Source organism: Campylobacter concisus (genome assembly GCF_003048985.1).
Taxonomy (GTDB): domain Bacteria; phylum Campylobacterota; class Campylobacteria; order Campylobacterales; family Campylobacteraceae; genus Campylobacter_A; species Campylobacter_A concisus_AY.
In genome coordinates, this window is record NZ_PIRS01000001.1 from 173,015 (window position 1) to 284,059 (window position 111,045).

Below are 111,045 nucleotides of genomic sequence, written 5' to 3' on the forward strand. Positions count from 1 at the left end.
CGCTCGTTGATAGTGTAGTTTTTGTTATTTATCGCAACTTTTATGTCTATATACTCGGCATCCAAACCAAGTTTAGTTGAGATGAAATTTGCAAAATTTTTGATCTCATAGTCGCAATCTATATAAATTTTCTTTATGGCTATGCCATTTTGGCTATTTATAATATTTAATATATCGTTAAAATAAAAAATATAATCTTCAAAAACTGTGTTTAGATCGTAGTTAAAGCCATCATCATCTTTATTTACAAGTCCTCTTTGAGATAGAACCTCGATAAATTTTTCATCGCTTAGGCGATCGCCGCTTTGCTCTAAGAATTTATCTTTAAGATAGTTTAGGTTATAGCGGATTTCTCTAGCTGTAAAAAAATCACCATCTAAATATATGCTTAAAAATGATTCATCTTTTCTAAGCGCAATAAAGCAGTCTGCTTGAGTGCTAGGAAGCAAGCCTTTTTTATAAATAGCAGAGTAGATCAAAGGCTCAGGCGCAAGGTAGTCGATATATGGGACCTTTTTTGCAACTGCTTTAAAGGTCGAATTTAAATTTTCACCCGTGACAACAAAAGCGGTAAAAACTCTTTTTTCTTTTTTTATATGGTTCTCTTCTGAGAAAAATAGCCTATTATCAAGCGCAGGATCAAGCGAAAGCTCTGCATAAACCTTTTCGTGGAGCTCCTCATAAAGAGTGTCGTTATCAACGCTTCTAGGGATAAAAAATGTTGTTGTTTTTAAGTCTTTAAATTTTATATATGAGATGAAAAAGTCGCGTTTATTGACTGTTTTTGAAAAGTTAAAAGCTTCTACATTGCTGTTGTGATAACGAAATCCTTTATAGTCATACGGGTCTATTGCAACTATAGAAATTTCACTATTTTTTTTAATATTCATCATGAACCAAAAACCTTTTGAACGCTAATTAATTATTCTAATATCTTTAAAATAAAAAATCAATAGCCGATTATCTGATTTAGGCTCTTTTCTTCTTTACTCCAGCCTTTTTTAACGACTACATCGAGCTTTAGAAAGACCTTTGTGTTTGTTAAATTTTGTATTAACTTTCTTGCAAAAATTCCAATTCGTTTAATGGTTTCGCCATTTTTTCCGATGATCATGCTTTTATGGATGTCACGCTCTGTGATGATGCTCGCATAAATTTCAGTTATGCCAGTTTTTTCTTTTACGCTTTTTGTGATCGCATCGCTAAGATAAGGGATCTCGTCACTTAAATTTTCATAGATCGCTTCAAGTATAAATTCTCTAAAAATTTCTTTTTCATTTGTCGGCGTGAGAAATTCTGGATCATAAAAGTACTCATGCTCTGGTAAAAGCTTACAAATTTCATCAAGAAGCGGCTTTTTATAGGTAGGCTGCTTGGTGCTAAAGGTGAGCAAAGCTGCAAATTTATCTTGAAATTTCTGATACTGAGTGATCTTTTCAAGCACTTTTGCATTTGAGCTCTCATCGACTTTTGTTAGCACTAAGATGTGTGGTTTTTCAGGATTTAGAGCTAGAAATTTCTCGTAGCCGCTTGTATCATCATGAATAGGCGCTAAAAATACGATGAGGTCGCAGTCCCCCATCGATTTTATAGCTTGGCTTATTAGTAGTTGATTTATCGCTTTGTTGCTCTCGTGAAGTCCTGGCGTGTCAGTGAAGATGATCTGATCTTCACCGTTCATTACGATGCCATTTATCTTTCTGCGAGTTGCGTTTTGCTTGTGCGAGACAATGGCGATCTTTTCGTTTAATAAGGCATTTAAAAACGAGCTTTTGCCAGCATTTGTGCGTCCTATGATGCTAACAAAGCCTGATTTCAAAGTATATACCTCGCTAGATCTTGATCCTCAACCACGTCTTTTAGACGCTCTTTTACAAGCTCTTTTGTCACATTTATCCTCTCGCCGCTCTTTTCGCTAGCCTCAAAGCTGATATCTTCTATCACGCGCTCGATCACCGTATGAAGGCGTCTAGCGCCGATATCTTCCATCTTTTCATTCGCTGCATGAGCGATCCTTGCTATCTCTTTTATCGCTTCATCGTCAAATTCTAGCTCGACATTTTCAGTTGAAAGAAGTGCGATATATTGTTTTAAAAGCGAATTTTTTGGCTGAGTTAAAATTTGATAAAGCGCGTCCTCATCAAGGCTATCAAGCTCGACCCTTAGTGGAAAACGGCCTTGAAGCTCTGGGATGAGATCGCTTGGCTTGCTTATGTGAAAGGCGCCAGCTGCGATAAATAAAATGTGATCTGTCTTTAAATTTCCAAATTTAGTATTTACATTCGAGCCCTCAACTATTGGCAACAAGTCTCTTTGCACACCTTCTTTGCTAGGATCTTGCCTGTTTGAGCTACCTGAGCCAACGGCCACTTTATCGATCTCATCTATAAAGATGATGCCCTCGTTTTCAGCTCTTCTTAAAGCCTCAGTTTTTACGCTCTCAAGGTCTAAAATTTTATCATTTGCTTCGCTTTGAAGGGCTTTTTTGGCGTCTTTTACCTTCATCTCTTTTTTGATGTTTTTGCCACCGATGCCAATTATCTTTATAAAGCTCTCTTGCATCTGCGCCATATCAGGTGGCACATTTGAGCCAGCTTCAAGTGGGTTTTGCTGCACCTCGATCTCGATACTTAGCTCGTCAAGCTCGCCGTTTCTTAGCCTATTTAGCATCTTGTCATAGCTCTTAGCGTACTCTGCTTGTTTCTCTTCACTTGCACCTTTTGGCAGTGGCGGAAGTAGCTTTGAGACGATCTTTTCTTCGATGTAGGCGTTGATTTTATCTTGATTTTTCTCGCTTTGCTCGTTTTTTACGAGATTATATGACGCCATTGCAAGGTCTCTTACCATGCTCTCAACGTCACGACCAACAAAGCCAACCTCGGTATATTTGCTAGCTTCAACCTTGATAAAAGGTAGCCCCATCATCTTTGAAAGTCGCCTTGCGATCTCGGTTTTACCAACGCCAGTTGAGCCGATCATCAAGATATTTTTTGGCATGATGTCATCTTGCAAGCTCTTTTCAAGCTTCATACGGCGGTAGCGGTTGCGAAGTGCGATCGCTATGATCTTTTTGGCGTCCTTTTGACCGATCACATAGTCATCTAAAAATTTAACAATTTCTCTTGGTGTTAAGTTCATTTTCTCTCTTATTCTAAAACATAAGTTTTGATGTTTGTATTTGTATAGATGCAAATTTCGCCGGCGATCTTAAGGCTCTCTTTGACTAGCTCCTCTTCGTCGATATCAGCAAATTTATCTAGGGCACGAGCCGCTGAAAGTGCGTAGTTTCCGCCGCTTCCGATAGCTGCTATCTTACCATCTTCTGGCTCAACAACATCTCCAGTGCCACTAAGTAAGAAAATTTTATCCCTATCAAGCACAAGCATCATCGCCTCAAGCTTTCTTAGATACTTGTCTTTGCGCCACTCTTTGCTAAATTCTATCACCGCCTTTAGCAAGTCACCCTTTGTATGCTCTAAATTTTTCTCAAACATATCAAAGAGATTAAATGCATCAGCAGTGCTGCCAGCAAAGCCAGCTAGGACTTTGCCGTTGTGAATTTTGCGAATTTTTACGGCGTTGCCCTTTAAGACAGTGTTGCCAAAACTCACCTGTCCGTCTCCGCCGATGACCGCTTTATTTTTGCCTTTGTAGGCTAAGATGGTTGTCGCATGAAACATCTACTCTCCTTGCACATCAACCTTTAAGGTCGCATTTATAGAGTGACCAAGCTTTATAGAGACATCATAAAGACCAACTGCTTTTAGGTGTGTATCCAGATCGATAGCTTTTTTCTCAACTACCAAATGATGTGTCTTTTCAAGCTCTGCTGCGATCTCCTCTTTTGAAACTGAGCCAAAGAGCGAGCCATTTGCGCCAAGAGTTTTTTTGATGACGACTGTCACTTTTGCAAGCTCTTCTTTTAGTTTTTCTAAATTTGCGATCTCATATTTTAGCTCTTCAGCCTTTCTTTTTTGAGCCGCTTCATATTGACGAAGGACATCTGGAGTGGCCGCTTTTGCAAAGCCTTTGCCGATTAAGAAGTTGTTGCCATAGCCGTCTTTTACCTCTTTTATCTCTCCAGCTTTGCCAAGTGCCTTTACATCTTTTATTAGTAGTACTTTCATTTTTATCCTTTTAAATTTTATTTTTAGTCAAATTTTCGCCCATTTTTGCGTGCGATGATGAAACGAAGCGCATTTAGTTTGATAAATCCAGCTGCATCTTTTTGATCATAAACGCTATCTTCTTCAAATGTGCAGTATGCCTCGCTAAATAGATTATCATCTTTGCTGCTTCTGCCAAGGATAGTCACATTGCCTTTATAAAGCTCAACTTTTACAGAGCCATTTACGTGCTCTTGACTCTTATCGATGAGTGCTTGGAGCATATTTCGCTCAGGTGACCACCAGTAGCCGTTATAAACTAGCTCGGCGTATTTTGGCATGATCTCATCTTTTAAGTGAGCTGCACCGCGGTCAAGCGTGATGCTCTCTATCGCTCTGTGAGCTTTTAGCATTATCGTGCCGCCTGGGGTTTCGTAGCAGCCGCGGCTCTTCATGCCAACTGAGCGGTTTTCTACGATGTCAAGTCTGCCGATGCCGTGTTTTGCGCCAAGACGGTTTAGCTCGGTTAAAATTTCAGCTGGGCTCATTTTTTTGCCGTTTATGCTCACTGGATCGCCTTTTTCATAGCCGATCTCTATGATCTCGCTCTTATCTGGAGCATCTTTTGGGCTTACTGTCCATCTCCACATATCATCTTCTGGTGCATGGCTCGGGTCTTCAAGCACTAGACCTTCGTAGCTTATGTGAAGTAAATTTGCATCCATTGAATATGGGCTTTTGCCTGGTTTTTTGGTGATATCTATGCCATTTTTCTCAGCGTATGCTAAAAGCTTTTCACGGCTGTTTAGATCCCATTCGCGCCATGGAGCGATGATAGTTAGATTATCGCCAAGCGCGTAGTAGCCAAGCTCAAAGCGAACTTGGTCGTTGCCTTTGCCTGTTGCTCCGTGGCTCACACCATCAGCGCCAACAAGTCTTGCGATCTCGCTTTGGCGTTTTGCTATTAGCGGGCGAGCGATTGATGTGCCAAGCAGATATTCGCCCTCATAGACTGCATTTGCTCTAAACATTGGAAATACATAATCACGTACAAATTCTTCTCTTAAATCTTCTATAAAAATATTTTCAGGTTTTACGCCAAGCGCTAGAGCTTTTTTGCGTGCAGGCTCTAGCTCTTCGCCTTGTCCGATGTCGGCAGTAAATGTGACTACTTCGCATTTGTATTCGTCTTGAAGCCACTTTAAAATAATACTTGTGTCAAGTCCACCTGAGTATGCTAAAACAACTTTTTTTACATCTTTTTTCATAGCTGTCCTTTTGTTGAAATGGTCGTATTTTAGCCTAAATTGATTAATCTTTAATAAATTAATCTAATTTCTAATGTAAGCATTATTTTAAAAACTCCCTAGCAAATTTCATAGAAATTTATTATTTAAAATTATGATAATTAATATTGTTTTTATGCTTGCTTTGTTAAATTTGCGTTTCGCTTTCATTATCAAAGATTAAATTTAATAAAAGGACAACCATGAAAAGATCAAAATTTATCGCCATTTGCCTTAGTGCTTGTGTGGCAAATTCTCTCTATGCAGTAGAGAAAGATAACAACGAAACTAAGCTAGATGGCGTCGTAGTAAGTGCGAGTGGCTTCTCGCAGCAGATCAAAGAAGCCCCTGCAAGCATCAGCGTGATAAGTGGCGATGAGCTTACAAAAGATAGCTTTACCTCACTTCACTCAATCGCCCAAAAAGTGCCAGGCGTAAATGTCGTTGGCGGCGAGGATGGTCCAGCTAGTGGCATCTCGATACGCGGTATGGAGAAGTCTCAAACGCTAGTTTTAATTGATGGCAAAAGAGTAAATTCAAGTAGCGCAAACCCAAAGGGCGGAGCAGGGGATATGAACTCAAATTTCATCCCGCCAGCTGAAGCGATCGAGCGTATAGAGGTCATCCGTGGCCCTATGAGCTCGCTTTATGGTAGCGACGCAGTTGGAGGCGTTATAAATATCATTACCAAAAAGGACTTTTCAAAATTTAGCGGTAACGTCGGCATCTCAACTACGATAAATGCGCATAAAGGCATAGGAGACGGCAGACAGGGCGACTTTTATCTAAATTTACCTCTTTATAAAGAGCTTTTTGCGCTTCAGCTTTGGGGATATAAAAAGCTAAGAGATGAGGATAATTACAAAGGCGGCTATCAAAAGAGCGATAAGAGAAATTTGAGCGCAAAACTTTGGATCACTCCAGATGAGCACAATAAATTTTTTATCCTTGGCTCAAGTGAAAAACACGACTACTCGCGCACCGTCGGCAAAACAGCCACTACAAAGACAAATAAGGTTTTAAACGCCTATGACTACGAGAAAAAGAGCTATGGCGTTGGCTACCTTGGCGAATTTGATAACCTAAATGCCGATATCAGCTACATTTATGACCAGACACAAAGAACGAGCCTTTTTGATAAATTTATACCAGCAAAAGCCAAAAATTACAACTTTAACTCTAAATTTACAACCTTTTTTGGCGCACACACTCTAACTTTTGGCTATGACTTTAGCAAGCAAAATGTCGGCACGACCTTCATCGTCTCAAACGCTTCAAGAAACGGCTTAAAAGACCCAAAGACCTACTCGATGAGCGAGCATGCGGGATTTATCGAGGATGAGTGGCAAATTTTAGACGAGAAGCTCTTTTTAACGCTTGGCTCAAGGCTCACGCACAACGAATTCTTTGGTAACCACCTCTCGCCAAGAGCCTACCTAGTCTATAACGCCACAGATACGCTAAGCCTAAAAGGTGGCGTCGCGACTGGCTATAAAACACCAGATGTCAATCAAATTTCACCTGAAGTAGGCACTATTCAAAAGGCTTGGAGTATAGTTGATTTTGGCAACAAGGACCTAAAACCAGAAAAGAGCACGACTTATGAAGTTGGGGCATATTATGACAATCAGGCTGATTTTAGAGGCTCGGTGACGCTTTTTAGAAATGAGTTTAAAGATAAGATCCTAGACACCGACGGCAGTAATGTAAATAAAATTCCAGCCTTTGGTCCTTGCCCGCCAAGCGCTAAAATCCCAAGTGTGGGTTGCCCTGGCTGGGGAACTTACTTTAACATTGAGGGCGCGACCGTTTGGGGCGTGGAGCTAAGTGGCGACTATGACATCCTTTCAAACCTAAATTTAAGTTCAAACTACACCTATAATAAGTCAAAGATAAAAACTGGCAACCCAACGATAAACACACCAAGAGGCCCTATGAAATTTAGCGAGACAGACCTAGCTAGACTTGATGCAAAAAGCCTTACCGCAACGCCAGAGCACACACTTCACGCCACACTTACATATAAACCTGTAAAAAGCGTCAAAACTTTTTTTAGCACAAACTACGAGAGCAAGCTAACAAGCGTAAATTTTGGTGCTGGCAACAGAGTAAGAGAGAACACAAAAGACCTACTCACCTTTGATACAGGCGTCAGCTGGGACGCAAACAAGCACCTAACGCTTAGCCTAAATGCCTACAACATCTTTGATAAAGTAAGATACGATGAGGCGCTAGCAGACGACGGCAACTACTACTGGTATCCGCAAGAGGGCAGGAGATTTTGGTTTAAGGTCGCTGCAAAATGGTAAGAGCCTTTAAAATTTTACTTTTCGCGCTTGGCGTGACGCAGACTTTGCACGCAGGACCTAGCCAAATGCCTGAGCCACTTAGCCAAAAAGCTGCTAGTAAATTTGAAATTTCAACCTTTAAAATGAGCGCAAATGATGAAATTTATAAAATTTTCACAGCCAAGCTAAAGGGGCAAGATGAGTTTAAAAACGTGCTTTTCTTGCTTGACGCAAACGCCCAGTTTAACATGCTTTTAAATGAGTTTGATGGCAAGGCTGCCCCGCTAATAATAGGCATAGGATATGACAGCGACAAAAGCTACGAGGTAGAAAAACGCACAAGAGATCTCACGCCAAAGGCAGAGGGCGAGGAGTTTAGCAAGGGTGGTGGGGCTGATGCGTTTTACCACTTTTTAACTAGAAATTTAGTACCGCTAATTGATGAGAAATTTAACGTGCAAAGCAGCCAAAAGAGCCTTTATGGACACTCTTTTGGCGGGCTTTTTACGCTCTATGCCTTGCTTAAAAATGATGGCGTATTTTCAAATTTCTTTATCGCTTCGCCATCTCTTTGGTGGGGCGAGTCTGAAATTTTAAAGCAAAATGTGAGCGAGGGTAAATTTAAAGAGAAACTAAAGGCTAAATTCGTCTTTCTTAGCGTTGGCGAGCTTGAAAAGAGAAAGGGTAAAACTGACAAAGCTGGCATTTTAAAGGCGAACGATTTAGCTCAAATTTTAAAGCAAAGTGGCGTAAATTCTCACTTTGAGCTTTTTAAAAATGAGACGCACGGCAGCGTCATACCTCTAAATTTAAAAGAGCTTTTAAAATATCTGAAGGATTAAAAATTTAAGGCTATTTTTGTTAAAATCCGCCGCATGAGAGTAGATAAATTTTTAAACGTAGTAAATATCACCAAAAGGCGTGCCGTTAGCGAAGATATGTGTAAAAGCGGCGTTGTGAGCATCAACGGCGTGCAGGCAAAAGCGGCAAAAGATGTTAAGATAGGCGACGTTATCACTATCAAATTTCTAACGCGCGAGGCGAGATACGAGGTGTTAGCGATCCCAACTACAAAAAGCATACCAAAAAGCGCTCAAAGCGAATATGTAAAAGAGCTTTGATGGTTTTTGAGCTTTTGGAAAATGAGCTTGATCGGCTTGTGCGGGTGCTGCCAAAAAGTGGCGTGGTGCTGCTAAGTGGTGATCTAGCAAGTGGCAAAACTACGCTTGTAAAGGCGATCATCAAGGCTCATGGCATAGAAGAGAGCGTGACGTCGCCGACATTTTCTTTGATGCAAATTTATGGTAAAGATATCTACCACTACGACATTTATCAGATCGGTTTTGATGGGATGGCAAAAAATGGCCTTTTTGAAAATTTGTTTGAAGAGGGGCTTCATCTAGTAGAGTGGGGCGATGAAAATTTAGAAAAAGCTCTAAAGAAAAACGGCGAGAGCTATACATTAGTAAAAATTTCTCCTAGCGAAAATGGCAGAAAATACGAGGTTATAAGTGCATAAACTAGAAGTAAAAGATCTAAAAAAGACGATTAAGAAAAGTGAGATCATAAAAGGTATATCTTTAGAGGTAAATAGTGGCGAAGTGGTGGGGCTTCTTGGGCCAAATGGCGCTGGAAAGACGACCACTTTTTATATGATCTGCGGGCTCATCTCGCCAACTAGCGGAGATGTTTTTTTAAACGACGAAAAGATCACAAATGTCCCGCTTCATAAAAGAGCGCACCTTGGTATTGGCTATTTGCCGCAAGAGTCAAGCATATTTAAAGAGCTAAGCGTTGAAGAAAATTTACTACTTGGGGCTGAAATTTTAAATCAAAGCAAAGAAGATATCTCTAAAAGAGTAAATGAGATGCTAAATATGCTAAATATCGAGCCTATCCGCCTAAGAAAGGGCGTTAGCCTAAGTGGCGGCGAGCGCAGACGCTGTGAGATCGCTAGAAGTCTCATCATAAAACCAAAATTTTTGCTGCTTGATGAGCCATTTGCAGGCGTCGATCCTATCGCAGTTAGCGACATCCAAAGTATCGTTAGAGACCTTAAAAAGCTAGGTATCGGCGTTTTGATAACAGACCACAACGTCCGTGAGACGCTAGCCATTTGCGACAGAGCCTATGTCATCAAAGATGGCTCACTGCTAGCAAGCGGCAGTGCGAGCGAAGTGGCAAACAACAAGCTCGTTAGAACGCACTATCTTGGCGAAGAATTTAAGCTACTTGAGTAGATGATGCTAAGGCAAAAGCAAACTTTAGCGCCAAAGATCAAACTAAACCAAACGCTAAGAAGCTGGCTTCCTATCCTTCAAAGCGGGCTTGATGAGCTAAAAGAGACGCTTGAGCCTTTTATAAAAGATAATCCATTTGCTACGATCGAACACAAAAATTTAGAAAAAAGCGAAAAAAAGCGAAATTTTTTTGAGCAAGTTAGCAAAAACTCAGTTAGCGAGAGCATCGAGGCTTTAAGCATATATAAAGAAAGCCTCTATGAAAAGCTCGTTAGCCAGATAAATCCACCACTTTTCCCCACACAAAAGTCCCAAGATATCGCATATAAGATCATCGAGTGTTTAGATGATGAGGGATATTTTTCTTATGATGATGAAATTTTTGCTGGCTTTAACGAGAATGAGGTGGAGCGAGTTAGGGCGAGATTTGCCTACCTTGAGCCCTGTGGCGTTGGCGCAAAGGATGTTAAAGAGAGCTTTTTGTTTCAGCTTGGCGAGGAAGAGGCTAGTGATGAGATCATAGAGTGCGCAAAAAAGATCATCTTAAATTTTGAAAATATAGAGAAGCTTAGAAAGCTTAAATTTTACGACGACGCGCTAAAGATCATAAAGAAATTTAAAAATCCCCCAGCCATTGAGTATCTTGAAGATGAAAAAGAGGCGGTGCCTGACATCTTCGTGCTAAGCACAAGTAGTGGCATAAGCGTGCAGATAAATGACGAGTATTATCCTGAAATTTCTATCGACACTGAGGGGCTAGACGAGAAAGAGGCCTTTGTAAGCTCGCGCATAAAAGAGGCAAGCGAGCTCATAGACGCCCTTGAGATGAGAAAGGCGACACTTTATAAGATAGGGCTCATGATAGTTGAGTATCAGTATGACTACTTTTTGGGTGGTGACATAAAGCCTATGAAGCTAAAAGACCTAGCTGACGAGCTTGGACGCAACCCTTCAACCATCTCAAGAGCGATCGCGAACAAATATCTAAGCTCCCCACGAGGCACGGTAGCGCTTAAAAATTTCTTCGCAACTGGCTTTGACGAAGAGACTTCAAACGCTGCGATAAAGGAATTTTTGCTAGAGCTTATAAAAAACGAAGACCGCAAAAAACCACTTTCTGATCTAAAAATCCAAGAGCTAATCCAAGCTAAATTTAACATCCAAATCGTTCGCCGAACTATCACCAAATACCGCAAAATCCTAAATATCGGCAGCTCAAGCCAGCGAAAAAAGATATATCAGATAAACGGCTAGCTACCACTCATTTATGGCAAAAAGTGTAGCCTTTCGTATCTGCGTAAAAAGCTCACCGCTAAGCTCATCATACTCTTTTCCGCGTTTTTTATGCTGCGCTAAGCCTGCTGCGTCGTCGTTCCAAGAGCCCATGCCACCAAAGACGTCAGCCGCACTTGCCGCAGTAAAAAGGGCTAAATTTAGCTTTGGCATAAGTGGCGCATTTAGGATATTTTGCTCTATATTTTCTGGCTCATTTAGTGCTTTTAGCCCTTTTCTAAAGCAGTCGCCAAAATTCTCACACTCTATCTCATCAGCAAATGTTGCGATCTTAGTTAGGATATCTTTAAACTCCAAAGTGTTATCGCTAAATTTTTGAATTTCTGGCGTGCCGTTTAGGCTAAATTCTTTATAGACTATGTCCCAGCCCTTTTTATCTTCTTCAAAGCTCCAGTGCGGCACGAAGTAGCTCATCTTGTCTTTATAAATGCAAAGAATAGACTTGTGGCTTACATTTGAAAAGCCTTGCAGCGAGCGCTCCTTTGGTGAGACTGCTAAATTTGTAGCAAATTTCACGTCGCTTAACCCAAGCTTTTTGGCGTGCTTAAACCACTCATTTATGCTAGCTTGCTCTCTTTTTTCTTGCTCATCCTCCAAAATATAGTCAAAAACTAGGCTTTTTATATATTTTTCGCCTTTGTAGCTTAGCTCTAAATTTGACCTTAGAGCTTGCTTTATGGAGGCTACGATAATGCAAGCGTTAAAAACTTCACCATTCATTTTTGCTCCTTTTTTGAGATATTTTATTAAAAGAAGCATAAATTTATCTCTTTGAGGATCGCAAGCAAAAACTTCAGCTTTTTATAGTAAAATAGCCAAAAATTTCAAAGAGGCAAAATGGATTTTAATGAGATTGAAAAGCTGATAAGCACGCTTAAGAAAAACTTGGAAGTTATCGAAAACAACGGCGTTGTCGAGCCTGAAACAAAGATCGATGCGCTCACTTTTAATAAAAATGTCGAAGAGATCAAAAAAAGACTTTATAACACAACAGACGAGGGCAGTTTTTTTAAAAATGTCTTTAATACTGAAGATTACTACGAAAACATTAGCTCATACCTCGAGCAGACAAACAAAAGCCTATACTACAAGATAGAAAAGGCTGGCGTGAGCCTAAAGACTAATCAAAACCTGCAAGAGAGCCTGACAAGCATCTCAAACATCATGCAAATTTTAGTCGCTGAATATCAGATACAAAATAAAAAAAAGAAAAAGAGTATCTTCTCAAGAAGTGGCGACACAGCGATGATAAGAGGGCTACTTGCAGAGCTAATGGAATTGCAAAATAGGATGAATAAAATTTTACATCTCGACTCTCAAATCGTCTCAAACGTCGTTTTAGAAAATTTTAAAACTATCTACACATTTTTTTACAACTGCATAAGAGTGGCCAAACAAAGGGGCGACGAGCTACTTTTGGTTGAGATCGCTGGCATCACAGACAGGATCATCGAGATGATAAGACCAGTGCTTTCAGGCAAAAGCCTAAAGACAAATGAGCTTATCTATCACTATCTAATCTACGAGCTACGAGAGCTAAAAGCTTACGCCATAGGCGAGGATCTAGCTTAAGATTTTATCCACTATCTCTTTTGCTCCATTTGGCAAAAGGATATCTTTTAGAGCTTTGCTGCTTTTGTTTAGATCAAAGCTCTCGATCATTTTTATGACTTCGTCTTTGTCTAAATTTTCGCCATTTTGCAGGCAAATTTCAGCTATGCCTTTATCTTTTAGAAATTTAGCGTTGTAAAACTGGTGATTGCCAGCGGCATAAGGAAATGGCACAAAGATAGATGGCAGGGCATTTGCGCAAAGCTCCCAAAGCGAGCTAGCTCCAGCTCTTGATATGGCAAGATCAGCCTCGCTCATCTTCTTTTCTATCTCTTTGCTAAAGTCAAAAATTTCTAAATTTGCCTCGCTAAAGCCAAACTCATCATATCTTTTTTTAAGCTCATCAATGGCGTTTTTTCCACATTGATGAATGATCTTTATCCCTTTTTCTTTAAGATATGGGGCTAAATTTATAGCTAGCTCGTTTATCGCTTTTGCACCTTGTGAGCCACCTAAAAATAGTATCGTTTTTAGCTCGCTTCTAACTCTTTGGCTTTCAAAAAATTTATTTGCCACAGGGTAAGGGCAGGGCGAGAGCTCATCATAAGAGCTAAAAAAGCCCTTTGCGTATGGCTTTAAAATTTTATTTAGCTTGCCAGTTACGGCATTTTGCTCGTGGATGAAAAGTGGTGTTTTTGAGATGATAGCCGCTATGGCTGCTGGCGCTGCTGAGTAGCCTCCCACGCTGATAACTGCTTTAACGCCATTTTCTTTAAAAATTTGCCTGCATTTTAGAGCTAGGCTTATAATGTTTGTTAGTGATTTTAGCTTGGCAAGACCTCTTTTATTTACGACGCCACTACTTGGTAAGAAGAATTTCTTTGCAAATTTATCATCATTTTCAAACCAAAATTTATCCTGACCGCTAGTTGAGCCGATGAAAATTGGCTTTATGCCTCGTCTATTTAGCTCCTCACAAAAGCTTCTAGCGATCGCCAAATGCCCTCCAGTGCCACCACCACAAATAACTATCATAGTTTCGCCTTTTTACTAACCATCAAGACCATGCCGATGCCGATGCATATAGCAAGCACTGAGCTGCCGCCGTAGCTAAGAAATGGCACAGCTATACCTTTTATCGGCGTGATCGATGTGATGCCGTAGCTATTCATCAAAAACGAAAACGACAAGATAAGACCGATACCAAGCGAGAATAGGTGATAGACCTTGTTTTCGCTTCTGGCTGAAATTCTAAATATCCTATAAAGTAGCGTGATAAAGATCGCTGTGATGCATAAAATGCCAAAAACGCCGACCTCTTCAGCTATGCCAGCTAGCACGAAGTCCGTATGCACCTCGCTTAAAAAGCCAAGCTTAAATATCCCAGCTCCAAGCCCCTCTCCAAAAAACTCGCCGTGTTTAATTGCATTTAGTGAGTGAGAAATTTGATAAGGCTCTGGTGCGTCTGCCACTCTAAGCACGTTTGCCACGCTATCTGGCAAGAAAGAGAGAACCATATTTTGTATCGTGCCCCACCATGATTTTATACGCAAAATTCTGTGCTCAGAGCTAACTATCGCCACCGTCATAACAAAGGCAGCGCCTAATATACCGATACCAAAGAGCCTAACACTAGCCCCTGCAAAAAGCGCCATCGTCACAAAAGTAAGTGCCAAAACTACAACCTGTCCAAGGTCGTTTTGCATAACGGCGATAAGAAAGATAGCGATACCAAAAAGAATGATATAAGGCAAAAGTATCTTTAGCTCAGCCATCAAAGTCCTCTTGCCGTCGCTAAATTTTCTAGTAAAACTCCACGCCAAAAAATAGACAAAACCGACTTTGAAAAACTCAACTGGCGCAAGTGAAAAGCCAGGCAACCTGATCCAGCGTCTAGCACCTCCAGAGTCAGTCACCATCGAAGCTGGCAAGGCGTGCATGAGCCCCATAGCGATACCGCACGAGATAAGCAGACCAAAGCCTATCCAAACGAGCGCTTTGTCGGGATTTAGCCTTGAGAGCCACCACATGAGAAAAATTCCTATGCAGCCGACTGCAAACTGGCGGATAAAAAAGTGAAATTCGTCGTAGTTAAAAAATAAAACTGTAAAAACTGGCAAGGATAGTGAAAAAATGATACTTATGGCGATCAAAGTCGCGCAAAGATAGAAAATAACCTTATCAACTGCCAAAATTAGCTCCAACTTTAAAATGAGCCAAAGTATAATAAAAAACGGCTTACAAAGATATTATTTGCTATAATTGCAGGCTTTAAGGATGGGCATGAAGATAGGTATATTTGACTCGGGGCTTGGCGGACTTAGCGTCTTAAACGAAGCTTTAAGCAAGCTTAGCGAACATGAATTTTTATATTACGCAGATGTGAAAAATGTCCCATACGGACAAAAGAGCAGAGATGAGATATTAAAATTTAGCTTTGATGCGGTGAAATTTCTTGTCAAAAATGGCGCAAAAGCTGTCGTGGTGGCGTGCAACACTGCAACAAGCGTGGCTATAAAAGAGCTTAGAGCAAATTTAAGCGTGCCGATCATCGGCATGGAGCCAGCTGTAAAAAAAGCTCACGATCTAAGTCATGATGACGCCCTAAAAACGCTTGTCATCGCCACTCCAGTCACCGTAAATGGCGCAAAACTAAAAGAGCTAATCACAAATTTAAACGCAAAAGATAAAACCGAGCTGCTTGCTCTGCCTAGGCTTGTAAATTTCGCTGAAAAGGCTGAGTTTGAGAGCGAAAACGTGAAGTCATATCTAAAAGATGAGCTAGGTAAATTTGATCTAAGTAAATTTGACTTTTTGGTGCTTGGCTGCACGCATTTTAACTATTTTAAAGATAGCTTAAGAGAAATTTTGCCCACAAATGTAAGCATAATAGACGGCAACGAAGGGACGATAAAGCGCCTCATAAGCGAGCTTAAACTTAAAATTTCAAATTCAAATTTAACTCCAAATGTGAAATTTTTTTACTCTGGTGACGAGGTACGCGAGCAAAACGAGCTAGAGAAAATTTCAAGAAATTTAGCTCGCCTAGAAAAAATGAGAACGATTTGCTAGGGTAAATTTAGCTAAAAATTTGAGCCAAATTTAGAAAAATACACTAAATTTTACATATTTTTATATGTATTTAGCCTTTTCTTTGCTTCATTATATAGATAGCACTTATTACTGCAACCATAGCTAAAAGAGCGATCGTAATACCTAGAAGCGTCTGTTTGTCTGGATTTGAGCCTAGAAAGTAGCCAACTCCAAGCAAAACCGCGCACCAAATCCCAGCACCAAGTGTGGTAAATAGGCAAAATCTAAAAATATTCATCTTAGCAAGCCCGGCTGGCAGGCTGATATACTGACGAATTCCTGGGATAAGGCGTGAGTTAAATGTTGAAATTTCGCCATGTTTATTAAAAAATGCTTCAAATTTATCCATCTTTTCGTGAGTGATGCCGACAAATTTGCCGTATTTTAAGATGATCTCGCGTCCAAAAAAGTAGCAAAGATAGTAGTTAAAAATGGCTCCAAGCAAGCTGCCAAGCGTGCCTGAGATAAAAGCAAGTGCTAGGCTCATCTCGCCTTTGTGAGCTAGATATCCAGCTGGTATCATTGCCACTTCGCTTGGAAATGGAAAAAATGAGCTCTCTAAAAACATCATCACAAATATGCCAGCATACCCCCAGCTGCTCACGCTTGAAACGATAAAATCAATAATGTCATGTAGCATTTTTACTCCGAAATTTATCTTAAAATGAGGCATTGTAGCAAAGCTTTATTTACTAATAGTAACTAATAAAAGCGATAAATTTTAAAAAAGATAGTTAAAACGAAAAAGATATAAGGTTTAAATTTAAATGTAAAAGCAGGGCGAAAGCTCGCCCCGTTTTTAAAATGCAGGTATAACCTCGCCTTTGTAGCGAGTGATGATGAAATTTTTAGTATCAGGGCTAAGCACCGCATCAACTAAAGCTTTGATCTTAGGATTGTTCTCGTTGCCAGCTCTTGTGACGATGATGTTGGCGTAAGGGCTGTTGGCGTCTTCAAGTAAAAGTGCGTCTTTTGCCACGCTCATGCCAAGATCAAGGACGAAATTTGTGCTAATAGCAGCGATATCGACATCATCAAGTGTTCTTGGGATCTGAGCGCCTTCTAGCTCGACAAACTGCAAATTCTTAGGATTTTTAGTTATGTCATTTACAGTTGCAACTTTTACGTTTTTATCGATCTCGATAAGACCGGCTTTTTCTAAAATTCTAAGCGCTCTGTTGCCATTTGACGGATCGTAAGCGATCGCCACTTTTGCGCCATCTTTTAGATCTTTTATGTTTTTTATCTTTTTAGAGTAAAAGCCAAGTGGCTCGACATGGACATTTGCAACTCTTACAAGATGCAGGCCTCTAGCCTTGTTTTGCTCCTCAAGATATGGCAAATGCTGAAAGAAATTTGCGTCTAAACTGCCATCTTCTGTGGCGACATTTGGGATAGAGTAGTCTGAAATTTCAGAGATGACAAGGTCGTAGCCCTTATCTTTTAGCTTTGGTTTTACAAATTCTAAAATTTCAGCGTGTGGCACTGGTGAGACGCCAACAATGATAGTGTGGTCTTTGTCGGCTGCGTGAAGGCTTAGAGCAACTAAAGATGCGGTTAAAAGTTTGATAAATTTCATTGTTTTTCCTTTTTTGATTTGATTTGAAGCGACGCTAAAAAGGTAAAAGCTTTTACGTCGCTTTTTATAAATTTAATTAAAACGCTGGGATGATAGCGCCGTTATATTTTGTCTCGATAAATTTCTTAACTTCTGGTGAGTTGATCGCTTTATCAAGAGCCTTTATTTTAGGATTGTTCTCGTTGCCAGCTTTTACAACTACGTAATTTACGTATGGGCTATCTTTGCTCTCGATCACAAGCGCGTCTTTTGTTGGATTGAGATTTGCATTTAGCGCGTAGTTTGTGTTGATAACTGCGATAGTAACGTCATCAAGCGTTCTTGGCACTTGAGCAGTCTCGATCTCTTCAAATTTAAGTTTTTTAGGGTTATCAACTATATCAAGTGGAGTTTTTAGTGGGTTGTTGTTTAGCTTGATAAGTCCGGCACTTGCTATGATGTCAAGTGCGCGGCTCTCGTTTGTTGGGTCATTTGGGATAGAGACCACTGCGCCATCTTTTAGCTCTTTGATATCTTTGATCTTTTTAGAATAAACTCCCATTGGCTCGAGATGCACGCCAACTGTTTTTACAAGGTGAGTGCCTTTGTTTTTGTTAAATTCTTCAAGATATGGGATGTGCTGAAAGAAATTTGCGTCAAGGTCGCCGTCCTCTGTCGCAAGGTTTGGCGTGGTGTAGTCGTTAAATTCTTTGATCTCAAGTGTGTAGCCATCTTTTGCCAAAATAGGCTTTACAACTTCTAAAATTTCAGCATGTGGGATAGGTGTAGCACCGACGATTATTGTTTTTGACTTGTCAGCAGCATTTGTGCTAACGCTAAGGCCTAGGGCAACTAAAGAGGTAAGAAGTAGTTTTTTCATTTGTTATCCTTTTTTAAAATTTGCCAAGCACCAAAAAAGGATAAATTTAAGCTAGAAGATTAAATTTCTTTTTAAGCGCTTAAGCTAGTTCTAAGCACTTAAAAAGAAATTCTGTGCTTAGAGATTAGTCTTTCGACGACTCGTTTTTTAGTAGGCGGCACATCTGGCACATATCTGATTTCATTTTAGATCCTTTCGATTAAATTAATTTCGCGCATTCTAAATAAATAAACTTTAAAAAAAAATAAATTTTAGAAATTTATCTTAGACTTTTTATGACACCTCTTGCATTTTTTGAGTTTTTGGCTGCTTTTTCCTCTAAAATATTTTTTAAACATTCCAAAAAATTTGGCAAACAGCAAATATCAACCGAGTAAAAAACATTAAGTCCAGACTTCTCACTTTTTAAAATTCCCCCATTTTTTAATACCCCAAGATGCTTTGAAATCGTTGCTTGTTCTTTATTTAAAAGCTCGCAAATTTCACCTACGCTCATCTTTTTATCACCTAAAACCTCAACTATCCCGATCCTAACAGGATGAGCCAAAACTCTCATAAATTCGCTTTTTAGCGCAAGAATATCAACATATTGCATTTTTATACCTTTTTTATGATTTTAACTTAAAAGAACTAAATTTACACTTGACTATATTCCTATATTAGTATATAATCATATAAAAAAATTAAAGGCAAAAAAATGCTCGATCTTTTTAATCAACACAATATATTTGAGTTTATCAAATTTTTCATACTTTATTTTACAGAGATTTCACTACTATTTTTTTGTGTCTCTTTTTTGGTATTTATCGTATCTGAAAAATTTAGCCAAAAACTCAAAAAGCACCTTATAAACACAAAAATTTCAAGCTTTATCAAGGCGTTTTTGGTTGGCGCTATTACGCCGTTTTGTTCATGCTCTACTATACCGCTTTTAAATGGGTTTTTAAAAAGCGGCGTATCACTTGGCGTTAGTAGCGTATTTTTGTTAAGCTCTCCGCTTGTTAATCCTGTAATTTTAACGCTTCTTTTTATGAGTTTTGGGCTTAAATTTAGCATTATTTATTTTACGGTCATTTTTATCTCATCGCTTGCTTTTGGTCTTTTGTTATCAAAAGCAGATCAAAATCTATTTTTAAAAGATGATTTTTTAAAACCAAAATTTAGCCCAAACAATCCAACTAAAGGCCTTGTTTTTACGCTTGTTAATCAGACACAAGCTTGCTCTTGCAAGGATATAAAAAATAGTAAAAATATTTACAAAATGGCGCTTTTAAACTCGGTAAAAGAGTATAAAAAACTATTTTATTACATATTGCTTGCGATGTTTATCGGCGCCGCTATACACGGATTTGTTCCGCAAAAGCTTATCTCAAACTACCTTGGTTCTAGCGACATCGCCTCGATACTTATTTCGGCATTGTTTGGAATTCTACTCTATGTTAGAGTAGAATCGCTAGTGCCAATTGGCTTAGCACTTCTTGCCTCGGGTGCTAGTGCGGCCGCATTTGGAGCGTTTGTAATAACGGCGGCAGGTGTTAGCCTACCGGAAATCATACTTCTTAATAGGTTTTTTAAGCCAAAATTTATGGCAATTTTTATCGCTTTTATCTTATGTGTGGCATTAGCATTTGCAATGTTTTTAAAATCATTTTTTTGAAATTTTATAGAGATAGTTGCCTAAAACTTGGAAAATTTGCACCATAATGATAAGAATAACCACGGTGTAGAGCATGATATCTGGGCGAAATCTCTGATATCCATAGTTTATAGCGACTGATCCTAGTCCGCCACCGCCAACTGCACCAGCCATCGCTGAAAAGCCGATATTTACGATAAGCGTTAGTGTAAATGCCGAGATGATGCCAGGAAGTGCCTCGACAAACATCACGCGGAAAATGATCTGAAATTTCGAGCTACCAAAGCTTTGCGCTGCTTCAATGATGCCTTTATCAACCTCTTTTAGAGCATTTTCAATGAGCCTTGCTACAAACGGAGCCGCTCCGATAGTTAGCGGAACGATCGCAGCTGTGGTGCCGATACTTGTACCTACGATCATTTTTGTGACTGGAAATAGCACGATGATCAAAATGATAAACGGAAAGCTTCTAAGCACGTTTATAACGATATCAAGTACAAAATAAAGCTGCTTGTTTGGCTTTAGGCCGTTTTTGTCTGAAAGGATGAGCAAAACCGCTGGTATAAGGCCTATGGCAAAAGCGAGCAGGGTTGAGACGATGCTCATATATAGCGTCTCGCCGATAGCTGGCAAAAGTATCCTATAGAAAACATCTGGAAATTTAGAAAAATCAATACCAAACATCAAGCAACCTCCCACAAAACGCCACTTTGCTTGATATAGTTAAGCACGTTTTCTTTATCTTTTTCATCTATGTTTATGACAAGCGAGCCAAGGACGTTGTCATTTAGCTTTTCAAGCTTGCCCCAGACTATGTTAAAGTCGATATTTAGGCTTCTTGCCATGTGCGTGATCACGCTGTTTTGAGCCACTTCTTTTGGGAAAAATAGCCTAATATTTGTGCCAGTGCTTGGCAAAATTTCAACTTCGCCCAAAAACTCTTTCATCTTCTCATCTGGCTTTAAAAATAGCTCTTCGATGCTTCCAGAGCCTATGATCTTGCCGCCTTCTAGCAAGATCGCTCGTTTTGCGATCGATTTTACAACCTCCATCTCGTGCGTGACGATGACGACGCTGATGTCTAACTCTTTGTTTATCTTTTCAAGCAGCTCTAAAATTTGATTTGTCGTGTTTGGATCAAGAGCCGAAGTCGCCTCGTCGCTTAGTAAAATTTTAGGATTTAAAGCAAGCGCTCTGGCGATCGCCACACGCTGTTTTTGGCCGCCGCTTAGCTCGCTTGGATAGCTTTTTGCCTTGCTTTCAAGACCGACTAAATTTAAAAGCTCTTTCACTCTTTTTTCAGTTTCATCGCTTTTGTAACCCCAAAATTTAAGCGGAGTGGCGACGTTTTCAAAGACATTTTTTCTAGCCATCAAGGCAAAATGCTGAAATATCATCCCAACATCTCGTCTCAAATGTCTCTGCTGCGTCTCGTCTAAATTTTTTATCTCTTGATCAAAGACTTTTAGGCTGCCACCTTGATAGCTCTCAAGCCCGTTTATGCACCTTAAAAGCGTTGATTTGCCAGCACCGCTGTGTCCCACGATAGCAAAAATTTCACCCTTTTTAACCTCTAAATTTACATCATAAAGGATCTGCGTGCCGCCATAAAATTTGGTTAAATTTTCTATTTTTATCACTATTTTTCTCCAAGAGCTTCTAACTCTTCGCATACTTTTTTAAATTTAGCCTCGGCGCTCTGCAAAGCCTCTTTGTTCGTCTCTATGACCTCTTTTGGTGCGTTCGCTACGAAATTTTGGTTATTTAGCATGCCTGAGAGTTTGGCGATCTCTTTTTCAAGCTTTATCTTTTGAGACCTTAGCCTTGTGATGATACCGCTCATATCAAGCCCTTCAAGCGGGACAAATGCCTCTAAATTTTCGCTCACGTCTCTTATTGAGTTTTCTATTTTCTCATCTACAAAGCCGATCTCTTCGCATTTTGCAAGCAGCTTGATATACTCTTTAACCTCGTCAAGATCTATTTTTTCGTTAAATTTAACAAAAGCTTTTGCGATCTTTGAGTTGCCAAGATCTATCGTCGCTTTTGCACGGCGAATAGCCACGATTGCTTCGATAACTAACTCAAATTTCTTTTCAACTTCTAAATTTCGCTCTTTTATCTCTGGATAGCTCATCACCATTATTGATTTTGCATTTTCAAGCTGTGTGCCGCTAAGCTCTTGAAATAGATACTCCGAGAGAAACGGCATGAAAGGATTTAGTAGTTTCATCGCCTCTTTAAATATACTTCCAAGCTCTTTTACACTCGCTTTATCAGCCTTGCTAAGCTCGATGCCCCAGTCGCAAAACTCATCCCAAAGGAATTTATAAAGTGTGTTTGCAGCGTCATTGAAGCGGTAGGCGTCGATGTTTTCGCGCACCTCTCTTACGCACTCGTTAAAGCGGCTATTCATATAAATTCCAAGCTTTGTTTGAAGCTTGATATCCTCTAAATTTACAAATTTGCTCTCATTTAGCATGAGGTATTTGCTCGCGTTATAAAGCTTGTTGGTGAAATTTCTTACCTGCTTCATCTTGGCGTCACTTAGCTTGATGTCGCGTCCTTGAACGGCTAGAAGAGTTAGCGTAAAGCGCAAGATATCGGCGCTATACTCATTTATGCTATCAAGTGGGTCGATGACGTTGCCAAGGCTCTTACTCATCTTTCTGCCAAACTCATCTTTTACAAGCGCGTGCAAGTAAATGTCGTCAAATGGCAGCTTACCAAGGGCATTTTCACCCTGAAACATCATCCTAGCAACCCAGAAAAATAATATATCAAAGCCAGTGATTAGTAGGTTGTTTGGATAAAATTCAGCCAAGTCGCCTTCAAACCATTTTTCATTTTTTAGCTCATTTTCATTGCCCCAGCCAAGCGTGCTAAATGGCCAAAGACCAGAGCTAAACCACGTATCTAGCACGTCTGGGTCTTGGTGGATGTTTTTACTTTTGCACTTTTTGCACTCGCATGGCTCGTCCTCGTCAGCCCACATATAACCGCAATCATCGCAGTAAAATACTGGAATTTGATGTCCCCACCAAAGCTGGCGTGAGATACACCAGTCTCTTAGCTCTCTCATCCACGCGTTAAAGCTGTTTATCCAGTGCGGCGGGTAAAATTTAGCAAGGCCCTCTGAGACTTTTTGTATCGCATCGTCTGCGATCTCTTTTTTGACAAACCACTGTTTTGAGATGTATGGCTCGACGACGTTTTTGCAGCGGTAGCAGTAGCCTACTTGGTTTTCGTAGTCTTCTATCTTTTCAACATTGCCAAGTTTTTCAAGCTCGGCTACTACGATATCTCTAGCCTCAAGCCTCTCAAGTCCTGCAAATTTATCACACTTATCATTTAAGATGCCCTTTTCGTCAAAGACAGTGATAAACTCAAGGTTATGTTTTTTGCCAACCTCGTAGTCGTTTTGATCGTGCGCAGGCGTGACCTTAACAAGGCCTGTTCCAAACTCCATATCAACGTGCTCGTCTGCGATGATCTCGATCTCTCTATTTATGATAGGTAGCACAACTTTTTTGCCGATTAAATTTTTATAGCGCTCGTCGTTTGGATTTACCATTACCGCCGTATCACCAAAGTAAGTTTCAGGTCTGGTGGTCGCAACAACAACAAATTCGCTTGGCTTGTCTGCAAAGTAGTATCTCAAATGATAAAGCTTGCCTTTGTTCTCCTTGTGCTCGACCTCGATGTCAGAGAGTGCGCCATCATGTGTACACCAGTTTATCATGTAGTTTTTCTGGACTATTAGCCCTTTGTCATATAAATTTACAAAGGCTTTTTTCACAGCTTTTCTTAAGCCCTCATCCATAGTAAATCTCTGGCGTGACCAAGCCGGAGTGATGCCAAGCTTTCGCATCTGATGGACTATCATACCGCCGCTTTTTTCCTTCCACTCCCACACTTTTTCTACAAATTTCTCACGGCCAAGCTCTTCTTTTTTGATCCCTTGTGCTAGTAGCTGCTTTTCAACGACGTTTTGAGTAGCGATACCAGCGTGATCAAGCCCTGGCTGCCAAAGTGTCTTGTAGCCGTCCATCCTCTTGTAGCGAGTCATGATATCTTGAAGTGTGAAGGTCAGGGCGTGTCCGATGTGAAGCGAGCCAGTCACGTTTGGAGGTGGCATCATAATGCAAAATTTACGTCCATCTTTTTGGATATCTTTGTTTGCGTCTATCTCGAAGTATCCGCGTTCTTCCCAAATTTTATAAAATTTATCTTCTATCTCTTTTGCATTGTAAAATTCTGCCACTTTTCTCTCCTCAGTTTCGTTTAAAAAATGCTTAATGTTATCTAAAATTTGTTTAAAAAAATCTTTGCAAAAGTGGGGAAATATGGGCTTGGGGCGGTTAAACGCCCCGAAGTTTAAATAGCTATTTGACAGTAAAGCTTCGCTGAGCTAAGTCGTAGTCGTTTTGTCTTTCGTTATACATATTTTCAGTTGTGACTGCGCCAAGCGAGCATTTACCGCCAAGTCTTACGCGGTAAGGTGTGTAAAGCACGGCATCTTTTTCGTCGCCACCTAGCGTGTAAAAGCTTAACACGCGGTCATCTTTTATGCTTTTATACTCTACTTGTAAGCTGTTTTTTAAGCTCTTGCTAAAGTTGCTTAAATTTTCATTTATCGGCTCAAAGCAGCTGCTTACGATCTCGTTTATAACGCCATTTTTAACCATTGTTTTTGAGTTTATCACCACTTTTGAGTAGATGACGTCATTTACTTTTAGGCTATTTATATCTAGCTCTTTGCCTTTTTCATCGACAAAAACGCGGTAGATGTCAAGCTCTTTTGGCTCGATTTTGTGTTTGATCTCAAGTGGTAAGTAAGCGTAGCTTAAGATAGTCGCATAAAGCTTATTTGAGCCTAGTGGAGTGATGCTAAATTCGCCATTTTTTGTAGTAAAAGAGGTGCTTAAAAGGCCGTCAAATTCTTTACTTTCGCCGTTATAGCTAAGCTTAAATTTATTATTTTTCTCGCCGCTATCTTTGCCAAAGTAGGCATTTAGCGCTCTTAGCGTAAATGCACGCTCTTGCGTTGAGCTTAGCTCATTTAAATTTACTATCAAGAAATTTGCAAGGTCGTCTGAGTAGTCGTTTTTCTCAAAGTATTTTGCGTGCAGATATAAGATAAATGCGTTATCTCTTACTTTTGAGCTAAAATCAGATGCATTTTCTTCGCTTGTTTTAGCATTTTTGATATCTTTTAGCGCGACCTTTGCCTCGTCATTTAGGCCGTTTAGCTTTAGGGCTGCTGCCATTAGGTATTTACTTAGTGCTGTTTTGTTGTAGGCTTTGTCGTCATAAATTTTATTTAAGATTGATCTATCGGCCATATTTGCACGTGAGCTTACATAAAGAGCGTAAAGCGCCTCTAAATCGTTGTTTGCATATTTTAAGAGCGAATTTAGAGCATTTTGTTTGACACCTTTACTTACATCATATCCTGCCTCTTCAAGGTCAAGAAGCACATCTGTTGCAAAGATGCTTGCAAATGCATTTGTCTCGCCTAGATCGCTCCAGTAGCCAAAGCTGCCGTCTGGTTTTTGCATCTTGACTAGCTCATCTATGCCGCTTGCGATAAATCTCTTTTTATCGCTTTTTTCAAGCTCATCTCTTGGTTTTAAATTTAAAAGCGCAAGCAGTCTTGAGCTCCTTTGCTCTGCACATCCATAAGGATACTCTACTAAATTTTTAGAAGCTGCCAAAAGCACGCTTGAGACCGAGCTTGACGCATCAATGCTCACATCGTGGTAGCCTTTTGGTAGTGAAATTTTACTATCTTTGTCAAAGACGCTGCTCTTTGCGTAGGTGCTGATCGTATAAGGGCTAACAACGTCTAGTAAATTTTGAAGCGTTTTTGAGCCATTTTTGTCGCTTATTGTGACATTGTATTCGCCAGCACCTGTTTCAAAGGCTGAAATTTTAAGCACAAATGCCTTATTTTCAAATGGCTTTAGGTTAGCATTTTCTTGCGTTTTGATGTTTAAATTTTTACTTGATGCTACATTTATAGTAAGGTTTTTGTCGGCATTTGTCGTATTTATAAGCCTTAAGTTTGCGCTTAATTCATCGCCTTTTAAAAGATATATCAAAGCACTTGGCTTAATGATCACATCATCTTTTACTTTTATCTCGCTATTTACGGCGTTCATTGCAGTTGTGTCATTTGCCACAGCATCTACTCTAATGGCGCCATTAAAGCCATTTGGCGTTTTAAACTCGTATGAAATTTCGCCTTTGTCGTCTGCTTGAAGGCTCACTAAATTTGCATAAGTTTTTACATTTTTGCTATCAACTGGGCTTGCATGCTTTGCCATTTTTGCAGCCACAGCCATCGCCGCAGCATCACCGCCAAAGCTTAGCGTTTTGCCCTCCACCTTGTAGTTTGTAAGCATATTATAGATGTCATAGTCAAAGACGCCATCAGGTAAAATTTTATCAAAAAACTTAAGCGGATCAGCTGGTTTTTGCGATGTGATATCAAGCACGCCAACATCTGTGATAAATAAATTCAGATAAGCTTTTGGCTTTGTTTTTAGTGAAATTTTGATATTTTCATCGCTCTTTGCGCTTTTTGGCGCTTCTAGGCTAAGTTCTATCTTTCTTGAAGATTTATCGCCGTTTGCATAGGCCTTGCCGTAGGTTCTAAACGGAGTTAGTCCAGCGTCAGTCATGCGGTAGATATTTGCGCTCACGTAAAGGCCGTTAAAGTCAAAGTCAAGTTTAAATTTAACATTTGCTGAGTTGTTTTTGATCTTGATGACCTTGTAGGCTTTAACCCCTGCGTCTTCAAGCGTGACAAGTGCGATGCCTTCTTTTATGGCTGAGCTTATGTCCGCACTTAGCTCGTCGCCTTTTTTATAGACGCTTTTGTTTAGTTTGATCTGAGACTTGCTAAGCTCTTTTGTAGGCGCTAGGGTTGAGTAGTTGTAGCCGCTTACATCGATGTCTAGGCTCGTGCTTGCGCCACTTACTAAATTTGTAGCAGTGATGACGTATGAGCCACTTTGCGTAAATTTATAGCTAAACTCGCCACTATTTTTATAAAAACTATCCACGTCTTCAAGCGTTTGGATCCATTTTATATAGCCATTTGCGTCCCTTTGATACTGCCATGTGACACGTTTTATATCAAATTTCAAATTTGACTTCACTGCCTTTTGGCTTGGCATATCAACAACGACTGTTCTTATCTTTACATCTTCGTTTGGATCAGCAAATGCCGTGCTAGCAGCGATGCCAACCATATCTTTATAAGGATAGAGCGTAAAGCTTTTTGCGTCACTTACATTTTTGCCATCGTCATTTACGTTGAAATTTATGACGCCTTTTATGATAGAAGGCGCGTTTTTAGTGTTAAAGCTAAGATCTATCATCTGGCTTGATTTGCCATCTTTTGAAAGAGTGAGATCATTTTCTATGCTTGGATAAGCAGACGCTTTTAGGGTGTCATTTTTAAATTTATACTCTTTAAATTCGCTATTTTTATACTCATCATCAAAGAAGCTAACCTGCATGCTGCCAGCTAGGTCGCTAGCTGCTCCGCCAAAGAGATAGCTACTTGTTAAATTTACTTTTACTAACTCGTTTGAAAAGAATTTATCCGTATCTATAGCTATGTCATTTTTTATCTTGTTTGGCACGAAGCTCTCGACGTAAAATGGCACGCTTGCTATCACCTTGCTAGCGTAGATTATCTGCATGTTAAATCTACCGCTTAGATCGCTTAAAATTTCTTTTTCGAAATTTATTATGCCGACATCATTTGTATTTTGCGTGATCTGGGCGCTACTTTTGCCTTGCGGATCGATAAATTTGATCTTGACTGGCATATTTTTAAGTGGGTTAAAGTCCCTATCTCTTAGATAGATAGCCCCTTTTAGGCTCTCGTTTGGTCTTATGATATTTGAGGCAAAATGCGTGTAAGCGTCGATGCTCTCGCTTGGATTTTGGCTGATGAGCTTTGCCTCATTTAGCGCTTCGCCATCTTTTATGATGAGGAAATTTTGCTCCTTGCCAAGTGAGACGACGATCGATGAGACCTCTTTGTAGATATCTTTTTTGTTAAATTTAAAGACGCCGACGTCGTTTGTCGCGCCAACTGCGATCTCTTCGTTTCTTTTGCCATAAATTTTTACATTTGCGTTTGGTAGCATTGTGTTTTCGCCAAGGCGGTTTGCAAAGACGAAAATTTCATCCTTGCCAAGCTTTGCATTTATGGCGATGTCGCTTAGATAGACGACCTTTGAGACGCTCTTATCTTTGCCGTAGTTTAAGCTTATCTTATAAACGCCGTCTCCTGCCCCTGCAAAGTCAAGCTTGATCTTGTTTAGTGAAATTTCGTTTAACGCACCCTCTAGCTTGTAGCTTTTGCTTGCTACTTTTGAACTAAAATTGCCTAGATCTTCGCTATTGTCGTTGAAATTTAAAAAGTATCTAAAATTTTGATCGCTTAACTTTTCAACGCTCACATTTAGCTCAGGTAAATTTGCACTTCTGATGCCGATCTCGCCCACGCTTGAGATGTAAGGCTCTTCGTTTGTGAAATTTGCAAATGGAGTGAAGTTACTAGCGACCACCTCGTAGGTTTTCGCCTCTCTTACGACATTTCTATCATCTCCAAAGCCCGGTTTTATCGTGATCTCGTAGCTATTTTGTGGCTTAAACTCATCGCTTGTGATATCGATGTAATAATCATACCCATCAAGTTCAGAATTTGGCGCGCCGTTCTCATCGTCATTTTTATATGCCACGTCGCTTATGCTAAAGCTTTTTACGCCTTTTATCTTTATAAATTTCTTTAGATTATTATCATCGCTTAGCCACTCTTTTAGATAAATTCTAAATGCCAAGATGCCGTTATCAAGGCTTGTCGGATAAATTTTAGCTATCTCAAAGCTTTTAGCTTCAGCGTTTAAATTTGTGCTCTCATCGCTTGCTTGCTCACTAAATTTTACCACGCCATCGCCTGCTAGCTTAGCGCCAAATTTACTCTCAAAATTTTCTCCAAACTCAAAAGTAGGCTCGCTTATATTTTTATCAAGATCAAGCTCAAAGCTGTTTTGAGAGAGCTGAAGGGCGTTAAAACTAGCACCTTTTACGGCTATTTTTTTTACAAGCTCATCACTAACTTCGTCATTAAATTTAAGAATAAATTTGCTATCAGAGAGCTTTTCTATCTTCTCAAGCGCAAATTCTTTCGTCTCAAAGCTAGCGCTGCTGCCATTTTCTAGCTTACAACTATACTCTACGCCTGCGTGCATATCTTTTGTAAAAAATGTAAGGCTTTGAGCGTTAAATTTCACCGTGCCACTTAGCGCTGGCTCGCACGAGATAAGCTTTTTCTCGCTTAACGTGCCTATGAGATTTTTACTAACATCATCTTCTAGTCCAAATTCCACGCTTAAAGGCGACTTTACCTCGGCGGTGCCATTTAGACTTAAAGCATATAAATTTATTGCTCCTAAAAGTGCTAGAAGTAGCGCTTTTTGCTGCATTTTATCTCCTTAGTTTTATTGTTATTTCACTTTGATTTGAGTTTTGATCAAGGCATTTTAAAGTGTGCTCGCCAAGAGTTAGATCTAGCCTTTTTTCGCTTGCATTTTCTATCTTATAAAAGTTCAAATCATCCACTTTCAGGTAAATTTCATCACCTAAAAACGCGTAGCATTTTAGCATAATTTGTGTTACATTTTCATCTGTCACGATCTCCTCGCCGTCATACGGATAGGCAAAAACTGGCTTTTTATCTTTAAAAACTTCAGCACAAGGGCTATTTTTGACCTCGTCTTTGTCTAAAAAGCCATTTTTTATCAAAAACTCAAGCTCCTCGCCTCTTAAACTCTTGCACTTATCTTGCAGTTTAACTCCAACTATCCTATCATCAAGCGCCGTTTTTTTGCATGTTTCATAACTAAAAGCATCAAGGCAGGTTGGCACTTTCTCAATGCCCTCTGGCTCGCTCATAAACTCTAAATTTTGCCTTTGCGCTGTGATCTTAAACATATCAAAAACGATCTTTGAGACGTCATTTAGCCCAGTTAGTTTGTCGGTTTTTTCGGCGTTAAAGTTGCCCACCCAGACAGCTATTGTGTAGTCCTCATCAACTCCAATGGCGTAAAGATCGCGTGAGTTTGCACTTGTGCCTGTTTTAAAGGCGATCTTTGGCGTGTTTTGCGCATATTGCCAAGCATTTTTTAGATATGACCTTGAGGCCTCGCTCATCATTTTGGCGGTTAGATATGCGCTTTGAGGCGAGATGAGGGTTATGTTTTTGTCTTCATTTTTGTAGCTTTTGCCCGCAAACTCAAGTGGCCTATAAACCCCGCCATTTGCGTATATAGTATAAAGATGCGCAAGATCAATCAGGCTCATCTCAGCACTGCCTAAAACTATCGAAGAGCCGTAAAACTCCTTGTTTTCATCAACTAAATTTACCTTTTCAAGCAGCTCATAAAGTGAGTTATCTTTTAGCTTTAAGTATAAATTTATAACTGGGATATTGAGGCTAAAATTTAGAGCGTCCTTTGCGCTTACAAGCCCCAAAAAGTCGTTACTAAAGTTCTTTGGCACATATTCATTCAGATAAATTTGCGTATCGATTAGCTGCGAGCTTGGCGTGATAAGCCCGCTATCAAGGGCTAGCGAGTAGATAAAAGGCTTTAGCGTGCTGCCGGTGTTTCGCTTCATATTTAGGGCTGAGTTTTTGCCGTCGCGTGCGTGCTCATCGTGCGAGCCGATAAAGGCAACAACGCTCATTTTTTTATTGTCTATCACCACGGCTGCGGCGTTGTTTGCGTTTTTAGCCTTTAGCGAAAACATCGCGTCTTTTAAAATTTTAAGCATATCTTTTTGCAAATTTAGATCCAAGCTCGCCTTTGAAATTTGGTTTTTAAAAGCGACATTTGCGTAGTCACTAGCGTTTACGACAGCTCTTATCCTTACATTTTTAAATGGCTCAGCCTGCGCTCTTTTAAATGCACTTAGATCGATTAAATTTGCCTTATAAAGCATCTTTATGACCCTGTTTTTTAGGGCGTTTATGTTTGAAACTCTATCAAGTCTATTTTTATTTGGATTTTTGGGTATTGTGCTTAAAAGTGCGGCCTGAGCGTAGCTAAGCTCATTTAGCTCCTTGCCAAAGTAAAAGAAGCTTGCCGCCTTTGCACCCTCGATATTGCCGCCATAAGGGGCTAAATTTAGGTATAAATTTAAAATTTCATCCTTGCTAAAGTGAAGTTCAAGCTGAAATGCTCTAAAAATTTCTCTTATCTTATTTTTATAGCTCCTATCACTTGGCTCAAGCATTCTTGCAACTTGCATCGTGATAGTGCTAGCTCCTATGCGGTTGTCGCTTCTTAGGTTGTGGAAAAATGCCCTAAAAATGGAGGCAAAATTTACGCCAAAATGGTAGTAAAAGTACCTATCTTCAAAGAGAATGACGCATTGTTTTAGCGAGTTTGGGAAGCTTTGCTCGTGAAATCTCCAAATTCCGTCGCTACTAAGCTTCATATTTATGATCTCACCATTTTTATCAAGCAAAATTTTGGCTTCGTCTTTTTTAAGCGCATCTAAATTTAGTGGATAAATTTGATCAAGTATCAAAAAAATAGCGACCATTAGAGCCAAAAATAGGGTAAGGAATTTTAGAAATTTAAACTTTTTCATCCGCGTGATTATAGCTGTTAAAGTTTAAGTAGCTATAATTAGACCTTTTTAATAAAGAGGAAACAATGCCCTTATCTAGGTTAAACAAAGAACAATACACCGCCGCAACTGCGCCATTTGGACACAATCTCATCATCGCTTCAGCTGGCACTGGCAAGACTAGCACGATTGTCGCTCGCATCGCTCATTTACTAAATTTAGGCGTAAAACCAGAGAAAATTTTGCTTCTAACTTTTACAAACAAAGCAGCCAGCGAGATGATAGAGCGCTTAAATAGGTATTTTGACAAGCAAATCACCTCCAAAATCACCGCAGGCACCTTCCACTCGGTCTCATTTTCGCTTTTAAAAAGCCTTGATAAAGGCGTCACGCTAAAGCAGCCAAGCGAGCTAAAGACGCTTTTAAAAAGTCTTGTTGAGAGGCGTAAATTTTACCATTTAAGCGACGTCAAGCCTTACGGCGGGGCATATCTATATGATCTTTACTCGCTCTTTCAAAACAGCGAACAAGGCACAACTTTTGGCAAGTGGATAAGCGAGAAAAGCGAAGAGCAGGGCGTTTATGCTGAAATTTATGAAGATGTCTTAGAGGAGTTTGAGGCTGAGAAGGCTAAATTTTCTTATGCTGACTTTAACGATCTTCTCATAAAAATGCGAGACGAGCTAAAAAAGGGAGCAAATTTAGCTTATGATGAAATTTTGATCGACGAGTATCAAGATACAAACACGCTTCAAGGCAGCCTCATAGACGCATTTAAGACAAAGAGCCTCTTTTGCGTGGGCGATTTTGACCAGAGCATCTACGCATTTAACGGCGCAAATATCGAGATTATTGGCTCATTTAAAGATCGCTTTCCAAACGCAAATATCTACGCTTTAAATGTAAATTACCGCTCAAGCTCAAGCATACTTGCCCTTGCAAACAAGGTGATAAACAACAACCCAAGGCTTTATGAAAAGCACCTTACAGTTAGCCGTGAGGGAAATTTCAAGCCTCCAAGGCTACTTGTCTATAATGAGCTTTTTGATCAGTATCAAAATATCGCTGATATCATCTCACTTTCGCCATTTAATAGAGAAAATATCGCCATAATTTTTAGAAATAACTCATCAGCTGATGGCATCGAGGTCGCGCTAAAAGAGCGAGGCATCGGCTCAAAGCGAAAGGGCGGGGTGAGCTTTTTTGAGAGCCGTGAGATCAAGGCGCTCATCGACATCATGGGAATTTATGTCAATCCAAAAGATATAATGGCATTTATCCACATCTGCGAATACGCAAAGGGCGTTGGCAGCGCAGTTAGCAAAGAAATTTTTGACGCACTGCTTAAGCTTGGGCATGGAAATTTGATAAAAGGGATAGTTGAGCCAGATGAGAGCGTAAATATCTCATCAAACAAAAGGCGAAACTACCAGCTAGGACTTTTTGATGACCTTGACGAATTTGCCGAGGTTTCAAGGTTTTCTAAGCTTGGCTTTAGCGATAAATTTCTAGGCCACCCTGTGCTAAAGCTACAAAAGCTAAGCGAGAGTGGGGCGCAATTTTTATATGAAATTTACAACTTTTTAAGAGGCATGAGAAATATCTCAAAGCCAGCTACGATGATAAATGAGATAAAAACTAGCAAAATTTACTCGTTAATCGTCGAAAACATCAGTACAAAAAGGGCAACTCTAAAAAACGGCAACGTCGATCTAGCGCTCAAAGAAGAGGTCAAAGAGCGCATAATGGCAAAGAGCGTGGTGCTAAGCGAGCTAGCTAAAAAGTATCAAGATATCAGTAAATTTTACAACTTCTTAGCCCTTGGAAGCAACGAGATGAGCGAAGGGCAGGGCGTTAGCTTGCTTAGCGTGCATGCGAGCAAGGGGCTTGAGTTTGACCAAGTTTTCATCGTAGATCTCGCGCAAAACCGCTTTCCAAATTTAAAGCTAATGAGCATGGGCGGCAGCCTAGAAGAAGAAAGACGGCTCTTTTACGTGGCAGTAACAAGGGCTAAAGACGAGCTATATCTAAGCTACGCAAAATACGACAAGATAAAGAAGGTGACCTATCAGCCAAGTAGGTTTTTGATAGAGGCTGGCATGGCAAAAGAGGAAGCTTAAAGAGTATTTACTCTTGTAGAGTAGAATTTACCAATTTTTTACAAAGAGAAGCGATGAAAAAATCTAAAATTTTAATAATCCTGCTTATTTTAGGCGTCGGTGGATACTTCGTCTATGATAAATTTTTCAAGGTAAAAGAAGAAGAGGTGGAGTTTATCACCAAAAAGGCAAAGAAGGGCTCATTTAGCAAAAAAGTCGATGCGACTGGAGAAATTTTCGCCACCGAGCTAATCGACGTGGGAGCTCAGGTGAGCGGTCAGATAAAAAAGCTATATGTTAAGCTTGGAGATCAGGTAAAAAAAGGCGATATGATCGCAAGTATCGATAGCTCGACCCAGCAAAATAGCATAGACAATAAAGAAGCACAGCTTGCCATCTACAAAGCCCAGCTTGAAAGTGCAAAAGTGGCTCTAAATATCGCTAAAACGCAGTTTGATAGAGAAAATGCACTCTTTGTCAAAAACGCCACTTCAAAGCAAGAATTTGAAAGCGCAAAAAACACATATAGTGCAAATAGCGCCAAGATAAAGGAGCTTGAAGCACAGATCAAGCAGACAAATATCGAGCTAAGCACCGCTAAGATAAATTTAGGCTACACAAAGATCACCGCGCCAAGAGATGGCACGGTTGTAAGCGTGCAGGTTGAGGAGGGTCAGACCGTAAATGCCAACCAAACTACGCCAACTATCGTAAATATCGCTGATCTTAGCCATGTAAAGATGAAGATGCAAATAGCAGAGGGCGACATCACAAAGATCAAAGTCGGCACGCCAGTTGAGTACTCGATCCTCTCTGAGCCAACAAAGAAATTTCAAACGACTGTTAGCTCGATCGATCCTGGGCTTACTACGCTAAGTGATGGCAGCTACGGCTCAAGTAGCAGCAGTAAGTCTTCATACTCAAGTAGCTCTAGCAGTAGCTCGGCAGTTTATTACTACGCACAAAGCATCGTTGATAACAAAGATGGAATTTTAAGAATAGGCATGACCACGCAAAACGAGCTTTTAATAGCAAACGTCGAGGACGCCATCATCGTGCCAAGCATCGGCATCAAAAAAGATGAAAACGGCACTTTTGTCTATGTGCTAAAAGATGGCAAGCCAGTAAAAACAGCGGTCAAAATCGGCATAAAAGACAACCTCGATACGCAGATCATCAGCGGCATAAACGAGGGCGATGAGATCATCACATCTCAAGGCTCATCAAGCGAGATCGCTAAGATGATCGCAAAAGAACATAAGAAGTTTTAAGTGATAAGTCTAAAAAACATCACTAAAAGCTTTAAGCTAGGTGACAATGAGATAGAGATCTTGCATGGCATAAATTTAGAGATAAAAAAGGGCGAATTTATAGCCATCATCGGTCAGTCTGGCTCTGGCAAATCAACCCTGATGAACATCCTTGGCTGCTTGGATAGCCCAAGTGGTGGGCAGTACCTGCTTGATGGCAAAGAAATATCAAAATTTGATAGCGACTCGCTTGCCAAGCTTAGGCGAGATAAATTTGGCTTTATCTTTCAAAGATATAACCTGCTTAGCACGATGAACGCCCTTGAAAACGTAGCACTGCCAAGCATCTACGCAGGTGCAAACAAGAGCGAGCGAGAGAAAAGAGCTAATGAACTTCTTGGCTCGCTTGGTCTTAGCGAAAAAGCGAAAAATTTACCAAATAAGCTCTCAGGCGGACAGCAGCAAAGGGTCTCCATAGCAAGGGCGCTGATGAATGGTGGCGAGATCATTTTAGCAGACGAGCCAACAGGCGCGCTTGATAGCAAAAGTGGGCTTAGGGTGATGGAAATTTTAGTTGATCTTTACAAAAAAGGCCACACCATCATCATCGTCACGCACGACCCAAAGATCGCAGAGTATGCAAGCCGTGTGATCGAGATAAAAGATGGCAACATCGTAAGTGACAATGTAAAAAATAGCGAAATTTACGAGGCTAGCAAGCAAACCCAGCCAGAAAAGAGTAAATTTACCTACTATAAAGACCAGCTAATAGAGAGCTTTAAAATGTCGGTAAATGCGATGTTAGCGCACAAACTAAGATCGCTTTTAACGATGCTTGGCATTATTATAGGTATCACCGCGGTCATTAGCGTCGTTGCCCTTGGCAAAGGCTCGCAGGAGCAAATTTTAGCTGGTATCAGAAAGATCGGCACAAACACGATCGACATCATGCCAGGTAAAGGCTTTGGCGATATGCTCTCAGGCAAGGTAAAAACGCTCTCCATAAGCGATGCAAACATGCTTGCCAAGCAGTCCTTTTTAGACTCAGTCACGCCAAATACAAGCACTTCAGGCGTGCTGACTTATGAAAATATCTCGCTAAGTGCGAGCTTAAAAGGCGGTGGAGTAGGGAGCTTTGACGTAAATGGACTAAAGCTAGAAGAGGGCAGAATTTACGATGATGACGAGGTTTTAAACTCAGCTTCAGTCGCACTAATCGATCAAAACACCAAAAATAGCATCTTTAAAAATGATGATCCTATCGGCAAGATCATACTTTTTAACAAAAAGCCACTTCGCATTATCGGCGTTTTGCAAAAGGATGATTTTAAGATGGGCGACTCAAGCACGCTTAAAATTTACGCTCCATACACGACCGTGCTAAATAAGGTCACAGGGGATAAATTTATAAGCTCGGTCACCGCCAAAGTAAATGAGGGCGTCAATGCGCAAATCGCCGAAAAAACACTAACTGAGCTTTTAGAGATCAAGCACGGCAAAAAGGACTTTTTTACAAGAAACTCAGACAGCATAAAGCAAACGATCGAAGAGACCATCTCAACCATGCGCCTTCTCATCTCAAGCATCGCCGTCGTCTCGCTCGTAGTTGGGGGCATAGGCGTCATGAACATCATGCTAGTCTCAGTCACTGAGCGCACCAAAGAGATAGGCATAAAAATGGCGATCGGAGCTAGACAGAGCAACATCTTGCAGCAGTTTTTGATAGAGGCGGTGCTACTTTGCCTTATCGGCGGAGCCATCGGCATCGTCCTATCCTACGCTATCGGCTACATCTTTAACAACTTCTTAAACGGCTTTAGCATGATCTTTTCAAACGGCTCGATCGTGCTTGCACTTGTCACGTCGATGGCTATTGGCATCATCTTTGGCTACATGCCAGCTAAAAACGCCTCAAAACTAAACCCAATAGATGCGCTTTCAAGGGAGTAATATGAAATTTCTAAGCCTAGCTTTAGTGCTCGTTTTAAGCGGCTGCGCTGTTAAAAATATAGATGAAAACTACAAACAAATTTTACTTGAAGATAACGCTAGCCGTGAGCTAAATTTAGACACCTCTTGGTGGAAGCAGTATGAGCAAAGCTACCTTGATGAGCTTGTAGAACTTGCGCTTAAAAACAACACCGACCTTGCAAAAGCCGCGGTAAATGTAAATAAAGCGCTCGCTCAAGCTGGCGTTTTGCAGGCAAATTTGATCCCAAGCTTTAATGCTGGCATCGAGGCAACAAGTAGCAAAAATATAAAAGAGGGCGGTGCGGTCACTAGAAGTTTTGGCTCAAGCATAGGGCTTAGCTACGAGCTTGATCTTTGGCAAAAGCTAGCAAACAGCAAAGACGCAGCGATGTTTGAAGTGGATGCTACTAAATTTGATCTGGAGGCTGGCAAACTAAGCGTGATAAACTCCGTAGCAGACGCCTATTTTCAAATTTTATATCTAAACGAGAGCATAAAAACCTATGAGCAAATTTTAGAAATTTATAACAAGCTAAATGAGATAGTTGGGCTTAAATTTAAGCTTGGCAAAGAGGAAGCGCTAAGTCTAAAACAGATAAACTCACAGCTCTTAAGCGCTCAAAATAAGATAGAAAGCGCCCAAAAGGAGCTTGTGAGTGCTAAAAAAACGCTTAGGATTTTGCTAAATGAGAGGCCAGAATTTGAGCTTAAATTTGATGGCCTCACGCTAAGTCCCGTTAAAAGAGTGGGCGTTGATCTAGATGTGCCAACAAGTGCCATAGCAAACCGCCCGGACCTAAGAGTGGCTATTTACCGCATAGAAGAGGGCATCTTAAACTACAAAGCGAGCCAAAAAGAGTTTTATCCAAGCATCACGCTAGGAGCCAGCCTCAAAAGCAGCACCGACAAAAAAGAGGAAGCCTTTAGCCTTAAATTTCTAAATGGCAACATCGCTTTGAATTTACCATTTTTAAACTATTCTAAGCTAAAGTCAAATTTAAAGGTTAGCGAGGCAAATTTCGAGCTTGCAAAGCTAAACTACATAAGTACTCTAAATAGCGCATTAAACGAGATAGACGCATTTTACAAAGGCTACCTAAACGACGAAGCGCTACTTACAAACTACCAAGATCAGATAAAAAACTACGAGGAAATTTCAAAAATTTACGAGCTAAAATACTCCTACGGCAAGGTTGAGCTAAAAGAGTTTTTAGAGGCTAAAAATAGCGAGCTAGAGGCCAAAATAGGGTTACTAAAAGCAAAATACACACTTTTACAAGACGAGCTAAATATCTACAAAGCCATGGCAGGCAAATTTAATAGGTAAATTTATGAGCTCGGCTTGGGACTACGAGGCAAATGCGTGTAGCAGTGATGGTAAATTTAGCGCCAAATTTGAAGGTTGCGAGGTCGCTATGGGCGCTCCAACCCTTGGCGAGCTAAGGCTTTTTATAAATAGCAAGCACTGTCTAAATTTAAAAAATAAGTTTTCAAACCACGCAAAAACATCATCAGTGGATCAAAATTTAGTTAAAGATGGCAGCGCCCATCAAATTTTACTTAGCGAAAGAGCAACAGCTTGCTTTTTATTTTCAGACGACTCTAAATTTCTAGCTTTTTCTGAATGGACGACAGATAAAATGCAGATCGTAAAGGTGGTGCATCTAGCCGATATGAGCATAAAAACCGCCGGAAAGCCAAAAAGAGTAGTGGAATTTCTCTCATTTAATGATGGCGTACTTGAAATTTTAGACTCACCGATCTTTATGCCCAAAAACTACATACTAGACATCCGCACACTTTTTGACGATAAATTTTAATTAACTTAAAAAAATAGCTTTCAGATCTACATTTTCAAAATTTAGCTACTAGCTCTTAAATTTGAATGGCAAATTTAACGCACAAGATCAATATTTGGCGCATAAAAACAAAATGGCACGCACTATTCTACTCTTTAAATTTAGCATGTGTAAGATTGTTCTACTAGCTTTTAGAAAAACACTCGCTTTAGATTTAATTTGCCTCCAAAGTGCCAGCTCAAATAAGCCACTTTATTTACATTTATCGCCGCTTTTATAAGGTCAGTGTTGTTTTGCTTTTTAGAGCAAGAACCACAAGCTCTCAAGGTAACTCTCGCTCATCATTTTCAAAATAGGGTAGATCAAATTTTAAGTTATCTATAAGATAAATGTAAATTTCACAATTTTTGAAAAGTGTAAAATTTAACTAATTTTCTTACAGATATTTTTACACCAAATTTAATGGATAAATTTAGATCACACAAAAGATAAAATGCAGAAACTAGCCAAATATAGCCATTTAAAACTTTTAATAGAGCAGAATAAAGATTTTAAAATATCAATTTGAAAATTATAGTTTTCAATACAAAATATATAAAATATCTTGCATTTTACCTTTTGTCATATTTTGGCATTGCGATTATGGTTGATTTTAAATTTGCTTTTATGCTTGATGGTTTGAACTTGAAATGATTAAATTTTCAAAAATGGAGTGATAAATTTTAAAAATTGAGTAGAAAAATGTTTTTTTGATTCAAAAGCAAAACTTGCATTTGAAAAATCAAATAAACAGATGTCCTTTGTGTCTGTCAAATTGCAATGAATAAATTTGCGGTTTTTTAATAAAACTTATCTTTGATGTTTCTTTGGGTGGTCAAAAAATAAAGCTTTTGCACTGCCCTCTTTTAGCTCTTTAAATTCAGACTCAAACTCTATACAAAAAATGCCTGAAGTTGGGATATTGTCTATCGATGAGTCGCTTAGGTATTCGCAAATTTCTGTTACACTTGGATTGTGCGTGATGATGAAAATTTCATCTAAATTTTTATCTAAATTTCTTACGAACTCCAAAAGATCCTCAAAGCTTATGTCGTAAAGCTCGTCTTTTATCTCTATGGATTTTTCTTTAAATTTTAAAGTTTTAGCGATGATTTTTGCTGTTTGCTCGCATCTTTTAGCACTACTTGAAAAGATAGCTCCAGGCATCACATCATACATTTTTAGCCTGCTAGCCATAAATTTAGCGTCCTCTTTGCCTTTTGGACTAAGCTCTCTTGAAGCGTCTTTTGCGCCATCTTTGTTCTCATCAACTGCTTTTGCGTGCCTTATGAAGTAAATTTTACTCATGATCTCTCCTTTGAGAAATTCTTTATCCAACCAAGCTCTTCCTCGCTAAATCCAGCCTTTAAGCGGTCCTTTTCGTTGATCTCTCTAATGCTTTTAAATGAATTTGGATATAAATTTAATATGATATCAAAGTAGCTTTTCTCGTCGACGCCCTCTTTTTTGCAGGCAAATTTAAACCATTTATCGCCCTTATAAACGTGAGAGACTTCCTCTTTTAAGATGACTTTTAGGCACTCAATGAGCTCATCTTGCCCGCCCTCAGCTTCTAGCCTTTTGATGATGTGAGCGTTTGCATCAAGGCCGTTTGCCTCCATATATCTTGGCAGTAGCGCCATGCGGCTAGTAAGCCTATCTGAGGTCTTTTGAAGTGCGATAAATAGGCCATCATGCACACTTAGCTCGCCGTATCTGCCGCCTTGTTTTGTGAGTAAATTTTCTATCATACAAAAGTGCCTGATCTCATCCTCAGCCACCTCCAGCCAGTCCTCGTAAAACTCCCTTGGCAGCTCTCTAAATCTATAACAAGCATCAAGTGCGATGTCGATAGCGCTAAATTCGATGTGAGCGACTGAGTGGATGAAATTTAGGTTTTTATCTTTTGGCTTTACCTTTTTGTTTAGCTCTTTCATACTAACGACGTCGCAAAACTTAGCGTAGCATGGGGTAGTTAGCTCATTTGGCGCAGAAATTTCGTCAAAGCAAATATCCAAATTTGATCTAAATTTCTCGTAAAACAGCTCAAATTTTAAAAATTTAAGCTCCACGTCACCTTCGTTTAAAATGTCCCAGATCTCATCAAAAAATCTCATCTGCTCTCTTTAAGTAAAATTTAGCATACAAACAGCCAATGCTCCAGCCTATAAAGTGTGCATACCATGCGACATTTATGCCCATAAGTAGCGGCAAAAAGCTCATGGCAACAACGATGGCAAAGTAGCCAAACCACGCCTTTTTATCCGAGTAAAGCACCGAGGTCGCCAGCATACCAAAGAGCATACACAAAGCGCCGCTTGCACCGACTAAATTTATAAATTTCTCATTTTCAAATGCAAAATATATATAAATAAAGCTTAAAATTTGCGTCAAAACGCCGCCAACGATATAAAAAATGATAAATTTTTTCGTGCCAAGATATAGCTCGCTCATCGTGCCAACTTGATATAAAAAGAGCATATTCATGAGCAAGTGAGCTGTGCCTGCGTGCATAAAGATAGACGTAAGGGGCTGAAATAGATAGAGTTTTTCTACAAAATAGATATTTAAGCCAAGCGCAAGCCATAACTCACGCAATTGCAGAAAGGTGACGCCAAAAAATGCAGCTAAATTTAAAAGGATAAGCGCAAATGTAGCTGGGCTACTTAGCTTTGCCATATCCAGCAAATCTATTTGCCGCAAGGCAGCTAGCGTTTGAGCACCTTACAACGTAGCTATTTATCTCTTTGTCGCCCTTTAGATGCGTATTTTTTTGTTTTAAATTCATATAGCTGTGGATTATCCTGCCACCAGAATTGTGGATAAATTTGACCGTCTCATCTGGAAGTATGGCTGTCACGATGCCGACGTGAGTGACGTTTTTCTTGTCTTTATTCTTTTGTATGCCTTTGCCAAGGGTGTTTGAAAAGAAGATAAGATCGCCTATCTTTGGGTTTTTGTAAGTTATCAAATTTTGGCTTTCGTAGAAGTTGTAGATCGCTTTTGACTTTCTGCCACCCTTGCTGTAGTAGTTATTGATGGTTTTTTCATCAAAATACATATTTTTATATTTTGCATTTACGATAGATACAAAGCCTGAGCAGTCGCCACCTGCTCTAGTGTTTAAGTATTTTTTAAAAAATGAATCAAATTCTTTATCTGCTCTGCCGTCATCTTCGTCTAAAAGCTCACTTGAAGCTTGTCTGCTAAAGTCTTCGTTTGAAGAAGCGGTTTGATTGTAGTCATTTTGCGGGATTTTAGGCTCATTTGAGGTGAAAGAACAACCTGTAAAAAGTGCAATACAAAGTGCAAAAAACACTCTTTTATTTATTAAATTTAACATATTTTTATCCAAAATAATTAATTTTCGTAATTTTAACTCTTAAATGTAAATAGAGCGAAAATAGCGCCCTGTTTTCTTTACTCTAAGTTTAAAAACAATATAATCGGCAAAAAATATATTTTCTTAAGGCAAAAAATAATGATGCACTATCTAAAAATAGAAGGCAATGCCAAATTAAGCGGCGAAGTAAAGATCAGCGGAGCCAAAAATGCCGCCCTACCTATCATCGCCCTAACCCTACTTGCTAAAAATAAGATAAATTTAACAAATATCCCAAATGTCGCTGACATAAAGACGCTTTGCCAGTTGCTAGTTAATCTTGGAGCAAAGTGTGAATTTAAAGATGAAAACTCACTAAGTATCGACACGAGCAGTGTAAATTCGACCACGGCAAACTACGATATCGTTAGAAAGATGCGCGCTTCTATCTTGACGCTTGGTCCGCTTTTAGCGCGCTTTGGACATTGTGAGGTGAGCCTTCCTGGAGGCTGTGCGATCGGACAAAGACCAATAGATCTGCACCTAAGCGCACTTGAGAAAATGGGCGCAAATATCGAGATAAAGCAAGGCTATGTCGTCGCAACCGCACCAAATGGACTAAAAGGTGCAAAGATAGTTTTTGACAAGATCACTGTAACTGGTAGCGAAAACATCATCATGGCAGCAGCTCTTGCGCACGGCACGACAGAGCTTTTTAACGTCGCGCTTGAGCCTGAAGTGGTGCAAATTTGTGAAATTTTGGCTCAAAGCGGCGTCAAGATCGAAGGCATAGGCACAAGCGAGCTAAAGATCACTGGTAGCGGTCAAAAACTACTTGAAATTTGCGATATCGAGGTCATCCCTGATAGGATCGAGGCTGGCACATACCTTTGTGCTGGAGCTATCACAAATAGCAAAATTTCAGTCACAAAGGCAAATGCTGCGCACATGACAGCCATTTTAAATAAATTTGAAGAGATGGGCTTTGGCATCGAAATAGACGGCGATAAGATCACGATTTTGCCAACAAATGAGATAAAACCAGTAGAGATAAGAACGACTGAGTATCCAGGCTTTCCAACCGATATGCAGGCTCAGTTTATGGCGCTTTGTCTTGCAGCAAATGGCGTTAGCACGATAGATGAGAGGCTTTTTGAAAACCGCTTTATGCACGTTAGTGAGCTAGCTAGAATGGGCGCTGATATCCGCCTAAATGGTCACATCGCAAGCGTTTATGCCCCTGCAAATTTAAATGCAGCTGATGTCATGGCGACTGACCTTAGAGCAAGCTCAGCGCTGATACTAGCCGCTCTTATCGCAAATGGCGAGAGCTTGGTGCATAGAATTTACCACCTTGATAGAGGTTATGAGAGGCTGGAGGAGAAATTTAAAAGCCTTGGGGCAAAAATAGTTAGGCTTGAGGAGTAGAAATGCTAGTAAATGACGCACTTGAGGCTTTAAGGGCTAAATTTAAACCAAAAAATGAGAGCGAAATTTTACCCATTAGCGAGGCTCTTGGTAAGACCTTGGCAAATGACGTGATAGCGGTCAAAGACCTGCCCTGCTTTGATAACTCAGCGCTTGATGGCTTTGCGGTTAAATTTGATGAAAAAGATGAACCATATAAGATAATCGCAAGTGCCTTTGCAGGCGATAAAGAGCAGCTAGCTATCGGCAAAAACGAGTGCGTGAAGATAATGACAGGTGCAAAGATGCCAAAGGGCGCTGACACGGTCATGAGGTTTGAAGATTGCGTGGTTGAGGGCGAGTTTGTAAAAGCGCCAGCTAAGCTTAAAAAAGGCGAAGCTTACCGCTTTAAAGGCGAAGAGACAAAAGTTGGTGAAATTTTACTAAAAAGTGGCGAAATTTTAAACACAAGAAGCGTGATGATGCTAGCAGCTCAGGGCATAAGCTTTATAGAAGTTGAAAAGCAGCCAAGCATCGCGGTTTATTCAAGTGGCAACGAAATCATCGAGCCTTGGCAAAGAGCTAGCGAGGATGAAATTTACAATGCAAACGCACTTGGTATAGCTGCACTTCTTAGCTCAATCAGTCAAAAAAGCTCATATCTTGGCATCATAAAAGATGAGCTAAGCGCTGTAAAACAGGCGTTTTTAAACGCTGCAAACTACGATATCGTTATCTGCTCTGGCGGAGCGAGCGCTGGTGAGGCTGACTTTATGAAGATAGCCCTAAGTGAGCTTGGATACGATGAAATTTTCTCGCACCTTGACATAAGACCTGGCAGACCTTGTAAGGCTTACGAAAAAGATGGCAGGCTTGTTTTCATCTTGCCTGGCAACCCTATGGCTGCTTATCTTTGCACGATGATGCTTGTTTTGCCACTTCTAAAAAGTGAGTGTTTTGTGACGCAAAAAGCTATAAATAGTGAAAATTTAAAGGTAAAATCAGGCAGAGCAAATGCGGTTTTTGGCAATGTAACTGATGGTAAATTTATAGCAACTGATGGCGGAAAATATGGCTCAGGCATGATAAATCATATATTAAAGAGTGATTTTGTGCTGATAACTAGCCCTGATCAAGGTGAAATTTTACAAAATAGTGAAATTTCACTCATAAAACTTCCATAATCCTTGACAAATGAAAAACAATCTGATAAAATGCGGACTTCATTTTGATTGCGGGAATAGCTCAGGGGTAGAGCACAACCTTGCCAAGGTTGGGGTCGCGAGTTCGAATCTCGTTTCCCGCTCCATCTTTTTTATACTCATTTTTTTACTTTCCACAAAACTTTTTGCAAATGAAGTTAGCATCTATCCGATGTATTGCGTCGTAAATGATCAAATTTCGCTTAGCACTTTTGGCTTTGAAGGCGAAGACAATGAAATTTTAAACCTAGAGGACAAAAGAGCTGCCAAGATAGATAGTAAAAAACTCTATGAAATTCTAACAGCAAATTTTAAAACATATAATGACAAAAGCGGCGGTAGCGTTGCTTTTGTGAAAAACTGCTCTATCATGGATGAAATTCAGATGCAGTTTCTAAGAGAGATCAGCAACGAGTACCCAGGTATCAGCGTGAGCGATCTTAGCATCAGTCCGCAAAACAAACTCCCTGCAAATTTTAAAGACTTAGTTTTTAAAAATATATTTTTAAACGATCAAAATAGCCAAAAAGGCGTTTTTAGAGCCTCATTTGAGGACGTTGATCTAAGCTTAAAGAGCCTTTATTTTAAATTTAGCTTTAACGCTAAAATGCCAGTTTTTATCGCCATAAATTCAATGAATACAAACCATATTTTAAGCCTGCTTGACTATCAACCAACGATGATCGAATTTAGCAAATGGCCGCGTGACGCACTCTTTGGACTTAGCGCCTCAACACTTGTCACAAAAGTGCAGATAAGAAGCGGAGAAATTTTAACCAAACGTCAGTTTAATGCCATTAGTTTAGTCAAAAAAGGTCAAATGCTAAATGCAGTTTTAAGCGAGGGTGGCGTCAAGATAATCGCCGAGGTAAAGGCGCTTGAAGATGGAAATTTAGGCGATATGATAAAGATAAGAACAAGAGAAAACAAGATTTTACAGGCCACAGTTTCAGGCAAAGACGAGGCAGTTATCAGATGAAAAAGGTAGTTTTTGCAGCCACCGGAGCAAGCGGTGCTGGGCTTTTTTTAAAGCTAGTAAATGCCGCCAAAGATAGCTGTGAGGCGCATGTTATAGTTAGTAAAAATGCTATGAAAGTTTTAGAGGCTGAAGAAAATTTGAGGCTAAATTTAGATGATCTTGGCGTGAAAATTTATGATGATCAAGACCTTAGCGCTGGCCCAGCCTCAGGCTCGTTTGGCACGGATGCCATGATCATAGCGCCCTGCTCTACTAATACTTTGGCAAAGGTTGCAAACGGCATAAGCGACACGCTCATCACAAGAGCCGCAAGTGTCGCACTAAAAGAGAGACAAACCCTAGTTTTAGGCGTTAGAGAGATGCCTTTTTCTACGATCTCGCTCTCTCAGATGCAGCTTCTCTCATCTCTTGGAGCCATCATCGCTCCGCCAGTTTTAGGCTACTACGCAGGCATAAAGAGCCTTCATGATATGGAAAATTTCATCATCGGCAAGTGGCTTGATGCCTTAAAAATCCAAAATAATCTTTACAAAAGGTGGCAAATTTGAAAAAATCTTGCATCTATCCAGGGACCTTTGACCCCATAACAAACGGCCATTTAGACGTCATCATAAGGGCTACGAAAATTTTTGACAAGGTAATCGTAGCAGTCGCAAAAAGTGACAGCAAACAACCGATGTTCGCACATGAAAAACGCATAGAGATGGCAAAAGAGGCAGTTTGCGAGCTAAAAAATGTAAGCGTGCTTGGCTTTGATAACTTGCTTGTTGATTTTGCTAAATCGCACGGCATAAACACCGTCATCAGGGGTCTTCGCGCGGTTAGCGACTTTGAGTATGAGCTACAAATAGGCTACGCAAACGCAGCACTCTGGGACGAATTTGAGACGGTTTATCTTATGCCAAGCTTAAATAACGCCTTCATCTCAAGCTCTATCGTTCGCTCAGTCTTGCGCCACGACGGCGACGTGAGCAACCTAGTGCCAGCAAAAATTCTAAAAAATTTAAAGGCGTAAAATGTATGTTTTGTTTGAGGGCATTGACGGCGTTGGCAAGAGCACGCAGATAGAAATTTTAGCTTCTAAATTTAGTGATGCCATTGTCACAAAAGAGCCAGGTGGCACAAAGCTTGGTGAAAATTTACGTGAAATTTTACTAAATTCGAGCATAAAAATAGGCAAAAGGGCTGAAATTTTACTCTTTTTAGCTGATAGGGCTGAGCATTTTGAAAAGCTAGTCGCTCCAAATTTAGGCAAATTGATTTTAAGCGACAGAGGCTTTATCTCAGGCATCGCCTACGCTTTGGCAAATGATGAAAATTTAGATGAAAACGTGCTTTTAGAGCTTAATAAATTTGCACTAAATGATAAATTTGCAGATAAGATCATCTTTTTTGAAGCAAGCCATGAGCTTATAAGCTCGCGCTTAAAAACAAGAGGCACAAGCGATAAGATCGAGGCTCGTGGGCTAGAGTATCTTTTAAAAGTGCAAAGCCTGATGAAGCAAATTCTCATCAAAAATGACTTTGAAACGCTTTTTATAGACGCATCTAAAAGCATAGAGCTAATTTCAAAAGAGATAGAAAATTTTATAAATTTTAAGTAAAATCACAAAAAATAAAAAGGATAATGCGATGATAACGGCACTTCGTGGCATGAAAGATATGCTTCCAGCTCGCGCAAAACTTTATGCACAGATAATAAAAACCTGCGAGGAAGTCGCAAAAAACTACGGATATGAGCAAATTTTGACCCCACACCTCGAGGAGACGGCGCTTTTTAAAAGAAGTGTCGGCGAGAGTAGCGACATCGTGGGCAAAGAGATGTATCAGTTTGAAGACAAAGGCGGCAACGACGTTTGCTTGCGTCCTGAAGGCACGGCTGGCGTCGTTAGAGCCTTTATCGAGGCAAAACTTGACAGAGCAAATGTGACAAAGCGCTGCTTTTATCATGGCTCGATGTTTCGCTACGAGCGCCCACAAAAAGGCCGTTTAAGGGAGTTTCACCAGTTTGGCTGTGAGTGCTTTGGCGAGGGCAGCGTCTATGAGGACGCGAGCATTATCTTGATGGTGAGCGAAATTTTTAATAGACTAAATATAAAAACAACCCTAAAGATCAACTCGCTTGGCGACGAGAGCTCGATGAAGTCTTACAAAGCAAAGCTTGTCAAATTTTTAGATGAAAACAGTGAAAAAATTTGTGAGGACTGCAAAAGACGCAAGCTCTTAAACCCTATCCGCGTGCTTGACTGTAAGGTAGAGAGCTGCCAAGAAATTTATAAAAATGCTCCAGTCATAACTGATAGCTTAAGCTGCGAGGCGCAGGCTGATTTTGCAAAACTGCAAGAAATTTTAACGGCAAATGGCGTTAAATTTGAGATAGACACTAAGCTCGTTCGAGGGCTAGACTACTACTGCAAGACGGCTTTTGAGTTTATCAGCAACGAGATCGGCTCACAAAGCGCAGTCGCTGGTGGCGGCAGATACGACAGGCTAGTTGAATATCTTGGCGGTAGAGCAAGTTATGGTGTTGGCTTTGCGATGGGCGTTGAGAGGATAATGGAAATTTTAGGTGAAGCTGGGGATGAGCGAGACGGAGTTTATCTTTGCGCGCTTGATGCGGCAAATGTTGATTTTATCTATAATATTGGCTCAAAACTTCGCAAAAAATATCAGGTTGAAATTTCTTATGAAGCTAAAAAACTTCAAAAACATCTGCAAAATGCTGACAATAAAAATGCAAAAATTTTCCTTTGCGTGGGCGAAAATGAGATGAAAGAGAATAAAATTTGGTATAAAAATTTAGAGACCAAAGACGAAAAAACGATAAATTTAGATGAGCTTGAAAAGGAGCTGGGATGAATGATTTTGGACTTAGCATTTGGGGCAATTCAAATTTTGTGATAGAAGATGGCAAAGTCTGCATAAACGAAGCTAGCAAGCCAGCGATCATCGACATCGTAAAAGAGATAAGAGACGATGGCTATAGAGGGCCACTGCTGCTTCGCTTTCCGCACCTTATCCAAAAGCAGATCGAGCAGATCCACGCAAGCTTTGCAAAGGCAAAGAAAGAATTTGCCTACAAAGGTAGCTTTAACGCCGTCTTTCCGCTTAAGGTCAATCAATATCCAGGCTTTGTAAAAAACCTAGTTCGCCTTGGCAAGCCCTACAACTACGGCCTTGAGGCAGGTAGCAAGGCTGAGCTACTTCTAACTATGGCTTATAACAACGACAAAGCGCCTATAACAGTAAATGGCTTTAAAGATAAAGAGATGATAAACATAGGCTTTATCGCCGCTGAAATGGGGCATAATATCACGCTAACGATCGAGGGCTTAAACGAGCTTGAAGCGATAATCGCCATCGCAAAAGAGCGCTTTAAACCAAAACCAAAGATCGGACTTCGCATAAGACTGCACTCGACAGGCTCAGGACTCTGGGCAAAAAGTGGAGGCATACACTCTAAATTTGGCCTAACATCAACCGAGCTAATAGAAGCTGTAAAGATGCTAAAAAAGGCAAATTTACTTGAAAATTTCACAATGATACACTTCCACATCGGCTCTCAAATAAGCGAGATACATCCGCTCAAAAAAGCACTCATAGAGGCTGGCAACATCTACGCTGAGCTTAGAAAAATGGGCGCAACAAATTTAAAAGCTATAAATTTAGGTGGTGGCCTTGCGATCGAGTACTCGCAGTTTAAAGAGGAGAGCAGCAGAAACTATACGCTAAACGAATATGCAAACGACGTTGTTTATATGCTTAAAACCATAAGCGAGCAAAAAAAAGAGATCGAGCCAGATATTTTCATAGAGTCAGGTCGCTACATCGCCGCTTCTCACGCACTTTTGGTCGCTCCTGTGCTTGAGCTATTTTCTCAAGAATACACCGAAGAGAAGCTAAATTTAAAGAAAAATAATCCAAATTTAATAACCGAGCTAGTCGATCTTTATAAATCAATCAAGCCTTCAAACGCCCTAGAGTATCTGCACGACGCCATCCACCACACAGAAAGCATCCTCACGCTCTTTGATCTAGGCTATGTCGATCTGCAAGATAGGTCAAACGCAGAGGTGCTTTTAAGGCTCATTAGTAAAAAGGCTGTCGTGATGCTTGGCAACAAGAGCAACTCAAGCGATCTAACTAAAATTCAAAAAGAGGTTCAAGAGAGATACCTGCTAAATTTCTCGATCTTTCAAAGCTTGCCAGACTTTTGGGGTCTAAAGCAAAATTTCCCTATCATGCCACTTGACAGGCTCGATGAGCGCCCTACTCTGCCAGCTTCGATCTGGGATATCACTTGCGATAGCGACGGCGAGATCAGCTATGATGACGAGAAAAACCCACTACTTTTACACGACGTGGATGTAGAGAAGGAGGATTATTTCTTGGGATTTTTCCTAGTTGGCGCATATCAAGAGGTGATCGGCATGAAGCACAACCTCTTTACTCATCCGACAGAAGCTACGGTAGAGATAACAAGTGATGGCTACAAAATTACAAATTTACTAGAGAGCCAGTCGATCCTTGATATCATGGAGGACATGGACTACGATATCTACGAGATCCAAGACACTCTAAATGAGCGCTTAGAGAAATCAACTCTGATAAACGAAACACAAAAGAAGCAAATTTTGGGCGAACTTTATCTATTTTTAAATGATAATAGCTACTTAAAGACAATCAACTAAAAAGGACAAAAATGCAACTAGCAAACAGAATGCAAACATTAAGTGAGTCGATCACAATCGCGATCAGCACAAAGGCCAAAGAGATGAAGGCTGCTGGCATCGACGTGATCTCACTTTCAGCTGGTGAGCCTGACTTTATGACTCCAAAAAAGATAAGAGATGCTGTAAAAAACGCACTTGATAACGATAGCAAAAGTGGCAAATATACGCCAGTGCCGGGCCTGCCTGAGGTTATAGACGCCATTAGAGCAAAGCTAAAAAGAGATAACGGACTTGACTATAAAGCAAGCCAAATCGTCACAAACATCGGTGCAAAGCACTCACTTTTTAATGTATTTCAAGCGCTTATCAACCCAGGCGACGAGGTCATCATCCCATCTCCATACTGGGTGAGCTACCCTGAGATCGTTAAATTTTGTGGTGGCGTGCCTGTCTTTATCGAAGCAGACGAGAGCACAAATTTCAAGATCACAGCCGAGCAGCTAAAAAAAGCGATCACACCAAAAACAAAGGTCTTTTCGCTAAATCACCCGACAAACCCAACTGGAGCTGTATATACAAAAGAGGAGATCGCGGCATTTGGTGAGGTTTTAAAGGGCACTGACATCATCATCACAAGCGATGAAATTTATGAAAAAGTGATCTACGGCAAGAAATTTCACGCAGTAGCCTCAGTAAGCGAGGATCTTTTCAAAAGAACGGTCACGATAAACGGACTAAGCAAGTGTGGCGCGATGCCTGGCTGGAGATTTGGCTATATCGCAAGCTCGATGGACTGGCTAATTGCTGGCATCAAAAAGCTTCAAAGCCAAAGCACAAGCAATATTAGCTCGATCGTGCAAATAGGCGCTATCCCATCGCTTCTTGGCGAAACTGATGAAGACATCGAAAATATGAGAAAAGAGTACGAAAGAAGACGCGACGTGGCAGTTGAAATGATAAATGCTATTCATGGGCTAAGCGTAGTTAAGCCTGATGGCGCGTTTTATCTATTTGTAAAATGTAAAAATGTGGACGGCGACTCACTTAGATTTTGCAAAAAGATGCTTGAAGAGGCGAACGTAGCAACCGTGCCAGGCGTGGGCTTTGGCATGGAGGGATACTTTAGAATTTCTTTTGCAACTGACATCGAGAGCATAAAAAAAGCGATCGAGAGGATCGCAAATTTTGTAAAAAGCTACAAAATTTAATGATCAAATTTAGAGTAAATGGCAAAATTTTCGAGCTTGAAAACGATATAAATGTTTATGAATTTTTAGCACAAAATGGCTATGAGCTTAAATTTATAGCCCTTGAGCGAGACGGAGAAATTTTGCCAAAAAAGCTTTGGAGTGAGAGCTTTATGAGCGAAGCCAAAGCTTATGAGATCGTCACTTTAGTTGGCGGTGGATGAGGAGAAAATGATAGAGATAGTTTTAAATGACGCAAAATTTAAGGTGCCAGTAAAAAGCCTTGGCGAGCTAAAAGAGCTTGCTCTTGGCGATAAAGAGAGTGAAATTTATAAATTCTTAGAGAAATTTAACGCGACAAAGCCAGACATTTTTATCGTTGATGGCTTTGCTATAAAAGAAGATAGCGAGCTAAAAGATGGCTCAAACGTCGTATTTATAAGGCGCGGCGTGATGCCTGAGCGTGAAGTTTTACGCGCGATGATCGCTTCACGAAACAGCCCTGAGCTAAATTTAGCCTTAAGCAAGGCAGTGATCGGCGTGGCTGGACTTGGCGGCCTTGGTTCAAATATCGCGCTAAGCCTTGCAAGAGTTGGCGTAAAGAAGCTAGTGCTTGCCGACTTTGACGTCGTTGAGCCAAGCAATCTAAACCGCCAGCAGTATTTCGTCCGCCACATCGGCTTGAAAAAGACGCAGGCGCTTAAAGAGCTGATAAATGACGTCAATCCATTTGTCGAGGTCGAAACTCACGATATATTTTTAGATGAAAAAAACGTGGCTAGCGTCTTTGGCGAGTGCGAAATTTTATGCGAAGCCTTTGACAACGTCGCTGGCAAGGCGATGATACTAAACGAAGCTGGGGCAAGCTTAAAAGAGAAAAAGATCATCGGTGCTTCTGGCATGGCTGGACACTTTAGCTCAAATCTCATAAAAACCATAAAATTTGCCAAAAATGTCTACCTTTGTGGTGACCTCACAAACGAGGCGAAGATCGGTCAAGGTCTCATGGCACCGCGCGTTGCGATCTGCGCAAACCACCAAGCAAATTTGGCCATTAGACTGCTTATGGACCTGGAGGCGTAAGTGCAAAATGATAGTTTGATCCTTGGCGGCAAGGAGTTTCAAAGCCGCTTTATCCTTGGCTCTGGCAAGTACTCGCATGAGCTCATCGACTCAGCCGTAAACGAGGCTGGCGCGCAAATTTTAACCCTTGCTCTTAGGCGCATAAACGAAAGCAAAGAGCGAAATATACTTGACTTTATCCCAAAAGGCGTGACGCTTTTGCCAAACACAAGTGGCGCTAGAAACGCCAAAGAGGCCGTTCGCATCGCCCAGCTCGCACGTGAGCTTGGATGTGGCGAGCTTGTTAAGATAGAGATCATCACTGACTCTAAATTTCTCTTTCCAGACAACGCCGAGACGATAAAAGCCTGCGAAGCCTTGGCAAATGACGGCTTTGTGCCGATGCCATATATGTTTCCAGATCTAAATGCCGCAAGAGCGATGCTAAGTGCAGGTGCAAGCTGCATTATGCCTCTAGCTGCGCCCATTGGCTCAAACCAAGGGCTAGTTTTTAAAGATATTATTGAGATTTTGATAAACGAGCTTGATACGCAAATCATCGTAGATGCAGGCATTGGCAGGCCTTCACAAGCGTGCGAAGCGATGGAGATGGGAGCGGCTGCTATCATGGCAAACACAGCCATCGCCTCATCTAAAAATATCCCGCTCATGGCAAGAGCCTTCAAAGAGGCTATCATCGCTGGTCACAACGCCCATCTAGCAGGGCTTGGTGCAAAGAGCAAAAGCGCAAATGCCTCATCTCCGCTCACTGGATTTTTAGACTGATGAAATTTACAAGAACCGACCACATGCAGCTACTACCTCACATGGAGGATGTTGGTAGCGACATTATGGATGAGATTTTAAAAGAGCGAGCGAACTACAAGCCTGAAATTTACAGCGAAGCGGACGTAAAAGCAGCTCTTAATGCAAAGCACTGCTCGCTTGAAAATTTAAAAGCCCTACTCTCGCCTGCTGCAGCGCCATTTTTAGAGCAAATAGCCCAGCTAGCCCAAGCAAAAACAAGGGCAAATTTTGGCTCAAACATCACGCTTTTTACCCCGCTTTACATAGCAAACTACTGCGATAATCTCTGCGTTTATTGCGGTTTTAACGCTAAAAATAATATAAAAAGGGCAAAGCTAAGCGACGAGGAGATCACAAGGGAGCTAAGAGAAATTTCAAAGAGCGGCTTAGAAGAAATTTTGATCCTAACTGGCGAGAGCGAGACTAATTCAAGTGTCGCTTACATCGCAAATGCCTGCGCTTTGGCAAAGAAATTTTTTAAAGTCGTTGGGGTTGAAATTTACCCGCTAAACTCAGACGGCTACGCTCTGCTTCACAAAAGTGGCGCAGACTACGTGACCGTCTTTCAAGAGACCTACAATCCCACAAAATACGAGAAAATCCACCTTGGTGGCAATAAAAGAATTTTCCCATACCGCTTAAATGCGCAAGAGCGAGCGCTTCTTGGAGGCATGCGAGGGGTTGGTTTTGCGGCACTTCTTGGCATAGACGACTTTAGACTTGACGCCTTTGCTACGGCACTTCACGCAAGCTTAGTTCAAAAAAAGTATCCGCACGCCGAGATCGCATTTTCATGCCCAAGACTTCGCCCTATCATCAACAACGACCGCATCAATCCGCGCGACGTGGGCGAACGCGAGCTTTTGCAAGTGATCTGCGCTTATAGAATTTTTATGCCAACAGCCAGCATAACGATCTCAACCAGAGAAAAGGCGAAATTTCGCGACAATGCCGTAAAGATAGCTGCAAATAAGATAAGCGCTGGCGTAAAAGTGAGTATCGGCGCTCACGGAGAAGAGAAAAAGGGCGATGAACAATTTGAGATAAGCGATAGCAGAAGCGTGGACGAGATCAAAGCTATGATAAAAGCAAATGGCTTAGAACCACTAATGAGCGAGTATATCTATGTTTAAAATTCTCTGCGTAGCCGACTTTGAAAGCTATGGTGGCGATGATTTTTTAAAGAGAATTCAGATACTTTGCAAGGCTGGCGTGGATGAAATTTTGCTTCGTGCAAAGGGGCTAGACGAGGCTGATTTTTACGATCTTGCTAGGGTTGTGGCTCAAATTTGTGAAAACTACCGCAAGAAATTTATCATTAATCAATTTTTTGACGTAGCTTGCAAGCTAAAGAGCGACTTTTGGCTCACTTCGGCACAACTTGATTTTTTTAAAAATCACGGCGTTTTTTTAGAAGAATTTAGAAAAACAGCTAAAATTTACGCCCCAGCTCACGACCTAGAGCAGGCTAAAATTTCAGCCACTATCGCTGATGTGCTCGTTGCTTCTCATATATTTGCCACCTCTTGCAAGGCGGGTTTGGAGCCAAAAGGGCTAAATTTTATAAGCGAGCTAAAAAGTTTAGACAAAGAAATTTACGCACTTGGCGGACTAGACAGCGGGAACTACAAAGAGACCATAAAAGCTGGCGCAAACGGCATTTGCTTCATGAGCCTAGCAATGAACGGCGATATAGAGCTTATAAAAAAGATAGTAGAGAGCAAAAACGGCTAAATTTAGTATAAATTACATAAAATAATACGTAAAATTTTACTCATTTTTGCTAGCGATATATGTTTTTATATCAAATATAAGTAGCGTAACAAGCGATGGCAGCATATAGGAGTTTAGCACTAAAAGCAGCGACTTTGTCAAATTTGACTTTATTAAAGTCTCTATGCCAAAGCTGCTGTTGTAGTTAAAAAAATATAGCAAGGCAAACTCGCCAACAAGAACTATACGAGTGATCTTTAGCAAGATGTCATTTCCCAGTCTTGCAAATTTATCATCGACCACAAGCGACAAAGTGATCCAGACAAGCAGCCAAATTGAGCAGGCTAAAGCATAAACAGTAATGCTTTCATCAAATTTTTCAAGTAGTAAAAATACCAAAGGTTGCAAAAATACAAGGCTAGCGATAAACCAAAGAAGTGAGCTAAAGGCTAGCAGGCAAACACAGCCAAAGATAGAAATGGCAGAGATAAAGCCAAAAACCTCTAACCCAAGGTAGTAGGCCAGCGCATAGGATAAAAAAGAAAAAACAAGCCAAATTTTAATAACAAGTCGCCACCTATTTGCAAAGGCAGCGGCTTTTAAATTTAGGCTATCTGTCAAACCCATTTACGAGATTTTCTTTTGTTTTGGGCGGAAAACTTTCATCACGTTTTCATCAGTCTCGATAAACGCACCCTCTATAAGATCGATGCAGTATGGCACCGCTGGAAATACCGGCTCCAAGCACTCTTTTATCGCTTTTGGCTGACCTGGTAAATTTATGATGAGCGCGTGACCTCTGATGCCTGCTGTTTGGCGTGATAAGATCGCTGTTGGGACGTATTGCAAGCTTGCAGCTCTCATTAGCTCGCCAAAGCCTGGCATCATCTTCTCGCAAACTGCCTCAGTAGCCTCTGGGGTGACATCTCTCACTGCTGGTCCTGTGCCTCCAGTCGTTAGTACAAGGTCGCATCCTAGCACATCTATCATGTGCACGAGCCTCTCTTTTATGAGATCAAGCTCATCAGGGATCACCTCGTAAAAATACTCTCTCTCGCTTACTATCCAGCCATCAAGCACCTCTTTAATCGCTGGGCCTGATTTGTCCTCGTATGTGCCTTCGCTTGCGCGATCTGACATAGTTAGAATTCCTATTTTTGCTTTCATTTTTTCTCCTTTATTAGTAGTTTTCATTTAAAATTTTAGCAAGCGTCTCTTTATCTACGCTCTCGTAAGCAAGCAGATATGAGCTTATCCTTGCGATCTGCTCGTTCGTGCCCTTTAAAAATGAGATTATCTCATCTTTTGCTTGTTTTAAAATTTCTTCCACATCGTTTGGATTTGGCACGAAAGAATTTCCCATGCCATACTCATAAACCATCTTTGAGGCGATCTCTTTTGCTAAATTTAGATCATTGCTTGAGTTTGAAAATATGTCGTTCTCATCTATCTCGAGCTTACACATGCCAGCTATTAAAACCTTTATGCGTGAGAGCATCTGTGACTTTGACTCGATCTCTTGCTCAGTCGCCATAAAGCGGTCTTCAATGAGCGAAATTTTTTCAAATTTCACATCAAACCAGTAAGCACTTAGCGCCTTTGCACCTTGATAGATGGCTTGAATTTTCTTCTCGCTCTCGCTGTAGCTTAGCACCTTTTTCTTGCCGAGCAAGACCTTGTTTAAAACAGCCTCAAAGTCCCTCATCCTAAGCATGCTTTCGCCGTTTCTTAGGGCGTTTATCGCTGCTTCATTTACAAGCGTGCTAAGTGCAGCACCAGAAAAGCCAACGCTCATCCTAGCGATATCCTCGGCTGGCACTTCGCAGTTTTTATCTCTTAGATATGTGTTTAGGATAGCCACCCTGTCGTTAAAATCAGGCATTGACAAAAATATACGCCTATCAAAGCGCCCTGATCTAAGCAGTGCCTCGTCGATCATCTCGATCCTGTTTGTTGCAGCTATGACGATGACGCCTGAGTTATCCTCAAAGCCGTCCATCTCGGTTAGCAGCTGATTTAGCGTGGCTTCTCGCTCGTCGTTTCTAGTGCCACCCCTACTCTTGCCAACGGCGTCTATCTCGTCGATAAAGATGATTGAAGGTGCGTAGGATTTGGCTCTACTAAAGAGCTCTCTAACTCTTTTTGCGCCCATGCCGACGTAAATTTGCACAAAGCTTGCGCCATTTTGGTAAAAAAACGGCACATTTGCCTCGCCAGCGACCGCCTTTGCCACAAGTGTCTTGCCAACGCCTGGAGGACCGATCATTAGCACGCCTTTTGGCATTTTGATACCAAAATTTCTATATTTTTGTGGATTTTTAAGAAAATCAACTATCTCGCTAAGCTCGCTTTTGACCTCGCTAATGCCCGCTACATCGCTAAATCTCACGTTTGAGATGACTGGCATCGCATTTTGATTTAGTACGCTTTCTATCTCAAAAGCGCCGTCCTTTTTGCTTAAAAGGCTCTCCTCTTTTTTCTTGATAGCCCTAAAAATATATGCATACCAAAGCACAAGACAAACAAAGATGATGCTTCCCCAAACCATGCCTGGCGTGATATACTGCACGCTTCGCTCGACTGGGACCTTTTTTATGAGCTCTTTTATGTCTATGCCCTCTTTTATGATGGCAAATCGGTTATTTTGCGCATAGAGGATGACCTCATCTTCGTCGATGACCGCTTTATCGATGAAATTTCCATCCATTAGTTGCATATATTGCGAGTAGGTGATGTTTCGTGGCTCTTTGCTCACAGCAAAAAGTAGCGCTATTATTAGAGCCATAGCGGCTATTATCAGGATATTTTTCTTGTTAAATTTAAATTTTTGCATAATTGGCATCTGGCTTAATTTCATATTCGCTTACCTCCAACCACTCTTTTGTTATGTCGTTTTGACTAGAAATTTTAGCTTTGTTGTAAAACTGATCAAAGCCCTCGTAAAAGTCGCCGTTTTTTTGCTCGACTAAAATTTTTAAAGTTTCGTTATGTTTTTTTCTAAAATTTTCATTGTTCTTAAAGGCAATGCCTTGCAAAACCTTTAGCCTTGCCTTTGCCACATCGCCACTTACGTCGCTCTTTAGTGTCGCTGAGTGCGTATCTCGCCTAGGCGAATAGACAAAAGCATGCAGATGTGTGATAGGAAATTTCTTAAAATTTTCCACCGCTTCTGCCCAAATTTCTTCACTCTCACCTGGATGACCCACGATATAGTCAGTCCCCAAAGCAAAGCCAAGGGAGCTTAGCTCATCAAAAAGCTCTAAGTCGCTAAATGCGTTGTTTCGCCTGCGCATGATCTTTAGCATCGCCTCGCTCGTGTGCTGAAGTGCGATGTGTAGATGGCGCTCCAGCCACTCCTCTTTTAAAATTTCTCTAAAGCTCTCATCTATCTGGCTTGGCTCGATACTGCCAAGTCTTATGCGTCTGATGCCTGAAATTTTACCTAAATTTGCTAGCAGTTTGCCAAGAGAGCTATTTGTATCTTTGCCGTAGCTGCCTATGTTTGTGCCAGTTAAAACGAGTTCATTATAGCCATTTTGAGCTAAAATTCTAGCTTCTTTTAAGATCATCGCCTCATCCATACTCCTAGCTTTGCCACGCACTGATGGGATGATGCAGTAGCTGCAGTTAAAGTTGCAGCCTTCTTGAATTTTTATAAAGGCCTTTGTATGATTTTCGTAGTTTGTGACGATGTTTTTATCGACTGAGTTTAAATTTCCAAGCTCAAAAAAGGGCTTTTCTTGTTTTAAAAGCTCGTTTAGATCACTCTTTTTACTAGCTCCAAGCACGCCAAAAATGCCACTACTAAAAAGCTCCCTACCCTTACTAACCGCCCCACATCCTGTTAGTATAACCTTTGCCCCGCGTCTTTTTACGCCGTTTATATAGTTTCTAACGCCACTATCAGCCGAGTTTGTCACGGTGCAAGAGTTTATCACGACAATATCAGCGACCTCTTCGTCGTTTGTGATCTCGTAGTCTTTGATGTAGCTCTTTAAAAGCTCGGTGTCATAGATGTTTGTGCGGCATCCAAATGTCTTAAAAAATATCTTTTGCATTAGATATTTTCGCCCTCTTGCTCGGCGTGAGCTACGTGATCGCTTGGCGTTTCTTTTTTACCTATAAACATAGTTTGTGTTGGGTAAGCTATCTTTATATCATCGTGAGCCAAAAATGCCTCTATGATCTCAGCGCTTATCGTGCTTCTAAGAGCGAGCGTGGCGTATGAGTTTGACATAAACCAGCATGAGATATTTATACCGTAAGGCTCAAAAAATGTATAAATTCTTGGCTCTACGTTTGGATTTTTGATGCTGTACTGGCTTCTTAGCTTATTCATCTGACGTTTTGCGATGTCAGTGTAGCCTTTTGAATATTTTTTTACTATATTTTTTGCTAGATAGGCGGCCTTTTTGTGATTGCTATCAAAGCTTATCACGACATCTATGCCGTCCCAAACGGTCTTCATGCCGTAGTGTGAGTAGTTTGCGATGAGGTCTGTAAAGATGTAGTTATTTGGTACAAAGATGATCCTACCTGCACGGCGATTTACCTTATAAGTTGAGTAGCTAACGTCTTCAAAGACGGTTAAGCGAAGTAGTGAAATGTCTATCACATCGCCCACAAATTCGCTGCCGTCATGATAGACCCTGACGCGGTCGCCCACATGGATCGTGCCACCAAACATGATAACCATCCAGCCAAGCATGCTCATAAACATATCTTTCATCGCAATGGCAATACCAGCAGAGGCAAAACCTAGCACAGTGACTAGATATGTGACGTTTTCGATGTATGAAAATAGCAGGATTATGATGATAACGGTGATGTTTAGCACGTTTAAGAATTTATTGACCGTGTAAAATCTCTCGTTATCAGTGATCGTTCTTTTAACGATAAATTTAGCGATAAATGTTAGTCCGATCGTTAGAAGGATGACGATGGCTGTGTAGCCCATACTTAAAAACTGAGCCTTGATGTCAGAGGTTGTCAAATTTATCGCTTCATCAGCCCTTTTTTCATAGACGCTATAAGTGGTATCAGCGATCTGTTTTGCTGCTTTGAAGTCGCCTATCTCTTGTTTTACAAGGTTTAGACTTGCTCTATTTTGCTCGCTATCATCTATCAAATTTAGTCTATTTAGCAAATTTTCTTTTGCTTCAAGCTTTTCAAGCAAGGTGTCAAGCTCTTTGATGTGCCTTTGATACTCGATCTTGTCGCTTCTTATCTTTTTGATGTATGAAAAGCCAGATACTAGCGCAACTGGGCTATTTATCCTAGGTGGTGTCTCCATTTCTGGGGCTGCTAGCATATTTGAAAATGGCGTTTTCTCATACTCTTTTAGCAAATTTATCTGCTCTTTTAGAGTTTGACTTCTCTTTATGAGATCGCCACCTCTTTTTGAGCCTTTATCAAGCTTTTTAAGCTCATTTTCATTTTGCTCTAGCTCATTAAGAAGCTTTTGATAGGTGTTGTAGTTGGCGTATCTTGTGATCCAGATGTTGTTTTTTAGGGAGTTATCTAGGTTTGAAATTTCTTTTATAAGCTCGCTATTTTGTAAATTTTGTGAGACATTTTGCTCAAGTGTAGCGTTTTCTTCAGCGTAAAGCGCAAAGCAAAAAAGTAGAAAAACTAGGATCTTTTTCATTTAAATTCTCTCAAAGTTTCTAAAACGTCCTCTTTTTTGACGTCATTTTTGATGAACGCACTGCCGATTTTATCTGCGATGATGAAATTTATCTTATCACCTTTTGTCTTTTTATCCATAAAAAACGCCTCGTAAAATGCATATTCATTTTCTATTTTATAGCTTACAGGCAGATCAAATTTCTCTAAGACCTGCCTGATCTCCTCTGCCTGCGCCTCGCTCATGAGACCCAGTCTAACGCTTAGGCGATTTGCCATATTCATACCTATCGCCACCGCTTCGCCGTGTAAAAATTCCTTGTAGTTTGTCTCGTTTTCGATGACGTGAGCAAAGGTGTGTCCGTAGTTTAGAATAGCTCTTAGCCCCTTTTCTTTCTCATCTTGCTCGACCACTCTAGCCTTTAAATTTATAGACTTTTCAACCAGCTTTGCTAAATTTTCATCGTCTAAATTTACGCTCTTTAGCCAGCTAAACATCTCTTTATCAAAGGTTATCGCCATCTTCAAAGCTTCAGCCACGCCAGCTGCAAATTCTCTCTTTGGCAATGTTTTTAAGAAATTTATCTCGCAAAAAACTGCCTTTGGCTGATAAAATGAGCCTATTAAATTTTTGCCAAATTTGTTATTTACCCCAGTCTTTCCGCCCACACTAGCATCGACTTGCGCTAGAAGCGTGGTTGGGATATTAATGAAGCTTACCCCTCTTTCATATATGCTTGCCGCAAAGCCAGTCATATCGCTGATGACGCCACCGCCAAGAGCTATGAGCGTAGATGAGCGGTCAAATTTACTAACAAAAAGCTGCTCTAAAATTTGCTCTATCGTTGTTAAATTTTTATACTCTTCGCCGTCTGGCACGCTTATGATAAATTTCTCATCGCACTTTAAAACACTAAGTAGCTTGTCAAGGTGAAGGCCCGCCACTTTGGCATTTGTGACGATACCGATCTTGCCTTTTAGCTCTAATCTCTCAAGCTCATTTATATAAATTTTATAGCTTGACGCCTTTTCCTTAAGGTTTAAATTTATCTGCATTTTTTACTCACTTACCGGCACAAAAAGCTGTGCATTTTGGCTTAGTTTTTTATAAAGTCTGTTTAAATTTGTCGATAAAAAGGCAAAGGCGCTACCATTTGCCACGCTCTTGCTAAACATCACAAAATGAAGCAGATCATTTGTGTCCTTTAGCTTCACTAGCGGGTTTTTGAGGCTGTGATTTTCTATCTTTATGCGCTTTGAAAAGAGCGTGCTAATGCTCTCAAAGTGCTCTTTTAACGCCTCATCGTCGCTATGCTTGTTATCAAAATAGTAAAATCTCATCTCCAAATCAAGCTGCGCGCAGCAGTCTGTAATGACGGCTGATTGATTTTCTACCTCTTGGCTTTGATCGCCCAGTATCACGCCCTCTTTTACCTTTGAGAGCAAAATTTTGCCCGTTTTTAGCACTGGAATTTTCAGCTCGTAAAATAACTTTTGAAATTTAAAAAAGTATCTATCGTCGCTTATGATTAGTCCGATGTCGTGCTTTAAAACGTCATCTTTTATCGATTTATTGTCGCTATTAAAATAATCCATCAAAACAAGGATATTTTTCTCTTTTATCGCCTTTAGCGTCTCTAAATTTTCGCCTAAAGTTGGGTTTATCACTCTAAAAATAAGGCGTTTGTTATTTAGCTTTGAATGCACATATAGACTATCTTCGATGAGCTTGCTAACTCGCTCTTTGCTCATCGACTTCATATCTATTAGCGTGTAGATGTTGCTGCCAAATGGACTTGGAAACTGCCCACTTTCGCGTTTTATCGAGCGATAAACGTTTTGAAGCACGTTTGGATCGCCAACGATTAGCAAGATATCGCTTGGCTGGATCATTGTATTTGGCTTTGGCAAGATGATCTCAGCGCCCCTGTAAATGAGCGCTATCCGCCATCTTTTTTGAGCGATCGAGCTTACGTGACGATACATATATGAGCTGCCAATAGGCACCTTAACCTCCATGATCTCACCCTCGCTAAAGCCGATATTATCAGCATATACAGGCATATCTGGCAGATAGTCCATGAGCCTTGAAGCTGCGATATCTCTTATATCAACTACACTTAGATGCTTATCGCTTGCAAAAGTCTCCTTGCACTTTTCATCAAGCTCCCACGAGTTCATAAAAATGGTCTCAGTCTTTGTGCTGATCTGTCTTAAATTTTCATAAACAGCAACCGCTTCATTTTTGTTCTCACTCACGATACAAAACTGGCTAAAATAGCCATCACTTATGCTCTTTAGCTTTGAAAGGCTAGTTGGATCAAACTGATAAAATGTGAAATTTTCGTAATTTGCCTTTTGGCTGTGATCTTCGTTTGAAACAACTATGTAGTGGTGTAAATTTGACTTTGCTCCAAGAAGTCTATCTAAAAAATTTCTTGCAAAAGCTCCACCAGCGATTATTAAAATTTTCTTCATTAATTCTCCGTATTTTAAAGTCGCATTATAACAAAAGGTCTTTAAAATAAGCTATTTTTGGCTGTAAATTTAAGCTTTCACAGCCAAAAAATTTAAGAAAATTTTAGTAGATTATTTCAGAGATTAAAGTATCGATAGCTGAGTTTGCAGCCTTGTTTATCGTCTCAAAAATGGTGCTTGAGCTTGGATCTGGGCAGAAAATTTCTTTTGTGATCATGCCTGATTTTAGCGAGGTGTTTGCGTTAAATAGCTCGTAAGCTAGCGAAACTTCGGCCTTGTCGCCTCTTATTTGAAGTGAGATGATGCTAACTTTTAGCCTAAGATCCTTTGCATTTGGCGAAAATATCGGCTTTGCAGCGCAGTTTGAGTAAAGCCCTTTTACAAGCGACTTATAGATCATCTCGCTTGGCTCAGATACAAATTTGGCGTCTGTCAAATATCTTATCTTATTGTTTTCAGCAACTATTAGAATTTTTCTAGTATCTACCATATCAAGGGCGCTTACGTTTTCTATGAAGACATTTTTTAGCTCTTTTTGCTTGTTTTCAGCTGAGCACTCTTTGTTTGAGTAGTGAATTTCATACATAGTTGCCATTGGCACGTCGGTCTTTAGCGAGCAGCCAAAAAATAAAAATGCAGCTGCTAGAAAGATTAAATTTCTCATTTTTTATCTCCTTTGTCATTTGGCACTGGATTTGTAAAGAAAAACTCGTAAGGATTGTCCTCAAGCCTTTGAAGCGCACCTCTAAACTCACGTAGCGTCTTGTCAAATCCATTTAAAAACTCACTAGCCTCTCTAAGAAGCGGAGATACCGTGTTTCTAAGGTCATACTCGCCGTTTTTTACCTTTTGAGTGATGATATCTTGAAGCGAGCTATATCCAGTGACGGCTGAATTTGCTGATTTAAAAACTGAATTTGCGCTTGCAATTAGCGTGTTTAAATTTTTAGCAAGCTCTTTTGTATCTGTTTTGTTTAGGCTATCAGTGAAATTTTTTACATTTTTAACGATGCTATCAACCTCGCTTAGACCATTTTCATCGGTTAAAACCTGAGTAAATTTATCGATATTTCTTAGGATTGACTCGATGTGAGAGATATTTTCAGCTGAGAAAAAGCCATCAACCTTATCAAGGGTTTGATTTATCTTTAAAGTGATGTTTTCAGCGTTGTTTCCAAGCTTTGAAAGAAGGCTCTCTTCAAGCTTTAAGATAGGCTTATCGCCTGGTTTAAAATCCTTCGTGCCTCGGCTTATATTGATACTAGCCACACCGCTAATAGCCTGAACTTCGATGCTAGCCACGCTATCAGCCTTGATAGGCAGATCCTCTCTTATCTTCATCGTGATGTTTATAAGAGCATTTTTGTCATCGACAAAATTTATATCGCTAACACTTCCAGCTGGCACGCCGATAAATTTAACCGTAGAATCAACCTTTAGTCCGCTTGGCAGCTCGGTTGTGTGGATGTAATACTCTTTAAAATCAACCTTTGTGTTATTTTTGCTAGTCATCCACCAGATAAATATGGCAAATGCTGTAAGGCAGGCTATAAAAAACATGCCGACAATGGTATAAGAATTTCTATTTTCCATCTACTTTTTCCTCATTTTAAATAGCTCTTCAAGCGGGTTGTTTTCAAGATGCTCAAGCTCTTTTATATCTCCCTCAAAGGCTATCTTTTTGTTATCTATTATCAAAAATCTATCCAAAATATCAAAAATGCTATCCGCATCATGCGTCACCATGACGACGGTCACGCCGATGCTATCACGAAGCTCTTTTATGAGCGCGTCCATCTGCCGCGAGCTAACAGGATCAAGTCCGCTGTTTGGCTCATCTAAAAATAGCACCCTAGGACTTAACACCAAGGCTCTTGCTAGTGCGGCTCTTTTTTTCATACCGCCACTTAGCTCGCTTGGATAGAGCATTGATACCTCTTTTTTAAGCCCCACTTTTTGTATCCAAAACATCGCTATCTCATCGATCTGGCGCTTGTTAAATTTAGAGTATTCATGGAGCAAAACGCCCACGTTATCAAGGATCGTCATCGAGCTATAAAGCGCTCCAAACTGAAACATCGTCCCACTTTTTAGCTTTATCTCTTGCTGCTCCTCAGAGCTACTTTTCCACATATTGACGCCATCAAAAAATATATCGCCCTTGCTTGGCTTTTTTAGATATATCATCGTCTTCATAAGCGTCGTTTTACCAGCACCACTTCCGCCTAAAAAGCCGTAAATTTCAGCCTCTTTGACGCTCCAGCTCACATTATCGTGCATTATCTTATCGCCATAACTTGTTGTTATGTTTTTTCCAACTATTATCTCGTTCATATATTTAGCCACATAAAAATTATCGCGAAAAATGCATCAAGCGCAATGACCCAAAATATCGCATTTACAACGCTAACGGTTGTCATTGCTCCAAGGCTTTGGGCGTTTTGACTCACGCCAAATCCCCTCATGCAGCCAATGATCGCTATCACCGCACCAAAAAACGGAGCCTTTATCATGCCAACAGCAAAGTGTCTAAGCTCGACCATCTCGCGAAATCTATTAAGATAGTCGCTAAAGCTGATATCAAGAATAGTTTGGCAAATGATCATCTGCCCTAAAATGCTTATGGCGTCAGCTATAAAGATGATGACAGGCACGCAAAGCACCATGGCGATGATGCGTGGCAGCACCAAGAAGTTAAATGGCTCAAAGCCCATCGTCTTCATCGCGTCTATCTCCTCAGTTAGCTTCATAGCGCCAATTTGCGCGGTAAAGCTAGAGGCCGACCTGCCCGCCACGACGATAGCAGCGATGAGCGGAGCGACCTCTCTAAGCGTTAGCATACCCATGATCTCTACTATAAATATACTTGCCCCAAAACTTGCAAGCATCGCACTGCCAAGATAAGCAAGCACGACGCCTATCAAAAAAGCGGTGAGCGATACGATGAAAACAGCATTTACGCCACCATCTTTTATGTAGTTGCTAAATTCTCTAAACCTTAAATTTGCAGGATTAAATAAAATCCTCACGCTCTTTATCAAAAACTCGCCCAAAAACGAGCCAAACTCAAGCAAATTTACAAATCCCTCGCAAATTTTCTCACCAAGGCGCGAGAAAAAATTTAGGCTATTGTGCGGTGGCATATATTTAAAATCAATCTTCTCATCATTTAAAAGATCGCTCATCGCCTTTATCTTTTCGTCGTTTGTAACGATCTCAAATTTCTTGCCATTTAGCGTGTTTTTTAAAAGGATCAAAACAGCGTAATCAATGCTCTTTAGCTCGCTAAAGTCAAATTTAACATTGCCGTTAAGCTTTTGTATTTTTTTAAAAATGCTTTGTAAATTTTTTGCGTCTTTGTAGCTAAACTCACCTGCAAATTTTATGGTCGCAGTGCCGTTTGCTTCGGTAAAAACGATATCATTTCTTTTTTGCAAAAAGTTCCTTTGCCTTAAAATTTCTGGATTATATTATAAATTTTGTTAAAATAAAAAATCAAAAATTTTAAGGACTTAGATGAAATTTGAAGTTATAAAAAAAGATGGCAACGCAAGGCGCGGCGTCCTAACAACTGCTCACAGCGTGATACAAACGCCAGTTTTTATGCCAGTTGGCACTGTTGGCGCAGTTAAAAGCTTAGATGCCTTTGATATGAGTGAAATTTTAGACGCAAAGATCATTTTAGCAAACACCTATCATATGTATCTGCGCCCTGGCAGCAAGGTCGTGCGTGAGTTTGGCGGACTGCATGGATTTTCTAAATTTGAGCGCTCATTTTTAACTGATAGCGGCGGATTTCAGGCATTTTCGCTTAGATCAAACACCAAAAACGACGATGGTGGGATAAAATTTAAAAGCCACATCGACGGCAGCACTCACTACTTCACGCCAAGATCCGTCCTTGACACGCAGTATGACCTAGGCAGCGACATCATGATGATACTTGATGACCTAGTCGCTTTGCCTGCTGAGCCAAAAAGGATAGGTCTTAGCATAAAACGGACGATAAAATGGGCAAAAGAGGCGATTGAGTATCACAAATTTATGCAAAGCAAGGGTGTTGGCTTGCAGCAAAATATCTTTGGTATCGTTCAAGGCGGCACCGACTATGAGGCACGTAAATTTTGTGCGCAGGCACTAAACGAGATGCCATTTGACGGCCTTGCCATAGGAGGTCTTAGTGTTGGCGAGAGCAACGAGGTGATGTATGACACGGTTGAGGCGGTTATGCCATTTATGGATGAGCTTAGACCTCGCTACCTAATGGGCGTTGGCACACCTGAAGATTTAGTCGAAAACGTAGAGCGAGGCGTTGATATGTTTGACTGCGTGATGCCAACAAGAAACGCAAGAAACGGAACGCTTTTTACTAGCTTTGGCAAGATAAATATAAAATCAGCCCGCTTCATAAACGACCACTCGCCGATCGATCCAGCCTGCCAGTGCTACACCTGCAAGCGCTACTCCAGAGGCTATCTAAACCACCTTTTTAAGGCTAGAGAGCTCACGTTTTTTAGACTAGCAAGCCTTCATAACCTGCACTACTATCTAAATTTGATGAAAGAGATGAGAGAGGCGATAGAGGTCGGCGAATTTGCTAAATTTAAGCGAAATTTCTACGCAAAAAGGAGCACAGATGAGCTATAAAAGCGCACTTTGTGGATATTTTTATGGAGAAGAGTTTGACTACATCACGCTCATCTCATCATCGCAAAAGCAAGTTTTTAAATTTTTATTTAAAGATGGCAAAATTTACAAAGAAGATCTTGAGCATGAATGTGACAAAAGCACGTTTGAAGCAGCTATTAAGGGGATTTGTAATGAATATACAAATAAAATTTTAGAGCACCAAGACGAGCTAAATGAGTATGAGAAAATTTATGCTAGCCAGAAAAATTTTGAGAAATTTATAAAAAGACACCACTTTTTAAAGTATGAGATCAGAAAATTTCAAAATAGCATTTCGCACTTTTACGAAGCTCTTGCGATCTGCCAAAGTGAGCAGCAAGGGCTAAAAAAAGAGCTTAAAAACAGCATCCACGAAGCAAGTGTCTTTAAAACCATAGCCAACGAATACGCCTATAGAGTTGAGGATATCTATACATTTATACAAAGTGCCAAAAACGACAAGATAAATAAAAATATCTACCTCTTGACGCTCATTTCGGCTCTATTTTTGCCGCTAAATTTCATCACTGGTTTTTTTGGTATGAATACAAATGGCATGTTTTTAAGCTCATTTAAAGATGGCACGTTGATAGTTTTTGCCTTTATAGCGATGCTTTGCGTGCTATTTTTTATATTTTATTACAGATCAAATAAGGATATTAGTTAAATTTATAGTAGGCTTGGCAAGTTGATCCAACCTGCCAAGTAAATTTGAAGTTATTTTTTCTTAATGATGATCTTCTCGCCATCGCTATCAATGGTGATCTCATCGCCACTTTCAAGCTCATCTTTTAAGATCAAATCAGCGATCTTATCTTCAACTAGCTCATAAAGCGCTCTTCTAAGAGGTCTTGCGCCATAAACTATGTCAAAGCCAGCTTTTGCAATAAATTTCTTAGCCTCTTCGCTTAAAACTGCCTTGATGCCGCGGTTGTGAAGAGTTTTTTCAAGCTCTTTAAACATGATCTCAACGATAGATATCAAGCCTTGTTCGTTTAGAGGATTAAAGATGATAGTATCATCAAGCCTATTTAAAAACTCAGGTTTAAAGTAGTTTTTAAGCTCGTTTTTAACAGCTACATCACGATCTTCGCCCTTTAGCTCCATTATGAAATTTGAAGCGATGTTTGAAGTTAAAATGATGATCGTGTTTTTAAAATCAACCGTTACACCTTTGTTATCAGTCGCGCGTCCATCATCAAGTATGCCAAGAAGTATGTTAAATACGTCCTTGTGAGCCTTTTCAACCTCGTCAAAAAGTATGACCGAGTATGGTCTTCTGCGAACTGCCTCTGTTAGCTGGCCACCCTCATCGTAGCCCACATATCCTGGAGGCGCACCAAGAAGCCTGCTCACGCTGTGTTTTTCCATATATTCGCTCATATCAAAGCGGATAAGCGCCTTCTCATCGTCAAATAAGAATTTAGCCAAAGCCTTAGCAGACTGAGTTTTGCCAACGCCTGTTGGTCCAAGAAATAAAAACGAACCAATCGGCCTTTGACCCTCATTTAGTCCTGCTTTGTTTCTCTTAACAGCACGCGCAAGTGCGTGTAGTGCGTCATCTTGACCGACAACGCTCTCTCTTAGATGCTCTTCGATGCGCAGATATTTCTCTTTTTCGCTTGTTAGCATCTTTTTAACTGAAATTCCGGTCCATTTGCTCAAAATTTCAGCCACAAGCTCTTCATCGACTTGATTTTTAAGAAGCACGCCCTCTTTTTTCATGTGCTCCCATTTTTCTTCAAGCTCGTGTTTGTGCTTTTTAGCGTCTGCTATCTTGCCGTATTCTATCTCGGCAGCCTTTTGAAGATCGCCATTTCTTTTTGCTATCTCAGCTTGTGATTTTAAGCTATCGATCTCTTTTGTTGCTTTTGAAATTCCACCAAAAACAGCCTTTTCATTTTCAAATTTAGTATCAAGTGCTAGCTTTTTCTCATTTAGATCAGCTATCTCTTTTTCGATCTCGCCAAGTCTTTCTTTATTTTTATCCGCATCCTCCATCTTTAGAGCTTCTTTTTCTACTTGAAGCGTTACGACCTCGCGTTTTATCTTTGAAAGCTCGTATGGTTCGCTCTCTATTTGCATCTTAAGCTCAGCTGCTGCCTCGTCGATAAGGTCGATCGCTTTATCTGGCAAGAAGCGGTTTGCGATGTAGCGGTCGCTTAGCCTTGCTGCGGCAACTAGCGCGCTATCAGTTATCGTGATGCCGTGATGAACTTCAAGACGCTCTTTTATACCACGTAAAATTTGCAATGCCTCATTTACGCTTGGCTCTTTGACATCTATTGGTTGAAAACGTCTTTGAAGCGCTGCATCTTTTTCAAAGTATTTTCTATACTCTTTTAATGTCGTAGCACCAACAGCGTGAAGCTCGCCACGCGCAAGAGCTGGTTTTAGGATATTTGCTGCGTCCATTCCACCCTCGCTAGCACCAGCTCCAACGATGGTGTGAATTTCATCTATAAAAAGTATGATGTTGCCAGCTTTTTTGACCTCGTCGATGACAGCTTTTAACCTATCTTCAAACTCGCCTCTATACTTTGCTCCAGCTACAACTGCACTCATATCAAGCGCGATGACACGCTTGTTTGCAAGACTTGTTGGCACATCGCGAGCCACTATCTTTTGAGCTAGGCCCTCAACGATAGCTGTTTTACCAACACCTGGCTCACCAAGCAAGATAGGGTTATTTTTGCTCTTTCTTATTAAAATTTGCATCATTCTAGTGATCTCTTCATCACGTCCGATGACTGGATCAAGCTCTTTGTTTAGCGCTTTTTGCGTTAGGTCGATACCAAATTTCTCTAGGCTATCAAGGGTATCATCGCCGGTTTGGCTATCTATCTTTTTACCACCTCTTATGCTCTCAAGGTTCTTTTTGATCTCTAAGATATCGCAAAATTTGCTTAAAATTTGTTTGATCTCACTAAGCTCAAGAGCCGAGATGATCCATGTATCAACAGCTATGTAGCTATCGCCCATGCTTACCATTAAAGCTTTTGCATTTTCAAGTGAATTTATAAGCCCTCTTGAAACTGAAACGTTATCTTTTGTGACGTTTGAGCTGCTTGGGAGTGACGAGATCTTGCTTTTTATCTCAAGCTCGACTGCGTCTTTACTTATGTTCATCTTATTAAATACTTGATTTAAAATAGAATTACTATCAGCGAGCAAAGCCCAAAAGACGTGAAGTGGCACAACTTGTGGATTTTTAGAAAAGATCGCTAAACTAACGCCTTTTTCAAGTGTCTCTTGCATCTGCGCTGTTAAATTTTCTGTTATGTCAGCCATTAAAGCTCCTTAAGTTGTTTTATAATGGAGGCATTATATAACTTTAGTCTTATATTGTCAAGTATTTTTATAACATTTGTCACTCTTTTTATTTAATTGCTAAAATTTGCTGTTATAAATTTGTGTTAAAAATAGACAAAAGCTAAAAATATAAGGCTAAATTTATGCTTTTTTTAGCCAAATGTTAATAAAATTGAGCCAAAAAATATAGGAGATATTTTGAATAAATTTACTAGATCTTTTGCGCTAAAAATAACAGGCGCCCTACTCATCTCAAGCGTAGCAGTAAATGCGCTTTTTGCTAAAACCGAAGATGAGGCGAATGCGAAACTTGAAGCACTTTCAAAACTTACAAAAACCATCTCAACCGTTGAAAAATACTACGTTGATGACATTAAATTTAAAGAGATAATCGACAAAGCCATCGCTGGTTTGATGCAAAATTTGGACGCTCACTCAAGCTTTTTAAATGAAAAAGCATATAAAGATATGCAGGTGCAAACAAGCGGCGAATTTGGCGGACTTGGCATAACAGTTGGCATGAAAGATAGCGCACTAACCGTTATCTCGCCTATCGAGGACACTCCAGCTGATAAAGCAGGCATAAAAGCTGGCGATATCATTTTAAGGATCGATGGCAACTCAACTATTGGCACAACGATAGATGAAGCTGTAAATAAGATGCGTGGCAAGCCAAAAACTCCGATAACAATTACAATTTTGCGAAAAGGCGAGCAAAAGCCATTTGATGTAAAGATCATAAGAGATCTCATAAAAGTTGAGTCTGTCTATGCAAAAATGATAGAAAATGAAAACATCCTTTATATACGCGTCACAAATTTTGACAAAAACGTCGTTACAAAGGTAAAAGAGGCTATCAAAGAGCATCCAAAAGCAAACGGCATCATACTTGATCTTAGAAACAACCCTGGCGGTCTTTTAAATCAAGCTGTCGATCTAGTGGATCTTTTTGTAGATAACGGCGTCATCGTCTCTCAAAAGGGTCGTGATGCATCTGAAAATGTAGAGTATAAAGCAAGCGCTAGCAAAACCTTATCAAAACTCCCACTTGTTGTCCTTGTAAATGGCGGAAGTGCAAGCGCTAGCGAGATCGTAAGTGGTTCATTGCAAGATCATAAGCGTGCGGTGATAATTGGCGAAAACACATTTGGTAAAGGCAGCGTTCAGGTAATCCTACCAATAGATGATACAGAAGCACTAAGACTAACCATCGCAAGATACTACTTACCAAGTGGCAGAACTATCCAAGCAGTTGGCGTAACACCAGATGTAGTCGTGCATCCTGGCAAAGTGCCACAAAGTGATGATAGTGCATTTAGCATCAAAGAGAGTGAACTAAAAGCACACCTAAAAAGCGAGCTAAACAAGATAAATCCAACAAGTGAGGGCAATAAAACTGAAGCAAAAGATGATAAAAATATAATCACACAGAAAAAGGTTGATGAGGATATTCAGTTAAAAACAGCGATTGATACGATCAAAATTTTAAAGATAAAACAACAATAATCTAAAGGAGAACAACATGCAAAAAAGAGAGCTTATCTACGAGGGAAAAGGCAAGAAAATGTACGCCACAGACGATCCAAATCTACTTGTGGCTGAATTTAAAGACGATCTAACAGCATTTGACGCTCAAAAAAGAGGCAACGAAGCTGGCAAAGGCGCACTAAATAACAAAATCTCTACTCAGCTTTTTAAACTACTAGAGAGCAAAGGTATCGTCACTGACCTAGTTGAGACCATCAGCGACACTGAGCAAGTGGTCAAAAAATGCGAGATCATACCTCTTGAAGTTGTTGTGAGAAATATCGCAACTGGCTCACTTAGCAAAAGGCTTGGCATAAAAGAAGGCACAGTTCTACCTTTTACACTTGTTGAGTTCTACTACAAAAACGACGATTTGCACGATCCACTAGTTACTGACGAGCACTGCATCATCATGGGTCTAGTAAAGAGCGAAAAAGATCTTCAAACACTAAGACACACAGCAAGAGAGATCAACTCTATATTATTTAAATTCTTTGCAGAGAGAAATTTAAAACTAGTTGATTTCAAAGTCGAATTTGGTATCGACAAAGATGGTAACATCATCTTAGCTGACGAGATAAGCCCTGATAGCTGCAGATTTTGGGATGCGACAACAAACGAAAAACTTGACAAAGATAGATTTAGACAAGACCTTGGTAGCGTAAAAGTAGCTTACGAAGAAGTTTTAAGAAGAATTCTTTCTTAAGGACAAAGATGAAAGCTGTCGTAAATATAGCATTAAGAAGCGGGGTCCTTGACCCTGCTGGTAAGGCAGTAGAGCACGCGCTAAATTCGCTTGGATTTAGCGGTGTTTCAAATGTCAGGATAGGCAAACAAATCGTTTTAGATATCGACGAGAGTGATAAAAATAAAGCAAAAGAGCAGCTAAAAGTTATGTGTGAAGAGCTTCTAGCAAACACCGTCATCGAAGACTACGAGATCGTGCTATGAAAGTAGCCATCATACTTTTTCCTGGCACAAACTGCGAAGAAGACACAGCTCACGCCTTTAAACTACTTGGCTGCCAAACACAGATCATCTGGCACAAAGAAGATAAGATCGATGCTGATCTAGTCGTTTTGCCCGGTGGTTTTAGCTATGGCGACTATCTAAGGACGGCTGCGATAGCTAAATTTAGCCCAGCTATGCAGGCTGTAAAAGAGCATGCAAAAAAAGGTGGCTACATTTTAGGAATTTGCAATGGCTTTCAAATGCTTCTTGAGCTTGGACTTTTAAAAGGTGCGATGAGAAGAAATGAAAATTTAAATTTCGTCTCAAAATACCACCATCTAAAAGTGATCTCAAATAACAATAAATTCCTAGCAAATTTAGCCAAAGACGAAGTGGTAAATATACCTATTGCTCACGGCGAGGGCAACTACTATACCGACGAAGATACACTAAAAAGCCTATATGATAACGAGCAAGTCCTGCTAAAGTACTGTGACAGCCACGGCAATGAGATAAATCCAAATGGCTCAGTTGATAGCATAGCTGGGATTTGCGATGAGAGTAAGAGGATATTTGGTCTTATGCCTCACCCAGAACGCGCTTGCGAGAAAATTTTAGGCACAGATGATGGCATGAAGATGTTAAAAGGGCTAGTTTGGTAAAACGAACACTTTTTATCGCCCTACTCGCGCTAAATTTATTTGCCGCAAACACTGATGAAGTCAGCGTTTTTGACATGATGGATGAGGCAAGAGAGGATAAATTTGTAAATAGCCCAAATTCAAAGCCTCAAACAAAGACTCCAAGCGAAGAAGAAATATCAAGAAAGCTCGTATCTCCACGCTCTATCGCCCCACAGCCAGAGCGTATCACTCCAGAGCAGATGCGAAATATCGTGCCGACAAACGAACCAGACATCAGCGTCCCTGATAATCAAGTCTATGACAAGATAAAAATAAAAGACCTCCTTTTAAAAGCGACAAATATCCCTAAAAATGTCGTCGTAGGAGAAATTTTTAGCGTTGAAATCGTAGCTGATACGCAAAGTGACCTTGAGTTTGAGTTTGAGACACAACTTGATGAGACAAATATCAAATGGCTAAATAAGAAGAATTTTCAATGGGTAAAAGGTGAAGAAAACAAATACATCGGCACTTTCTACCTTGAAGCAACAAGCATTGATGCAAAGACTTTACGAGTTAGCTTGGATCTAAAAAGAAATGGCGAGAACTATCAAAACTCAAACATAAATATCTTTTTACCAAAGCTAAAAGAGCTTAGAAGTGACGAAAACTACAACCACATCGTCGCTGATAACCTTGAGGTAAAGAAATTTAAAACGACTAAATTTGATGATATAAACAATATCATGGTCGTTGAAATTTACGGCAACAATGTCGATCTAAGCGCCTTTAATATCGAAAACAAAACGATCCTAAAGCAAGGCGTAGATACGATAAATGGCGACTTTAACTCGCAAAGTGCATATTATTTTGCAGTATTTAAGCCAAATAAAAAGACGCTTGACTTTAACTACTACAACCTAAAAAAAGCTAAATTTGAAAGCTTTTCACTGCCTGTGAGTGTCGAAGAGGACGAGGTTAGCACGCAAATCGGTCTAAATCCAAAACAAAGCGAATTTAGCACCTACAAAGATATTACGATCTACTCTTTGGTCGCTATCTTTATCTTGCTAGCGATCTGGCGTAGAAAGCTAAGCTACTTCTTTGTGGCAGCCGTTTTTATCGCACTTGGGATTTATACTTACAATCCTTTTGGCAAAGCAGTGCTTAAGCCAGATGTGAGCGTCACTATCTTGCCAACTAAAAATTCAACCGTTTTTTATACATCTCGCAAAAATGAAAATGTTGAAATTTTAGACACAAAAGATGACTACTCAAAAATTTTATTTAGCGACGGCAAAATCGGCTGGGTAAGAAAGGGTGATCTTGTCAAAAATTAGAGCTTTTTTCTTTTCTATTGAATTTGTGATAAGCGTCGTTATTGTCGTATTTTTTATGTGGCTCTTTAACTCTAAAAATAGAGCTATTAGAAAATTTTGGGGCAGATCGCAGAGATTTTTTGGCGGATATAAGCTTGAAGTGATCGGTAAATTTAGCGACGAAGCAAATATCTTGCTGATAAATCACCAAAGCATGCTTGATATCATCGCACTTGAAGAGATCCATCCTAAAAATATATGCTGGATCGCAAAGGCGCAGATAGGTAAGATCCCGATCATCGGTAAAATTTTGAGCCTTCCTAAGATGATAGCAGTCGAGCGAGAAAATAAGCACTCGCTAATAAAGCTTTTAAGCGAAGCAAAAGACAGAGTAGAAAATGGCCGTGTTTTAGCGATATTTCCAGAAGGCACAAGGTCTCAAACCAAAGAGCTCTTGCCATTTAAAGGTGGTGCGAAGTTGCTAGTTGAAAAGCTAAATTTAAAGGTTCAGCCTATCGTGATCGTTGGAAGCGATGCGATGAAAGTGAAAGAATTTAGCTTTAAAAAAGCTGACATCAAGCTCTTTTGTCTTGATCTAGTTGATACCTCAAAACAAAACTGGCTAGAGGCGACTAGAGAGAGCATGCAAAAAGTCCTAGACGAAAATAGAAAATAAATTTAGCTTTGTAAATTTACAAAGCCCTACTCTATATCTTTATTTATAAAATCTTGATTTATATACTAGAAATTTTGTCTATAAATTTAAAAAGGTCCAGCTCTCGCTAGACCTAAAACATTAAATTTAAGAGGTAAAAACTTAAGTTCTAAAGACACTTAGTTTTGTATTTAGCGCGTCTGTCATCTTATTTAGATGTTCAGCCGCAGAAGCTATCTCTTCTACGCTTCTAGCATTTTCAGATGAAATTTGATTGATCTCTGAGATGCCATCCATGATCTCATTTACATTCTTGCCAGTTGCGATGTAGTCTTGCATAGTCTTATCAGACATCGCTATGGCGTTATTCATCGTTGCGCTCATATCATTTATCGTCTTTTCAACGTCGCTTGCCACATGGGTTAGCTCTTGAATTTGCTTAGAGTTGATGCCCATTTGCTCACTGCTATCATTTATCGCTTGGACGATAACGTTGATAGTTGCATTTATCTCTGTTAGAGATTTTTGAGTTCTTTCAGCTAGCTGTCTAACCTCGTCAGCAACGACTGCAAAGCCACGTCCATGCTCGCCAGCACGAGCTGCTTCGATGGCTGCGTTAAGTGCAAGTAAATTTGTCTGATCAGCGATGTCATTTATAACAACAAGCACTGATTTTACCTGCTCAGCGTCACGGCTAAGCTGTTCGATCTTGCCAGCCATTTGATTTTCAACATTAGCAGAATCAACAATCTGAGATGATAGAGATCTGATAGCCTCAGTAGCTGTTTTTATATGAGTGCTTGCCTTTTGAAGGTCATCTTTGCCAGCTTGAGCAATTGAAAGTGACTCTTTCATGCTTTCTTGCATAGACTTGCATCTTTGATTTGTCTCTTCAACGATCTGGGTTGATTCTTCTACGCGTTTGCCTGTTTGAAGTGAGGTAGAGCTTAGCTCATTTGCGACTGAGCTGTTTTCGCTTGAAAGGTTTTTAGTGTCGCTTATAAGCACTCTTATGCGCTCTATGAAGTTATTTATATCATTACTTATTTTAGCTATCTCATCTTTGCCGTAGATTGGGATTTTAAGAGTAAAGTCAGATGTTATAGCATTTAAATTTGCTCCTAGTCTATCGATAGGATTTGCAACTAGCTTTTTAAGCAAGAAGATAGATACTATGATAAGAAGCAATGTAACTATAATGCTTGCTATGATGAAGTTTTTACTAACCACTTTTAGAGGTGTTAAAAAGTCATCAGTAACAGCTGAGCCAAGCACTATCCAGTTTAGCTTATCAAATGGCTCAAAAGCAACTATTCGTTCAACACCACCAGTATTAGCGAATTCAACACCTTCTTTTTGTTTCGCTATTTTTTCCATAGCAGCTTTAACATCACTGCTTAGCTCTTTACCAGCTTGAGTTGGGTGGATCTCAAATTTATTAGTTTTTGTGTTGTAGATAGAGAAATACCCATGCTCGCCTAACTTCATTTGTGCCATTGTTTTTTCAAGATCCTCTAGACCTTCAGTGAAGTCGTAACCTATAAATAAAACCGCTACAACCTCGCCGTTTTGAACGACTGGCTCATAAACACACATATAGTTTCTACCAAAAATATTTAAAGCACCCACATATGTTTCTTTGTTCATCATCTTTGGATATATTGTTTTGTTTAGCATACCAAGTGCTCTACTGCCATCATCTAGTAAAAGTGAGGTAGATACAGCAGCAAATTCATTGCCTGATTTTGCAAAGATGGTTGGGATGCCACCGTTTGTTAGCTTTTTGATCTTATCAGATATCTCGTGGTTGTTATTTAACACGCCCATTTTATCCGAGATAAGCTCTAAAGCATCGTCATTTTCTGTTTTTATGGTTTGGCTAGTGGCTCTTATATTGCCTAAAGCTTCTTTTAGGACATGCATATATAGTTTTGCATTATCTTCGTTATCTTCATCAAATAGCTCAACTGTATCCATCGCAAGCGCAACGTTTTGTTTAACTGTAGTTACAACTCCATCCTTTATCTCACGCTCTAAGACATGTGATATAAAAAATACAAAGCAAGCCATGCAAATGGCAAGAACTAAAGCGATGATCGCTGAGACCTTGACTAAGATGCTACGCAAATTCATCTCATCCCTCCATGCTATTAATTTTTCATCTTAATTATACTCCTATTTTAAATGAAAAAATGTAGAAAAACGCATATTTAATAATATTTTTTAAATTTACATTAATTTTATATTTATAATTATTACTTTTATAACACAAATTTTAAAAAATAAAGTTAAAAAACTTGATAGTAATGCTATCAAGGTTAAGTATATTTTTATCACTTTATGCTATAATCTGCCAAAAATTTTAAAACAAGGAAAAGAAAATGGCAGATAAATTTGAATTTCAGACCGAGGTCAATGATCTTTTAAATTTGATGATCCACTCTCTTTACTCAAACAAAGAGATATTTTTAAGAGAGCTCATATCAAACTCAAACGACGCACTTGACAAGCTAAACTACCTGTGCTTGACCGATGAAAAATATAAAAGCTTAAGCTATACTCCAAGGATCGACATCAAAGTAGATGAAAAAGCTAAAACTTTAACCATCAGCGACAACGGTATCGGCATGGATAAAGACGAGCTTATCGCAAATTTAGGCACGATAGCAAGAAGTGGCACAAAAGGTTTTATGCAAAGCTTAAGCGGCGATGCCAAAAAAGATAGCTCGCTGATCGGCCAGTTTGGAGTGGGCTTTTACTCAGCATTTATGGTGGCAAACAAGATCGAAGTCATAAGCAAACGAGCACTAAGTGAGAAGGCCTATAAATGGACATCTGATGCAAAAAGCTACGAGATTGAAGATGCCCAAAAAGATGGATTTGGCACGGATATAATCCTCCATTTAAACGACGATGAATTTGCAAATTCTTGGCGTATCGAAGAGATAGTTAAAAAATATTCAAACCACATCCCTTACCCTATTTTTATGGATAAAGAGAGCTATGTCGCACCAAAAGAAGGCGAAAAAGAAGGTACTTATGAGACCAAAAACGAGCAGATAAACAAGGCAAATGCACTTTGGAGACTAAATAAAGCCAGCTTAAAAGAGCAAGACTACAACGACTTTTATAAGCAAATTTCACACGACAGCAGCGACCCGCTACTTTATATCCACACAAAGGCTGAGGGCAAGATCGAGTACTCGACGCTATTTTATGTGCCAAGCACTGAGCCGTTTGACCTCTTTAGGGTTGATTATCAAAGTGGCGTGAAGCTCTATGTGAAGAGGGTTTTTATAACTGACGATGCAAAAGAGCTTTTGCCGACGTATTTAAGATTTATCAAAGGTGTGATCGACGTTGAGGATTTGCCGCTAAACGTTAGCCGCGAAATTTTACAAGAAAATGCGATCATGCGAAGCGTTAAAGAGCAGAGCGTGAAGAAAATTTTAAGTGAGCTTGCAAAAGTAAAAGATAACGACCGCGATAAATACATAAAATTTTACAAACTATTTGGCAAGGTTTTAAAAGAGGGACTTTACGGCTTTAATGCTGAAAAAGAGCAGATTTTAGACATTTGCCTATTTAAAAGCTCAAAAAGAGACGGACTTATCAGCCTAAAAGAGTACAAAGAGGCGATGAAAGAGGATCAAAAGTCGATCTATTACATTAGCGGCAACAACGAAAATATGCTAAGAAATTCGCCGCTTCTTGAGAGCTTTAAGAAAAACGACATCGAAGTGTTAATAATGGATGAAGAGATCGATACGATCGTCATGTCAATGGTAAATGAATTTGATAAAACACCTCTAAAATCAGTCTCACACGCTGATATAAATGACGAGATCAAGAGCGATGAGAAGGTCGATGAGAGCAAGGTTGCAAACACTCTTGTTAAGATGAAAGAGATCCTAAAAGACGAGGTTAAAGATGTTAGGCTAAGCTCAAGGCTCTCAAGCTCGGCTGCGGTGCTAATATATGACAAAAACGACCCTGATTACGCTATGCAAGAGATGTTAAAACAGATGGGACAAGGCGCAAATGCTCCAAAAGTTAAGCCGATCTTGGAGATAAATGCTGATCATGAAATTTTTGCCAAACTTGAAAAAAACGAGGCGATGGTTTATGATATAGCGCCTTTGCTTCTTGATATGGCAAGGCTAAATGAGGGCATGAGCCTAGAAAATCCAGCTAAATTTTCAGAACTTCTAACAAAAGTGATGATAAAAGCTATATAAAATTTGTAAGCCCAAAGAAATTTGGGCTTTTTAAAACTTAAAATTAAATTTATAAAACTAAATCACATCAATATTAATGCGACTTAATCCATTTGAAAAGCCATACGCATAGCGTCTTGGTAAGAAAATTTCTATCTTAGCGTTCTTCACAACGGCTTCATACTCGCAAATAAAACGTTCATTACCGCTATCAACTATATTTAAATTTTTATCTAATTTTGGAGAAATTCTACTAAATAACTGCCATTTGACACGGCTTGCATCCTTAACACCTGCAGGTGCATTTACATTTATAGTGGCGTTGCCTTCACAGCATCCTATATGCGTAATGGCATAATCAAAAAAAAGATGTGGCGCTATCTCTTTAGCATCCATAAAACCAAAAATTCTATCATGCGTTAGCACACTTTGTCTTGCATAAGGCCAAATTTTGCCTCTAAGAAAAAATTGATCATCATATCTTCCGTCTATTTTTGCGTATTTAAAATAATCAGTCATTAAATCTTTCATATTAAGCAAACCAGCTCTCATACCCCATGTGCCAGCAAGGATAAGTTCGGTATGAGATGAGCCGTCACGAATTATGTGAAATAACTTATCGCTTTGCTGCCACTCATTTACACACCATGCTTCGCGCTCAGATATCACGCTATCAGCATCACGAAAGACAACAAATTTAGCATTTTTGTCATCTGCTGCTAAAAACCTCCACAATATTTTTGGAAATTTCTTCATCTCATCATCAGCCACAACTATCTCGCTACCCTGCTCTTTTAATCTTTTAACTATCGTTTCTGGCACGCTCTCATCAATGTAAAAACGACAAACCCAATTTTCTGGATAAATTTCTCTTACTAATTGTGCATTTAAGATAGCTGTTTCGCAGTAATATGGGCTTGAGCCAAAAAGTGTAAAAGAAATGATATTTTTTGTGCGATTTGACTCATCTTTTACTTGCGGTAATGTAGGCAATTTGCCTCCTAGTGAGGTCATTACCATTGCATCTCTTATCTCAAGGGCACGTTTTCCAAATTCTCCACATTTTTGCCAATCACCTTTATATCCATATGCATGAGCCAAAGTATCACATGCATTTAAATTATTTTGGTTTAACTTAATAGTTTTTAGTCCAAATTCTATGGCTTTGTCAAAGTCAAATAACCTTATAAGTGCAGCATTTAAAATTTCAAGAGTTTTTAAATTTTGTGGTGCGATATTGTAAGCTTTTTGTGCAGTTGCAACTGCTTTTTTTAGATCACCTTTTCTTGCATATGCCATTGCATCATCTTGAAATTTACTGATCATTGCAGCAATATTATTGCCAAATTTTGGTATAGCCATTTTTATCCTTGGTATTAATTTTACAAATTATAGTAGAAATTTTAAAAATAAGTAAATTTGATTTTGGCGTTAAAGTAGAGTGTGAGCCAAAGCTCACACAAATTTAAATTTACGCTATCTTGCTAGCGTCGATGATATTTAGATCAAGACCTAGCTCTTCGACAGATAGACCAAGTGCAAGACCTACAAGTTGAGAGAGGTGGATGATAGGTTTTCTAACATCTGAGTGGTTCTCATCTTGATATCTCTCTTGATAGATATCAAGTTGCATTTGGCAAAGTGGGCACGGAGTTACAACTACGTCTGCGCCATTTTGATCAGCGTTATTTACGATCTGGCTTGACATTTTTCTTACTGATTTTCCAGCTGGATAGCTAGCGTGGAAGCCGCAGCAGTCAAGTCTTTTCTCAAATGGCACGATAGTAGCACCAAGTGCGCTTACAACAGTTTCAAAGCTCTTTGGATTTACTGAGCTTTCTCTGTTGTGTAGATCTTTTTCAGGTCTTAGGCTATGGCAGCCGTAAAATAGAGCTACTTTTAGACCGCTAAGTGGTTTAACAACCTTTGCTCTTAGCGTATCGACATTTTGGTAAAGCTCCCAAAGAAGGCTTGTTACCTCTGATGTACCATTATATTTCATATTGCCTTCAGCTAAAAATGTATTGATACGATCTTTTGCGCCCTTATCAAGTGTGCTTTTAGCTCTTGTTAGAGTTAGCATACAAGTTGAGCATGTCGTAAGCATCGGCATATTCATCTGCTCTGCAAGCGCTATATTTCTAGCATTTGCCACAAGCGCAGCCATAGGATCTACGTCTTGTGCTTGTTGAGCACCACAGCAGCTCCAGCCCTTTATCTCGTGAAGCTTCCAGCCAAGCACTGGAGCGATGGCCTCAAGCGACATCTTAGCCTCTTTAGCTGCTTGAGTGAGTACGCATCCTGGGAAAAAAGCGAATTCATTTTGCATAATTACTCCTTACTAGCAGCTTTGCGAGCCGCATTTATCATTTTTACTAGATCGTCATGACCTTCTATGTCTTCTTCGCCAAACACATGAAGCGGATTCATCTTGCCAGCAAGCATTAAGTTTGCCGCGATATCCATTTTGCCCATATTTTTGATAACGCCTTCTGAGCGAAGTGCAAGTCTAACCTCATTTAGTCTGCCTGAGCCATCAACTAGATCAGTTAAGAACGCCTCAGCGTGATCTGGTCCCATGCCCTCATTAAAGCCTTTTTGTATAGCCATGATACGAAGATCAGTTATGTCAGCGCATGCGCTTATGCCTTTTGGACAGCGATCAGCACACTCTTGGCATTTTACACACATCCAAAGTCCGTTGTCGATAGCTGGTTTTAGGTGTGGCATAGGATCTTTGCTACGTGAGTCAAATGCAGACCTATAAGCATGTACAAATACAAACGGCTCCATATAATCACTCGCGTCTGCTTCAAGTTTATTACACTCGCTAGCGCATGCACCGCAAAGTATGCAGTCCCATTCAAGTGCGACTTTGTCGTACTCTTTTTGGCTTTGCTTACAGCCTTTTGCAGCGCTAAATTCTGGCTTAGCAGTGATGCTTGGTTTGATCTTGCGTAAATTTTCGATACTTAGCTCCCAATCCACTATAAGGTCTGAGATAACCTTGAAATTTCCAAGTGGTGAAATTCTAATAGTATCTGGGTTGCCAAACTCAGCCAAAAGCTCGTTCATCTTTGTATCGCAAGCTAGATATGAGTGACCATTTACTCTAACAGCGCACGCACCGCATATCGCTGAGCGACAAGATGCTGTGAAATTTAACGTCGCATCCTTTTTTTGTTTGATGTCAAAAAGCACTGTTAAAAGAGTTTTGCCTTTGATCTCTTCATTTGTTAGCTCATAAGTTGATTCATATTTTTTAGTTCCGTCAAAACGGTCGATAATAATTTTCATCCTAGCTCCTTACTCTGGCTTCTTGCCGTCAAGTGAAAATATGCCTGTCACAACGTCTTTGTAGCTAAGTTCAAGCTTGCCGTCTTTTAGTGTGACTATGCTGTGTTTTAAGAAATTTACATCATCTCTTTTTGGATAGTCCTCTCTTGTGTGAGCGCCACGGCTCTCAAGACGATTTTGCGCTGCAAGACATGCTGCACGAGAAAGAAGTATAAGGTTGCCAAGCTCGACATAGTCGGTAAATGCTGTGTTCATGACTGGGTTTTGATTTGGCACTTTAAGGGTGTCATATTTTGCTTGGATGGCTTCTAGGTTTTTAGAGAGTTGATCAAGTTTTGCACCAGTTCTAAAGATACCCATTAGATCCCAGTTGTTTTTACCAAGCTCTTCACGAAGTGCGTACATATCATTTACGCCACCCTCGCCTGTTGCGATAGATTTAAATTTATCTTGCCACATTTTTGCTAGCTCAGAAGTCTTTTTGCCGCTTGCAAATTTTGCATTTTGAGCGTAAGCACCAGCGCCTTTGCCAGCTAGATCGCCAGTTACAACTGCGTCAGTTAGGCTGTTACCACCAAGGCGGTTTGCACCGTGGATAGATACGCATGAAGCCTCACCACCTACGTAAATTCCATGGATTTTTGTGCTCATATCATCAAATTTAGCTACCTCTATACCACCCATTGAGTAGTGAGCTGTTGGGCGGATAGGCACTGGTTGCTCGATAAGGTCGATGTCTTGGAAAAGCATCGCTGTGTGGCGAATTTTTGGAAGCTTTTTCATAATAGTATCTTTGCCAAGGTGGCGAACGTCACAAAGTACATAAGCGCTCATACCCTCGCCAAAGCCTCTACCTTCGCGAATTTCTGTCTCGATAGCACGAGCGACGACGTCACGAGGAGCTAGTTCCATTTTTTCGTGATAGTTTTTCATAAAGCGCTCGCCCTTGTTGTTTAACAAGTAACCACCCTCACCACGAGCAGCTTCTGTGATTAGTGTGCCACCATTTTGAACGCCGGTTGGGTGAAACTGAAGCATCTCAGGGTCTTCAAAACCAAGACCTACTTTAAGCGCAGCAGCGATACCATCGCCTGTTGCTATAAATGGAACTGAAGTGCGGTTATAGAAAATTCTAGTGTATCCGCCAGTTGCGATGACAAGTGACCTGCAAAGAACTGGATAAATTTGACCATCTTGGATGTTGCGAAGCACGACGCCCTCTACTTTACCATCTTCAAGACCGATCTCAAGTAGCTCATGATCCATTAGAAATTTAACGCCAGCTGTGATAGCGTCATCAAGACAGGTGTGCATCAAAACGTGGCCAGTTTTATCGGCTGCGTAGTTACAGCGTTTTTTGCTAGCGCCACCCATAAAACGAAATGCCACGTCGCCATTATCTTTACGAGAAAAGAGCATGCCGTTGTAGTCTAGTTCGTGGATAACTGCGCCTGCTGCCTCGCAAAATTTCACAACTGCATCTTGATCAGCAAGATAAGCCGCACCTTTTACGGTGTCGTAGGCGTGAAGCTTGAAGCTGTCGCCATTGCTAAAGTCAGTAACGCCGTTTATACCGCCCTCTGCCATACATGTCGCGTTACGTGATGGCATCATCTTTGTGGCAACTACGACTGTTAAATTTGGGTTTTGTTTGCGAACGGCTGTTGCCGCACGAAGTCCAGCACCGCCAGAGCCGATTATTAGCACATCAACAGATGGCAAGCCATTTTCATTGCCCTTTGGCAACTCGCCAGCAAAAACATTGGTCGCACCAGCTGTTGTAGCTAGCGCACCTACGCTGATACAGGCGCTTTGTAGAAATTCTCTTCTGGTAAATTTTTCACTCATTGATAACTTCCTATTTTAATAAGTTTATTAGCGTCAAAAAACGCACCGCCAGTTCATTTCTTAATATTTTTTAAAACAACTATATTAATAAAAAAATTAATGATGAAACTTTACATAAAATTTACTTAAAAGAAACATAAGAATTTATTTTAGGTTGTATAGTGAGATTTGATAGCTAAAATCACTTAGCCAAAGACCATTTTATCGTATTTGTAGCTACTACTTATAAATTGATTATTTTGATAAAGATGAAAATAATATTATCTAGCAATATATTAATGAAAATAGATAAAATGTTATAAAATAGCCAATTTTACGTATCTTTGAGGATATTTCTTAAAACTAAATAAATAAGTAAAACTAATAAATTTAAATGAGATAAAAATCGTATGATTATCAAAAATCATATAAATTTGTAAATTTTTGATAGCTAGAAAGTAAAATAATAGATAGCCCCGTAGTGTCTGACTGAAATAATAAAGCTTAAATTTATATCAAATATCTCAATATCATCAAGTGACGGATACCAGATATCGCTAAAAAATTTAGAAAGGTCATCAAAATGCAAAATATCAATGCTCTCAAATTTATTAAAATTTATGCAAATTTCATTTGGTGTGGCGACGTTAAGTTCGTTAAAAAGAGCATTTAGATCAAAATTTTCTTCGTCCGCATTAAAGTCATCAAGCTTGCTAAATTTATCTATCTTAAAAAACTCATCTATATCATCTAGGCTAAATTTATGAAGTAAATTTTCTCTTATCTTTAAGCACTCACCAGCCGGCAAGCTCCTAACGATCGGCATCTCAAAGCCATATTCTTTGCGGAAATTTTCTAGTTTTATCTGATCCATTTTGGGAGGTTTTGGCTAAATTTAAATTTAGCCAAAAATTTATTTTAAAAGCTCTTTTGCGTATTTTAGGCCTAGCTCGTAAGCTTTTGCGTTTGCCTCTTTGACCTTAGCTGGCACGCTTGCTAGCATCTCTTCACGCACTAAATTTTCATCCATGCACCTACTCATCGCCACTGCTACGCCAAGGGCCACGACGCTTTGAGTGATGACGTTTCCGACCTCGTCTTTTGCGATAGAGATGATAGGGATTTCATAAATTTTCCAGCGCTTTTTATCCTCATCGCTCACTTTTACCAAATTTGGCTCGACAACGATCGCACCGCCCTCTTTCACGCCGCTTTTAAAGGCGTTGTAGCTTATCTGCGCAGTGGCAAGCATGAAGTCTATCTCGCCCTCGTTTGCATAAGGGTATAAAATTTCTTTCTCATCAAGTATGATATCGACCTTCGTTGGACCGCCACGCACCTGAGATGTGTAGGTAGAGGCCTTGACGCCATATCCACCTGCTTTTATCTTGGCGGCTGAGAGGATCTCGCCTGCTAGTATGACGCCCTGTCCGCCAACGCCGACAAATCTTAATTGTGACTTCATGCTAGCTCCTCAAAATTTATCGCTTCATTGCTCATAGCAGCCTTTCTTACCTTGTCGTAAGCTTTGGTGTATTCGATCTTTTCTTCATCTTTGTGAAGCACGCCAAGTGGGAAAATGCCCTTTTTCTCCTCGTCGTTTAACATGTCAAATTTGACCTTGCTCGTCGTGCGGCCCTTTATCCACTCTAAATTTTTCACCGCCTCGCCCATTTTGTTCTTGCGGCCTAAATTTATATGGCAGTTTGAAAATACATCAAAAAAGCTGTATCCATCGTGGCTAAAGCCCTCTACAAAGAGCTTTGTAAGCTTCTCTGGCTCGATGACGCTACCACGTGCGACAAAGCTAGCACCTGCGGCAGTTGCGAGCTTACAGGCGTCAAAGCTAGGATCGATGTTGCCATACTGCGCTGTGACCGTCCACATGCCCTTTGGCGTGGTTGGACTGGTTTGCGAGTTGGTTAGCGCGTAGATGAAGTTGTTGATTAAGATGTGATTTAGCCCGATATTTCGGCGGCATCCGTGTATCGTGTGGTTGCCTCCGATCGCTAGCCCGTCGCCGTCGCCAGTTACCACGATGACGTGCTTGTCTGGGTTTGCCATCTTTACGCCAGTAGCATATGCTACGGCTCTGCCGTGAGTTGTGTGGATGGTGTTGCAGTCAAGATATCCGCTAAAGCGGCCAGAGCAGCCTATGCCTGAGACCACGCAAACATCGTTCATGTCCCAACCCATGGTGTCGATAGCGCGGATGAGCGCCTTTAGTATGACGCCGTCGCCGCAGCCCCAGCACCAAAGAGTAGGCATTTTATCTGTTCGTAAATATTTATCGTAATTAAAAGCCATAAATTTCTCCTATCTTCGCCTCGATCTCGCTTGGGCTTATCGGTCTGCCGTTTGCTTTTAGCAGTTTTGCAAAGTCATCTCTTAAGATGATCTTTGAAATTTCACCGCTATACTGGCCTAAATTTAGCTCACAGACCAAAATTTTCTTAAATTTATTTGATATCTCTTTTAGTTTTTTAGCTGGAGCTGGGAAAAGTGTGAGTGGCTTAAATAGCCCTACTTTTAGCCCTTTTTCACGTAAATTTAATATCGCTTGCTTGGCTGAGAGAGCCACACTACCAAAGGCGATGATGCAAATTTCAGCGTCATCAAGCATAAACTCTTCAAATTTCTCGCACTCATCAGTGTGTAAATTTATCTTATCAAATAGCCTATTCATCGAGTATTCAACGATCTTGCCATCTTCTGTTGGAAAGCCAGTAGCGCCGTGATGAAGACCAGTTATATGGTAGTGATAGCCTTTAAAGAAAGGATTTAGCGTGGCTGGCTCGTCGTGCGCGGCCTCGTATGGCTTATACTCTTTTGGCTCGCCGCTAAATTCTCTTCTTTTATAAATTTCTAGCTCGCTAATCTCAGGCAAACTAACTCTTGCTTGCATGTGACCTATCGTCTCATCAAGTAGCAGCATAACTGGCGTCATAAACCTAGCTGCGAGGTTAAATGCGCGAACTGTCTGCGTATAGCACTCCTCTAGGCTACTAGGCGCTAGCACTATCATATTTACATCGCCGTGAGTTGGGTTTTTAGCCTGCAAGATATCGCCTTGTGCGACGCGGGTTGGTAGGCCAGTTGAAGGGCCACCGCGCATGACATTTACTATGACGAGCGGTATCTCAGCGATAAAGCCAAGGCCTATTTGCTCAGCCTTTAGTGAAATCCCAGGACCAGAGCTAGCAGTCATCGCCTTAGCACCGCTCGCACTTGCACCAAGAGCTACGGAAATCCCAGCTATCTCATCTTCCATTTGTATAAAAGTGCCGCCATGTTTTGGCAAAAGCACGCTTAGCTCATGGGCGATCTCACTGCTTGGAGTGATAGGATATCCGCCAAAGAAGTTACAGCCGCACTCGACCGCAGCCCTTGCTACTAGGGCATTTCCAGTTGATACTACCTCTCTCATGCGCTCTCTCCAAGTTTTGCAAATTTATTTGCCTTTACGGCCGCAGCTCGCTCTTTGCTCTCAGGCGTTAGCTTTGCAAATTTAAAGCCTTTATCAGCCACATAAATGGCAAAATCAGGACAATGAAGCTCGCAGTCACGGCATCCTATGCATGAATCAGCATAGACCACCTCTATCATCTTGCCAAGCACCGCCTTTGGCTCAAGCCTCATACCTAGCACGCCTGCTGGGCAGTAACTCACGCAGACATCACAGGCCTTACACCTGCTCTCATCGACCCAAACTGGGACATTTTCTTTTACGATCATATATCTTCCTACTCTAAGTTTTCTTTTAAAAATTTGATATTTTTTCTAATTTCAGCTTCACTTTTGTTTAGTTGCTCTTGCTCGTCTTCATCTAAATTTAGCTCTAAAATTTCTTTCAAGCCATCACGTCCGAGCCTTACTAGCCTGCCACAACTTAGCTCATCGTCTATTAGCACGCTAGCGCTTATTATCTCATCGCTCTTGCCGATGATCATCTCGCACATCTTCACAGCTGCAGCCGCTGGTGCGTAGTAAGCTGAAGTGCCAAGCAGTTTAACGATCTTTGCGCCACCGGTGCTTGTCTCTTTTTTGAGCGCTTTTAGCTCATTTTCATTTAAATTTTCACTGATATTGCTAGCTGAAACGATCATCTCGTCATTGTGAGCGCCGACGATCTTTGCTCTTAGCTTGCTAGCGTCCTTATCTTTTAAAAGCGCTAGCTCATATCTGCACCTTGCGCTATCTAGCTCGCCAGCCATGCCGATCACTTTGTTTTTGCTAAAACCGCTAAATTTATGAGCCGTCCAGACCATCACATCAAGCGGATTTGTGACGACTATTATCACTGCGTTTTTGGCAAATTCAGCTATCTTTTGCGCTGTTTGCTTTACGACAACGGCATTTTTAAGTAGCAAGTCCTCTCTAGTTTGACCCTCTTTTCTTGGGCTTCCAGCAGTTACAATAACAATGTCGCTGCCTTCAATGAGTACAAAATCATCGCCACCACAAACGCTAGTTTTAGCGTTAAAGACGCAGCTTGACTGCGCTAGATCGATCGCTTTTGCGCGCGCCACATCGCCAAATATATCTACAAGCGCGATCTCATCGCAAAGCTCTCTCATGCAAAGCGCATAAGCTATGCTAGCACCGACGTTTCCAGCTCCAACTACACTTATTTTCATCTCTTATCCTATTATTTGATTTAAAATTTCACTTGGTCTCATGACCTCATTTGCTCTTGCCTCATCTAGCACGTAGTATCCGCCAAATTCCACGCTTGCACCATCTTTTTCTCTGATCTGCTCTAGAATTTCGCTCTCGTTTTTCTCTAGCTCATCTGCTAAATTTTCAAAAATTTTGCTTAAAATCCCACCACTTTTCGCCATCTCTCTCGCCCAAAATAGCGCCAGATAAAAGTGTGACTCTCTGGTATCAAGAGTGGCGTTTGGCGTTTTGTTTTCGTCCAAATAGCTAGCAACGGCTCTATTTAGCGCATCACTTAGCTCTTTTGCCTCTTTTTTTTGCCTAAAAAATGCTAAATGTTCAAGCGAAGCACTAAGCGCCAAAAACTCGCCTAAGCTGTCCCAAAGCAGGTGATTTCTCTCTTTTAGCTCTTTTACAAGCGTCGGAGCCGTCCCGCCAGCACCAGTCTCAAACATCGCTCCACCAGCAAGTAGTGGCACAACTGAGAGCATTTTTGAGCTGCCACCTAGTTCAAATATCGGGAAAAGATCGGTTAGATAGTCTCTTAAAACGTTGCCAGTGACGCCTATGACGTTTTTGCCAGCTCTTATTGCTTCAAGCGATCTTTTAGTTGCTTGCTCGTAGTTTAAAATTTCAAATTTCACGCCAGCATTAGTAAATTTGTCTCTAAATTTTTCAAATTTAGCTATCAAATTTCTATCGTGAGCACGGCTGCTATCTAGCCAAAATATAAGCTCATCTTTTGAAATTTCGCCTCTTTTTAAAGCAAGCTCAAACCACGTATTTATCGCATCTTCTTTTGCCTGCGTCATCCTAAAAATGTCGCCACTTTTGACGCTAAATTTAAAGACGCTCTTGCCAGCTTCGTTACAAACAACAAATTCTCCGTCCTCTTTTGCGATGAAGGTCTTATCGTGGCTGCCGTACTCCTCGGCCTTTTTAGCCATTAGCCCCACGTTTGCCACGCTGCCGATCTTGCTCACATCAAGCGCGCCATGCTCCTTAAAGTCCGCCACGCAGGCCTCATAAACCCTAGCATAAGTCCTATCTGGGATCATACAAAGAGAGAAATTTAGCTCGCCACTTCTGTCTTTTACCTTGCCAGAGTTTCTAATGAGCGCTGGCACTGAGGCGTCGATGATGACGTCATTTGGCACGTCAAAGTTGCTGGCATTTTCATTTAATGCCCAAATTTTTGCTTTTTTGCTTAAAATTTCATCAAATTTAGCCAAAATTTCATCTTTATTTTTAAGAGTTGAAATTTTAGAAAACATATCTTTTAAGCCGTTTTTTGCTTCTACTCCGTGAGCCTTAAAATCCTCACCAAATAGCTCAAAAACCTCTTTAAAATAGCTCTTTATCGCATGTGCAAAGATGACTGGGTCACTAACCTTCATCATCGTACATTTTAGATGAAGGCTAAGGGTCAAATTCTCTTTTAGCGCCGTCTCAAAGCAGCTTTCATAAAATTTATCTAGCTCATCTACGCTTAAGAAAGTAGCATCTACGATCTCGCCACTTTGGACAGCAAGCTCTTTTAAAAGCTCTTTTTTACCATCTTTGCTTATGAAATTTATATAAAATTTCTCATCTTTTTCTGCGATGATTGAGTGCTCATTTTCATAAAAATCGCCTTTTTGCATGTAACAAATTTTAGTTTTATTTGCCTTGTCCCAGTTACCGTTGCTATGTGGGTGCTTTTTGGCAAATTCTTTAACCGGAGGCAAGACTCTTCTGTCTGAGTTTCCTTGTCTTAGCACTGGATTTACCGCGCTTCCTAGCACTTTTTGGTATTTTTTAGCGACCTCTTCGTCGTAGTCTGTGATGATCTCGTCTGGATAAAATGGCACATTTATGCCTTTGTTTCTTAGCTCCTCAATCGCCGTTTTTAGCTGAACGAGCGTGGCTGAGATGTTTGGCAGTTTTATGATATTTGCCTCTTTGTGCGCGGTTAGCTCACCCAAAAGCTCTAGCTCATCGGTCTTATTTAGCCCAAGCTCTTTGCTAAAAAGAGATAAAATTCGCCCTGCCAAGCTGATATCAGCCCTAGTTATACTAATGCCAGCGCGGGATAAAAAGCTCTTAACGATAGGAAAGAGAGAGTAGCTTGCAAAAAGCGGTGCTTCGTCGGTTTTAGTCCAGATAATGTCACTCATTTTAGCCCTTTTGATTTTTTGAAATTTATCACGTTTTTTATTAAAGCTAGTTGTATTCTAGCCCTATTTTGCGATATTTTGATTGTGCTCGCTTAAGGTTTTTGAAAAAATGTGTTTTTTCGCCTTTTTATCAAGCACAAAGTATAAATAATCGCTCTTTGCAGGGTTTATCGCTGCTTTTATCGCACTTATTGAGACCGAGCAGACTGGACTTGGCGGGATGCCGTCGTTTAGATAGGTGTTAAACTCGCTCATGTCGCTTCTTATACGCTCAGCCGTGATCACATCGTGCGAGTAGATGCCATAATTTAGCGTGCCGTCCATCTGCAGTCTCATGCCCTTATCTAGGCGGTTGTAGATGACGGAGGCGACAAGAGGCATCTCAGCGTCATTTGCGGCCTCTTTTTGGATGATCGAGGCGATGGTTAAAATTTTAAACCACTTTTTCTCGTTGTATTCACCAAAAATTTTCCTGCTGATCTCGCTTTGCGCCTTTTTAGATGAATTTACAAGGTAATAGGCTAGATGTCTTTCGCTGATGCCAACTGGAATTTTATAAGTATTTGGCATCAAAAAGCCGTCACTAACTGGAGCAATGGCGTTATACTCGCTATTTAGTTTAGCTCCGTCAAGTCCTAGCTGGGCAGCGATTTGATTTAAAAAAACTATCGTAGTCTCACCTGGAATGAGCGTGATCTCGGTCATCGCTGCCTTTGCCTTGGCAAGTTTTTTTAAAAAATCAACCCTTGAAATTTTATCTTTGCCTATCTCGATCCAGCCTGACTGAGGCGAACCGATAAAGCGCATGGCGTACTTGTCGATCGCGCTTAAGTTAAAGTTGCGATTAGCTAAATAAGATATAATTTCGCCCACACTTCCCTTTGGCACAAAGACGACCTTGCTCGTGTTTATGGGGCGTGCCAAATAGACAAATACGCTTAGGACAACGATGAGTACGATATCAAAGAAAATATCCAGATACGGCTTTTTTATAAAATTTTTTATCATTTTGATTCTTTCGCTTCTTTTGCTTTTAAAATACGGCATAAAAATTAACGATTTCGAGTTTTACGGCGTAAAATTGGAGCAATTATATATAAAGTTAGATAAAAAAATAATTGTAAGAGCAAAGCAGATCAAGCTACCTAAATTTAAACAAAACGCAGAGCAAAAAACCAGCGACAAGCAGCTTTTAAACCTTAGTCAGGGTGTTGATTATCTTGACACATTTTTTCAAGAAATTTCGCTTGAGAGCGTGCAAATCGGCGATGATTTTAAGATCAAAGTTTTATTTTTAGATGATATATTTTTCGTCGATAGCCCTTATCTAAACATAGATATCAAATTTCAAAACGAGCAACAAAATGGTGTTGATCGCTTCATAGTAAGAAATTTAAGCCTTAAAGATTTTAACGTAAGCATTAGCGGCGAAGGCAGTGCAAATTTTGACAATGATGATTATAAATTTGATGGAAATTTCACCTCGCACGAGCTAAATGGCAAGCTTAGCTTTGCCTTAAAAGATACGCTTTTAACCTACAAAGCCTATGACGTAAATGCTGGCAGTATCAAGGACTTCATCGCTGAGCTTGATAGCCGCATACATCTAAACAGCGAGGTTAAAAACTGGATATATGGCTACATCGTGGCTGACGACTATCATCTAAATGAGATAAACGGCAAGGCTGACCTTAAAGAAAATGATCTTTTCTTAAACGATCTAAATGCAACTGCAAATGCCAAAAATTTACTTGTTAAATTTGATAAAGGCTTGCCAGCCGTAAATGTCGCTGAGGCAAATATCACGCTTAATAACTCAAAGCTTAAATTTGACCTAACGGCTCCAGTTTATAAGGGCAAAAAGCTTGATGGCTCAAATGTCGCGATAAATAATATCTTTGATGAAAAGAGTGCAAATTTAGAGCTTTTTATAAAGACAAATTCCATTTACGATGAGGCGATAAATGAGATACTAAGAGCTTATAAAATCAACGTGCCAGTAAGGCAACTAAGCGGAAAAATGGACGCTAGCCTAAAAATTTTGATAAAACTTGATGAGAAAAGCTTAGAAAATTTTGACGAAAAAAGTGTCATCGCAAATGGCGATTTTAAGATAAGCGACGCAGTTTTAGATATCGCTGGGAGTAAATTTAACGCTAAAAGCGCCCTTGTAAAACTTGTAAATACTTCTGCTCTAAACATCGATGCAAGCGGCTTTGGGCTTGACTTTTTCAGGGCAAATGCAAAAGCCAATATAAATTTACAAAAAAGCACCGGTGAGATAAAAGGCGTCATAGAGAGCTTTGATCTAAAAGAGAAAAATGATGAAATTTTAGCCTTTAAAAATGAGCCATTTACTGCAATTCTTGACTTTAGCAAGCCAAGTGAGACAACGCTTAGCATTGAGCCTTTTTGGATAAATTTAAGCTTTGGCGATGAGAGCACGATAGCTACAAAAAATAGCAACTTCATCATGCAAAACTCCCCACTTTTAAAGCAAAATGGCGTGCTTGGCTTTGAAGATGTGAGCATAAAGAGCAAGGACTTTGTTAATCTTGAATTTTTGGCAAAAGGGCTTAAATTTGACCTGCCGTTTTCGGACAAAAATGGCTCAAAATATGATAGTGATGACTTTTTGATCACGGTCTCAAAAGCTGGCGTAAAGGTGCAAAGTGCAAGCAAAAAACTCTCTTTAAATATCGCTGAAAAGGGCATAGAGGTTAAGAGTAACGACCTAAATTTGCTTGTGCTTGATGACAACAGCACAAAAGAGCAAAGCACGCCACTTGAGCTCTTTGCAAAAAATGGCGACATCATCTTAAAGGACTTAAACAAAACCTTGCCATTTACTAGCTTTAGCGCCGAAAAAAAGGGCAAAAGCACCTCGCTAAATGGACTGGCAAAGCAAGGCAGAGTTGGATATTTTAGCGATGAGAAAAGCATAAATTTAGACGCAACTGATATAAGCGGCGAGTTTATCAATGGTCTTTTAGGCACCAAGAGCTTTGAGGGCGGTAAATTTCGCCTAAAAATGCTTGGGGAGAGCTCTAAAAATTTCAAGGCTGAGGTGAGATTTTTTGGCACCTATCTAAAAGACTACATCTTTTATCAAAGGCTCTTAAGCTTTCTAAACTCGGTGCCGTCGCTTCTTAGCTTTAAAACGCCTGATTTTAACGACAAAGGTTTTACCGTTAAAAACGGCAAAATTTTACTAACTAGAAAGGGTGACGTGATCGAGTTTTTAGCCATAGAGATGATAGGCACGAGCGCAGATATCGGCGGACGCGGCACGATCGATCTAAAGAGCAAAAAGATAAACATCGACCTTGAACTAAAGATACTAAAAGACGCAAGCGGCATCATCGACAAGATCCCACTTATCAACCAAATCATCCTTGGCAAAGACCGCTCGCTCTCAACCGTCATCTCCATACGTGGCACGACCGAAAAGCCAGAGTACTCGACGCAGATCTTGCAAGACGCCCTGCTCTCACCACTAAAGATAATAAGAAATGTCCTGCAAGCTCCATTTTTGATATTTGAGTAAAGTGCTACGCAAAAATATTGTTTAGTCTGACTTTTTACAAAATTTACGGCGGAGCCTGTCCGCCACTTGCTTGTGTGTCTTACTGACACTTCGTCTAAACAAAAAGTACATCATTATCACCTAACATTCATGGTTCGATGCCTGCCAAAGTCTTTTTAGTTCGATTTGTATTTAGTTTTAAAATGAAGTGCTGGGCTTGTTATTTTTGCAGCAAGACCTTATTTTAATAAAAGCTTGTTTTGTAGTTAAATTTAGATTTTCGCAGTATCTACAGCTCTTTTAAAAACTAAAGCGCTTTTGTGCAAAGGCGTTAAATTTTACGATCTAGCTAAATTTATAATGTAGCTATGAAATTTAGCCTGATTTATAGTCTTTGTAATAGAAGAATACCCGCCAAAATAAGCTATCTTTGAGCTATGTGGCTTTAGTAAATTTTTGTCCCCAAACGTGATAAGCACGATATTTTTTAGAGCTGTAGCTATGTCCGCACTTGGCACTATTTGCTGGCTCAAGTATCAACATATTAGCGTAGGATATTTAGCTCTGCATATTAATGCCACCATAAAAAGTGTCCGAAAGAGATCATCTAGCTTGAAGTAGCCGCCAAAAGAGCTTAAAATATCTACCTTGTTATTATCCACTAAAGCCTTAAAAGCTAAATTTCTCGTGGCAATTTCTAAAATACCAAGTTTTTAAGCCAGCCTGTACTAGCAAAAAGTTCTTTTTATGCTCTTGCTCGTTTTTATAGCTTTTTAGGCGTTTGATTGAGAAAAATTTAACACTATCCATAAAAATCATTAAATTCATAAAATTTTACGCATTATAATACGTAAAATTTACTTCATCTCAAGGCGCATAAGATACATATCCTCGCCGTCAGTAACCTTTAAATTTTGACTTTTGCACTTTGGACAAGTAAAGTCATTTTCGCTAAGCTCCCCGCCAAATCCACAGTCCAAACACTCAATCACAATGCCTTGTAAATTTATGACAAGCTCGGCGTTTTCACAGATCGTGCCAGCCTTATAAACATCAAAGGCACTCTCCAGATAGTGTGGCTCCACTCCGCTTAAGCGACCAACTTTTATCTCGATCTTGCTTATCTCTTTGGCATTTTCTTTGGCGGCATTTTTCTCACAAAGACTGACTAAATTTTGAACGATACTAAGCTCGTGCATTAGCAGATCCTTGGTAGTAGCTCGCCCTTTGGCGGCTCGAGAAATCTTCTTGATTTATAGGCGTTTTCTATGATGACACGCTCGTTTTTGGCCTCCATTACCTCGCCTATTATCATCGCGTTTTTATCAAATTCTCTTAAAATTTTAAGTGCCTCTTCAGCCTGGCTCTCATCAACAGCCATCACAAAAGTACCTTCATTTGCAAGTTCATAAGGCTCAAAACCAAACAGCTCACAAACGCCCATCACTTCGTCTGCGACCTTGATATTTTCTTCAAAAACTAAGATGTCAAATTTGCTAAATTTAGCCCACTCGTTTAGCACCGCACTTAGTCCGCCTCTAGTCGCATCACGCATAGTTTGTGGCTTTATACCAGCGCTAAATAGCTTTAAGACAACCTCTTTTAGGCTCTTGCAGTCACTTTTTAGATCAAGCCCAAGCTCAAATTCCTCTCTTGCTGCTAGCACCACACCGCCGTGTCTGCCAACATCTCCAGAGATGAGAATTTTTGCTCCTGCTTTTAAATTTTTAAGCTCCACACCTTCGCAAACTATCTCGCCGATGCCTGCTGTGTTTATGAAAATTTTATCGCATTTGCCCTTTGGCACGACCTTCGTATCGCCACAAACTACGCTCACGCCGCTATCTTTACAAGTTTTTGCAAGCGAGCCAAGCACACGCTCGAGCTCCTCTATACTAAGCCCCTCTTCGATGATGAGCGAGCAGCTTAGGTATTTTGCGCTTGCTCCAACCATTGCTAGGTCGTTTATAGTGCCGCAAGCTGCGATCTTGCCGATATCGCCGCCATTAAAAAAAATGGGAGTTACCACAAAGCTATCGGAGCTAAATGCGATCTTGCCGTTTAAATTTAGTATCGCTGAGTCGTTGCTCTGCCTTAAAATTTCATTATCAAAAATTTTAAATATCGTCTCGTTTATAAGCGAGTTCATCTCCTCGCCGCCGCCGCCGTGGCTTAGCATTATCTTTTTCATTAAATTCCTTAACCAACTCTTGCGTATTTAAAATATGCCGCACAAGCGCCCTCGCTTGATACCATGCACGATCCTATCGGATTTTGCGGGTTGCAGACCTTGCCAAAGACCTTACAATCAGTCGGCTTTGCTAGCCCTCTTAAAATTTGCCCACAAATGCAAGCCTTGCTCTCGCCAGCGCTCTCTACGCTGCAGTCAAACTGCACTCTAGCGTCAAGATAGGCAAACTCGTCTTTTAGCTTCATACCGCTTTGCGCTATCTCGCCAAGGCCTCTCCAGACAAAGTCGCACGGCTCAAAATACTTAGCTATGAGCTCTTTTGCCTTAAGGTTGCCCTCTTCTTTAACCGCCCTTGCGTACTCGTTATAGACTTCATAAGTGCCTGCGTTTTGCTGACGGACTAAATTTAGCACACTTGCCATGATATCAAGCGGCTCAAAACCGCTAATGGCGATGGGTCTTTTAAATTCGCTAGCTAGCTCTTTGTAAATTTTGCTTCCAGTGATGACGCTTACGTGACTTGGTCCCAAAAATGCGCCTATCCTTACGTTTTCATCGCTCATTATAGCTCTAACTGGCGCTGGGACGGTTACGTGATTTATATGAAAATATAAATTTTTAATGCCCTCTTGCACCACTTTTTCAACCAAATTTGCGCTCATCGGCGTCGTCGTCTCAAATCCGATCGCAAAAAATATGACCTTTTTGTCTGGATTTTGCTTAGCGATATTTAGCGCATCAAGTGGCGTGTAAAGTGCCCTTATATCGTGTCCTTCGCCGCGAAGCTTTTGCAAGCTTGTCTTTGAGCCAGGCACTCTTAGCATATCAGCTAGCGTGCAAAAGATCACATTCTCCATGCTAGCTAGCTTACAGGCCTCATCTATGCGGCTTTTTGGCATCACACAGACTGGACAGCCTGGGCCGTGGACGAAATTTATATGCTCTCCAACTAAGCTTGGCAGTGCAAATTTCATAATGCTATGCGTATGGCCACCGCAAATTTCCATGATGTTTAGCGGTTTTACGCTCTCTTTTTGTATGAGCTTTGAAAGGGCTAGGATTAAATTTTTATCGCGAAAGTCATTGATAAGATCCATCAAATTTTCCCCGCGTCCATATCCTCAGCGATCTTTTGATAGACCTCTAAGCTCTCAAGCGCAAACTGCGTATCGATCTTTTGCATGGCGTATCCAACGTGGATTAGCACGTATTCGCCAACTTGTACCTCTTCGGAGATGAGATCTAGGCTTACCTTTCTAGTAACGCCCAGAGTCTCAACGGTAGCAACGTTATTTTCATCTATTTCTATTACTTTTGAAGGGATCGAAAGACACATTATCTTAGCTCTTTTTTAAATTCCAAATAACTTATCCACTTATCGATGCCCTCGCCTGTTTTGCTATCTACTACAAAGATATCGACCTTTGGATTTAGCTTTCTAGCGTCGTTTTTCACTCGCTCGATATCAAAGTCAAAGTGCGGCGCAAGCGAAGCTTTTGTGATCAAAAGCACGTCAGCAGCCCTAAACATCACTGGATATTTGCTCACCTTATCATCGCCCTCTGGCACTGAAAGAAGCACAGCGTTAAAGTGCGAGCCAACGTCGTAGCTAGCAGGACAGACTAAATTTCCTACATTTTCTATAAAGACTAGATCAAGCTCGTTTAGTGGCAGGTGATGAAGCCCCTCATGCACCATAAAAGCGTCCAAGTGGCAGGTCTGACCTGTGCTTATCTGATGAGCTTTTGCGCCAGCTTTTACTATACGGTCGGCATCTTGGTTAGTCTCAAGATCGCCCTCGACAACGCCTATTTTAAATTTACCAGCCTTTATCGTAGCCTCTAAAAGCGTAGTCTTGCCAGCGCCTGGACTACTCATCAAATTTACACAAAGTATCTTTTTCTCATCAAGATGCGCTCTGTTGTGAGCGGCCTCTTTGTCGTTTTCAGATAGAATTTTCTCTATCACGTCTATGGTTTTGCTCTCGTTTAGCACAGGGTGCGCGTGAGCCTCGTGACTATGCTCGTGTGCGTCATGAGCGTGATCTGTATACCCATCATGAGTGTGTGGGTGTGAGTGAGTGGTGCCATCAGCATGAGTGTGAGTGTGGGCGTGATTACCCATTGAACAACCGCAATCTTTACACATTTTATTATCCTTTTTTATTAATTTTCAGAGATTTTAACGCTTAAATTTAAAAATAAAATTAAAATTTAAGGGCATTTTATGCAAATGAGATAAATTAACCCGTTTTTTAATCATCCCTTTAAATTTACCTTTGATCTTGCAAGCGAACTGGCTCTTCAAAGCTCTCGTTATCATCTGTGTAGCCATTTTCATCAAAATTTTCATCATTGCTTCTTTTTTTGCCATTTGGTGTGATGATGATATCTTTTAGCCTTGCCCTACCATCATCCATCACCATCAAAACAGCGACAGCATCCACATCTTGATCCATCATCTCTCGCTCAGTCTGCTTTGCCTTTTTAGTTGGCATGTAAAACTCTTCGATGCCATATTTTACAAATAAATATCCATCAAATTTGCCAGCTAAGAAAAGAGCGTCTTTTGGCTTAGTAAAGCTAAATTTATCAAAAGCGTAAGTAGCATTAGCATCTTGCTTTAAAATGGCGTAAATTTCATCATTTTTTGAGATATTTCTATCATATATATATATCTCAACGCCAGTTTTTTCATCAAATTTAGACTGCTGCAGATTTGAAAAATCTGAAAAATCATAGCTCAAGCTCACGTAGTTTCCGCGAAAGAGATCCCTTGGATCGTAAAGTTTTACCCTCACTTTTACCTCTTTTCCAAGATAAAGTGGCATGAGCGCGTATGCGAGCATCGCAATTATTAGTAAAATTTGAAAAATTATGGCTAGTATCAGTGATCTTATCTTCATTTTGTACGTCCTTTTTTAGCAGCGACTGCGAGCACGACGAAGGCAAAGACGATAAATAGCGCCGTAGCCCCCAAATAATCGCCTATTAGCTCAAAGTATCTAACCACCGCAACTAAGAATATCATGCATAGTCCAAGCGTTAGCTCGCCATTTTTGATAAGCACGGCTGCAACGATGATGTTTGCTAGCGAGAAGAAGATATTTGCATATCCAACGCCCAGACTAAAGACAAATGGCAACGCAAAGAGTATCAAGCCAAGAAGCAAGCCGCTTTTGTTTTTCTCTTTGAAAAATAGCGCAATGCTAGCGATGCTAAATACGGCAAAAACCTTGCCAAAACTGCTATAAAAAAATGCTTTTGCAAACCAAAATTTATCTTCTTCTAGCTCGTAGATGTCGCCATTTGCATAAGCTATCAGGCAAACGATCAAGATAACGATGCCAAGATACTTGCCAAAGCCTTTTACAAGGTGCGCTAGCCTATCTCTAAAGCCAGCTAACGTGCTAAAGAGCGCGACAAGTAAAAGCGCGTATGAGAGCGACAAAGTAGCAGCCATCGGCGCTCTGAACATAAGATCATAGCCATAAAATTCATTAAACCCACTGATCCTAGCGCAAAGCGAAACGATGTAGAAAAATATATCCGCCAAAAGCACAATCGTAAGAAAAATAGAGTCACTTTTATAAAGCGTGTAGGTGCCAAGGGCTATAAAGATGATAAATTCATAAGCAAACTCGCCGCCCGTGCCCTTTAAAACAAACCAGATCGTCGCAAAAACAAGGCTTTGAGCCACCAGCAGACCCTTTTTGCTAGCAAAAGAGAGTGCCATAGCTCCAACGCTCCAGAGCAAAACTCCACCACTTGGCTCGTCGCTAATATTATAAATTTGAGCGATAAGCGCTATGGCAGCTCCGTAGCAGAAATTTCCCAAAAAGAGCGTGGCCGTGCCAAGCTTGTCTTTGCCCTTTTTGAGATAATAAACTCCGCCAAAATTTAAAAGAGCAAGCACTCCAAAGATGATGACAAGGCGCCCCATCCTTGGTATCTCCTCCCAGTAAGCTCCAACAAGGGTAAAAAATGCCAGCGCAAAAAAGAGATAGGCAACCAACTTTAATATAAAACTAGTCTTTTCGCTATGAGCGTTTATATCTATATCATATAAATTTGCTATCTTTAAAGCGGTGGCCTTATCGACCACGTCCTCTTTTTGCCAGCGATCTAGCTCTTTGGCCAGAAAATTTCTATTGTAAAAATTCATCTTTCATTCTCTTTAAATGACATTTTTTTGTGGCTAATAATAGCATACAAGCGCCAAAAATGCCAGAACAAAAATAAAGCAAAAAGAGAGAAACTTAAAAAGCCAAAAAAGAACTTGGGCGGGCTTTTGCAAATTTAGCTTTAGCCAAAGCCCAAGCAAAAAACGGTCATCAAACTATTTTTACCAAAAAGATACATGGCATGCGCAAAAAAATGCAACAAAACCCTGCTATAAATTTGCAAAAATGGATCACAAAAACTGCTAAAAAACTAACAAAAAGACAAAATAAGACAAGCTCCGCAGCCAAGAGCACTGCTAGCTATTTACAAAAATCCTAAATTAAGAGCCAAAAAGGCTTTTAACTTAAAATTTAGGCACAGCGGCCTTTGTAAGTTTAGAAAACTTAACACCCTTTAAGCCAGCAATCCTATCAGCAAAGCGCTCTATCTTGCCAGCCTCACCTCTTATCGAGATCGTTTCTAAGCAGTTGTGGTGATCGACATGAACGTGATTTGTGCAGATGATCTTCACATCAGAGTCATGCTCGATATCCATTTTTTTATTCACCAAATCGTTGTGATGATGCACATAAATGAGCGTCAAAACCCCAATCAACTCCTCGTTAGCGTCCTTCCAGCTGTCATTTACGATCTTTTCGCGGATCAGATCCCTCGTAAATTCGCTCCTAGAAGCGTAGCCTTGTTCGCTAACCTTTCTGTCTAGTTCGTCTAGTAATTGACTAGGCAAAGAGACACTAAAACGTATAACACTATCCATTTTTTGCTCCTTTCTCGTTTGATTACCGTTTATAATCATTATACATCACTTATTAGAAAATGTGGATAAATAATAATAAATTTGCCCTAAATTTACGTTAGAATCGTTACTACAGAATTTCTTATTGATATAAAATTTCAAATTTACTTCAGTAAATTTTTTGTAAATAAGCTCAAGCAAAGTCTTATTTTGAAAAACTCCGCCACTTAGTAAAATCTCTTTTTTCTCATTTTTAGAAATTTCAAAAATAATATCAGCCATGCCATTTATAAATGCCGTTGCAGCCACTCTTGGCTCATCTTTTAAAGCACTTTTAAAGGCATCTTTAAAGCCGATAACTCCGTCATTTAGGCTAAATTTGTAACACACATCTAAATTTTTATCATAAAGCGCCTCAAGCCTCATGCCGCTTTCGCCCTCAAAACTCGAGTGAGAAATGCCACATATTATCGCACCAAATGCGTCAAATATCCTACCAACAGAGCTTGTTTTTACTAAATTTAGCCCCTTTTGCTCCATCATTTTGAAATTTTGAAGCACTTTTTCATCAAAATTTACTAAAAATTTACGCCCTTCGTCCTCAAGCTCATACTTCAAAATAATAGAATAAGCGATGAGATAGATATTTTTTATGCTATTTTCGCCGCCAAATAAGCTAAATTCATCAAAGTGATAAACCCTTTTGTAGCTATTTTTATCTAGCCTAAAAATCTCGCCACCCCAAATTTTGCCATCTTCTGCGTATCCAGTGCCATCAAAACAAAAACCAAGATACTCTTTGTCTGGCAAATCATTTTCAAAGATCACACTTAGCAAATGCGCGTAGTGGTGCTGCAGATGAACTAGCTCAAAGCCCTGATCTTTTGCCCATTTTGTATTTAAAAAATTTGGATGCAGATCGGCTATAACTTTGTCTATTTTTAGATCATAAGTCGTTTCAAAAAGGGTAAAAATATCCTTAAACCTATCAAAAGTCGCCACGTTTTTTAGATCGCCGATATATGGGCTAATCATCAAAAGGCCGTCTTTATAGATACAAAATGAGCTTTTTAGCTCCGCTCCAAGGGCTAAAAACGTCCCTTTTTGCTTGAAATTTGTATGGATGAAATTTGGATTTAGCCCACGGCTCGTCCTTGTAAAAATTGTCTCATCTTCAACGCAAAATGCGATACTATCGTCACTTGGCGAGTAAATTTCGCGGTCGTGATCAAGGTAAAAGTCTATAACCTCACCTAATTTTTCTCTTAGCTCGCTCTCATCTTTTATCACAACCTCGCCTGAGATATTTGCGCTAGTTGCGATGATGTCGTGTTCTAAATAATCAAATAGCAAAAGATGTATGCCGCTAAATGCGAGCATGACGCCAAGCTTATTTAAATTTGGTGCGACACTTTTTGCGATATTTGAGCCATTTTTTGCTTCAAGCAGGACGATCGGCTTTAAATTTGAGCTAAGAAGTCTGGCCTCAGCCTCTGAAATTTGCGCTATCTCTCTAGCGTTTTGTAAATTTTTACTCATCAGAGCAAAGGGCTTGCTTGGGCGGTGCTTTCTGGCTCTTAGCTCGCAAACTGTAGCTTCATTTGTCGCGTCGCAAACCAGATGAAAGCCACCAAGTCCTTTAATGGCTAAAATTTTACCCTCATTTATGAGCCTAGCCGCCTCTTTGGCTGCTTCATTCTCGCTAGCTAAGACTTTGCCAAATTTATCTTTTAGATAGAGTTTTGGCCCGCAATTTGGGCAAGAGATCGGCTCTGCGTGGTAGCGGCGATTAAGCGGGTCTTTGTACTCGCTCTCACAAAACTCGCACATCTTAAACTCGTTCATCGTCGTATTTACCCTGTCATAAGGCAATGCTTTGATGATGGAAAATCTCGGTCCGCAGTTGGTGCAGTTTATAAATGGGTATTTGTAGCGTGGATTTGTAGGGTCATAAAACTCACGCAAGCAGTCGTCACAAAGCGCATAATCAGGCAAAATAGGCGCTTGTTTGGTGGCTGATTTTGAAGCGATGATCTCAAGCTTTTCGTAAATTTTATCTATCTTAAATTTCTTTAGTTCATCGATCCTAGCAAGGGCTGGTAGCTTCTCATAAAGCTCTTTTTCAAAAGCCAAAAAGCTGGCCTCTTCGCCGCTAAAATTTAGTTTCACTCCCTCGTCATCGTTGTAAATTTCGCCAACAAGCTTAAATTTATGCGCCAAAGTATAGACAAAAGGTCTAAAGCCCACACCTTGAACTAAGCCTTTGATCTCATATCTAAAGCTTGATCTCAATGCCAAATCCGGGGTCAAAATTTGTTTTTATATTTGGGTTTAGGTGCTTTTTTATCAAGTTGCTAACTGCCTTATTGTAAAATAAATCCCCGCTTAAAGTAACATTTTTAATGTTAAATTTATCTCGTTTTTCGTAGCTAAAATCGCTCAAAAAATGCGCCAAAGACTCGGTGCAACCAAAGCTGATATTCTTCTCTCCAGCGCCAGCAAGGATAAATGAAATAATACTTTTTACAAACTTAACCCCGTCTAAACCAAAGTCATCTTTCATCTTATAATCGATCCTAACGCCCTTTTGACCGCTAAAATCGCTTGCCATAAGAAGCAAATTCTCCCCTGCTTTTTTAAACTCATCACTTAAGCCAATCAAGCGTCCTGCTATGCAAAATAGCGAGAAAAAGCTAGCGTTTGAGCTAAATTTATCGCTTGGCAGAGCGCGCTCTTTACTGAAGTTTTCAAGTAGCCTTTCGCCACCATCCTGGGCTCTTATGAGCTCATAAATTTCTTCAAAGCTACTAAATTTTGGTAAAAATAGAAGCTGCGTTTTGCTTGATTTTGAAAGCAGGCAAATTTCATCATCGCTAAATTTGCTAAATTTAAGCCCCAAAGCCACCTCGCCCAAATAGCTAAGCTCAAATTTCTCATCATTTGTGTAAAAAAATGGGCTTAAAAGCGCGCTACTTTCAAGTAAAGCAAGCCTTGAAAGGGCGTTTTTTTGCTCATTTACAGAAACGCTTAAAAAACTAAAGCCCTCTTTGTTTAGCTGCTCGCAAAGGGCGTAAAGAAAAAGGTCATTTGGTGCCATCACGTCAAAAAATAGCGGTGCGCCCTCGTGGTTTTGCCTATAAATAGCTGTCGTCTTTAGTGCCAAAAGTGGCTTTTCAAAGCTAGCAAGCGCGATCTGCGCCCTATCACCAGCTATAAAAATTTTTGGTAGCTGTTTTAAATTTGTAGGTATCAAGAAATTTGCATCAAATTTTACCCCAAGAGAAATTTCATATAAATTTTCATCTTGCTCTACGCAAACGCTCTTACCATTTTTTAATAAATTTAGGCAGGTTTTTAGCTTTTCATTAAAATTATCAAGCGTTATCTCGCCATCAAATTTACTAAAAGAGAGCACGCCACTTTCATTTAAAATAGCCTTGCCATTAGCCAAAAATGCCGCAGCTTGAGATGGGCTAAGCGTGCCAAATTTTATCTTTTTAATTTCACCTGCCACGTCAAGCTCATCTGCCGTATCGACCTCGCTATGCTTTATAAAAAGGCTATAAGGCAAGATGACGCTAGCTCTGTCCGCTAGAGCGCTAAGCTCCTCATTTGAGCCACTAACTTTTAGGCAAATTTGATCATCTTTGCAGCTTATAGAGTGCTTAAGCTCCCCAGCTAATGAGTGTAAAAATGGCGCCAAAAAGGCTGGGTCTTTAAAACAGTCAAATTTAAAAGCAAGTATCATTTTAAACCTTTTTTGGCGTAGTCATCGAGGGTGTCGTTTAAGGTGAAATTTGCCACCTTTTCGCACTTAAAATCAAGCTCTTTTAAGTGATCAAGCAGCGTTTTTTCTAGGATGTTAGAAGCTTTTATCACTTCATCTGAGAGGCTAAAATTTGATGATTCTATGCGGCTAGGCACGATGCCTAAGATTTTGGTTGTCGGCCTGTCGCCTGCAAGCTCCATTAGATGAAGGGTTTGAAGCATCTCGATCTCGTGAGCCGAGCCGTCCCAGCTGATAAAATTTGGCACGTTTAGAAAGTCGAAAAAATAAACATCGCCCACGCTTGCGCCATTTGCGCTAATGCAATCAACGACGATAAGATAGTCAAATTCGCTTATTATGTGAGTTAGAGTGAGGGCTAAAGTGCCCCCGTCCATTAGAGTAAGTTCGTTTTTAGAGCTTGTAAATTTATAGTTTTTAGCCATCAAATTTACAAAATGAACACCTATGCCCTCATCAGCAAACATCACGTTGCCAATGCCAAGAACCAGCACTCTCATCAGTGTTCTTTTACAAATTTATAGCCACTAACGATGGCGTCCATCGCTCCATTTTTGCCTTTAACGGCGTTAAATATCGCCATATAAACGTGAATAGGCACAAATATCATGATGATCCACATGCAAATTCTATGTATCGTTCTAACATTTGCTAGTCCGCCCATAAGCTCTTCAAAGTATCTTGCTGGCTCGTAGATCGCTCCGCCAAGTCCATTGTGATAAACGTGAGCGTAAAGCACTAGGCCAGTTAGGCAAATGAGTGCCAAGATGACGTAAAAGAAAAAGTATGAGGCAAACTGCAATGGGTTATAAACGCCCCTTAAATGCGGGTGTGGCCCCATAAAAATGTAGTACTTGATCTGCGCTATCCAAACTTTTGGACTTAAAAAGTCAAGCACGCTCATCCACTCTTTTTTGCTGTGTTTATCAAAGACAAATAGATAGAATTTAAAGATAAATACCGCTATTAGCACAAAGCCAGCGACCTGGTGCGCCAAACGCCACTTTGCTTGCATGAAATTTGTAGGCTCACTCGTGATCTCTGGGCTCATAAAGACATAAGAGATGTAGTAGCCGCTCACAACCAAAAGCGTGATAGCTACAAATCTAATCCAGTGTGTCAGCCTAACGCCGATGGAGAATTCATATTCGCTGATCCTGTCAGGATTTTTATGTGACATCTTTTCTCCTTACAAATTTGGATTTATCTTATAAGTACTCAAATCATTTCCCTTCGTGTCCATAACATGCACGGCACACGCGATACAAGGGTCGTAAGAGTGAATTTTTCGTATTATCTCAAGTGGTTTTGAAAGATCAGCGATCTTCATACCAACTAAGCACGCCTCGTAGCTACCCATTTGACCTTTGGCATCTTTTGGAGAGGCGTTCCATGTGCTTGGCACGACTGCTTGCCAGTTTGAGATGACGCCATCTTTTATGCGGCACCAGTGGCTTAGCGCGCCTCTTGGGGCATTGCCTTTAAAGTGACCTTTATACTCTTTGCTATTATCTATGACATATTTTGCGCAGGTCTCTTGATCTGTCTTTAAATTTTCGATTAAGGCATTAAATGCGTCCATTGTGTGCTCTGCGACCACTTTTGCTTCAAGCATACGAGCAGCGGTTCTACCTAGGGTTGAAAAGACCGCGCTTAGTGGCAAGCCACTCTTTGACAAGAACTCATCGACTACTTTTTTAACTCTCTCGTTGCCTTTAGCGTAGTTTATGACGATGCTTGCGATCGGTCCTACTTGCATAGGCATGCCGTCATACCTTGGCGCTTTGATCCAGCTATATTTGCCCTTTGTGTCAAAAAGCTTGCTATGAGCTAGCTTGCCTTCGCCGTCTATGCTCTCGCCATCAACAAGGCCTGTGTAGTTTGCCTCTGTCTCGCCGTCATAAGGGTGAAGCGCTTTGTCGTTTTTATACCAAGCCCTTGTCGCCTCTTCTGTGATCTTATCTTCGTCTATGTCATAGACCTTGCTAAGATCGCCATTTAAGATGATACCGCCTTTAAATAGATGGTCATTTTTGCCGATCAAAAACTCATCGTAGCAGAATAAATTTGATACGCCAACATCGTTTAGAACGCTTGGCTCGTTTGCATAAGCCTTAGCCGCCATCAAAATATCTGGATAGTAAGCTCTATCTACAAATTCTTTGATCTCAGCAAATTTGCTCATATATTCGCCCATTCTAGCTGGATCCATAAGGTCCATCACGCAGGTCACGCCGCCAACTGTTAGGCTTTGTGGGTGTGGGTTTTTCGCGCCAAAGATAGCCATCATCTGAGCTGCTGTTCTTTGGATCCTAAGACACTCTAAGTAGTGAGAGAGGACGATCAAATTTTGCTCTGGCGTAAATTTATATGTGCTATGTCCCCAGTATGCGTTGGCAAATGGTCCAAGGTTGCCCTTTTTAACAAAGGCTTCAACCCTCTCTTTTACCTCTTTTAGCTTGTCTGCACCTGTTGCAAATGGCGTGCTTGTGTATTTAAACGCCTCCTCGCTAGCCTTATGTACGTCTGCGCTTAGTGCAGAGACGACGTCTGCCCAGTCCATGCCATGGAGCTGATAAAAATGCACGATGTGATCGTGAAGATATAAAGCTGCGTTCATGAGCGTTCTAGTTAGCTCTGCATTTAGCGGAGGCTTGATGCCAAGGGCGTCCTCAACTGCGACTATGCCTGCTCGGTAGTGTGAGTATGTGCAAACGCCACAAATTCTTTGCATAAAAAAGCCAGCATCTCTTGGGTCTCTGTTTTTTACTATCTGCTCTAAGCCCCTCCAAAGAGTTGAGCCAGAGTAAGCCTCTTTTACAACGTTGTTTTCATCGACTACGACTTCTATTCTTAAGTGCCCCTCGATACGTGTTATAGGGTCTATTACTATTCTTTTTTCACTCATTTTTTCGCCTTATTCTTTATCTTTACTCATACAAGCTAGTGCAGCGTGAGCCGCTATGCCAATACCAGCTAGAGCTAAAATTCCAATTCCTATTTTATCACTTACATTATCAGCGCCAAGCCCTAAAACAGTGTCAAATAGCCTATCAGCCATCGGCTCTTCAAACGGCCCCATCGTATCCCAGAAGTCTGGCTCTGAGCAGCCTATACAGCCGTGACCTGCCTGAACTGGCCATGATGTGTGTTGGTTAAATCTCTCGCGTGAGCAGTTATTAAATGTATATGGACCTTTACAGCCTACTTTATATAAGCAGTAGCCATTTTTTGCACCCTCGTCGCCAAAGCTTTGGACAAATTCGCCTGCGTCAAAGTGGCCACGTCTCTCGCAAAGATCGTGAATTCTTAAGCCATAAGCCCATTTTGGTCTGTTATAAACATCAAGTGCAGGCAAGGTGCCAAATAGCAAGTAGTGAAGCACGTTGCCAACGATGTTTTTCTCGCTTGGAGGACAGCCTGGCACGTTTATGACTGGCTTATCAGTCACCTTTGAAAGACCGACTGAATTTGTTGGATTTGGCTTAGCTGCTTGGATACCGCCAAAGCTAGAACAGGTGCCAATAGCAAAGATAGCAGCTGCGTTAGCAGAGGCATTTATAGCGTGAGTTTTGCCGCTAGTGCCATGAGGTCCGACTGTCAAAAAGTGCTCAGTAGCTCCCGTTGGGACGCCACCCTCAACTAGCAGGATATATCTGCCTTTATATTTTTCTATCGCATGCTCTAAATTTTCTTCAGCCTGCCAACCAGCAGCAGCCATGATAGTTTCGTGGTATTCAAGGCTTATGTAGTCAAATATAAGGCTATCTATACTTGGAGCGTCAGTTCTTAGCAAGCCCTCGCTACAGCCAGTACACTCAGCCATGTGAAGCCATATCACAGGGAGCCTATCGCTTAGCTCAGCAGCACGAGCAACCATCGGTGTCATCGCACTTGGCAATGCCATAAAAGCTGTCATCGCACCAGCCCACTTCATAAAATCACGCCTAGTAAAGCCCTTATCTTTTAAAAGCTGCGCAATACTAGTGTCATTTTTCATCTTAGGCAATGCACTAAGTTCGCTTAAGCGTCTATTTATCTTTTGACGCAAGTCATTATTCATATAAGCTCCTTCATTTGAAATTTGTTTATTTTGTATCTTATCTTTTTTAAAGAAGACAAATATTATTTTATTGTATTAATAATTATATTTAAATAAATTTTAAAGATTAAAATTTTAAACGCCTTGTTATCAATAATCTTAAAAT

The 111,045-nt window shown here is 40.3% G+C and carries 100 protein-coding genes, 1 tRNA gene and 2 pseudogenes (1 of these 103 running past the window's edge); 39 read left to right on the forward strand and 64 right to left on the reverse strand.

Annotated features, from left to right (window positions below):
- The 6 genes in view from CVS91_RS00865 to CVS91_RS00890 are tightly spaced (at most 56 nt apart) and all read right to left on the reverse strand, a layout consistent with a single transcriptional unit that may run on beyond the window.
- A protein-coding gene (locus CVS91_RS00865; RefSeq protein ID WP_107829618.1) for a C4-dicarboxylate ABC transporter crosses the window boundary here: on the reverse strand, nucleotides 1–893 show its 5' portion. It extends 631 nt beyond the left edge of the window; only the first 893 of its 1,524 coding nucleotides appear in the window; the start codon lies at nucleotides 891–893; its stop codon lies beyond the left edge, outside the window.
- A gap of 56 nt (nucleotides 894–949) precedes the next feature.
- On the reverse strand, nucleotides 950–1,819 hold the full coding sequence (gene era / locus CVS91_RS00870) for a GTPase Era (protein ID WP_107829620.1): 870 nt from the start codon (nucleotides 1,817–1,819) through the stop codon (nucleotides 950–952).
- Nucleotides 1,816–3,138, reverse strand: coding sequence for an HslU--HslV peptidase ATPase subunit (hslU, locus tag CVS91_RS00875; protein WP_107829622.1), 1,323 nt, complete (start codon nucleotides 3,136–3,138; stop codon nucleotides 1,816–1,818). The genes era and hslU overlap by 4 nt, the downstream gene beginning before the upstream one ends.
- 8 nt (nucleotides 3,139–3,146) lie before the next feature.
- A complete protein-coding gene (gene hslV / locus CVS91_RS00880; RefSeq protein WP_002940451.1) occupies nucleotides 3,147–3,680 on the reverse strand; it encodes an ATP-dependent protease subunit HslV in 534 nt (177 codons plus the stop codon).
- Nucleotides 3,681–4,127, reverse strand: a complete 447-nt coding sequence (gene rplI / locus CVS91_RS00885; protein WP_107829624.1) for a 50S ribosomal protein L9 — start codon at nucleotides 4,125–4,127, stop codon at nucleotides 3,681–3,683.
- A gap of 23 nt (nucleotides 4,128–4,150) precedes the next feature.
- Nucleotides 4,151–5,374, reverse strand: a complete 1,224-nt coding sequence (locus CVS91_RS00890; protein ID WP_107829626.1) for an argininosuccinate synthase — start codon at nucleotides 5,372–5,374, stop codon at nucleotides 4,151–4,153.
- 221 nt (nucleotides 5,375–5,595) lie between these two features.
- Between CVS91_RS00890 and CVS91_RS00895 the strand changes: the two genes are divergently transcribed.
- Genes CVS91_RS00895 through CVS91_RS00920 form a run of 6 tightly spaced genes read left to right on the forward strand, consistent with a single transcriptional unit; the run spans nucleotide 5,596 to nucleotide 11,174 of the window.
- The gene (locus tag CVS91_RS00895) at nucleotides 5,596–7,701 is read left to right on the forward strand and encodes a TonB-dependent receptor domain-containing protein (RefSeq protein ID WP_107829628.1); all 2,106 of its coding nucleotides are present in this window, start codon (nucleotides 5,596–5,598) and stop codon (nucleotides 7,699–7,701) included.
- Nucleotides 7,695–8,522, forward strand: a complete 828-nt coding sequence (locus CVS91_RS00900) for an alpha/beta hydrolase (protein WP_107829630.1) — start codon at nucleotides 7,695–7,697, stop codon at nucleotides 8,520–8,522. The genes CVS91_RS00895 and CVS91_RS00900 overlap by 7 nt, the downstream gene beginning before the upstream one ends.
- A 33-nt stretch (nucleotides 8,523–8,555) precedes the next feature.
- Complete coding sequence (locus CVS91_RS00905) at nucleotides 8,556–8,801, forward strand: RNA-binding S4 domain-containing protein (protein WP_087585885.1); 246 nt, start codon at nucleotides 8,556–8,558, stop codon at nucleotides 8,799–8,801.
- The gene (tsaE, locus tag CVS91_RS00910) at nucleotides 8,801–9,199 is read left to right on the forward strand and encodes a tRNA (adenosine(37)-N6)-threonylcarbamoyltransferase complex ATPase subunit type 1 TsaE (protein ID WP_107829632.1); all 399 of its coding nucleotides are present in this window, start codon (nucleotides 8,801–8,803) and stop codon (nucleotides 9,197–9,199) included. Before CVS91_RS00905 ends, tsaE begins: the two co-directional genes overlap by 1 nt.
- A complete protein-coding gene (lptB, locus tag CVS91_RS00915; protein ID WP_002940487.1) occupies nucleotides 9,192–9,920 on the forward strand; it encodes an LPS export ABC transporter ATP-binding protein in 729 nt (242 codons plus the stop codon). Before tsaE ends, lptB begins: the two co-directional genes overlap by 8 nt.
- Nucleotides 9,921–9,923: 3 nt before the next feature.
- On the forward strand, nucleotides 9,924–11,174 hold the full coding sequence (locus CVS91_RS00920; protein ID WP_234409643.1) for an RNA polymerase factor sigma-54: 1,251 nt from the start codon (nucleotides 9,924–9,926) through the stop codon (nucleotides 11,172–11,174).
- Here the strand turns inward: CVS91_RS00920 and CVS91_RS00925 are convergent, their stop codons facing one another.
- Nucleotides 11,175–11,933, reverse strand: coding sequence for a hypothetical protein (locus CVS91_RS00925; protein ID WP_107829636.1), 759 nt, complete (start codon nucleotides 11,931–11,933; stop codon nucleotides 11,175–11,177).
- A gap of 117 nt (nucleotides 11,934–12,050) precedes the next feature.
- Here CVS91_RS00925 and CVS91_RS00930 point away from each other — a divergent pair, with 117 nt between their 5' ends.
- Nucleotides 12,051–12,785: an imidazole glycerol phosphate synthase gene (locus tag CVS91_RS00930; protein WP_107829638.1), complete on the forward strand. Its 735-nt coding sequence runs from the start codon at nucleotides 12,051–12,053 to the stop codon at nucleotides 12,783–12,785.
- Here the strand turns inward: CVS91_RS00930 and murG are convergent.
- The gene (gene murG / locus CVS91_RS00935; RefSeq protein ID WP_107829640.1) at nucleotides 12,777–13,799 is read right to left on the reverse strand and encodes an undecaprenyldiphospho-muramoylpentapeptide beta-N-acetylglucosaminyltransferase; all 1,023 of its coding nucleotides are present in this window, start codon (nucleotides 13,797–13,799) and stop codon (nucleotides 12,777–12,779) included. The genes CVS91_RS00930 and murG overlap by 9 nt on opposite strands.
- Complete coding sequence (locus tag CVS91_RS00940; RefSeq protein WP_009293817.1) at nucleotides 13,796–14,956, reverse strand: FtsW/RodA/SpoVE family cell cycle protein; 1,161 nt, start codon at nucleotides 14,954–14,956, stop codon at nucleotides 13,796–13,798. Before CVS91_RS00940 ends, murG begins: the two co-directional genes overlap by 4 nt.
- Nucleotides 14,957–15,047: 91 nt before the next feature.
- On the opposite strand from CVS91_RS00940, the gene murI reads away from it, so the two are divergent.
- A complete protein-coding gene (murI, locus tag CVS91_RS00945) occupies nucleotides 15,048–15,836 on the forward strand; it encodes a glutamate racemase (protein ID WP_107829642.1) in 789 nt (262 codons plus the stop codon).
- A 70-nt stretch (nucleotides 15,837–15,906) separates the two neighbouring features.
- Here the strand turns inward: murI and CVS91_RS00950 are convergent, their stop codons facing one another.
- From CVS91_RS00950 to CVS91_RS00965, 4 genes are all read right to left on the reverse strand, one after another.
- Entirely contained in the window at nucleotides 15,907–16,497 is a 591-nt protein-coding gene (locus CVS91_RS00950; RefSeq protein ID WP_107829644.1) for a DedA family protein, read from the reverse strand.
- A gap of 159 nt (nucleotides 16,498–16,656) precedes the next feature.
- Complete coding sequence (locus CVS91_RS00955) at nucleotides 16,657–17,436, reverse strand: MetQ/NlpA family ABC transporter substrate-binding protein (protein WP_107829646.1); 780 nt, start codon at nucleotides 17,434–17,436, stop codon at nucleotides 16,657–16,659.
- Between the two features lie 76 nt (nucleotides 17,437–17,512).
- Nucleotides 17,513–18,295 (reverse strand): MetQ/NlpA family ABC transporter substrate-binding protein, encoded by a 783-nt coding sequence (locus CVS91_RS00960; protein WP_107829648.1) that lies wholly within the window; start codon nucleotides 18,293–18,295, stop codon nucleotides 17,513–17,515.
- 259 nt (nucleotides 18,296–18,554) lie between these two features.
- Nucleotides 18,555–18,890, reverse strand: a complete 336-nt coding sequence (locus CVS91_RS00965; protein ID WP_103608092.1) for an ArsR/SmtB family transcription factor — start codon at nucleotides 18,888–18,890, stop codon at nucleotides 18,555–18,557.
- A 102-nt stretch (nucleotides 18,891–18,992) separates the two neighbouring features.
- Between CVS91_RS00965 and CVS91_RS00970 the strand changes: the two genes are divergently transcribed.
- Nucleotides 18,993–19,952 (forward strand): permease, encoded by a 960-nt coding sequence (locus tag CVS91_RS00970; RefSeq protein WP_107829650.1) that lies wholly within the window; start codon nucleotides 18,993–18,995, stop codon nucleotides 19,950–19,952.
- On the opposite strand, the gene CVS91_RS00975 is transcribed toward CVS91_RS00970, so the two are convergent.
- The 5 genes from CVS91_RS00975 to pbpC all read right to left on the reverse strand — a co-directional run bounded on the left by CVS91_RS00975 (nucleotide 19,941) and on the right by pbpC (nucleotide 31,610).
- On the reverse strand, nucleotides 19,941–20,615 hold the full coding sequence (locus CVS91_RS00975; protein WP_107829652.1) for a methionine ABC transporter permease: 675 nt from the start codon (nucleotides 20,613–20,615) through the stop codon (nucleotides 19,941–19,943). The two genes, CVS91_RS00970 and CVS91_RS00975, sit on opposite strands and share 12 nt — an antisense overlap.
- A complete protein-coding gene (locus CVS91_RS00980; protein WP_107829654.1) occupies nucleotides 20,615–21,571 on the reverse strand; it encodes a methionine ABC transporter ATP-binding protein in 957 nt (318 codons plus the stop codon). The genes CVS91_RS00975 and CVS91_RS00980 overlap by 1 nt, the downstream gene beginning before the upstream one ends.
- Nucleotides 21,571–24,195, reverse strand: a complete 2,625-nt coding sequence (locus tag CVS91_RS00985; RefSeq protein WP_107829656.1) for a valine--tRNA ligase — start codon at nucleotides 24,193–24,195, stop codon at nucleotides 21,571–21,573. The genes CVS91_RS00980 and CVS91_RS00985 overlap by 1 nt, the downstream gene beginning before the upstream one ends.
- Nucleotides 24,196–24,316: 121 nt before the next feature.
- The gene (locus CVS91_RS00990; protein ID WP_107829658.1) at nucleotides 24,317–29,440 is read right to left on the reverse strand and encodes an alpha-2-macroglobulin family protein; all 5,124 of its coding nucleotides are present in this window, start codon (nucleotides 29,438–29,440) and stop codon (nucleotides 24,317–24,319) included.
- 1 nt (nucleotide 29,441) lies between these two features.
- Nucleotides 29,442–31,610, reverse strand: coding sequence for a penicillin-binding protein 1C (pbpC, locus tag CVS91_RS00995; protein WP_107829660.1), 2,169 nt, complete (start codon nucleotides 31,608–31,610; stop codon nucleotides 29,442–29,444).
- 65 nt (nucleotides 31,611–31,675) lie between these two features.
- Here pbpC and CVS91_RS01000 point away from each other — a divergent pair, with 65 nt between their 5' ends.
- The 5 genes from CVS91_RS01000 to CVS91_RS01020 are packed head-to-tail and all read left to right on the forward strand — an operon-like array spanning nucleotide 31,676 to nucleotide 38,729.
- Nucleotides 31,676–33,709, forward strand: a complete 2,034-nt coding sequence (locus CVS91_RS01000) for an ATP-dependent helicase (RefSeq protein WP_107829662.1) — start codon at nucleotides 31,676–31,678, stop codon at nucleotides 33,707–33,709.
- 53 nt (nucleotides 33,710–33,762) lie between these two features.
- Nucleotides 33,763–34,959 carry an efflux RND transporter periplasmic adaptor subunit gene (locus CVS91_RS01005; RefSeq protein WP_107829665.1) on the forward strand — a complete coding sequence of 399 codons (1,197 nt, stop codon included), beginning with the start codon at nucleotides 33,763–33,765 and terminating at the stop codon, nucleotides 34,957–34,959.
- Nucleotides 34,960–36,888, forward strand: a complete 1,929-nt coding sequence (locus CVS91_RS01010) for a MacB family efflux pump subunit (RefSeq protein ID WP_107829667.1) — start codon at nucleotides 34,960–34,962, stop codon at nucleotides 36,886–36,888.
- Nucleotide 36,889: 1 nt separating this feature from the next.
- Nucleotides 36,890–38,236, forward strand: a complete 1,347-nt coding sequence (locus CVS91_RS01015) for a TolC family protein (protein WP_107829669.1) — start codon at nucleotides 36,890–36,892, stop codon at nucleotides 38,234–38,236.
- 4 nt (nucleotides 38,237–38,240) lie between these two features.
- Entirely contained in the window at nucleotides 38,241–38,729 is a 489-nt protein-coding gene (locus CVS91_RS01020; RefSeq protein WP_107829671.1) for a flagellar protein, read from the forward strand.
- 828 nt (nucleotides 38,730–39,557) lie between these two features.
- Here the strand turns inward: CVS91_RS01020 and CVS91_RS01025 are convergent.
- From CVS91_RS01025 to CVS91_RS01040, 4 genes are read right to left on the reverse strand one after another with little or no spacing between them, the layout of a single operon-like run.
- Complete coding sequence (locus tag CVS91_RS01025; protein WP_107829673.1) at nucleotides 39,558–40,055, reverse strand: SixA phosphatase family protein; 498 nt, start codon at nucleotides 40,053–40,055, stop codon at nucleotides 39,558–39,560.
- Nucleotides 40,052–40,864, reverse strand: coding sequence for a ferritin-like domain-containing protein (locus CVS91_RS01030; protein ID WP_107829675.1), 813 nt, complete (start codon nucleotides 40,862–40,864; stop codon nucleotides 40,052–40,054). Before CVS91_RS01030 ends, CVS91_RS01025 begins: the two co-directional genes overlap by 4 nt.
- Nucleotides 40,851–41,426, reverse strand: coding sequence for a rhomboid family intramembrane serine protease (locus CVS91_RS01035; RefSeq protein WP_107829677.1), 576 nt, complete (start codon nucleotides 41,424–41,426; stop codon nucleotides 40,851–40,853). The genes CVS91_RS01030 and CVS91_RS01035 overlap by 14 nt, the downstream gene beginning before the upstream one ends.
- Nucleotides 41,410–42,090: an NlpC/P60 family protein gene (locus tag CVS91_RS01040; protein ID WP_107829679.1), complete on the reverse strand. Its 681-nt coding sequence runs from the start codon at nucleotides 42,088–42,090 to the stop codon at nucleotides 41,410–41,412. Before CVS91_RS01040 ends, CVS91_RS01035 begins: the two co-directional genes overlap by 17 nt.
- A gap of 138 nt (nucleotides 42,091–42,228) precedes the next feature.
- Between CVS91_RS01040 and murA the strand changes: the two genes are divergently transcribed.
- From murA to CVS91_RS01115, 15 genes are all read left to right on the forward strand, one after another.
- On the forward strand, nucleotides 42,229–43,497 hold the full coding sequence (gene murA / locus CVS91_RS01045; RefSeq protein WP_107829681.1) for a UDP-N-acetylglucosamine 1-carboxyvinyltransferase: 1,269 nt from the start codon (nucleotides 42,229–42,231) through the stop codon (nucleotides 43,495–43,497).
- Nucleotides 43,498–43,499: 2 nt separating this feature from the next.
- Complete coding sequence (locus tag CVS91_RS01050) at nucleotides 43,500–44,660, forward strand: molybdopterin molybdotransferase MoeA (protein WP_107829682.1); 1,161 nt, start codon at nucleotides 43,500–43,502, stop codon at nucleotides 44,658–44,660.
- Nucleotides 44,661–44,710: 50 nt separating this feature from the next.
- A tRNA-Gly gene (locus CVS91_RS01055) sits at nucleotides 44,711–44,785 on the forward strand.
- A 65-nt stretch (nucleotides 44,786–44,850) separates the two neighbouring features.
- Nucleotides 44,851–45,657, forward strand: a complete 807-nt coding sequence (flgA, locus tag CVS91_RS01060) for a flagellar basal body P-ring formation chaperone FlgA (RefSeq protein ID WP_107829684.1) — start codon at nucleotides 44,851–44,853, stop codon at nucleotides 45,655–45,657.
- Nucleotides 45,654–46,205 (forward strand): UbiX family flavin prenyltransferase, encoded by a 552-nt coding sequence (locus tag CVS91_RS01065; protein ID WP_107829686.1) that lies wholly within the window; start codon nucleotides 45,654–45,656, stop codon nucleotides 46,203–46,205. Before flgA ends, CVS91_RS01065 begins: the two co-directional genes overlap by 4 nt.
- Nucleotides 46,202–46,672, forward strand: coding sequence for a pantetheine-phosphate adenylyltransferase (coaD, locus tag CVS91_RS01070; protein ID WP_012001782.1), 471 nt, complete (start codon nucleotides 46,202–46,204; stop codon nucleotides 46,670–46,672). Before CVS91_RS01065 ends, coaD begins: the two co-directional genes overlap by 4 nt.
- A 1-nt stretch (nucleotide 46,673) precedes the next feature.
- Nucleotides 46,674–47,261, forward strand: a complete 588-nt coding sequence (gene tmk, locus CVS91_RS01075) for a dTMP kinase (protein WP_107829688.1) — start codon at nucleotides 46,674–46,676, stop codon at nucleotides 47,259–47,261.
- Between the two features lie 28 nt (nucleotides 47,262–47,289).
- Nucleotides 47,290–48,516: a histidine--tRNA ligase gene (gene hisS / locus CVS91_RS01080; protein WP_107829690.1), complete on the forward strand. Its 1,227-nt coding sequence runs from the start codon at nucleotides 47,290–47,292 to the stop codon at nucleotides 48,514–48,516.
- Nucleotides 48,513–50,348, forward strand: a complete 1,836-nt coding sequence (gene speA / locus CVS91_RS01085) for a biosynthetic arginine decarboxylase (protein ID WP_107829692.1) — start codon at nucleotides 48,513–48,515, stop codon at nucleotides 50,346–50,348. Before hisS ends, speA begins: the two co-directional genes overlap by 4 nt.
- Before the next feature lie 11 nt (nucleotides 50,349–50,359).
- On the forward strand, nucleotides 50,360–51,538 hold the full coding sequence (locus tag CVS91_RS01090; protein WP_107829695.1) for a pyridoxal phosphate-dependent aminotransferase: 1,179 nt from the start codon (nucleotides 50,360–50,362) through the stop codon (nucleotides 51,536–51,538).
- Nucleotides 51,538–51,741 (forward strand): sulfur carrier protein ThiS, encoded by a 204-nt coding sequence (gene thiS / locus CVS91_RS01095; protein ID WP_107829697.1) that lies wholly within the window; start codon nucleotides 51,538–51,540, stop codon nucleotides 51,739–51,741. Before CVS91_RS01090 ends, thiS begins: the two co-directional genes overlap by 1 nt.
- Before the next feature lie 7 nt (nucleotides 51,742–51,748).
- Entirely contained in the window at nucleotides 51,749–52,600 is an 852-nt protein-coding gene (gene thiF / locus CVS91_RS01100) for a sulfur carrier protein ThiS adenylyltransferase ThiF (protein WP_107829699.1), read from the forward strand.
- Complete coding sequence (locus tag CVS91_RS01105) at nucleotides 52,601–53,365, forward strand: thiazole synthase (RefSeq protein ID WP_107829701.1); 765 nt, start codon at nucleotides 52,601–52,603, stop codon at nucleotides 53,363–53,365. It abuts the gene before it with no gap.
- A complete protein-coding gene (gene thiH, locus CVS91_RS01110; protein WP_107829703.1) occupies nucleotides 53,365–54,519 on the forward strand; it encodes a 2-iminoacetate synthase ThiH in 1,155 nt (384 codons plus the stop codon). The genes CVS91_RS01105 and thiH overlap by 1 nt, the downstream gene beginning before the upstream one ends.
- Nucleotides 54,512–55,120, forward strand: a complete 609-nt coding sequence (locus CVS91_RS01115) for a thiamine phosphate synthase (RefSeq protein WP_107829704.1) — start codon at nucleotides 54,512–54,514, stop codon at nucleotides 55,118–55,120. Before thiH ends, CVS91_RS01115 begins: the two co-directional genes overlap by 8 nt.
- 36 nt (nucleotides 55,121–55,156) lie before the next feature.
- Here the strand turns inward: CVS91_RS01115 and CVS91_RS01120 are convergent, their stop codons facing one another.
- From CVS91_RS01120 to CVS91_RS01170, 11 genes are all read right to left on the reverse strand, one after another.
- The gene (locus tag CVS91_RS01120) at nucleotides 55,157–55,726 is read right to left on the reverse strand and encodes a nitrogen fixation protein NifR (protein WP_107829706.1); all 570 of its coding nucleotides are present in this window, start codon (nucleotides 55,724–55,726) and stop codon (nucleotides 55,157–55,159) included.
- A complete protein-coding gene (mog, locus tag CVS91_RS01125; protein WP_002940911.1) occupies nucleotides 55,727–56,266 on the reverse strand; it encodes a molybdopterin adenylyltransferase in 540 nt (179 codons plus the stop codon).
- A 13-nt stretch (nucleotides 56,267–56,279) separates the two neighbouring features.
- Nucleotides 56,280–57,932 carry an ATP-dependent metallopeptidase FtsH/Yme1/Tma family protein gene (locus CVS91_RS01130; protein ID WP_107829776.1) on the reverse strand — a complete coding sequence of 551 codons (1,653 nt, stop codon included), beginning with the start codon at nucleotides 57,930–57,932 and terminating at the stop codon, nucleotides 56,280–56,282.
- The gene (gene mtaB / locus CVS91_RS01135; protein WP_107829708.1) at nucleotides 57,919–59,157 is read right to left on the reverse strand and encodes a tRNA (N(6)-L-threonylcarbamoyladenosine(37)-C(2))-methylthiotransferase MtaB; all 1,239 of its coding nucleotides are present in this window, start codon (nucleotides 59,155–59,157) and stop codon (nucleotides 57,919–57,921) included. Before mtaB ends, CVS91_RS01130 begins: the two co-directional genes overlap by 14 nt.
- Nucleotides 59,157–60,746, reverse strand: coding sequence for a mechanosensitive ion channel domain-containing protein (locus CVS91_RS01140; protein WP_107829710.1), 1,590 nt, complete (start codon nucleotides 60,744–60,746; stop codon nucleotides 59,157–59,159). The genes mtaB and CVS91_RS01140 overlap by 1 nt, the downstream gene beginning before the upstream one ends.
- A complete protein-coding gene (gene aroB / locus CVS91_RS01145) occupies nucleotides 60,743–61,780 on the reverse strand; it encodes a 3-dehydroquinate synthase (protein WP_107829712.1) in 1,038 nt (345 codons plus the stop codon). Before aroB ends, CVS91_RS01140 begins: the two co-directional genes overlap by 4 nt.
- A gap of 3 nt (nucleotides 61,781–61,783) precedes the next feature.
- Nucleotides 61,784–63,202, reverse strand: a complete 1,419-nt coding sequence (locus CVS91_RS01150; RefSeq protein WP_107829714.1) for a COG3400 family protein — start codon at nucleotides 63,200–63,202, stop codon at nucleotides 61,784–61,786.
- A gap of 103 nt (nucleotides 63,203–63,305) precedes the next feature.
- Nucleotides 63,306–63,866, reverse strand: a complete 561-nt coding sequence (locus CVS91_RS01155; RefSeq protein WP_002940902.1) for an ABC-type transport auxiliary lipoprotein family protein — start codon at nucleotides 63,864–63,866, stop codon at nucleotides 63,306–63,308.
- The gene (locus CVS91_RS01160) at nucleotides 63,863–64,795 is read right to left on the reverse strand and encodes an MlaD family protein (RefSeq protein WP_107829716.1); all 933 of its coding nucleotides are present in this window, start codon (nucleotides 64,793–64,795) and stop codon (nucleotides 63,863–63,865) included. Before CVS91_RS01160 ends, CVS91_RS01155 begins: the two co-directional genes overlap by 4 nt.
- Nucleotides 64,796–65,536, reverse strand: a complete 741-nt coding sequence (locus CVS91_RS01165) for an ABC transporter ATP-binding protein (RefSeq protein WP_103568858.1) — start codon at nucleotides 65,534–65,536, stop codon at nucleotides 64,796–64,798.
- Nucleotides 65,533–66,639: an MlaE family ABC transporter permease gene (locus tag CVS91_RS01170; RefSeq protein ID WP_107829718.1), complete on the reverse strand. Its 1,107-nt coding sequence runs from the start codon at nucleotides 66,637–66,639 to the stop codon at nucleotides 65,533–65,535. The genes CVS91_RS01165 and CVS91_RS01170 overlap by 4 nt, the downstream gene beginning before the upstream one ends.
- Before the next feature lie 79 nt (nucleotides 66,640–66,718).
- Here CVS91_RS01170 and tgt point away from each other — a divergent pair, with 79 nt between their 5' ends.
- Together tgt and CVS91_RS01180 are read left to right on the forward strand one after the other, a co-directional pair.
- On the forward strand, nucleotides 66,719–67,849 hold the full coding sequence (tgt, locus tag CVS91_RS01175; RefSeq protein ID WP_107829720.1) for a tRNA guanosine(34) transglycosylase Tgt: 1,131 nt from the start codon (nucleotides 66,719–66,721) through the stop codon (nucleotides 67,847–67,849).
- Nucleotides 67,839–68,537: a CorA family divalent cation transporter gene (locus CVS91_RS01180; RefSeq protein WP_107829722.1), complete on the forward strand. Its 699-nt coding sequence runs from the start codon at nucleotides 67,839–67,841 to the stop codon at nucleotides 68,535–68,537. Before tgt ends, CVS91_RS01180 begins: the two co-directional genes overlap by 11 nt.
- Nucleotides 68,538–68,587: 50 nt before the next feature.
- Here the strand turns inward: CVS91_RS01180 and CVS91_RS01185 are convergent, their stop codons facing one another.
- Nucleotides 68,588–71,161, reverse strand: coding sequence for an ATP-dependent Clp protease ATP-binding subunit (locus CVS91_RS01185; protein ID WP_107829724.1), 2,574 nt, complete (start codon nucleotides 71,159–71,161; stop codon nucleotides 68,588–68,590).
- A 252-nt stretch (nucleotides 71,162–71,413) separates the two neighbouring features.
- Between CVS91_RS01185 and CVS91_RS01190 the strand changes: the two genes are divergently transcribed.
- Genes CVS91_RS01190 through CVS91_RS01215 form a run of 6 tightly spaced genes read left to right on the forward strand, consistent with a single transcriptional unit; the run spans nucleotide 71,414 to nucleotide 76,278 of the window.
- A complete protein-coding gene (locus CVS91_RS01190; protein ID WP_234409644.1) occupies nucleotides 71,414–72,688 on the forward strand; it encodes a S41 family peptidase in 1,275 nt (424 codons plus the stop codon).
- A 16-nt stretch (nucleotides 72,689–72,704) separates the two neighbouring features.
- Nucleotides 72,705–73,415: a phosphoribosylaminoimidazolesuccinocarboxamide synthase gene (gene purC / locus CVS91_RS01195; RefSeq protein WP_009293856.1), complete on the forward strand. Its 711-nt coding sequence runs from the start codon at nucleotides 72,705–72,707 to the stop codon at nucleotides 73,413–73,415.
- 8 nt (nucleotides 73,416–73,423) lie between these two features.
- Complete coding sequence (gene purS, locus CVS91_RS01200) at nucleotides 73,424–73,660, forward strand: phosphoribosylformylglycinamidine synthase subunit PurS (RefSeq protein ID WP_009293857.1); 237 nt, start codon at nucleotides 73,424–73,426, stop codon at nucleotides 73,658–73,660.
- Complete coding sequence (gene purQ / locus CVS91_RS01205; protein WP_021086688.1) at nucleotides 73,657–74,322, forward strand: phosphoribosylformylglycinamidine synthase I; 666 nt, start codon at nucleotides 73,657–73,659, stop codon at nucleotides 74,320–74,322. Before purS ends, purQ begins: the two co-directional genes overlap by 4 nt.
- A complete protein-coding gene (locus CVS91_RS01210) occupies nucleotides 74,316–75,623 on the forward strand; it encodes an SH3 domain-containing protein (RefSeq protein ID WP_107829728.1) in 1,308 nt (435 codons plus the stop codon). The genes purQ and CVS91_RS01210 overlap by 7 nt, the downstream gene beginning before the upstream one ends.
- Nucleotides 75,604–76,278 carry a lysophospholipid acyltransferase family protein gene (locus tag CVS91_RS01215; protein ID WP_035143293.1) on the forward strand — a complete coding sequence of 225 codons (675 nt, stop codon included), beginning with the start codon at nucleotides 75,604–75,606 and terminating at the stop codon, nucleotides 76,276–76,278. The genes CVS91_RS01210 and CVS91_RS01215 overlap by 20 nt, the downstream gene beginning before the upstream one ends.
- Nucleotides 76,279–76,419: 141 nt before the next feature.
- Here the strand turns inward: CVS91_RS01215 and CVS91_RS10620 are convergent.
- Nucleotides 76,420–77,475 (reverse strand): annotated as a pseudogene (locus CVS91_RS10620) (methyl-accepting chemotaxis protein); the annotation flags it as partial.
- Nucleotides 77,476–77,499: 24 nt separating this feature from the next.
- Nucleotides 77,500–78,390 (reverse strand): annotated as a pseudogene (locus tag CVS91_RS10625) (Cache 3/Cache 2 fusion domain-containing protein); the annotation flags it as partial.
- 248 nt (nucleotides 78,391–78,638) lie between these two features.
- Between CVS91_RS10625 and htpG the strand changes: the two are divergent.
- Nucleotides 78,639–80,495, forward strand: a complete 1,857-nt coding sequence (gene htpG / locus CVS91_RS01225) for a molecular chaperone HtpG (RefSeq protein ID WP_107829732.1) — start codon at nucleotides 78,639–78,641, stop codon at nucleotides 80,493–80,495.
- 57 nt (nucleotides 80,496–80,552) lie between these two features.
- Here the strand turns inward: htpG and CVS91_RS01230 are convergent, their stop codons facing one another.
- The 12 genes from CVS91_RS01230 to mltG form a co-directional block, all read right to left on the reverse strand.
- Nucleotides 80,553–81,836, reverse strand: coding sequence for a tetratricopeptide repeat protein (locus CVS91_RS01230; protein ID WP_107829734.1), 1,284 nt, complete (start codon nucleotides 81,834–81,836; stop codon nucleotides 80,553–80,555).
- A 109-nt stretch (nucleotides 81,837–81,945) separates the two neighbouring features.
- Nucleotides 81,946–82,803: an 8-methylmenaquinol:fumarate reductase membrane anchor subunit gene (gene sdhE, locus CVS91_RS01235; RefSeq protein WP_021087619.1), complete on the reverse strand. Its 858-nt coding sequence runs from the start codon at nucleotides 82,801–82,803 to the stop codon at nucleotides 81,946–81,948.
- Between the two features lie 2 nt (nucleotides 82,804–82,805).
- The gene (sdhB, locus tag CVS91_RS01240; protein WP_107829736.1) at nucleotides 82,806–83,771 is read right to left on the reverse strand and encodes an 8-methylmenaquinol:fumarate reductase iron-sulfur subunit; all 966 of its coding nucleotides are present in this window, start codon (nucleotides 83,769–83,771) and stop codon (nucleotides 82,806–82,808) included.
- Between the two features lie 9 nt (nucleotides 83,772–83,780).
- Nucleotides 83,781–85,619, reverse strand: coding sequence for an 8-methylmenaquinol:fumarate reductase flavoprotein subunit (sdhA, locus tag CVS91_RS01245; RefSeq protein ID WP_107829738.1), 1,839 nt, complete (start codon nucleotides 85,617–85,619; stop codon nucleotides 83,781–83,783).
- A gap of 430 nt (nucleotides 85,620–86,049) precedes the next feature.
- Nucleotides 86,050–86,472 carry a heat-shock protein gene (locus CVS91_RS01250; RefSeq protein ID WP_107829740.1) on the reverse strand — a complete coding sequence of 141 codons (423 nt, stop codon included), beginning with the start codon at nucleotides 86,470–86,472 and terminating at the stop codon, nucleotides 86,050–86,052.
- 39 nt (nucleotides 86,473–86,511) lie between these two features.
- A complete protein-coding gene (locus CVS91_RS01255) occupies nucleotides 86,512–87,063 on the reverse strand; it encodes a 2-oxoacid:acceptor oxidoreductase family protein (protein WP_021087611.1) in 552 nt (183 codons plus the stop codon).
- On the reverse strand, nucleotides 87,060–87,905 hold the full coding sequence (locus CVS91_RS01260; protein ID WP_103605843.1) for a 2-oxoglutarate ferredoxin oxidoreductase subunit beta: 846 nt from the start codon (nucleotides 87,903–87,905) through the stop codon (nucleotides 87,060–87,062). Before CVS91_RS01260 ends, CVS91_RS01255 begins: the two co-directional genes overlap by 4 nt.
- A complete protein-coding gene (locus tag CVS91_RS01265; RefSeq protein WP_107790681.1) occupies nucleotides 87,895–89,025 on the reverse strand; it encodes a 2-oxoglutarate synthase subunit alpha in 1,131 nt (376 codons plus the stop codon). Before CVS91_RS01265 ends, CVS91_RS01260 begins: the two co-directional genes overlap by 11 nt.
- Nucleotides 89,022–89,333: a 4Fe-4S dicluster domain-containing protein gene (locus CVS91_RS01270; RefSeq protein ID WP_009293870.1), complete on the reverse strand. Its 312-nt coding sequence runs from the start codon at nucleotides 89,331–89,333 to the stop codon at nucleotides 89,022–89,024. Before CVS91_RS01270 ends, CVS91_RS01265 begins: the two co-directional genes overlap by 4 nt.
- Nucleotides 89,334–89,341: 8 nt before the next feature.
- Complete coding sequence (locus CVS91_RS01275) at nucleotides 89,342–90,235, reverse strand: lactate/malate family dehydrogenase (RefSeq protein ID WP_103594246.1); 894 nt, start codon at nucleotides 90,233–90,235, stop codon at nucleotides 89,342–89,344.
- 3 nt (nucleotides 90,236–90,238) lie between these two features.
- A complete protein-coding gene (locus CVS91_RS01280; protein WP_107829742.1) occupies nucleotides 90,239–92,413 on the reverse strand; it encodes an NADP-dependent isocitrate dehydrogenase in 2,175 nt (724 codons plus the stop codon).
- Nucleotides 92,414–92,476: 63 nt separating this feature from the next.
- Nucleotides 92,477–93,421 carry an endolytic transglycosylase MltG gene (gene mltG / locus CVS91_RS01285; RefSeq protein WP_107829744.1) on the reverse strand — a complete coding sequence of 315 codons (945 nt, stop codon included), beginning with the start codon at nucleotides 93,419–93,421 and terminating at the stop codon, nucleotides 92,477–92,479.
- Nucleotides 93,422–93,494: 73 nt separating this feature from the next.
- Between mltG and CVS91_RS01290 the strand changes: the two genes are divergently transcribed.
- Nucleotides 93,495–95,960, forward strand: coding sequence for an AsmA-like C-terminal domain-containing protein (locus CVS91_RS01290; RefSeq protein ID WP_107829778.1), 2,466 nt, complete (start codon nucleotides 93,495–93,497; stop codon nucleotides 95,958–95,960).
- Between the two features lie 317 nt (nucleotides 95,961–96,277).
- On the opposite strand, the gene CVS91_RS01295 is transcribed toward CVS91_RS01290, so the two are convergent.
- From CVS91_RS01295 to CVS91_RS01365, 16 genes are all read right to left on the reverse strand, one after another.
- Nucleotides 96,278–96,472, reverse strand: coding sequence for a hypothetical protein (locus tag CVS91_RS01295; protein ID WP_107829746.1), 195 nt, complete (start codon nucleotides 96,470–96,472; stop codon nucleotides 96,278–96,280).
- Between the two features lie 136 nt (nucleotides 96,473–96,608).
- Nucleotides 96,609–96,749 carry a hypothetical protein gene (locus CVS91_RS10170; RefSeq protein ID WP_199906212.1) on the reverse strand — a complete coding sequence of 47 codons (141 nt, stop codon included), beginning with the start codon at nucleotides 96,747–96,749 and terminating at the stop codon, nucleotides 96,609–96,611.
- 47 nt (nucleotides 96,750–96,796) lie between these two features.
- Nucleotides 96,797–97,138: a hydrogenase maturation nickel metallochaperone HypA gene (hypA, locus tag CVS91_RS01300; protein WP_021089151.1), complete on the reverse strand. Its 342-nt coding sequence runs from the start codon at nucleotides 97,136–97,138 to the stop codon at nucleotides 96,797–96,799.
- Nucleotides 97,138–98,130 (reverse strand): hydrogenase expression/formation protein HypE, encoded by a 993-nt coding sequence (gene hypE / locus CVS91_RS01305; protein ID WP_107829748.1) that lies wholly within the window; start codon nucleotides 98,128–98,130, stop codon nucleotides 97,138–97,140. The genes hypA and hypE overlap by 1 nt, the downstream gene beginning before the upstream one ends.
- Before the next feature lie 8 nt (nucleotides 98,131–98,138).
- Nucleotides 98,139–99,227, reverse strand: coding sequence for a hydrogenase formation protein HypD (gene hypD, locus CVS91_RS01310; protein ID WP_107829750.1), 1,089 nt, complete (start codon nucleotides 99,225–99,227; stop codon nucleotides 98,139–98,141).
- Nucleotides 99,227–99,466 (reverse strand): HypC/HybG/HupF family hydrogenase formation chaperone, encoded by a 240-nt coding sequence (locus CVS91_RS01315; protein WP_107829752.1) that lies wholly within the window; start codon nucleotides 99,464–99,466, stop codon nucleotides 99,227–99,229. Before CVS91_RS01315 ends, hypD begins: the two co-directional genes overlap by 1 nt.
- Nucleotides 99,466–100,278 (reverse strand): hydrogenase nickel incorporation protein HypB, encoded by an 813-nt coding sequence (gene hypB / locus CVS91_RS01320; protein WP_107829754.1) that lies wholly within the window; start codon nucleotides 100,276–100,278, stop codon nucleotides 99,466–99,468. The genes CVS91_RS01315 and hypB overlap by 1 nt, the downstream gene beginning before the upstream one ends.
- Nucleotides 100,279–100,402: 124 nt before the next feature.
- The gene (locus CVS91_RS01325; RefSeq protein WP_107829756.1) at nucleotides 100,403–101,035 is read right to left on the reverse strand and encodes a GDYXXLXY domain-containing protein; all 633 of its coding nucleotides are present in this window, start codon (nucleotides 101,033–101,035) and stop codon (nucleotides 100,403–100,405) included.
- Nucleotides 101,032–102,294 carry a DUF2157 domain-containing protein gene (locus CVS91_RS01330; RefSeq protein WP_107829758.1) on the reverse strand — a complete coding sequence of 421 codons (1,263 nt, stop codon included), beginning with the start codon at nucleotides 102,292–102,294 and terminating at the stop codon, nucleotides 101,032–101,034. Before CVS91_RS01330 ends, CVS91_RS01325 begins: the two co-directional genes overlap by 4 nt.
- A gap of 363 nt (nucleotides 102,295–102,657) precedes the next feature.
- Complete coding sequence (nikR, locus tag CVS91_RS01335) at nucleotides 102,658–103,071, reverse strand: nickel-responsive transcriptional regulator NikR (protein ID WP_107829760.1); 414 nt, start codon at nucleotides 103,069–103,071, stop codon at nucleotides 102,658–102,660.
- 45 nt (nucleotides 103,072–103,116) lie between these two features.
- Entirely contained in the window at nucleotides 103,117–105,342 is a 2,226-nt protein-coding gene (hypF, locus tag CVS91_RS01340; RefSeq protein WP_107829762.1) for a carbamoyltransferase HypF, read from the reverse strand.
- The gene (locus tag CVS91_RS01345) at nucleotides 105,326–106,798 is read right to left on the reverse strand and encodes a hypothetical protein (RefSeq protein WP_107829764.1); all 1,473 of its coding nucleotides are present in this window, start codon (nucleotides 106,796–106,798) and stop codon (nucleotides 105,326–105,328) included. Before CVS91_RS01345 ends, hypF begins: the two co-directional genes overlap by 17 nt.
- A complete protein-coding gene (locus CVS91_RS01350) occupies nucleotides 106,795–107,337 on the reverse strand; it encodes a HyaD/HybD family hydrogenase maturation endopeptidase (protein WP_107829766.1) in 543 nt (180 codons plus the stop codon). The genes CVS91_RS01345 and CVS91_RS01350 overlap by 4 nt, the downstream gene beginning before the upstream one ends.
- Nucleotides 107,337–108,017, reverse strand: coding sequence for a Ni/Fe-hydrogenase, b-type cytochrome subunit (cybH, locus tag CVS91_RS01355; protein ID WP_021089089.1), 681 nt, complete (start codon nucleotides 108,015–108,017; stop codon nucleotides 107,337–107,339). Before cybH ends, CVS91_RS01350 begins: the two co-directional genes overlap by 1 nt.
- A gap of 9 nt (nucleotides 108,018–108,026) precedes the next feature.
- On the reverse strand, nucleotides 108,027–109,745 hold the full coding sequence (locus CVS91_RS01360; protein ID WP_107829768.1) for a nickel-dependent hydrogenase large subunit: 1,719 nt from the start codon (nucleotides 109,743–109,745) through the stop codon (nucleotides 108,027–108,029).
- A 9-nt stretch (nucleotides 109,746–109,754) separates the two neighbouring features.
- On the reverse strand, nucleotides 109,755–110,900 hold the full coding sequence (locus tag CVS91_RS01365; RefSeq protein ID WP_103634173.1) for a hydrogenase small subunit: 1,146 nt from the start codon (nucleotides 110,898–110,900) through the stop codon (nucleotides 109,755–109,757).
- Between the last annotated feature and the right edge of the window lie 145 nt (nucleotides 110,901–111,045).

Coding starts and splice junctions, on each gene's coding strand:
- hslU (WP_107829622.1), bottom strand. CDS start 3,138: ATGAACTTAACACCAAGAGAAATTGTTAAATTTTTAGATGACTATGTG.
- hslV (WP_002940451.1), bottom strand. CDS start 3,680: ATGTTTCATGCGACAACCATCTTAGCCTACAAAGGCAAAAATAAAGCG.
- rplI (WP_107829624.1), bottom strand. CDS start 4,127: ATGAAAGTACTACTAATAAAAGATGTAAAGGCACTTGGCAAAGCTGGA.
- CVS91_RS00890 (WP_107829626.1), bottom strand. CDS start 5,374: ATGAAAAAAGATGTAAAAAAAGTTGTTTTAGCATACTCAGGTGGACTT.
- CVS91_RS00895 (WP_107829628.1), top strand. CDS start 5,596: ATGAAAAGATCAAAATTTATCGCCATTTGCCTTAGTGCTTGTGTGGCA.
- CVS91_RS00900 (WP_107829630.1), top strand. CDS start 7,695: ATGGTAAGAGCCTTTAAAATTTTACTTTTCGCGCTTGGCGTGACGCAG.
- CVS91_RS00905 (WP_087585885.1), top strand. CDS start 8,556: ATGAGAGTAGATAAATTTTTAAACGTAGTAAATATCACCAAAAGGCGT.
- tsaE (WP_107829632.1), top strand. CDS start 8,801: ATGGTTTTTGAGCTTTTGGAAAATGAGCTTGATCGGCTTGTGCGGGTG.
- CVS91_RS00920 (WP_234409643.1), top strand. CDS start 9,924: ATGCTAAGGCAAAAGCAAACTTTAGCGCCAAAGATCAAACTAAACCAA.
- CVS91_RS00925 (WP_107829636.1), bottom strand. CDS start 11,933: ATGAATGGTGAAGTTTTTAACGCTTGCATTATCGTAGCCTCCATAAAG.
- CVS91_RS00930 (WP_107829638.1), top strand. CDS start 12,051: ATGGATTTTAATGAGATTGAAAAGCTGATAAGCACGCTTAAGAAAAAC.
- murG (WP_107829640.1), bottom strand. CDS start 13,799: ATGATAGTTATTTGTGGTGGTGGCACTGGAGGGCATTTGGCGATCGCT.
- murI (WP_107829642.1), top strand. CDS start 15,048: ATGAAGATAGGTATATTTGACTCGGGGCTTGGCGGACTTAGCGTCTTA.
- CVS91_RS00950 (WP_107829644.1), bottom strand. CDS start 16,497: ATGCTACATGACATTATTGATTTTATCGTTTCAAGCGTGAGCAGCTGG.
- CVS91_RS00955 (WP_107829646.1), bottom strand. CDS start 17,436: ATGAAATTTATCAAACTTTTAACCGCATCTTTAGTTGCTCTAAGCCTT.
- CVS91_RS00960 (WP_107829648.1), bottom strand. CDS start 18,295: ATGAAAAAACTACTTCTTACCTCTTTAGTTGCCCTAGGCCTTAGCGTT.
- CVS91_RS00965 (WP_103608092.1), bottom strand. CDS start 18,890: ATGCAATATGTTGATATTCTTGCGCTAAAAAGCGAATTTATGAGAGTT.
- CVS91_RS00970 (WP_107829650.1), top strand. CDS start 18,993: ATGCTCGATCTTTTTAATCAACACAATATATTTGAGTTTATCAAATTT.
- CVS91_RS00975 (WP_107829652.1), bottom strand. CDS start 20,615: ATGTTTGGTATTGATTTTTCTAAATTTCCAGATGTTTTCTATAGGATA.
- CVS91_RS00990 (WP_107829658.1), bottom strand. CDS start 29,440: ATGCAGCAAAAAGCGCTACTTCTAGCACTTTTAGGAGCAATAAATTTA.
- pbpC (WP_107829660.1), bottom strand. CDS start 31,610: ATGAAAAAGTTTAAATTTCTAAAATTCCTTACCCTATTTTTGGCTCTA.
- CVS91_RS01000 (WP_107829662.1), top strand. CDS start 31,676: ATGCCCTTATCTAGGTTAAACAAAGAACAATACACCGCCGCAACTGCG.
- CVS91_RS01005 (WP_107829665.1), top strand. CDS start 33,763: ATGAAAAAATCTAAAATTTTAATAATCCTGCTTATTTTAGGCGTCGGT.
- CVS91_RS01015 (WP_107829669.1), top strand. CDS start 36,890: ATGAAATTTCTAAGCCTAGCTTTAGTGCTCGTTTTAAGCGGCTGCGCT.
- CVS91_RS01020 (WP_107829671.1), top strand. CDS start 38,241: ATGAGCTCGGCTTGGGACTACGAGGCAAATGCGTGTAGCAGTGATGGT.
- CVS91_RS01025 (WP_107829673.1), bottom strand. CDS start 40,055: ATGAGTAAAATTTACTTCATAAGGCACGCAAAAGCAGTTGATGAGAAC.
- CVS91_RS01030 (WP_107829675.1), bottom strand. CDS start 40,864: ATGAGATTTTTTGATGAGATCTGGGACATTTTAAACGAAGGTGACGTG.
- CVS91_RS01035 (WP_107829677.1), bottom strand. CDS start 41,426: ATGGCAAAGCTAAGTAGCCCAGCTACATTTGCGCTTATCCTTTTAAAT.
- CVS91_RS01040 (WP_107829679.1), bottom strand. CDS start 42,090: ATGTTAAATTTAATAAATAAAAGAGTGTTTTTTGCACTTTGTATTGCA.
- murA (WP_107829681.1), top strand. CDS start 42,229: ATGATGCACTATCTAAAAATAGAAGGCAATGCCAAATTAAGCGGCGAA.
- CVS91_RS01050 (WP_107829682.1), top strand. CDS start 43,500: ATGCTAGTAAATGACGCACTTGAGGCTTTAAGGGCTAAATTTAAACCA.
- flgA (WP_107829684.1), top strand. CDS start 44,851: ATGTATTGCGTCGTAAATGATCAAATTTCGCTTAGCACTTTTGGCTTT.
- CVS91_RS01065 (WP_107829686.1), top strand. CDS start 45,654: ATGAAAAAGGTAGTTTTTGCAGCCACCGGAGCAAGCGGTGCTGGGCTT.
- tmk (WP_107829688.1), top strand. CDS start 46,674: ATGTATGTTTTGTTTGAGGGCATTGACGGCGTTGGCAAGAGCACGCAG.
- hisS (WP_107829690.1), top strand. CDS start 47,290: ATGATAACGGCACTTCGTGGCATGAAAGATATGCTTCCAGCTCGCGCA.
- speA (WP_107829692.1), top strand. CDS start 48,513: ATGAATGATTTTGGACTTAGCATTTGGGGCAATTCAAATTTTGTGATA.
- CVS91_RS01090 (WP_107829695.1), top strand. CDS start 50,360: ATGCAACTAGCAAACAGAATGCAAACATTAAGTGAGTCGATCACAATC.
- thiS (WP_107829697.1), top strand. CDS start 51,538: ATGATCAAATTTAGAGTAAATGGCAAAATTTTCGAGCTTGAAAACGAT.
- thiF (WP_107829699.1), top strand. CDS start 51,749: ATGATAGAGATAGTTTTAAATGACGCAAAATTTAAGGTGCCAGTAAAA.
- thiH (WP_107829703.1), top strand. CDS start 53,365: ATGAAATTTACAAGAACCGACCACATGCAGCTACTACCTCACATGGAG.
- CVS91_RS01115 (WP_107829704.1), top strand. CDS start 54,512: ATGTTTAAAATTCTCTGCGTAGCCGACTTTGAAAGCTATGGTGGCGAT.
- CVS91_RS01120 (WP_107829706.1), bottom strand. CDS start 55,726: ATGGGTTTGACAGATAGCCTAAATTTAAAAGCCGCTGCCTTTGCAAAT.
- mog (WP_002940911.1), bottom strand. CDS start 56,266: ATGAAAGCAAAAATAGGAATTCTAACTATGTCAGATCGCGCAAGCGAA.
- CVS91_RS01130 (WP_107829776.1), bottom strand. CDS start 57,932: ATGCAAAAATTTAAATTTAACAAGAAAAATATCCTGATAATAGCCGCT.
- mtaB (WP_107829708.1), bottom strand. CDS start 59,157: ATGCAAAAGATATTTTTTAAGACATTTGGATGCCGCACAAACATCTAT.
- CVS91_RS01140 (WP_107829710.1), bottom strand. CDS start 60,746: ATGAAAAAGATCCTAGTTTTTCTACTTTTTTGCTTTGCGCTTTACGCT.
- aroB (WP_107829712.1), bottom strand. CDS start 61,780: ATGCAGATAAATTTAAACCTTAAGGAAAAGGCGTCAAGCTATAAAATT.
- CVS91_RS01150 (WP_107829714.1), bottom strand. CDS start 63,202: ATGAAGAAAATTTTAATAATCGCTGGTGGAGCTTTTGCAAGAAATTTT.
- CVS91_RS01155 (WP_002940902.1), bottom strand. CDS start 63,866: ATGAGAAATTTAATCTTTCTAGCAGCTGCATTTTTATTTTTTGGCTGC.
- CVS91_RS01160 (WP_107829716.1), bottom strand. CDS start 64,795: ATGGAAAATAGAAATTCTTATACCATTGTCGGCATGTTTTTTATAGCC.
- CVS91_RS01165 (WP_103568858.1), bottom strand. CDS start 65,536: ATGAACGAGATAATAGTTGGAAAAAACATAACAACAAGTTATGGCGAT.
- tgt (WP_107829720.1), top strand. CDS start 66,719: ATGAAATTTGAAGTTATAAAAAAAGATGGCAACGCAAGGCGCGGCGTC.
- CVS91_RS01180 (WP_107829722.1), top strand. CDS start 67,839: ATGAGCTATAAAAGCGCACTTTGTGGATATTTTTATGGAGAAGAGTTT.
- CVS91_RS01185 (WP_107829724.1), bottom strand. CDS start 71,161: ATGGCTGACATAACAGAAAATTTAACAGCGCAGATGCAAGAGACACTT.
- purC (WP_009293856.1), top strand. CDS start 72,705: ATGCAAAAAAGAGAGCTTATCTACGAGGGAAAAGGCAAGAAAATGTAC.
- purS (WP_009293857.1), top strand. CDS start 73,424: ATGAAAGCTGTCGTAAATATAGCATTAAGAAGCGGGGTCCTTGACCCT.
- purQ (WP_021086688.1), top strand. CDS start 73,657: ATGAAAGTAGCCATCATACTTTTTCCTGGCACAAACTGCGAAGAAGAC.
- htpG (WP_107829732.1), top strand. CDS start 78,639: ATGGCAGATAAATTTGAATTTCAGACCGAGGTCAATGATCTTTTAAAT.
- CVS91_RS01230 (WP_107829734.1), bottom strand. CDS start 81,836: ATGGCTATACCAAAATTTGGCAATAATATTGCTGCAATGATCAGTAAA.
- sdhE (WP_021087619.1), bottom strand. CDS start 82,803: ATGCAAAATGAATTCGCTTTTTTCCCAGGATGCGTACTCACTCAAGCA.
- sdhB (WP_107829736.1), bottom strand. CDS start 83,771: ATGAAAATTATTATCGACCGTTTTGACGGAACTAAAAAATATGAATCA.
- sdhA (WP_107829738.1), bottom strand. CDS start 85,619: ATGAGTGAAAAATTTACCAGAAGAGAATTTCTACAAAGCGCCTGTATC.
- CVS91_RS01250 (WP_107829740.1), bottom strand. CDS start 86,472: ATGGATCAGATAAAACTAGAAAATTTCCGCAAAGAATATGGCTTTGAG.
- CVS91_RS01255 (WP_021087611.1), bottom strand. CDS start 87,063: ATGAAGTCACAATTAAGATTTGTCGGCGTTGGCGGACAGGGCGTCATA.
- CVS91_RS01260 (WP_103605843.1), bottom strand. CDS start 87,905: ATGGCTTTTAATTACGATAAATATTTACGAACAGATAAAATGCCTACT.
- CVS91_RS01265 (WP_107790681.1), bottom strand. CDS start 89,025: ATGAGAGAGGTAGTATCAACTGGAAATGCCCTAGTAGCAAGGGCTGCG.
- CVS91_RS01270 (WP_009293870.1), bottom strand. CDS start 89,333: ATGATCGTAAAAGAAAATGTCCCAGTTTGGGTCGATGAGAGCAGGTGT.
- CVS91_RS01275 (WP_103594246.1), bottom strand. CDS start 90,235: ATGAAAATAAGTGTAGTTGGAGCTGGAAACGTCGGTGCTAGCATAGCT.
- CVS91_RS01280 (WP_107829742.1), bottom strand. CDS start 92,413: ATGAGTGACATTATCTGGACTAAAACCGACGAAGCACCGCTTTTTGCA.
- mltG (WP_107829744.1), bottom strand. CDS start 93,421: ATGATAAAAAATTTTATAAAAAAGCCGTATCTGGATATTTTCTTTGAT.
- CVS91_RS10170 (WP_199906212.1), bottom strand. CDS start 96,749: ATGGATAGTGTTAAATTTTTCTCAATCAAACGCCTAAAAAGCTATAAA.
- hypA (WP_021089151.1), bottom strand. CDS start 97,138: ATGCACGAGCTTAGTATCGTTCAAAATTTAGTCAGTCTTTGTGAGAAA.
- hypE (WP_107829748.1), bottom strand. CDS start 98,130: ATGAAAAAGATAATGCTAAGCCACGGCGGCGGCGGCGAGGAGATGAAC.
- hypD (WP_107829750.1), bottom strand. CDS start 99,227: ATGGATCTTATCAATGACTTTCGCGATAAAAATTTAATCCTAGCCCTT.
- CVS91_RS01315 (WP_107829752.1), bottom strand. CDS start 99,466: ATGTGTCTTTCGATCCCTTCAAAAGTAATAGAAATAGATGAAAATAAC.
- hypB (WP_107829754.1), bottom strand. CDS start 100,278: ATGTGTAAAGATTGCGGTTGTTCAATGGGTAATCACGCCCACACTCAC.
- CVS91_RS01325 (WP_107829756.1), bottom strand. CDS start 101,035: ATGAAGATAAGATCACTGATACTAGCCATAATTTTTCAAATTTTACTA.
- CVS91_RS01330 (WP_107829758.1), bottom strand. CDS start 102,294: ATGAATTTTTACAATAGAAATTTTCTGGCCAAAGAGCTAGATCGCTGG.
- nikR (WP_107829760.1), bottom strand. CDS start 103,071: ATGGATAGTGTTATACGTTTTAGTGTCTCTTTGCCTAGTCAATTACTA.
- CVS91_RS01345 (WP_107829764.1), bottom strand. CDS start 106,798: ATGATACTTGCTTTTAAATTTGACTGTTTTAAAGACCCAGCCTTTTTG.
- CVS91_RS01350 (WP_107829766.1), bottom strand. CDS start 107,337: ATGAGAGTGCTGGTTCTTGGCATTGGCAACGTGATGTTTGCTGATGAG.
- cybH (WP_021089089.1), bottom strand. CDS start 108,017: ATGTCACATAAAAATCCTGACAGGATCAGCGAATATGAATTCTCCATC.
- CVS91_RS01360 (WP_107829768.1), bottom strand. CDS start 109,745: ATGAGTGAAAAAAGAATAGTAATAGACCCTATAACACGTATCGAGGGG.
- CVS91_RS01365 (WP_103634173.1), bottom strand. CDS start 110,900: ATGAATAATGACTTGCGTCAAAAGATAAATAGACGCTTAAGCGAACTT.